109 protein-coding genes and 3 tRNA genes (2 of these 112 cut by a window edge) are annotated in these 112,247 nt (G+C 68.6%); 55 read left to right on the top strand and 57 right to left on the bottom strand.

Annotated features, from left to right (window positions below; translation table 11 throughout):
- The 3 genes from ACGFH6_RS37335 to ACGFH6_RS37325 form a co-directional block, all read right to left on the bottom strand.
- On the bottom strand, positions 1–195 hold the 5' portion of the coding sequence (locus tag ACGFH6_RS37335; RefSeq protein ID WP_393394032.1) for a hypothetical protein. 144 nt of this gene lie to the left of the window's left edge; 195 of the gene's 339 nt are visible here — the first part of the coding sequence; it begins with the start codon at positions 193–195; its stop codon lies beyond the left edge, outside the window.
- A 735-nt stretch (positions 196–930) separates the two neighbouring features.
- Positions 931–1,650 carry a hypothetical protein gene (locus ACGFH6_RS37330; protein WP_393394029.1) on the bottom strand — a complete coding sequence of 240 codons (720 nt, stop codon included), beginning with the start codon at positions 1,648–1,650 and terminating at the stop codon, positions 931–933.
- A gap of 434 nt (positions 1,651–2,084) precedes the next feature.
- The gene (locus ACGFH6_RS37325; RefSeq protein WP_393394026.1) at positions 2,085–2,318 is read right to left on the bottom strand and encodes a flavoprotein; all 234 of its coding nucleotides are present in this window, start codon (positions 2,316–2,318) and stop codon (positions 2,085–2,087) included.
- A gap of 310 nt (positions 2,319–2,628) precedes the next feature.
- On the opposite strand from ACGFH6_RS37325, the gene ACGFH6_RS37320 reads away from it, so the two are divergent.
- Positions 2,629–3,081 (top strand): hypothetical protein, encoded by a 453-nt coding sequence (locus tag ACGFH6_RS37320; protein ID WP_393394023.1) that lies wholly within the window; start codon positions 2,629–2,631, stop codon positions 3,079–3,081.
- A gap of 1,112 nt (positions 3,082–4,193) precedes the next feature.
- Here the strand turns inward: ACGFH6_RS37320 and ACGFH6_RS37315 are convergent.
- The 5 genes from ACGFH6_RS37315 to ACGFH6_RS37295 form a co-directional block, all read right to left on the bottom strand.
- Positions 4,194–5,219 carry an FUSC family protein gene (locus tag ACGFH6_RS37315; RefSeq protein WP_393394020.1) on the bottom strand — a complete coding sequence of 342 codons (1,026 nt, stop codon included), beginning with the start codon at positions 5,217–5,219 and terminating at the stop codon, positions 4,194–4,196.
- Positions 5,220–5,492: 273 nt separating this feature from the next.
- Positions 5,493–5,565, bottom strand: a tRNA-Phe gene (locus ACGFH6_RS37310).
- 44 nt (positions 5,566–5,609) lie between these two features.
- Positions 5,610–5,686 (bottom strand) — tRNA-Asp (locus ACGFH6_RS37305).
- Between the two features lie 59 nt (positions 5,687–5,745).
- A tRNA-Glu gene (locus tag ACGFH6_RS37300) sits at positions 5,746–5,818 on the bottom strand.
- Between the two features lie 169 nt (positions 5,819–5,987).
- Positions 5,988–7,169: a hypothetical protein gene (locus ACGFH6_RS37295; protein WP_393394017.1), complete on the bottom strand. Its 1,182-nt coding sequence runs from the start codon at positions 7,167–7,169 to the stop codon at positions 5,988–5,990.
- Positions 7,170–7,294: 125 nt separating this feature from the next.
- Here ACGFH6_RS37295 and ACGFH6_RS37290 point away from each other — a divergent pair, with 125 nt between their 5' ends.
- Both ACGFH6_RS37290 and ACGFH6_RS37285 read left to right on the top strand, forming a co-directional pair.
- Positions 7,295–8,227 carry a hypothetical protein gene (locus tag ACGFH6_RS37290; RefSeq protein WP_393394014.1) on the top strand — a complete coding sequence of 311 codons (933 nt, stop codon included), beginning with the start codon at positions 7,295–7,297 and terminating at the stop codon, positions 8,225–8,227.
- A 40-nt stretch (positions 8,228–8,267) separates the two neighbouring features.
- Entirely contained in the window at positions 8,268–8,618 is a 351-nt protein-coding gene (locus ACGFH6_RS37285; RefSeq protein ID WP_393394011.1) for a metallopeptidase family protein, read from the top strand.
- Positions 8,619–8,634: 16 nt separating this feature from the next.
- Here ACGFH6_RS37285 and ACGFH6_RS37280 read toward each other — a convergent pair whose 3' ends face one another.
- Both ACGFH6_RS37280 and ACGFH6_RS37275 read right to left on the bottom strand, forming a co-directional pair.
- The gene (locus ACGFH6_RS37280) at positions 8,635–9,366 is read right to left on the bottom strand and encodes a polyprenol monophosphomannose synthase (protein ID WP_393394008.1); all 732 of its coding nucleotides are present in this window, start codon (positions 9,364–9,366) and stop codon (positions 8,635–8,637) included.
- A gap of 109 nt (positions 9,367–9,475) precedes the next feature.
- Positions 9,476–9,826 carry an STAS domain-containing protein gene (locus ACGFH6_RS37275; RefSeq protein ID WP_393394005.1) on the bottom strand — a complete coding sequence of 117 codons (351 nt, stop codon included), beginning with the start codon at positions 9,824–9,826 and terminating at the stop codon, positions 9,476–9,478.
- Positions 9,827–10,136: 310 nt separating this feature from the next.
- Here ACGFH6_RS37275 and ACGFH6_RS37270 point away from each other — a divergent pair, with 310 nt between their 5' ends.
- From ACGFH6_RS37270 to ACGFH6_RS37260, 3 genes are all read left to right on the top strand, one after another.
- Positions 10,137–10,880: an SDR family oxidoreductase gene (locus ACGFH6_RS37270; RefSeq protein WP_393394002.1), complete on the top strand. Its 744-nt coding sequence runs from the start codon at positions 10,137–10,139 to the stop codon at positions 10,878–10,880.
- Positions 10,877–11,605 carry a DNA alkylation repair protein gene (locus ACGFH6_RS37265; RefSeq protein WP_393393999.1) on the top strand — a complete coding sequence of 243 codons (729 nt, stop codon included), beginning with the start codon at positions 10,877–10,879 and terminating at the stop codon, positions 11,603–11,605. Before ACGFH6_RS37270 ends, ACGFH6_RS37265 begins: the two co-directional genes overlap by 4 nt.
- A gap of 84 nt (positions 11,606–11,689) precedes the next feature.
- Positions 11,690–12,496 carry a M23 family metallopeptidase gene (locus ACGFH6_RS37260; protein ID WP_393393996.1) on the top strand — a complete coding sequence of 269 codons (807 nt, stop codon included), beginning with the start codon at positions 11,690–11,692 and terminating at the stop codon, positions 12,494–12,496.
- A 101-nt stretch (positions 12,497–12,597) separates the two neighbouring features.
- Here ACGFH6_RS37260 and ACGFH6_RS37255 read toward each other — a convergent pair whose 3' ends face one another.
- Both ACGFH6_RS37255 and ACGFH6_RS37250 read right to left on the bottom strand, forming a co-directional pair.
- Positions 12,598–14,067: an MFS transporter gene (locus ACGFH6_RS37255; RefSeq protein ID WP_393393993.1), complete on the bottom strand. Its 1,470-nt coding sequence runs from the start codon at positions 14,065–14,067 to the stop codon at positions 12,598–12,600.
- A gap of 31 nt (positions 14,068–14,098) precedes the next feature.
- A complete protein-coding gene (locus ACGFH6_RS37250; protein WP_393393990.1) occupies positions 14,099–14,818 on the bottom strand; it encodes a hypothetical protein in 720 nt (239 codons plus the stop codon).
- Positions 14,819–15,109: 291 nt separating this feature from the next.
- Between ACGFH6_RS37250 and ACGFH6_RS37245 the strand changes: the two genes are divergently transcribed.
- Both ACGFH6_RS37245 and ACGFH6_RS37240 read left to right on the top strand, forming a co-directional pair.
- Positions 15,110–15,928: a DUF4397 domain-containing protein gene (locus ACGFH6_RS37245; RefSeq protein WP_393393987.1), complete on the top strand. Its 819-nt coding sequence runs from the start codon at positions 15,110–15,112 to the stop codon at positions 15,926–15,928.
- A gap of 149 nt (positions 15,929–16,077) precedes the next feature.
- Entirely contained in the window at positions 16,078–16,626 is a 549-nt protein-coding gene (locus ACGFH6_RS37240; RefSeq protein ID WP_393393984.1) for a class F sortase, read from the top strand.
- On the opposite strand, the gene ACGFH6_RS37235 is transcribed toward ACGFH6_RS37240, so the two are convergent.
- The 7 genes from ACGFH6_RS37235 to ACGFH6_RS37205 are packed head-to-tail and all read right to left on the bottom strand — an operon-like array spanning position 16,627 to position 23,148.
- Complete coding sequence (locus ACGFH6_RS37235) at positions 16,627–17,454, bottom strand: phosphoenolpyruvate hydrolase family protein (RefSeq protein ID WP_393393982.1); 828 nt, start codon at positions 17,452–17,454, stop codon at positions 16,627–16,629.
- A gap of 2 nt (positions 17,455–17,456) precedes the next feature.
- Entirely contained in the window at positions 17,457–18,674 is a 1,218-nt protein-coding gene (locus ACGFH6_RS37230; protein ID WP_393393980.1) for a Tm-1-like ATP-binding domain-containing protein, read from the bottom strand.
- A 1-nt stretch (position 18,675) separates the two neighbouring features.
- Positions 18,676–19,029, bottom strand: coding sequence for a cupin domain-containing protein (locus tag ACGFH6_RS37225; protein WP_393393977.1), 354 nt, complete (start codon positions 19,027–19,029; stop codon positions 18,676–18,678).
- A 3-nt stretch (positions 19,030–19,032) separates the two neighbouring features.
- Entirely contained in the window at positions 19,033–20,118 is a 1,086-nt protein-coding gene (locus ACGFH6_RS37220; protein ID WP_393393974.1) for a Gfo/Idh/MocA family protein, read from the bottom strand.
- A complete protein-coding gene (locus ACGFH6_RS37215) occupies positions 20,115–20,939 on the bottom strand; it encodes a carbohydrate ABC transporter permease (protein WP_393393971.1) in 825 nt (274 codons plus the stop codon). The genes ACGFH6_RS37220 and ACGFH6_RS37215 overlap by 4 nt, the downstream gene beginning before the upstream one ends.
- A 5-nt stretch (positions 20,940–20,944) precedes the next feature.
- On the bottom strand, positions 20,945–21,862 hold the full coding sequence (locus ACGFH6_RS37210; RefSeq protein ID WP_393393969.1) for a carbohydrate ABC transporter permease: 918 nt from the start codon (positions 21,860–21,862) through the stop codon (positions 20,945–20,947).
- Entirely contained in the window at positions 21,859–23,148 is a 1,290-nt protein-coding gene (locus ACGFH6_RS37205; RefSeq protein ID WP_393393966.1) for an ABC transporter substrate-binding protein, read from the bottom strand. The genes ACGFH6_RS37210 and ACGFH6_RS37205 overlap by 4 nt, the downstream gene beginning before the upstream one ends.
- A gap of 110 nt (positions 23,149–23,258) precedes the next feature.
- Here ACGFH6_RS37205 and ACGFH6_RS37200 point away from each other — a divergent pair, with 110 nt between their 5' ends.
- Positions 23,259–24,764 carry a PLP-dependent aminotransferase family protein gene (locus ACGFH6_RS37200; protein WP_393393963.1) on the top strand — a complete coding sequence of 502 codons (1,506 nt, stop codon included), beginning with the start codon at positions 23,259–23,261 and terminating at the stop codon, positions 24,762–24,764.
- On the opposite strand, the gene ACGFH6_RS37195 is transcribed toward ACGFH6_RS37200, so the two are convergent.
- Genes ACGFH6_RS37195 through ACGFH6_RS37165 form a run of 7 tightly spaced genes read right to left on the bottom strand, consistent with a single transcriptional unit; the run spans position 24,734 to position 31,341 of the window.
- Positions 24,734–25,561, bottom strand: coding sequence for a phosphoenolpyruvate hydrolase family protein (locus ACGFH6_RS37195; RefSeq protein ID WP_393393960.1), 828 nt, complete (start codon positions 25,559–25,561; stop codon positions 24,734–24,736). The genes ACGFH6_RS37200 and ACGFH6_RS37195 overlap by 31 nt on opposite strands.
- Positions 25,558–26,769 (bottom strand): Tm-1-like ATP-binding domain-containing protein, encoded by a 1,212-nt coding sequence (locus tag ACGFH6_RS37190; RefSeq protein WP_393393958.1) that lies wholly within the window; start codon positions 26,767–26,769, stop codon positions 25,558–25,560. The genes ACGFH6_RS37195 and ACGFH6_RS37190 overlap by 4 nt, the downstream gene beginning before the upstream one ends.
- Positions 26,769–27,857 carry a Gfo/Idh/MocA family protein gene (locus tag ACGFH6_RS37185; RefSeq protein WP_393393956.1) on the bottom strand — a complete coding sequence of 363 codons (1,089 nt, stop codon included), beginning with the start codon at positions 27,855–27,857 and terminating at the stop codon, positions 26,769–26,771. Before ACGFH6_RS37185 ends, ACGFH6_RS37190 begins: the two co-directional genes overlap by 1 nt.
- Positions 27,854–28,162, bottom strand: coding sequence for an EthD family reductase (locus tag ACGFH6_RS37180; RefSeq protein ID WP_393393953.1), 309 nt, complete (start codon positions 28,160–28,162; stop codon positions 27,854–27,856). Before ACGFH6_RS37180 ends, ACGFH6_RS37185 begins: the two co-directional genes overlap by 4 nt.
- 10 nt (positions 28,163–28,172) lie before the next feature.
- The gene (locus ACGFH6_RS37175; protein WP_393393951.1) at positions 28,173–29,066 is read right to left on the bottom strand and encodes a carbohydrate ABC transporter permease; all 894 of its coding nucleotides are present in this window, start codon (positions 29,064–29,066) and stop codon (positions 28,173–28,175) included.
- The gene (locus tag ACGFH6_RS37170) at positions 29,063–29,959 is read right to left on the bottom strand and encodes a carbohydrate ABC transporter permease (protein ID WP_393393948.1); all 897 of its coding nucleotides are present in this window, start codon (positions 29,957–29,959) and stop codon (positions 29,063–29,065) included. Before ACGFH6_RS37170 ends, ACGFH6_RS37175 begins: the two co-directional genes overlap by 4 nt.
- Positions 29,959–31,341, bottom strand: coding sequence for an ABC transporter substrate-binding protein (locus ACGFH6_RS37165; RefSeq protein WP_393393945.1), 1,383 nt, complete (start codon positions 31,339–31,341; stop codon positions 29,959–29,961). Before ACGFH6_RS37165 ends, ACGFH6_RS37170 begins: the two co-directional genes overlap by 1 nt.
- 130 nt (positions 31,342–31,471) lie before the next feature.
- On the opposite strand from ACGFH6_RS37165, the gene ACGFH6_RS37160 reads away from it, so the two are divergent.
- Both ACGFH6_RS37160 and ACGFH6_RS37155 read left to right on the top strand, forming a co-directional pair.
- Positions 31,472–32,671, top strand: coding sequence for an ROK family protein (locus ACGFH6_RS37160; protein WP_393393942.1), 1,200 nt, complete (start codon positions 31,472–31,474; stop codon positions 32,669–32,671).
- A gap of 11 nt (positions 32,672–32,682) precedes the next feature.
- Entirely contained in the window at positions 32,683–33,300 is a 618-nt protein-coding gene (locus ACGFH6_RS37155; protein WP_131511086.1) for an L-threonylcarbamoyladenylate synthase, read from the top strand.
- 3 nt (positions 33,301–33,303) lie between these two features.
- Here the strand turns inward: ACGFH6_RS37155 and ACGFH6_RS37150 are convergent, their stop codons facing one another.
- Positions 33,304–33,981 (bottom strand): nitroreductase family protein, encoded by a 678-nt coding sequence (locus ACGFH6_RS37150; RefSeq protein ID WP_393393938.1) that lies wholly within the window; start codon positions 33,979–33,981, stop codon positions 33,304–33,306.
- 114 nt (positions 33,982–34,095) lie between these two features.
- Between ACGFH6_RS37150 and ACGFH6_RS37145 the strand changes: the two genes are divergently transcribed.
- On the top strand, positions 34,096–35,058 hold the full coding sequence (locus tag ACGFH6_RS37145; RefSeq protein ID WP_393393935.1) for a penicillin-insensitive murein endopeptidase: 963 nt from the start codon (positions 34,096–34,098) through the stop codon (positions 35,056–35,058).
- 128 nt (positions 35,059–35,186) lie between these two features.
- On the top strand, positions 35,187–35,834 hold the full coding sequence (locus ACGFH6_RS37140) for a nitroreductase family protein (protein ID WP_393393933.1): 648 nt from the start codon (positions 35,187–35,189) through the stop codon (positions 35,832–35,834).
- A gap of 20 nt (positions 35,835–35,854) precedes the next feature.
- Here the strand turns inward: ACGFH6_RS37140 and ACGFH6_RS37135 are convergent, their stop codons facing one another.
- Positions 35,855–36,349, bottom strand: a complete 495-nt coding sequence (locus ACGFH6_RS37135; RefSeq protein WP_393393930.1) for a DNA polymerase ligase N-terminal domain-containing protein — start codon at positions 36,347–36,349, stop codon at positions 35,855–35,857.
- A complete protein-coding gene (locus tag ACGFH6_RS37130) occupies positions 36,346–37,164 on the bottom strand; it encodes a SigB/SigF/SigG family RNA polymerase sigma factor (RefSeq protein WP_393393928.1) in 819 nt (272 codons plus the stop codon). Before ACGFH6_RS37130 ends, ACGFH6_RS37135 begins: the two co-directional genes overlap by 4 nt.
- Before the next feature lie 128 nt (positions 37,165–37,292).
- Here ACGFH6_RS37130 and ACGFH6_RS37125 point away from each other — a divergent pair, with 128 nt between their 5' ends.
- Both ACGFH6_RS37125 and ACGFH6_RS37120 read left to right on the top strand, forming a co-directional pair.
- A complete protein-coding gene (locus ACGFH6_RS37125) occupies positions 37,293–37,667 on the top strand; it encodes a glyoxalase superfamily protein (protein WP_131511081.1) in 375 nt (124 codons plus the stop codon).
- Between the two features lie 246 nt (positions 37,668–37,913).
- Complete coding sequence (locus ACGFH6_RS37120) at positions 37,914–38,090, top strand: hypothetical protein (protein WP_360455520.1); 177 nt, start codon at positions 37,914–37,916, stop codon at positions 38,088–38,090.
- A gap of 22 nt (positions 38,091–38,112) precedes the next feature.
- On the opposite strand, the gene ACGFH6_RS37115 is transcribed toward ACGFH6_RS37120, so the two are convergent.
- Positions 38,113–39,216, bottom strand: a complete 1,104-nt coding sequence (locus tag ACGFH6_RS37115; RefSeq protein ID WP_393393923.1) for a serine hydrolase domain-containing protein — start codon at positions 39,214–39,216, stop codon at positions 38,113–38,115.
- Between the two features lie 80 nt (positions 39,217–39,296).
- Between ACGFH6_RS37115 and ACGFH6_RS37110 the strand changes: the two genes are divergently transcribed.
- The 4 genes from ACGFH6_RS37110 (at position 39,297) to ACGFH6_RS37095 (ending at position 42,909) form a co-directional block, all read left to right on the top strand.
- Positions 39,297–40,223 carry a LysR family transcriptional regulator gene (locus tag ACGFH6_RS37110; RefSeq protein WP_393393921.1) on the top strand — a complete coding sequence of 309 codons (927 nt, stop codon included), beginning with the start codon at positions 39,297–39,299 and terminating at the stop codon, positions 40,221–40,223.
- 101 nt (positions 40,224–40,324) lie between these two features.
- On the top strand, positions 40,325–41,071 hold the full coding sequence (locus ACGFH6_RS37105) for an SDR family oxidoreductase (protein WP_393393919.1): 747 nt from the start codon (positions 40,325–40,327) through the stop codon (positions 41,069–41,071).
- Between the two features lie 27 nt (positions 41,072–41,098).
- Positions 41,099–41,989 carry an SDR family oxidoreductase gene (locus tag ACGFH6_RS37100; RefSeq protein WP_393393916.1) on the top strand — a complete coding sequence of 297 codons (891 nt, stop codon included), beginning with the start codon at positions 41,099–41,101 and terminating at the stop codon, positions 41,987–41,989.
- A complete protein-coding gene (locus tag ACGFH6_RS37095) occupies positions 41,986–42,909 on the top strand; it encodes an amidohydrolase family protein (RefSeq protein ID WP_393393914.1) in 924 nt (307 codons plus the stop codon). The genes ACGFH6_RS37100 and ACGFH6_RS37095 overlap by 4 nt, the downstream gene beginning before the upstream one ends.
- Here the strand turns inward: ACGFH6_RS37095 and ACGFH6_RS37090 are convergent.
- Positions 42,872–43,783: a TIGR03564 family F420-dependent LLM class oxidoreductase gene (locus ACGFH6_RS37090; protein ID WP_393393911.1), complete on the bottom strand. Its 912-nt coding sequence runs from the start codon at positions 43,781–43,783 to the stop codon at positions 42,872–42,874. The two genes, ACGFH6_RS37095 and ACGFH6_RS37090, sit on opposite strands and share 38 nt — an antisense overlap.
- An 88-nt stretch (positions 43,784–43,871) precedes the next feature.
- Here ACGFH6_RS37090 and ACGFH6_RS37085 point away from each other — a divergent pair, with 88 nt between their 5' ends.
- The 9 genes from ACGFH6_RS37085 (at position 43,872) to ACGFH6_RS37045 (ending at position 55,329) form a co-directional block, all read left to right on the top strand.
- Positions 43,872–44,723 (top strand): LysR family transcriptional regulator, encoded by an 852-nt coding sequence (locus ACGFH6_RS37085; protein ID WP_393393908.1) that lies wholly within the window; start codon positions 43,872–43,874, stop codon positions 44,721–44,723.
- A gap of 311 nt (positions 44,724–45,034) precedes the next feature.
- A complete protein-coding gene (locus ACGFH6_RS37080; RefSeq protein WP_393393905.1) occupies positions 45,035–47,275 on the top strand; it encodes an MFS transporter in 2,241 nt (746 codons plus the stop codon).
- 166 nt (positions 47,276–47,441) lie between these two features.
- A complete protein-coding gene (locus tag ACGFH6_RS37075; protein WP_393393901.1) occupies positions 47,442–48,740 on the top strand; it encodes an SWIM zinc finger family protein in 1,299 nt (432 codons plus the stop codon).
- Positions 48,737–50,140, top strand: coding sequence for a DUF5691 domain-containing protein (locus ACGFH6_RS37070; protein WP_393393898.1), 1,404 nt, complete (start codon positions 48,737–48,739; stop codon positions 50,138–50,140). The genes ACGFH6_RS37075 and ACGFH6_RS37070 overlap by 4 nt, the downstream gene beginning before the upstream one ends.
- A complete protein-coding gene (locus ACGFH6_RS37065) occupies positions 50,137–51,219 on the top strand; it encodes an AAA family ATPase (RefSeq protein ID WP_393393896.1) in 1,083 nt (360 codons plus the stop codon). The genes ACGFH6_RS37070 and ACGFH6_RS37065 overlap by 4 nt, the downstream gene beginning before the upstream one ends.
- Positions 51,216–53,396, top strand: a complete 2,181-nt coding sequence (locus tag ACGFH6_RS37060; protein ID WP_393393893.1) for a DUF5682 family protein — start codon at positions 51,216–51,218, stop codon at positions 53,394–53,396. The genes ACGFH6_RS37065 and ACGFH6_RS37060 overlap by 4 nt, the downstream gene beginning before the upstream one ends.
- The gene (locus tag ACGFH6_RS37055; protein WP_393393890.1) at positions 53,393–54,541 is read left to right on the top strand and encodes a VWA domain-containing protein; all 1,149 of its coding nucleotides are present in this window, start codon (positions 53,393–53,395) and stop codon (positions 54,539–54,541) included. Before ACGFH6_RS37060 ends, ACGFH6_RS37055 begins: the two co-directional genes overlap by 4 nt.
- Positions 54,542–54,553: 12 nt before the next feature.
- Positions 54,554–54,850 carry an antibiotic biosynthesis monooxygenase gene (locus tag ACGFH6_RS37050; protein WP_393393887.1) on the top strand — a complete coding sequence of 99 codons (297 nt, stop codon included), beginning with the start codon at positions 54,554–54,556 and terminating at the stop codon, positions 54,848–54,850.
- A 41-nt stretch (positions 54,851–54,891) separates the two neighbouring features.
- Complete coding sequence (locus ACGFH6_RS37045; RefSeq protein WP_393393884.1) at positions 54,892–55,329, top strand: GNAT family N-acetyltransferase; 438 nt, start codon at positions 54,892–54,894, stop codon at positions 55,327–55,329.
- On the opposite strand, the gene ACGFH6_RS37040 is transcribed toward ACGFH6_RS37045, so the two are convergent.
- Together ACGFH6_RS37040 and ACGFH6_RS37035 are read right to left on the bottom strand one after the other, a co-directional pair.
- Positions 55,318–55,662, bottom strand: a complete 345-nt coding sequence (locus ACGFH6_RS37040; RefSeq protein WP_131361628.1) for a YciI family protein — start codon at positions 55,660–55,662, stop codon at positions 55,318–55,320. The genes ACGFH6_RS37045 and ACGFH6_RS37040 overlap by 12 nt on opposite strands.
- Positions 55,659–56,612, bottom strand: coding sequence for an aldo/keto reductase (locus ACGFH6_RS37035; protein ID WP_393393881.1), 954 nt, complete (start codon positions 56,610–56,612; stop codon positions 55,659–55,661). The genes ACGFH6_RS37040 and ACGFH6_RS37035 overlap by 4 nt, the downstream gene beginning before the upstream one ends.
- Positions 56,613–56,687: 75 nt before the next feature.
- On the opposite strand from ACGFH6_RS37035, the gene ACGFH6_RS37030 reads away from it, so the two are divergent.
- On the top strand, positions 56,688–57,257 hold the full coding sequence (locus tag ACGFH6_RS37030) for a TIGR03086 family metal-binding protein (protein ID WP_393393879.1): 570 nt from the start codon (positions 56,688–56,690) through the stop codon (positions 57,255–57,257).
- Here the strand turns inward: ACGFH6_RS37030 and ACGFH6_RS37025 are convergent.
- Positions 57,228–58,394: a hypothetical protein gene (locus ACGFH6_RS37025; protein WP_393395086.1), complete on the bottom strand. Its 1,167-nt coding sequence runs from the start codon at positions 58,392–58,394 to the stop codon at positions 57,228–57,230. The two genes, ACGFH6_RS37030 and ACGFH6_RS37025, sit on opposite strands and share 30 nt — an antisense overlap.
- On the bottom strand, positions 58,378–59,439 hold the full coding sequence (locus ACGFH6_RS37020; protein WP_393393877.1) for a glycosyltransferase: 1,062 nt from the start codon (positions 59,437–59,439) through the stop codon (positions 58,378–58,380). The genes ACGFH6_RS37025 and ACGFH6_RS37020 overlap by 17 nt, the downstream gene beginning before the upstream one ends.
- Before the next feature lie 126 nt (positions 59,440–59,565).
- On the opposite strand from ACGFH6_RS37020, the gene ACGFH6_RS37015 reads away from it, so the two are divergent.
- A complete protein-coding gene (locus ACGFH6_RS37015) occupies positions 59,566–60,129 on the top strand; it encodes a TetR/AcrR family transcriptional regulator (protein WP_393393876.1) in 564 nt (187 codons plus the stop codon).
- On the top strand, positions 60,126–60,983 hold the full coding sequence (locus ACGFH6_RS37010; protein WP_393393873.1) for an LLM class F420-dependent oxidoreductase: 858 nt from the start codon (positions 60,126–60,128) through the stop codon (positions 60,981–60,983). The genes ACGFH6_RS37015 and ACGFH6_RS37010 overlap by 4 nt, the downstream gene beginning before the upstream one ends.
- On the opposite strand, the gene ACGFH6_RS37005 is transcribed toward ACGFH6_RS37010, so the two are convergent.
- Positions 60,976–61,989 (bottom strand): LacI family DNA-binding transcriptional regulator, encoded by a 1,014-nt coding sequence (locus tag ACGFH6_RS37005; protein WP_393393870.1) that lies wholly within the window; start codon positions 61,987–61,989, stop codon positions 60,976–60,978. The two genes, ACGFH6_RS37010 and ACGFH6_RS37005, sit on opposite strands and share 8 nt — an antisense overlap.
- 136 nt (positions 61,990–62,125) lie before the next feature.
- Between ACGFH6_RS37005 and ACGFH6_RS37000 the strand changes: the two genes are divergently transcribed.
- The 6 genes from ACGFH6_RS37000 to aceB are packed head-to-tail and all read left to right on the top strand — an operon-like array spanning position 62,126 to position 70,276.
- Positions 62,126–63,430 (top strand): ABC transporter substrate-binding protein, encoded by a 1,305-nt coding sequence (locus tag ACGFH6_RS37000; protein ID WP_393393867.1) that lies wholly within the window; start codon positions 62,126–62,128, stop codon positions 63,428–63,430.
- A 35-nt stretch (positions 63,431–63,465) separates the two neighbouring features.
- The gene (locus ACGFH6_RS36995) at positions 63,466–64,383 is read left to right on the top strand and encodes a carbohydrate ABC transporter permease (protein WP_393393864.1); all 918 of its coding nucleotides are present in this window, start codon (positions 63,466–63,468) and stop codon (positions 64,381–64,383) included.
- Positions 64,380–65,195 carry a carbohydrate ABC transporter permease gene (locus ACGFH6_RS36990; protein WP_393393861.1) on the top strand — a complete coding sequence of 272 codons (816 nt, stop codon included), beginning with the start codon at positions 64,380–64,382 and terminating at the stop codon, positions 65,193–65,195. Before ACGFH6_RS36995 ends, ACGFH6_RS36990 begins: the two co-directional genes overlap by 4 nt.
- Positions 65,192–66,655: a hypothetical protein gene (locus tag ACGFH6_RS36985; RefSeq protein WP_360455595.1), complete on the top strand. Its 1,464-nt coding sequence runs from the start codon at positions 65,192–65,194 to the stop codon at positions 66,653–66,655. Before ACGFH6_RS36990 ends, ACGFH6_RS36985 begins: the two co-directional genes overlap by 4 nt.
- Positions 66,652–68,706, top strand: a complete 2,055-nt coding sequence (locus tag ACGFH6_RS36980) for an alpha-amylase family protein (RefSeq protein ID WP_393393858.1) — start codon at positions 66,652–66,654, stop codon at positions 68,704–68,706. Before ACGFH6_RS36985 ends, ACGFH6_RS36980 begins: the two co-directional genes overlap by 4 nt.
- Positions 68,707–68,710: 4 nt before the next feature.
- Positions 68,711–70,276 carry a malate synthase A gene (gene aceB, locus ACGFH6_RS36975; RefSeq protein ID WP_393393856.1) on the top strand — a complete coding sequence of 522 codons (1,566 nt, stop codon included), beginning with the start codon at positions 68,711–68,713 and terminating at the stop codon, positions 70,274–70,276.
- A gap of 328 nt (positions 70,277–70,604) precedes the next feature.
- Here the strand turns inward: aceB and ACGFH6_RS36970 are convergent, their stop codons facing one another.
- Positions 70,605–70,982 carry a cupin domain-containing protein gene (locus ACGFH6_RS36970; RefSeq protein ID WP_393393853.1) on the bottom strand — a complete coding sequence of 126 codons (378 nt, stop codon included), beginning with the start codon at positions 70,980–70,982 and terminating at the stop codon, positions 70,605–70,607.
- A 105-nt stretch (positions 70,983–71,087) separates the two neighbouring features.
- Between ACGFH6_RS36970 and ACGFH6_RS36965 the strand changes: the two genes are divergently transcribed.
- The gene (locus tag ACGFH6_RS36965; protein WP_393393850.1) at positions 71,088–71,312 is read left to right on the top strand and encodes a hypothetical protein; all 225 of its coding nucleotides are present in this window, start codon (positions 71,088–71,090) and stop codon (positions 71,310–71,312) included.
- Positions 71,313–71,360: 48 nt separating this feature from the next.
- Here ACGFH6_RS36965 and ACGFH6_RS36960 read toward each other — a convergent pair whose 3' ends face one another.
- The 6 genes from ACGFH6_RS36960 to ACGFH6_RS36935 all read right to left on the bottom strand — a co-directional run bounded on the left by ACGFH6_RS36960 (position 71,361) and on the right by ACGFH6_RS36935 (position 78,154).
- Positions 71,361–72,017: a Rid family hydrolase gene (locus ACGFH6_RS36960; protein ID WP_393393848.1), complete on the bottom strand. Its 657-nt coding sequence runs from the start codon at positions 72,015–72,017 to the stop codon at positions 71,361–71,363.
- Complete coding sequence (locus ACGFH6_RS36955) at positions 72,014–73,597, bottom strand: flavin monoamine oxidase family protein (protein ID WP_393393846.1); 1,584 nt, start codon at positions 73,595–73,597, stop codon at positions 72,014–72,016. Before ACGFH6_RS36955 ends, ACGFH6_RS36960 begins: the two co-directional genes overlap by 4 nt.
- A 114-nt stretch (positions 73,598–73,711) precedes the next feature.
- Positions 73,712–74,572 carry a S1 family peptidase gene (locus ACGFH6_RS36950; protein ID WP_393393843.1) on the bottom strand — a complete coding sequence of 287 codons (861 nt, stop codon included), beginning with the start codon at positions 74,570–74,572 and terminating at the stop codon, positions 73,712–73,714.
- A 10-nt stretch (positions 74,573–74,582) separates the two neighbouring features.
- Entirely contained in the window at positions 74,583–75,527 is a 945-nt protein-coding gene (locus tag ACGFH6_RS36945) for a M43 family zinc metalloprotease (protein WP_393393840.1), read from the bottom strand.
- 105 nt (positions 75,528–75,632) lie between these two features.
- Entirely contained in the window at positions 75,633–77,765 is a 2,133-nt protein-coding gene (locus ACGFH6_RS36940) for a bifunctional polysaccharide deacetylase/glycosyltransferase family 2 protein (RefSeq protein ID WP_393393838.1), read from the bottom strand.
- Positions 77,762–78,154, bottom strand: a complete 393-nt coding sequence (locus ACGFH6_RS36935) for a hypothetical protein (protein WP_393393835.1) — start codon at positions 78,152–78,154, stop codon at positions 77,762–77,764. Before ACGFH6_RS36935 ends, ACGFH6_RS36940 begins: the two co-directional genes overlap by 4 nt.
- 178 nt (positions 78,155–78,332) lie before the next feature.
- Here ACGFH6_RS36935 and glgX point away from each other — a divergent pair, with 178 nt between their 5' ends.
- From glgX to ACGFH6_RS36910, 5 genes are all read left to right on the top strand, one after another.
- Positions 78,333–80,450, top strand: a complete 2,118-nt coding sequence (gene glgX / locus ACGFH6_RS36930; RefSeq protein ID WP_393393832.1) for a glycogen debranching protein GlgX — start codon at positions 78,333–78,335, stop codon at positions 80,448–80,450.
- Positions 80,447–82,843, top strand: a complete 2,397-nt coding sequence (gene treY / locus ACGFH6_RS36925) for a malto-oligosyltrehalose synthase (protein ID WP_393393829.1) — start codon at positions 80,447–80,449, stop codon at positions 82,841–82,843. Before glgX ends, treY begins: the two co-directional genes overlap by 4 nt.
- Positions 82,844–84,571, top strand: a complete 1,728-nt coding sequence (gene treZ / locus ACGFH6_RS36920) for a malto-oligosyltrehalose trehalohydrolase (RefSeq protein WP_393393826.1) — start codon at positions 82,844–82,846, stop codon at positions 84,569–84,571.
- Between the two features lie 157 nt (positions 84,572–84,728).
- On the top strand, positions 84,729–84,926 hold the full coding sequence (locus ACGFH6_RS36915) for a hypothetical protein (protein ID WP_393393824.1): 198 nt from the start codon (positions 84,729–84,731) through the stop codon (positions 84,924–84,926).
- 162 nt (positions 84,927–85,088) lie between these two features.
- Positions 85,089–86,384 (top strand): SAM-dependent methyltransferase, encoded by a 1,296-nt coding sequence (locus ACGFH6_RS36910; RefSeq protein WP_393393821.1) that lies wholly within the window; start codon positions 85,089–85,091, stop codon positions 86,382–86,384.
- A gap of 237 nt (positions 86,385–86,621) precedes the next feature.
- Here the strand turns inward: ACGFH6_RS36910 and ACGFH6_RS36905 are convergent, their stop codons facing one another.
- Positions 86,622–89,216, bottom strand: a complete 2,595-nt coding sequence (locus tag ACGFH6_RS36905) for a GNAT family N-acetyltransferase (protein WP_393393818.1) — start codon at positions 89,214–89,216, stop codon at positions 86,622–86,624.
- A gap of 89 nt (positions 89,217–89,305) precedes the next feature.
- Here ACGFH6_RS36905 and ACGFH6_RS36900 point away from each other — a divergent pair, with 89 nt between their 5' ends.
- Together ACGFH6_RS36900 and ACGFH6_RS36895 are read left to right on the top strand one after the other, a co-directional pair.
- Entirely contained in the window at positions 89,306–90,019 is a 714-nt protein-coding gene (locus tag ACGFH6_RS36900) for a siderophore-interacting protein (protein WP_393393815.1), read from the top strand.
- Positions 90,020–90,029: 10 nt separating this feature from the next.
- Positions 90,030–90,476, top strand: coding sequence for a GNAT family N-acetyltransferase (locus tag ACGFH6_RS36895; protein WP_393393812.1), 447 nt, complete (start codon positions 90,030–90,032; stop codon positions 90,474–90,476).
- Here ACGFH6_RS36895 and ACGFH6_RS36890 read toward each other — a convergent pair.
- Together ACGFH6_RS36890 and ACGFH6_RS36885 are read right to left on the bottom strand one after the other, a co-directional pair.
- The gene (locus ACGFH6_RS36890; RefSeq protein WP_393393808.1) at positions 90,461–91,264 is read right to left on the bottom strand and encodes a serine/threonine-protein kinase; all 804 of its coding nucleotides are present in this window, start codon (positions 91,262–91,264) and stop codon (positions 90,461–90,463) included. The two genes, ACGFH6_RS36895 and ACGFH6_RS36890, sit on opposite strands and share 16 nt — an antisense overlap.
- A gap of 176 nt (positions 91,265–91,440) precedes the next feature.
- Positions 91,441–93,147, bottom strand: coding sequence for an ABC transporter ATP-binding protein (locus tag ACGFH6_RS36885; RefSeq protein ID WP_393393805.1), 1,707 nt, complete (start codon positions 93,145–93,147; stop codon positions 91,441–91,443).
- Between the two features lie 104 nt (positions 93,148–93,251).
- On the opposite strand from ACGFH6_RS36885, the gene ACGFH6_RS36880 reads away from it, so the two are divergent.
- Genes ACGFH6_RS36880 through ACGFH6_RS36870 form a run of 3 tightly spaced genes read left to right on the top strand, consistent with a single transcriptional unit; the run spans position 93,252 to position 95,738 of the window.
- Positions 93,252–94,574, top strand: a complete 1,323-nt coding sequence (locus ACGFH6_RS36880; protein WP_393393802.1) for a sensor histidine kinase — start codon at positions 93,252–93,254, stop codon at positions 94,572–94,574.
- Positions 94,574–95,212 (top strand): response regulator, encoded by a 639-nt coding sequence (locus ACGFH6_RS36875; RefSeq protein WP_393393799.1) that lies wholly within the window; start codon positions 94,574–94,576, stop codon positions 95,210–95,212. The genes ACGFH6_RS36880 and ACGFH6_RS36875 overlap by 1 nt, the downstream gene beginning before the upstream one ends.
- Positions 95,213–95,261: 49 nt before the next feature.
- Positions 95,262–95,738: a hypothetical protein gene (locus ACGFH6_RS36870; RefSeq protein ID WP_393393796.1), complete on the top strand. Its 477-nt coding sequence runs from the start codon at positions 95,262–95,264 to the stop codon at positions 95,736–95,738.
- On the opposite strand, the gene ACGFH6_RS36865 is transcribed toward ACGFH6_RS36870, so the two are convergent.
- From ACGFH6_RS36865 to ACGFH6_RS36825, 9 genes are all read right to left on the bottom strand, one after another.
- Positions 95,724–96,353 carry a TMEM175 family protein gene (locus ACGFH6_RS36865; RefSeq protein ID WP_393393794.1) on the bottom strand — a complete coding sequence of 210 codons (630 nt, stop codon included), beginning with the start codon at positions 96,351–96,353 and terminating at the stop codon, positions 95,724–95,726. The genes ACGFH6_RS36870 and ACGFH6_RS36865 overlap by 15 nt on opposite strands.
- Before the next feature lie 25 nt (positions 96,354–96,378).
- Positions 96,379–97,878 carry an alpha-N-arabinofuranosidase gene (locus ACGFH6_RS36860; protein WP_393393791.1) on the bottom strand — a complete coding sequence of 500 codons (1,500 nt, stop codon included), beginning with the start codon at positions 97,876–97,878 and terminating at the stop codon, positions 96,379–96,381.
- A gap of 28 nt (positions 97,879–97,906) precedes the next feature.
- A complete protein-coding gene (locus ACGFH6_RS36855) occupies positions 97,907–98,734 on the bottom strand; it encodes a carbohydrate ABC transporter permease (protein ID WP_131511034.1) in 828 nt (275 codons plus the stop codon).
- Entirely contained in the window at positions 98,731–99,675 is a 945-nt protein-coding gene (locus tag ACGFH6_RS36850) for a carbohydrate ABC transporter permease (protein ID WP_393393787.1), read from the bottom strand. Before ACGFH6_RS36850 ends, ACGFH6_RS36855 begins: the two co-directional genes overlap by 4 nt.
- A 15-nt stretch (positions 99,676–99,690) precedes the next feature.
- Positions 99,691–100,977: an extracellular solute-binding protein gene (locus ACGFH6_RS36845; RefSeq protein ID WP_131511032.1), complete on the bottom strand. Its 1,287-nt coding sequence runs from the start codon at positions 100,975–100,977 to the stop codon at positions 99,691–99,693.
- Positions 100,978–101,050: 73 nt separating this feature from the next.
- Entirely contained in the window at positions 101,051–102,061 is a 1,011-nt protein-coding gene (locus ACGFH6_RS36840) for a LacI family DNA-binding transcriptional regulator (RefSeq protein WP_393393784.1), read from the bottom strand.
- 62 nt (positions 102,062–102,123) lie between these two features.
- Positions 102,124–102,324, bottom strand: coding sequence for a hypothetical protein (locus ACGFH6_RS36835; protein WP_393393782.1), 201 nt, complete (start codon positions 102,322–102,324; stop codon positions 102,124–102,126).
- Between the two features lie 56 nt (positions 102,325–102,380).
- Entirely contained in the window at positions 102,381–102,587 is a 207-nt protein-coding gene (locus tag ACGFH6_RS36830) for a hypothetical protein (protein ID WP_393393780.1), read from the bottom strand.
- Positions 102,588–102,651: 64 nt separating this feature from the next.
- Positions 102,652–103,056: a VOC family protein gene (locus ACGFH6_RS36825; RefSeq protein WP_393393777.1), complete on the bottom strand. Its 405-nt coding sequence runs from the start codon at positions 103,054–103,056 to the stop codon at positions 102,652–102,654.
- Between the two features lie 61 nt (positions 103,057–103,117).
- Here ACGFH6_RS36825 and ACGFH6_RS36820 point away from each other — a divergent pair, with 61 nt between their 5' ends.
- Entirely contained in the window at positions 103,118–103,549 is a 432-nt protein-coding gene (locus ACGFH6_RS36820; RefSeq protein WP_393393774.1) for a MarR family winged helix-turn-helix transcriptional regulator, read from the top strand.
- A 94-nt stretch (positions 103,550–103,643) separates the two neighbouring features.
- Here ACGFH6_RS36820 and ACGFH6_RS36815 read toward each other — a convergent pair whose 3' ends face one another.
- The gene (locus ACGFH6_RS36815; protein WP_393393772.1) at positions 103,644–104,687 is read right to left on the bottom strand and encodes an aldo/keto reductase; all 1,044 of its coding nucleotides are present in this window, start codon (positions 104,685–104,687) and stop codon (positions 103,644–103,646) included.
- A 110-nt stretch (positions 104,688–104,797) separates the two neighbouring features.
- Here ACGFH6_RS36815 and ACGFH6_RS36810 point away from each other — a divergent pair, with 110 nt between their 5' ends.
- From ACGFH6_RS36810 to ACGFH6_RS36800, 3 genes are all read left to right on the top strand, one after another.
- A complete protein-coding gene (locus ACGFH6_RS36810) occupies positions 104,798–105,850 on the top strand; it encodes an aminotransferase class V-fold PLP-dependent enzyme (protein WP_393393769.1) in 1,053 nt (350 codons plus the stop codon).
- 34 nt (positions 105,851–105,884) lie between these two features.
- On the top strand, positions 105,885–106,307 hold the full coding sequence (locus ACGFH6_RS36805) for a MerR family transcriptional regulator (RefSeq protein WP_393393766.1): 423 nt from the start codon (positions 105,885–105,887) through the stop codon (positions 106,305–106,307).
- 213 nt (positions 106,308–106,520) lie between these two features.
- Complete coding sequence (locus ACGFH6_RS36800; RefSeq protein WP_393393764.1) at positions 106,521–107,603, top strand: TRAP transporter substrate-binding protein; 1,083 nt, start codon at positions 106,521–106,523, stop codon at positions 107,601–107,603.
- A gap of 6 nt (positions 107,604–107,609) precedes the next feature.
- On the opposite strand, the gene ACGFH6_RS36795 is transcribed toward ACGFH6_RS36800, so the two are convergent.
- Entirely contained in the window at positions 107,610–108,110 is a 501-nt protein-coding gene (locus tag ACGFH6_RS36795; protein WP_393393761.1) for an SRPBCC family protein, read from the bottom strand.
- 125 nt (positions 108,111–108,235) lie between these two features.
- Between ACGFH6_RS36795 and ACGFH6_RS36790 the strand changes: the two genes are divergently transcribed.
- The 3 genes from ACGFH6_RS36790 to fdhF form a co-directional block, all read left to right on the top strand.
- Positions 108,236–108,730 carry an NAD(P)H-dependent oxidoreductase subunit E gene (locus ACGFH6_RS36790; RefSeq protein WP_393393758.1) on the top strand — a complete coding sequence of 165 codons (495 nt, stop codon included), beginning with the start codon at positions 108,236–108,238 and terminating at the stop codon, positions 108,728–108,730.
- A complete protein-coding gene (locus ACGFH6_RS36785) occupies positions 108,727–110,265 on the top strand; it encodes a formate dehydrogenase beta subunit (RefSeq protein WP_393393756.1) in 1,539 nt (512 codons plus the stop codon). Before ACGFH6_RS36790 ends, ACGFH6_RS36785 begins: the two co-directional genes overlap by 4 nt.
- 76 nt (positions 110,266–110,341) lie before the next feature.
- A protein-coding gene (gene fdhF, locus ACGFH6_RS36780) for a formate dehydrogenase subunit alpha (protein ID WP_393393753.1) crosses the window boundary here: on the top strand, positions 110,342–112,247 show its 5' portion. The gene runs 917 nt beyond the window's last position; only the first 1,906 of its 2,823 coding nucleotides appear in the window; the start codon lies at positions 110,342–110,344; its stop codon lies off the right edge, out of view.

Below are 112,247 nucleotides of genomic sequence, written 5' to 3'. Positions count from 1 at the left end.
GACAGTCACCGAGTAGCTCGCCGCGTCGCCCGAAATCGTGCCGCTGATCGTCACAGTCCCCTGCGATCCGATCGTGTTCACCTGGCAGTCGACGTTGGTCTTGTAGCTCTTCGGAGTACTGCGCCCCGGCACACCGATCAAATAAAGCACGGTGACGACGACCATCAACGCCACCAGTACGAACGCGAAGATCATCCGAGTCCTCCGCCGAGGCCCCCGAGGCGAGCCATAGGCATCGTTGGCCATGGTCCACTCGCTAGTCGGCATCCCCAGTCCCCCCGCACCCCTGATCAATCCTCGCGCAACAAGACCCGCCATCATACAACTCGGCATCTGCCCCACCTCATGCGCCCAAACCCACCACCCGCAACCGTCCCGCGGCACGTGCGGAAGCCGGGTTGTGGACGGGGTGTGCCCGGGCAGCAACGACCACGGAGCGCCGGCCGGGCTGTGTACGACGTCGGTGGTGGCGTCAGCCGTCGGTGCCTCGCGCAACCGTTCCGCGGCGCGTGCAGGTGCCCGGTCGTGGACGACCGCCGCGGCATGTACGCCGGTCGGCTGGAGCGTCAGCCGCTGGTGCCTCGCGCAACCGTTCCGCGGCGCGTGCAGGTGCCGGGTTGTGCCGGTCGAGCTGTGTGCGCCGGTCGGCTGGGGTGTCAGCCGCCGGTGTCGCGGCGCAACCGTTCCGCGGCGCGTCAGATGCCACGTCGTGGACGCCGGCCACGGCGTGTGCGTACGACGGCCTGGAGCCGAGCGAGCTCGCCCGTCGGCTCGGGCGCCAGTCACTGGCGCCGCGCGCATCCGATCGCACCCGGGCGGTTCAACACCCTTCTGCGTTCCGCGGCGCGTGTGGATTCCAGGTCGTGGACGCCGGCGCGGCGTGTACGTACGACGGCCTGAGCCGAGTGAGCTCGCCCGTCGGCTCAGGTGTCAGTCGCTGGTGGGGTTCGGCGGCGTCTGGGTCGCCTCCGGAGCCGGTGCGCCCTGCGCTGGGGCGATCGGCGCCGGCGGTGTCCGCCGCGCGGCGCGCAGCACGCCGATGACGGCCCCGATGAGCCACAGCGCGAAGGCCACGGACGCAATGCCTCCGCTCCAGAAGCCGGACAGGCACAGTACGGCGACCGCGTAGGAAGCCCAGAGTGCCCACGTCGGCAGGGCACCCGCCTGCTGGGCGATCCGCGTCGTGACGGCGACCAGCACACCACACCCGATCAGTCCGGTCAGCGCGAGGACCTGCCCCGCCATCCCGAGCGCGCGGACGGTGTTCGGATCAGCGGTGAACTCGTCCGACCAAGCCGCGAACGCGCTCCCCACATCGAGAGAGACACCGGTGATCATCAGCCCGCTGAACAGCGCCGCGGCCGGCACGATCGCGTGCGCGAGCGGATCGCCGCCGGACAGTCGGTCCAGCACCCGCCGCAGACCGGTGGCGAACCACAGCAGCAGCGCGACCCCCGCAGCAAGCACGGGCATCCCGACCCCGGCGGCGGCCTGCCGCCCGTCGTCGTTGAGCCTCTCGAGTATGGCGGCGTCCGACATACCTGGGTCGTCAACACCGACCAGATACCCCAGCGCAACCCCAACGCCGAGCAGCACAACCGAAGCAGCACCCGCCCACCCCGCACGCCGAAGTGCCCGAGACTCGTCCATACATCCTCCCCACGGTGGCACCCACGCGCGGGTAGGAGGTCATGCAAGCACCAGGACCCGCCCGCGGCGCGAAGTACCGCCAATCCGAGTGTGCAGCCGCCCCGATCCACCAGCAAGCCACCGCAACAGACAGCCGGTCGCCGTAGCAGTCCAGGAGCTCCCCAAGCCGGGCAGCCGTCGCGAGTCGCTCCGCAGAACCAGCACGGCCAGTCCGTCGAGCGCTGATGACCAACGCGACCAGCCAGATGGCGATTTAGAGGCTGAGCCGGCCCTCGAGTTGGCTCAGGACGCATGACCATCGAAAGCCTCGTGCGACCTGATCTCCGGTCCCGGACTCGAGTGGCTTGAGCGACGTGGTCGAGCCGTTGTGCGGGTCGGAGATGCCTACGCCTGCGTACCGAAGTACTGCGAGCCAAGCAGGATGGCCGGCCAGGTCAGAGTTGGCGAACGGGGACTGCGACAGCTGGTGTGCGCGATCCTAGGGCAGCGCAGAGGGTTGACAGCGGGTACGTGTTGGCGTTGCCGTTGGCCCATGCGTTGAGGGTGTTGAACGTCGCCGGCACGACGGCTACGGCGTCGGCTTTCGGCGTGCGTTTCGGTTCGCCTGGTTTGCGATTGCCGGTCAGAACGGGCGCATCCGCCAGGTCTTGGCCGTCCAGCCACGGCAAGGCGCGTCCCTACGGGATCGGCAAGCCGACTCTTGACACGCGCCGCGCCGGCCTGGGTTTGGCAGCTATCGGGGGGACGGGGCAGGTGTGGGCGCAGAGCCGCTACACGAACCCCCGCAGCGTGTGATCATGTGCCGGTGTTCCCACGTCAATTCTTCGATCGCCGAAACTGGACCGATCCGCTGTTCTGGTTCGGCTGATGGAGGGCAATCATCGACGCCTTGAGCTCCTCAGCCGGGCGGCGTCGCCGGCTCGTCCGGAGAACAGGTGGGACACCAAAATCTACATCCGGGACTGGAAAGGGTGACGAGTGATCGTGCTGTCCTTGGTGCGACGTGCACGGCGAGCGATCCGGTCGGTGCTCAGCTCCAGGGATCGGCGCGACGACACGCTGCTCGCCGAACTGAAGGTAATTCCGGTCGCTCGGCTGGATGAACTCATGGCGAAGAACACCGCCGCCGGTCGGGGTGCGAACGGCAGGCCGGCTTGGCTGGCGGCGAACCATGCGACGGTGGAGCGCGTCATCCTCGTGCCGCACAATTACGCCTCGCCTGGGGTTCTCCGGTGCAACGCAGCGGTTCTCGGCACAGGGGAGAACGATTGGCTGTTCTCGGTTGACGTCAGCCTTGCCGATTACGACACGCTGCCTGGGCTTGCGAGGAGAAGCGGTCAGGAGTTGCTGGCCGATCTGCTGATGCGTCTCCCGGTCCTGCCGCTCGACGATGATCAGGAGCGAAGTTGGGAACTCCCCGACGATCACTGACGGTGCACGGCTCTGGGCGGGGGACAGGCGACGCGAATGGCTCGTTGCTTCGGGCGGTTGCGCCCTGGGCGGCGACTTTCGGGCTGATTGTTCGTATGTCCTTCGAGGAATTGTCGTCGGCCTGTCCGTCAGTATCGGCATTGGCCTGATCCTTTCGACAATCCGGCACCAGCTCCGACGCCGCCGGGCCATGAAGCAGCACAGTGCTGAGGTCGCGTCTGATTGAGTGCGTGGACCGGGATTGCTAACGGACTTGCGAACAGGACCAGTGGATGGCCGCAGACACTTAGCGCCGATCCAGGCTGCGCGTACGCTCGGCCCTGACATGGCAGCCAGCTCGGTAGACCATGGTCGACGGTCGATCAGCAAGTTTGAATCTCGCGGAGTCGGATCCCGAGGTTGCTCCTGGCCGAGCCGTCGCGCTCACCAGTCTGACCAGATGCCGTGGTAGGTGACGCCGTGACGATGGCAGGCATCGGCTAGTGCGCTGTCGGCTGCTTCGAGGTCGGCTCGATGGATCACCATGATCTCGGCGAATTGGCGGAAGCCAGCGGGCGGGCCACCAGCCCCACCGGAGCACGCCAAACAGCACACAGCCAACGCCGGCTAGCACCACCAAGAGACTCGGTCAAGCTTCCAGCCGCGATGAACACGAGACCTGCGGTGGAGGGGAGGACAGCGCCTCGCCATGCACCCCTTACAGATGCAGTGACCAGGGCCACGCTGGATTCGCCTCGCCTACGTCGATCCTCCACGAGTGTGACTATGCCGACGCGAAGCGCGCCGCTCAGAAGCTCCGACCCGCATAGTCCTTCCCGTGCAACATCCGTGCAGCAGCGGATGGTCGCTGACGGGGATTCACGGGGACTGGCGGGTGGGCCGGATTGGCCCGATTCACGCTCAAGAAAGGGTGGTCAGGGGCCGGTCTCGAACCGCCGACTTTCCGCTTTTCAGTTCGACAGCGGTGCCCGGGGTGCATGGCTGCATCGTTGTCGGTAGGCCTCGCCGAGCGGCCTTGTCGGTGTCTGGCGCTGGCCGTTGCGGTCATGGTTGCGGTCGGACGGGTATCAGCTTGGAAGCGGGGCGTGTCTGCAGGCGTGGCGCCGTTCTGCTCAGCCGGGTTGGCTGGCGCTGGCGAGTTCGGGTTGTGGGTAGCGCCTTGCCACGCGGTCGCCGATGGCATGGAGGATGGCTAGTCCGATGATCAGGATGCCTATGCCTGCGAGGATTTGGACCCCGCGTTCCTCTGCTTCGAATGCGACGTCGTCCGGGGCGGCGAAGTAGAGCACGAGGGAGAACGTGTAGAGGCCGTACATCCGCCAGTAGGTCGCCCGTTGGGTGACGGCGAGCAGGAACGCGACGATGGCCAGCGCGGTCAGGACCCAGGCGGGCGGAGCGATGATCGCAACCAACACCGCAGCTGCTGCACCGAGGGCGGTGCCGAATGCCTTCTCGCGGATGCGTTCCCTTCGGCCCATCAGCAGGTACATGACCAGGATCAGGATCGGCTCCGGGACCCAGTACGGTTCGGTCCACGACAGAGCGACCCCGAGTGCGGCTGCGGCGCCCAGCACGGCGCCGAACGCGAGCGCGATGAGGACGGTGACCGGCAGCGAGTAGCGGTCACCCTCGACCACCGGCGGTGCACCGAAGCGGCGAGCGATGACGATGCCGTATCCAGTCCCGATCGCGACGATGACGCCGAACGTGACTGCGGCGGATCCGGTGGAGACCGGCGTCACGAACGTGGCGGCGTACGGTGCCATCAGCAACGCTCCGAACCAACCGAACCGGAACCCGACCCCGGAGACGAGACCCGCGATGGCCAGGAGCGCTACCCACGACCAGTCGTAGGCGGTGTACGCCCCCAGCCCAGCGACCAGCCCGATCCCGGGCGTCAGATAGACCAGACGGCGGGTCCCGCCGAGCTTGGCCCCCAACGCGCCCCACAGCACGCCGGTGAACAGAGCTGAGACTCCCAGTTGGCCCACCAGCGCGCCGACTACCACCGCCGGCAGCACAGCCCCGACCAGCACCGCACCGATGACATGCATCAGCCGGCTAGCACCAGACGGCTTCACGGCAGGTGTGCCAGGGGCGTGGGGTTTCACCGGGTCGACGTTCTCGCCCTCGCTCACTGCGCACCACCCCCCCAGTGCGAGCGTGGCGCACCGGTCTGCCGATCGTACTCCGGCACCGAGACGTCCGGACTTACCGCAAGTCCACGGTGACCGTGTACATGGAACCCCGGACGAAGGGCGTTGACCGCCGAACATGGAAGCCACACGACACGTGGACGCCAAGTGGGGCGGCCAGCGTGTGCAACATCCGTGCAAATACAGATGGTCGCTGAGGGGATTCACGGGGACTGGCGGTTGGGCCGGAGTGGCCCGATTCACGCTCAAGAAGGGTGGTCAGGGGCGGTCTCGAACCGCCGACCTTCCGCTTTTCAGGCGGACGCTCTACCAGCTGAGCTACCTGACCGGGGAGAAAGTAAGCGGCGGTGTGTGAACACCGCCGCCTTCTCCTGGCGACCCAGACGGGACTCGAACCCGCGACCTCCGCCGTGACAGGGCGGCACGCTAACCAACTGCGCCACTGGGCCAGATGACTCGATGATCCTACAGCATCTCCGAGGTGGTTCTGACACCGGCCTTTCGGCCGTATCCCCAACGGGATTCGAACCCGCGTTACCGCCTTGAAAGGGCAGCGTCCTAGGCCACTAGACGATGGGGACTCGGACCCGCGGGAGCCGAAGCTCCAGGGACAGCCGTAAGCATAGAGGGTTTGTCCCCGCGCTCCAAAACGAGTTCCTGAGTGGGGGCGCCGTACGCCGGGAGGGGGTCGGCGTACGGCGCCCTGGCCGGGGGAGAGCCGGCCTACCCAGCTGATCGCGCGGCCCGGGGTCAGGGGGTCGCGTCAGGGGCGATCAGCGTCGGGTACTGCGCTGCGAACAGGTCGTAGAAGCTGCGGGACGGCAGGATGTGACCCTGTGGACGGGCCGAGTCGGCGACGCCGTTCGCCCAGAGGGCCGAGCGCATCCGCTGGTTCGGTGTGCCGTGGTGGCCGGCGGCGGTGAACCCGCAGTCGCCCAGCTGGTAGAACATCTGGCCGAACGACTGGACCCGCTTCCAGTTCATCGAGGCACCCCGAGCATGGGTGAGGAAGTACGCACTGAACGCGTCCGCCATCAGCTCGGCCCAGCGTGACGCCTCGGGCGCCGGCAGGTCGTCCCGCATCAGGCCGTCGGCGTACTGGACGTGGTGACCGAACTCATGCGCCAGGATCGCCTGCGGTGCCACATCGCCGAGTCCGACCCGGGCGAAGCCCTCCATCACGCCGTCGCCGAACGCGATCCGCTTCGGAGCGGTGCCGTACCCGGGGATGTTCTCACCACCGGAAGCCGCGTACGCGTTGAACGTGAAGATCGGCAGATCGCCGTACCCCAGGGTCGCGCTGTTGAGCTCATGGGCGACCAGGTCGGCCGACACCCGGGACTGCTCGGCGTTGAAGCCGTAGACGGCGGTGAAGACCCGGTAGTTCACCTCTGGGTCGAGCATGGAGCGGCCGTGGGCAGGCACGAGCTCGATGTCGCTGGACGGGATGTCCCAGAAGCGGCCCAGGTCCTTGATCGTGCGGTTGACCTGGTTGGTGAACTCACCATGGGCGCCGTAGGTGAACGGACCGGTCTGCGGCAGGTACGCCGCGTCGATCAGCGACATCTGGAACAGCAGGACGTGGAGTACGGCGAGGATCTGCTCGAACGTCCAGGTCGACGTGTCGGGCATGACCGCGCTCACCACGGCCGGGGTTTCGGTGGAGCACTCGTACTGGGTCGGGTCGATGGCCGCGATCAGCGCGTCCCGGACCGGGTCGTCCGGCAGCCCGAGCTGTGCGCGTACGGCGTCCGCCCGCGCCCGCATCGCCGGCAGATTGTCGACGATCTGCTGGATCTCGGGGGACAGGTGCTGCGGTACGGCGCTCTGGACCGCGACGCCGGCCGGTGCCGCCGAGGCGGCGGGGGTGGCCGCCAGCCCGAGCGAGAGGCCGACAGCTGCGACTGCCGACCAGACCATGCTCTTTCTCATCAGGGATCTCCTAGGGGACGGGGACGAGCGGCATCAGTATTGGCAGCGTGTAGCGGCCACTACGAGACCTCGTGCTGTCAGAAACCGGCATGGCGAGAACCTGTCGCCTGCTGGTACACAGAGACATGGAGCCGCTCCAGGCATTGGGTCTCTCGGCCGCGGCCGAGGTGCTGCTGCTCGACCTGCTGCTGAACCCGGAGGCGATCCAGCAGGCGCACCCGGACGAGTGCCTGGACGAGCTGATCGGGCTGGGCCTGGTCGAACGGACAGACGACGGGCTGGTGGTCCGCCCGCCGCGGCTGGCCATGGACGCGCTCGCGGAACGGCACACCAAGCAGGCCGCCCTGGCCCACGAGAGCGCCGATTTCCTCACCGAGCTGTGGAAGTCGGCTGCCGGCCGCCAGGACTACTTGGAGATCCTGCCGACGTACGCCGCCGCTCAGGCCGTACTGAACTCGGTCCAGTCGGACGCGCACAGTCAGGTCCGGGCCATGACCATGGGCAACCTGGCGGCCCGCGAGATCCGGATCGTCGAGGGCATGTTCGACGCGCTCGAGCGAGGCGTCAGGTACGAGGTCATCTACGGAGCCCACGTCCTCCAGGACGCCAACGCCTTGCACATGGTGCGGTCGTGCATCGAGGCCGGGGAGCACGCTCGGGTGTTCCCCCGCGTTCCGCTCAACATCACCATCGTCGACGACCGGTGGGCGCTGGTCGGTGCCCGGTCGGAGGTCGAGCGTGGGCCGGAGTTCGTCGCGATGGTGGTCCACGACTCCCCGTTGCTCGCCGGGCTCGCGCGGGTCTTCGATGCGCTGTGGCGGATCTCCGTACCGATCACCAGCGCGACCGACCTGAACGACGTGACGGCCGGACCGGACCTGGAGTCGAAGCGACTGCTGACCTATCTCAGCGCAGGCCTGACGGACGAGTCGATCGCTCGGGAGTTCGGCGTCAGTGAGCGGACCGTCGCGCGCCGGATCGGCCGGCTGCAGGAAGCGCTCGGCGCCCAGACCAGGTTCCAGCTCGGCGTCCAGGCCAGCCGTCAGGGCTGGCTCTAGCTACCCGTCACGGGTTGGCTCGGGAACTACGCTGAACGTCGTGATCGAGATGAGCCGGGCGGACTTCGAGGTGCTGGTGTCCGAGGCGCTGGACGAGGTGCCGCCGGAGCTGGCGGCATTGATCGACAACGTCGCGATCTTCGTCGAGGACGAGCCGCCGGCCGAAGACCCGGCGCTGCTCGGGATCTACGAGGGCATCCCGCTGACCGAGCGCGGGCACTACTACGGCGGCGTACTGCCGGACCGGATCACGATCTACCGCAACCCGACGCTGGCGATCTGCGACAGCGTGGACGACGTCGTCGACGAGGTGAACATCACCGTGGTGCACGAGATCGCGCACCACTTCGGCATCGACGACGCCCGCCTGCACGAGCTCGGCTACGGATGAGCCCCAGCCGAAATCGTCAGGAAGACCGCTTGAACAGCAGCTTCCAAGGCATCAGCGCGGACTCCAGTTGCACCTTGAGGCTCATCTTCGAAGCACCCGCGGTCCGCTCCTCGAACCGGATCGGCACCTCGGCGATGTGCAGCCCGCGACGGACCGTGCGGTAGTTCATCTCGACCTGGAACGAGTACCCGTTGCTCTGGATGGTGGTGACGTCGATCCAGCGGAGCGTGTCCGCCTTCCAGGCCTTGAAGCCGGCGGTCGCGTCCTTCACCCCGAGCCGCAGGATCGCGTTCACGTAGAAGTTCGCCCAGGCCGACAGCGCCCGGCGGTGCCAACCCCACTCCGCGGCGGCCGAACCACCCTCGACGTACCGCGACCCGATCACCACGCCGGCGTCCGTCGTCCGCAGCGTCTCGACCATGATCGGGATGACCGAGGCCGGGTGGGACAGGTCGGCGTCCATCTGGATGACGATGTCGGCGCCGTCGTCCAGGGCGCGGCTGATGCCGGCGATGTAGGCGCGGCCGAGCCCGTTCTTCTCGGTCCGGTGCAGCACCGAGACCTGCTCCGGCGACGCCTTCGCCAGTTCGTCGGCGACGTCGCCGGTACCGTCCGGGGAGTTGTCGTCGACGACCAGCATCTGCAGGCCGGACAGGTTCAGGTCGGACAGCAGCCCGGCCAGCACGGGCAGGTTCTCCCGCTCGTTGTAGGTCGGCACCACGACCACGATCTTCGCTAGCTCACCCATGACATTCCTTCTTCGGAGACACCGGACGCTACCGTATCGGGCGGTCGAGCCCGTGACACGTCACCTGCCGAAGAACGAGTGTCGGCCAGGCCTCCGCGACCGTGGCGGATCAGAGCTCCGCCAGGGCCTCCTCGACCGTGGAGTAGATGCGGAACTGACCGCCGAGGCCGGTGACTGCGAGCGGGCGGTCGACCGGACGGCCGACGCCGACGAGGGCCAGCGTGATGTTGTGCTGGCCGGCCAGGTTGCGGGCCTCGACCAGGTTGCCGAGGCCGGCGGAGCTGCAGAACGTGACGGCGGACACGTCGATCAGAACCAGCCGAGCCGGCGGTGCGACCGCGGCCCGGATCGACTCGGAGGCGAAGTCGGTGGTCGCGATGTCGATCTCACCCGACATCCGGACCAGCAGTACGCCGGCTTCCAGCTCCTCGGTCACAGCGTCGAAAGTCGTTCTGATCATCTCGCCGTCCCGCGGCTCTGGGTGGCTTGTCACGCCGGTCTCTCCCCCGGGTAGCGCCACGAACGCCGGTCGGTCCTGGCGGGATGGAACTGCCCTGCTCTCACCGTATGCCCCAACGGCTTAACGTCACAACGGGTCTGACCCGGATGACCCCGGAGCGTGACCTTGACCCGATGTAAGCGCTGCCAGTACTTAGGTGTGCCTGTCCGAACCGTCAAGCCGTGCGGCGATGCGAGCAGTCCGCGCGACGAAGCCGACAGCCCCCGGGCCGGTGGTAGACAGGAAGAAACACACGGCTGAAGGAGCGGACATGGGCGTACTCGACGGCAAGGCGGCTCTGGTCACCGGCGGCTCGCGCGGGATCGGAGCGGCGATCGTCCGGCGGCTGGCCGCCGACGGTGCCGTGGTGACGTTCACCTACACAAGCAGCGAGGCCGCGGCCGCGGACGTGGTCGCGGAGGTGAAGGCGGCCGGCGGTGAGGCGATTGCGGTCCAGGCCGATCAGGCCGACCTGGGTGCCGTCGACGAGCTGTTCGAGCGGGCGGCCGAGCCGACCGGCACCCTCGACATCTTCGTCTGCAACGCCGCGCAGGCGAAGGTGCAACGGATCGCGGATGTGACCGAGGCCGACTACGACAAGACTTTCGCGACCAATCTCAAGGGCCCGTTCTTCGCCATCCAGCGGGCCGGCCAGGTTCTCCCCGACGGCGGCCGGATCATCGCCCTGTCCACGCTGAACACCGCGGTCCCCGGACCGGGCATCTCGTTGTACGCCGCCAGCAAGGCGGCGCTGGAGCTGTTCGTCAGGGTCGCCGCTCGCGAGTACGGCGCCCGCCGGATCACCGTCAACGCGGTGTCGCCGGGTGCGACCGACACCGAGATGTTCCACCGGGAGAACCCGCCGGAGGCCAAGGACGCTCTGGTCGGGATCACCGCGCTGGGCCGGATCGGCGAGCCGGCCGAGGTCGCCGACGTGGTCGCCTTCCTGGCCGGCCCCGACAGCCGCTGGATGACCGGCCAGAACCTCCGTGCCACCGGCGGCCTCCTCATTTGAGGACCAAGGACCTACTCGCCGACATCGACGCCGCGGCGGACCCCGCGGTGGCGGAGGTGCTGTCGCGGTACTTCCAGTTGCAGCCCGGTGGGTACGGCCACGGCGACCAGATGATCGGGGTGAAGCTGTCCACGATCCGCGGACTGCTCAAGCCCTACCTCCGCGCCGGCCTCCCGCTGCCCGAGCTCGAGCAGGCGCTGACCAGCCCGGTCCACGAGCACCGGCTGGCAATCCTTTGCCTGCTGGCCGATCGGGCCGTCCGTGCTCTCAAGCCGCGTACGGCGGACTCCGCGGAAGTCACCGCGATCCACGACCTGTACCTGCGCAGTACGGCGTACATCAACAACTGGGATCTGGTCGACTGCAGTGCGGCGGACATCGTCGGCGGGTACCTGTCCGACAAGCCGCGGGACGAGTTGCACACCCTGGTCCGATCGACCTCGTTGTGGGAGCGACGGATCGCGCTGGTCGCGACCCAATGGTTCATCAGGCGCGGGGACAGTGCGGACATCTACGCGCTGGCGCCGCAGGTGCTCGACGATCCGCAGGACCTGATCCACAAGGCCTCCGGCTGGATGCTGCGCGAAGCCGGCAAACTGGTCTCGGAGGACGAGTTGCTCGCGTTCCTGGACGAGCATGCGGCGGCGATGCCGCGGACCATGCTCAGCTACGCGACCGAGCACTTCGCCCCCGACGTGCGCCGGCACTACCGAGCCTTGCGCTGACGTTTCAGTGCAGGTCGAAAGGCCTGCCGGAGGTGGCGGCGTGGTCTTACCCTGAGCCCAACCGCTCGCGAAGGGGCCGCCCCGATGAACCTCAAGCGCATCCTCAGGTCGTTGGTCCTGACAACACTCGTCGCGGCCGGGCTGATCGCCGTACCGACGGCCGCGATGGCGGCGCCCGGCTTCCAGATGCCGATCCCGTGCGGACTGCGGTGGACCACCGCGAGCCACAGCGGTCACGCCAGCCAGTGGATGATCGACATGGTCGACCCGGGCGGCCACACTCGCGGTACGCCGGTGCTCGCGTCGGCCGGCGGCACGGTCAGCGCGTCACTGCTGTCGTCCACCGGCGGGAACATGGTCGTCGTCGACCACGGCGGTGGCTGGCAGACCCGCTACCTGCACATGGATCGGCGTGATGTTGCCGTCGGCAACACGGTGGGCCAGGGCACGCAGCTCGGCATCGTCGGCAGCACCGGCGACAGCACTGGACCACACCTGCACTTCGAGCAGAAGCTGAACGGTGTCGTGCAGCAGGCGTGGTTCAACGGTCATGCCGTGCCGCTCACCTGGTCGTACAACCAGCACTACGAGACCAGCGCCAACTGCGGCGCGGGCGACGGCAAGTTCTGGGTGGACACGTTTGCGAACGCCCCCGGCTACAGCACCCCTGGTGGCACGCAGACCGGCACCCTGAACAAGGGCACCAACTATGTGTTCTGCCGGGTCTGGGGCCCGGAGGTCCGCGTGGGTACGGCGTTCAACCACTGGTGGCTGAAGACGGACCTGGATGTCGGCCCGGCGAACCAGTGGGTGTCGGCGTACTACCTGTCCCGCTGGGGCAACGACGAGGCCAAGGACAACTCCGGCCGCGACATCCCCGCCTGCGCCTGACAACTGCTTGCCGCCAGCAACAGACGGACCGGCGACGGGCAGGCCGGCGACAGACAGGCCGGCGACAGACAGGCCGGCGGCAGACAGGCCGGCGGCAGTTGTCAGCCCTCGCGGGTCTGGGCGTACGGCGGGGCTTCGATCGCGCAGTGCCGGTGGTGGTGCAGGTGGATCCGCTGCGCGGTCCGGTCGCCGATCGTGAACCAGGCCACCACGCTGCCGGAGGCGGTCAGTAGCGCCGAGATCCACACCGCCCGGTCGAACCCCTCCTGGAAGGCGGCCGGGTCGCGGTAGGAGTCGCCCGTGATCCCGGCCGCCATCGGGATCGCGGCGACCGCCATCAGTTGTGCCGACCGGGCGACCGCGTTGTTCACGCCGGACGCGATCCCGGCGTGGTGGTCCTCGACCGACGACAGGACGGTCGAGGTCAGCGGCGCGACCGTCGCGACCAGGCCGAGCCCGAGGACGACGACGGCCGGCAGGACCGCTTCGACGTACGACGAACCCGGCTCGATCCGCAGCATCAGCAGTAGGCCTATCGCCATCAGCGCCGGTCCGATCGTCATCGGGAGCCGGGCGCCGATCCGCTCCGAGAGCGCCCCGGAGTACCCGGACAGTGCCAGCATCAGGATGGTCATCGGCAACAGTGCGGCGCCGGCCCAGATGGCGTCGTAACCGAGCGCGGTCTGGAGATACACGACGAGCAGGAACGTCACCGTGCCGAACCCGCCGTACACCACCACCGTGACCAGGTTGGCGCCGGTGAACTGTCTGTTCTTGAAGATGCCGGGCGGCAGCATCGGGTGCGAACTGCGGCGTTCGACCTCGACGAACGCGACGAAGGCGAGCACTCCGATCGCCAGCGTGGTCAGGACGATCGGGCTGCCGAAGCCGTCCTCGCCGGCCCGGATCAGGCCGAAGGTGAGGCCGGCCAGGCCGATCGTCACCACCGCCGCACCGGCTAGGTCGAGCTTGCCGGCGGCGGTCTCGTCGCGCGTCTCGGGGACGTGCCGCAGCGTGACCAGGACGGTGACGAGTGCGATCGGCACGTTGATCACGAAGATCAGCCGCCAGGAGCCGCTGTCGACCAGGCCGCCGCCGACGAAGGGGCCGACCGCCGCGGCCACCGAGGTCAGGCCGGACCAGGCGCCGACGGCCCTGGCGCGGTCGGAGTGCTGGAACGTGGTCTGCAGGATCGCCAGGCTGCCCGGGGTGAGCAGCGCGCCGCCGATGCCCTGCAGGACGCGGCCGGCGATCAACACCTCGAGGTTCGGCGCGACCGCACAGATCACCGAGGCGAGCGCGAACCAGATCACCCCGGTGACGAACATCCGTCGCCGGCCGAGCCGGTCGCCGAGCGAACCGCTGAGCAGGATCAGCGACGCGAGCAGCAGCATGTAGCCGTTGACGATCCACTGCAGCCCGCCCATGTCGGCGTTCAGGTCCTCGCCCATCGCCGGTAGTGCGACGTTCACCACCGTTCCGTCGAGGAACGCCATCCCGGATCCGAGGGCCGTCGCCGCGAGCACCCACCGAGCCCGAGCGGTGCCGAACGCGATCCGCTCATCCGTCATGGGCTCAGCGTAGGCCAGGGGTGGTCCGCGCTCAGTTGGGCAGATCCAGTTGCAGTACGACGAGCGCCTTGTTGGCCGGGATGTCGGGCAGGATGCCGAGTTCGGGCGGATCGCCGACGGCACAGAGGGTCTCGGTCAGCAGCGGGCAGACGGCGTTCAGCAGTCCCTGGGTGACGGTGAGATTGGTCGGCAGGGTGCCGTCGGCGCCCGCGGTGAGCGGCCGGATCGCCGCGCCGGCCCGGCGGGACACCGACGGTGTGCGCTGCACGGACGAGCCGGACAGCCGGTAGGTCAGCTGGAGCTTGGTCGCGGCAACGGTCAGCGGAAGGTCCATGGGTGCGGCGAGACTGGTCTGCTCGATCGGCACCTGCTCGCCGTCGGCGACGACCTGCAGGTTCGTCGCCCGCGGTTCCGTCTTGGTCATCATCCCGGGCAGGTGCTCACCGGAGTCCGGCAGTTGGAGCTGGACGATGTCTGTGGCCTCAGGCAACATCACGTCCTCGGTGATGTCGAACGACCCGTCACTGCGCGGTACGGCGGTCAGCCGGATCCCTGGCTTGGTCACTCCAGGACCGGGGCTCACCGGCACGCCTTCGGCCGGGCTGACGCTGACGGAGCCGGTCAGCCCGGGACTGGGGGCGACCGGAGTGCCACTGCTGCCCGAACATGCGACGGTCGCGCCGAGCCCGAGCGTCAGCGCGACCGCGACCAGCCCCCGCATTCCTGGGTGCCGCCGACGGAGGTCCTCCACCCCCGATGCCCCGCTCGGGAGGAACTCCTGGCCCACCGCCGGTGCTCTGTTCGGAGAACTCCGTCCTGACATCAGTCATCGCCCCCCAGATCGGATCCCGGGACGCTTCCTCTGGCGTCGGATCGGACTTGCGCCTACGATACGCCGAAATTAGTGGGGTGCGGCAATTACCGCCGTATTTTCAGGCGCACTTCGAGGGGGTTCGGAATGCAGGAACAGAGCGTGTCCGGAAAATTCCGGGCAGTATCCCAAGGGGCATTTTCGAGAATTCGAGGTCCGGTAATTCGAAGGGTGATTCCGCTGCTGCTGGCGGTGACGGTCGCGGCCGCGCCGGCAGTACTGACGGCACCCGCCGACGCCGCCGCGGGGGGCAACCTGTACGTCGTCCAGGGGCTGCCGGGGAAGTCGCTGGACATCAGCATCGACGGGAAGCCGGTCGCCGGCGGGGTGGCGACCGCGAAGCTGGTGGGACCGTTCGGTGTTGCCGCGGGCAAGCGGATGGTCACCGCCAAGCAAGGCGGAAAGCTGGTCATCCAGCGTGAGGTGACGGTCGGCTCGGGTGCCAGCATCGACGTCGTCATCCACCAGCCGGTGTCGCCGACGGGTGCGCCGCTGATCACGACGTACGCGAACAAGCTGGACGCGGTGCCGGCGGACAAGGGTGGGCTGCGGGTCGCGCACGATGCGGCCGTCGGCCCGGCCGACATCCGGGTGAACGGCAAGGTGGCGTTCGCCAACGTCGCCAACGGTGAATCGCTCGAAGCGGTGGTTCCGGCGGCGACGTACAAGGTCGACATCGTGCCGGCCGGCGCGACTTCACCTGTTGTTCTCGGTCCGTTGGATCTGCCGATCAAGGCCGGATATCTGACCCGTGTATTCGCGGTCGGTGCGCCGACGCAGAACACGATGACAGTGGCAGCCGGGACGATCAAGCTCCCGAGCACGGGATCCGGCAAGCCGGGTCTGGTGAACACCGGGACCGGCGGACAGGCAGCAGGGCTTGACCAGGCGCAAAGCTCTGCCGCTGACGAGTCCGGTCTCTGGGTCGTGGCACTGCTGGTCGGTCTGCTCGCCGCTGTGGTGACGGTGCGGAAGGTGGTCCGCCGCTGAAGAGGCTCCTGCCCGGACTGCTGCTGTTGATGTTCTGCGTGGGCCTGGAGGGGTGCTCCGCGCAGGCCGACGGTGCATCGCCGGGCCCCGGGTCGGGCGGCGGCGGGTCAACGCCGTCGTCCCTCCCAGCCGTTCCCGGGTTCTCGACGGTGATCACGCCGACGATCCCGACTCCTTCCGGTCCGGACGGCGCGGCCTCCGCGCCGCCGGCCCGGATCGGCACGCCCGCACCGAGTCAACGGATCCGGTTCGTCCCGACCCAGGTCGTGCTGCCGGGTGGTGCGCAGGCTCCGGTGCTGCCCGCCAGCACGGTTTCCGGGCAGTTGATGGTGCCCGAAGGGGCACGAAACGTCGGCTGGTGGGACGGCGGTGCCGAGGCCGGAGACCCGTTCGGCTCGGTGGTCGTGGCCGGCCACGTCGACACCAAGACCGAGGGCCTCGGCTTCTTCTCCCGGCTGCGGCACATCCAGCCGGGTGAGACCGTCGTACTCCACGGTGCCGGCCACACGGCGTCGTACCGGGTCAGCTCGATCGTGTCGGTGCCGAAGAACGCGCTCGCGACCAAGAGCGGCGCGTTCGACCAGAAGGTCGACCACCGTTTGGTCCTGATCACCTGCACCGGTCCGTACAACGCCGCTCGCGGTGGGTATGCGGACAACCTCGTCGTCACAGCCACCGCGATCGGCCTGGCCAAGTAGCTACGACTTGCGCCGAAGGTTCACGAACGTGTTCGTGGTAGCCGTGATCGCCTGCTCGGTCGGCAGCCGCTCCATCGACGAAGCGCCGTAGAAGCCGTCGATCGTCGGACACAACTCGAGGATCCGCTGTACGTCGGCGGGCTCGGCGATCGGGCCACCATGGCACAGCACGAACACGTCCGGCCGGACCGCTCGCGCCGCGGCCGTCCACTCGTTGATGAGAACGCCACAGTCCTCCAACGAGCGTGCGGTCCCGGCCCCGATCGAGCCGCCGGTCGTCAGTCCGAGGTGGCAGACGATGATGTCGGCGCCGACCTCGGTCATCGCCACAGCGTCGTCGGCGGAGAACACGTACGGCGTGGTGAGCAGTCCGAGTTCGTGCGCGGTGGCGATCATCGCGACCTCCTCGGCGTACCCCATCCCGGTCTCCTCCAGGTTCGCCCGGAAGGTGCCGTCGATCAGGCCGACGGTGGGGAAGTTCTGCACTCCGGAGAAGCCGAGGCCGATCAGCCGGCGCAGGTACTCGGTCGGCTGGTAGAACGGGTCGGTGCCGTTCACCCCGGCGAGCACCGGAGTGTGCGTGACGACCGGGAGCACCTCGCGGCCCATGTCCAGCACGATGTCGTTGGCGTTGCCGTAGGCAAGTAACCCGGCGAGCGAGCCACGCCCGGCCATCCGGTAGCGGCCGGAGTTGTAGATGACGATCAGGTCGATGCCGCCGGCCTCCTCGCACTTGGCGGACAGCCCGGTGCCCGCCCCGCCGCCGACGATCAGCTCACCGGTTGCACGCTTGGCCCGCAGCCGGTCCAGGATCGTGTCGCGCTCCATCCTCAACTTTCCTTCCGTAGAAAGGCGTTCAGTGCATCCGCCGCCGCGTGCGCGAATCTCTCGTCGTTGATGGCCGCGTCGAGTTCCACCACCTCGACGACCGAGTGGTCCACAGTGTCACGGATCGCGTCGAACAGGGCGGCGTCGGCCGCAGGGTCGTGGAACACTCCGCCCTCGACCGCGATCGCCGAGATCCCGCGCAACGGCAGGAGCAGCGTCACCGGGCCGGTCGATCCGTTCAGCCGGGTCGCGAGCCGGCGGCCGAGCTCCGCGCACTCGGCGGGCGTCGTCCGCATGAGCGTGACGCTCGGGTTGTGCACGAAGAGATTCCGGTCGGCGAACTGCGGTGGCACGGTGTCGAGCGGGCCGAAGTTGACCATGTCCAGCGCACCGACCGACACCACCTGCGGAATCCCGGCACAACCTGCTGCCGTGAGCCGATCCGGTCCGGCCGAGAAGACCCCGCCGACCAGCTCGTCGGCCAGTTCGGTAGTCGTGAGATCGAGAACCCCTGCCAGCTGTCCCGAGCTCGCCAGCGACTCCAGCGTCCGCCCACCGGTCCCAGTCATGTGGAACACCAGGACCTCGTAGCCCAGGTCTGTCAGCCGAGCTCGCGCCATGTCCACGGCCGGCGTCGTCACCCCGAACATACTTGCCGCCAGCAACGGGAGGTCGGCGGCATCATCCACGGGTTCGGCGGTCACCATGCCCGCGACAGCGGCGGCCGCGTTGGCGAGGATCCGCGCGGACAAGCGGTTCACCCCGGCCACGTCGACGACGCTCGGCATCAGCACCAGATCGGTCTCTCGCAGGTACGCCGACGTGTCGCCGGCAGCCGCGGTCGACACGATCACCTTCGGCACTCCCAGCGGAAGCTCCCGGAACGCGGCCGCCGCGATCGACGTACCGCCTGTCCCACCGAGCGCCAGCGCACCATCACACCGGCCCTCGTCGTACAGCCGCCGTACGACGGACGCCGCGCCGGCCGCCATCGCGGTCACGGCGGCACCACGATCGCCCGCGTCACGCAACGCCGTCAGATCGACGTCGGCCGCAGCGGCCACCTCGTCCCGGGTGACGTCGGCGGTCAGTCCCGGCGTACCCAGGACGCCGGCGTCGACCACAACGACCGTCAGGCCGGCGGCGATCAGGCGGTCGCGGACGAACGCGTACTCGTCACCCTTGGTGTCCAGCGTGCCGAGCAGCACCACGGACGGCATCTCACTCACCCACCGTCTGCCGGTCGGGCGCCGAGAACGAGATGACGAAGATCGCCTCGTCGGTGCCGATGTTGCGCGCGTTGTGCAGCGCCCCCGACGGGATGCTGATCGTGTCGCCCACACCCATCGTGACCCGCTCGTCGTCGACAGTGTGCTCGATGGTGCCCTGCAGGATGTGCAGCACCTCGTCGCAGTTCGGGTGGTAGTGCCGTGGGTTCTGCTCGCCGGGCCGGATGTAGCACCGGCCGACCGTCATCGTGCCGGAGTTGCCCAGGGCGCCGGAAACCATCCACTCCAGTCGCCCCCACGGCTGGTCCTCGACCAGCACCTCGTCGGCCGGGGTCATCTGTCCCATCCGTCAGCTCCTTGGTTCGATCGTGGCCGGCTCCCCGGCCGGCAGTCGGCGGTACAGCTCGTACAGCTTGAGGATCTCCCGGACGTCGGCGAGTGTGCCTTTCTCCGGTGGCTTCCCGGCCAGCACGCTCTCGCAGAAGTGCACCACCTCGGGCACGTAGCCGAGGTAGAACAGGTTCTTGTTGTAGAGCTGGCCGAGGGAGAACTCGGGCTCCCAGTGCAGCGGCGCCACGTCGTCCCCGGTGATGAACGAAGCCGATCGCCCGTACGGCAACTCGGCCCCGGCCCGGTAGTACGTCATCCGTACGCCGTTGTCGACGACCACATTGGCCCCGGTGCCGATCACTTCGACGCGTTCGAGTGGTGCGCCGTTCGCGGAGCCGGCCGCGAGGTGCAGCGTCCCGACGGCTCCCGACTCGAACAGCAGACTCGACACGCTTGACCCGGTCCGCGGCTCCCATTCGTAGCTGAGGCGACGTACCGGTCCCATCAGATAGGTGAGGATCGCACCCGGATGGAAGATGTGGTCCAGGAACCCGATCATCGCGACGTCGTCGGACCGGGCGTCCGGTGCGGGCAGCGACTGCGGGTACCGCACCGAGATCGAGCTCGCCGTCCCGAACTCCGGCGTACTCAGGATCGCCTTCACCTTCTCCATCGCCGGCGTGAAGATCTTCTTCAGCCCGGTCATCACCGTCAGCCCGGTCTCGTCGGCCACCGCCTGCAGGCGATCCAGCTGCGCGATCCCGGCGGCCGTCGGCTTCTCCATCCAGACATGAGCCCCGGCGCGCAGGCAGTCCTCCGCGAGAGCAGTCGCCTGCACGTCGCCCTCTGCGGTGTAGGAGGTGACGATGAACACGGCGTCCGGCCGCTCACGAGCGAGCATCTCCCGGTGATCGTCGTACGCCGCCGGTGCGCCGAAGCCCCGGGCGTAGGTCTGGGCGCGCTCGAGCTGGACGTCGCAGACGGCGACCAGCTCGACCGGCGCGTACTGGAAGGTGGGATAGACGTTGCGGTACGAGTGCCCGCCCGCGCCGATGAAGGCGCAGCGCAGCCGCTCGGGGTACTCGAACTGATAGGTCACGGTCATCGCAAGGCTCCTGCCACGAGGCCACGGGTGAAGGATCGCTGCAACACGACATACACCAGGATGGATGGGATCATCGCCAGCACGATGCCGGCGAACAACGCGCCCGAGTCGGCGCTGTACTGCCCCTGGAACTGCACCAGCCCGAGCGGGATCGTCCGCTTCTCCTGGCTGAACAGCAGCAACAGAGCCAGCTGGTACTCGTTCCAGGCGCCGAGGAAGCTGAACACGCCGACCGCGAGCACGGCCGGTTTGGCCAGCGGCAGCATCACGCTGCGGAAGATCCGCCAGTCCCCGGCGCCGTCGACCCGGGCGGACTCGATCAGCTCGTTCGGCAGGTCCCGGAAGAAGTTCCGGGCGATGAAGACGCCGAGCGGTACGCCGCCGGCGACCAGGATCAGTCCGAGGCCGACCCGGCTGTCGACCAGCGACATCTCCCGCAGTTGGTAGAACGTCGGCACCATGATCGCCTCGCCGGGCAGTGTCATGACGAGGAGGTAGGCGTAGAAGATGCCGTTGCTCCGGCCCGTCGCCAGCTTGCCGAAGACGTAGCCGGCCGGGCAGGTGACGGCGACGGTGAGTGCGGTCACCGCGATCGCGATCACCGCGCTGTTGACGAAGTACGTGCTGAAGTCGCCGCTGGTCCAGACGGTGCGGAAGTTCTCCCACCGCCATTGACCCGGCAGGCCGAGCGGTTCGCCGAAGATCTCGGTGTCGTTCTTGAACGCGCTGAACACGGCCCACACGACCGGGACCATGGTGGCTCCTGCGATGACCGCGACCAGTACGACGAGAGCGTGGTGCCAGCGAGAGACGGTACGCATCGTGCTCACCTTCCCACTGCGGCGCGGTCGCGCCAGCGGTTGAAGCCGACGGTGATGACGACGGCGATCACTGCGATGCTCAGGCCCGCGGCGCTCGCCGCACCGATGTCGCCGAGGCTGAACGCCTGCCGGTACGCGTAGACCGCGACAAGCTCGGTCGACCGGTCCGGTCCGCCCTCGGTCATCGACCAGACCGTGCCGAATCCCTTGAGAGCGTTGATGAATGCGAGGACGACGACCAGGCTGATGGCGTTGTGCAGCGACGGCACGGTGATGTTGCGGAACCGCTGCCACGGCCCGGCACCGTCGATCGCGGCGGCCTCGTGGAGAGCGGGATCAACCGCCTGGATCGCGGCCAGGAAGATCACCAGGTAGAAACCGTACGCCTGCCACGCACTCGCGACCCCGACCGCCGGCAGGGCGAACGCCGTACTGCCCAGCCAGGGTTCGGCGAGGTCGTCCAGGCCGATGGCGCCGAGGAAACCGTTCAGCAGCCCGATGGTCGGGTGGTAGAGCTGGCTCCAGATCACGCCGACAACGGCCAGCGACATGATGTGCGGCACGAACACCAGACTGCGGAACAGGGTCTGTGCACGGCGCCAGCGGATCTCGCCGATCAGTGCGGCCAGCACCAGACCGCCGCCCACGGCGAGACCGAGGTGCATGGCCCACCAGATCACCGTCCGGCTCAACGCCTTCAGGAACGCGGGATCCGACCAGACGCGGGCGTAGTTGTCCAGCCAGGCACGATGCATGACCGGCGCGACGCCGTCCCAGGTGTAGAAGCTGAGCTCGATCCCGCGCAGCAGCGGCAGGAACAGGAACACCGCGAGCAGCAGCAGCGACGGCAGCAGCATGACGGTGATCAACGCCGTACGACTCAAACCCGTCCGCCCAGCGGAGCGGGGCGCGTGTCTGCTCATCGGCCCGCCGCCAGCTTCTCCTGCACGCCCTGCATCGCGTGCTCCGGTGACAGGCGCCTGGTCAGGATCCCTTGCACGGCTTGGTACCACGCTTCCTTGGCGGCATCGGGCAGGTACACGCTCGGGTTGAATCCGGTGCCCTTGGCAACCTTCTCCAAACCGTCCTGGACTGCTGGGTCGAGCCTGGTTCCGGCCGGCACGACCTGGGCCGGCACAAGTGTGCGACCCTTCGCCGCAGTCAGCGCCAGGTACTCCGGACTCGCCAGCCAGCGCAGCCACTCGATCACCGCGGAGCGGGACTTGGTGCTGTTGTTCACCACCCAGCTGAGCGCCAGCCCGGAGGTCGGCAGCGCTTCGACGCCCGGTTCCCGCGGCGGCATCGGGAACGAGCCGAACCCGGACACGTCCACACCGTCCTGCCGCGCGTTCGCCATCGATCCCTGCGGTACGACGATCATGCCGCCGCCACCGCGCCAGAACGCGGACTCGGCCTGGCCACCGTCCAGCGCCGCCGCCTGGCCGCCGTCGAGGCAGCCGCGCTGGATCAGGTCGGCGAGCATCTGACCGCCCTGGACGACCGCGGGATCGTCGAACGAGCCGGAGCCGTTGATGATGTCGCTCATCTTGTCCCGGCCCGCCGACGCCTGCACCAGCGCGCCGAGCAGCCAGCCGCCGGCGAAGTTGTCCCGCGCGCCGGCCAGCATCGGCTTGACCCCGGCGTCCTGCAACTTCTGGCAGGTGTCCAGGAACCCCTGCCAGTCGGTCGGGACCTGCAGACCGTGGGCGGCGAAGAGTTTCTTGTTGTAGTAGACCTGGAACACGTCCAGGCCCTCGACGATCTCGTAGACCTTGCCGTCGGTGCCGGCCTTCGTCTGCCGGACCACCTCAGGGGCGAACCGCCCGGCCAGGCCATTGGTCGCGAACACCTCGTCCAGCGGCCAGATCAGCCCGGCGTCGGCGAGCAGGCCGACCCGGCCCGGACCTGAGTTCACCAGCAACAGGTCCGGTCCGCTGCCGGATCGCAGCAGCGTCTGCACACTGCCCGCCTCGAACGAGATCGCTCCTTTCACGTACTCGACGCTGATGTCGGGATGCTGCTGCTCGAACGCCGCGACGGTGGCATCGGTGTAGGGGAAGTCGGCTCCCATGATGCGCAGCGACCGGGACGTGTCCTGCGGGCCGCCGGCGTTCAGCGATCCGGTGCCCGGTGCGGCGACCGTGGCACATCCCGGCAGCGCGACCGCTGTCGTGGCGGCGAGCAGCAGGGCACCTAGCTTCCACTTCATTGCACCCCACCTCACAGACCAATTCGTTCCCAAGAAGCTCAATGGGCGTTAGATTGGCCTTCCTAGCGTGGTGTTCTCTAGAGCCACATCGACGAAATTGGACTCTGTTTGTGATTCAGGACGCCAATGGCCTCAGGTTCTCGGCTGACGAGCTCGCGCGGATGCTGGTCGGCGCGGGTGCGCGGTCCGGCCCGCTCTACCGCCAGTTGAGCGACAGCCTGGCCGAGTTGATCGACCGCGGTGAGCTCCCGCCGGCCGCGGTCCTGCCACCCGAGCGTGCCCTCGCCACGGCCCTGACGGTCAGCCGTACGACGGTCGTCGCGGCGTACCAGGCATTGCGCGAGAGCGGACGGCTGGAGCGGCGGCAGGGGAGCGGGACCACGGTCAGCGCCGGCCGCGCCCGCGAGACGGTGTCGGGCGGAGTGCTCGCCGGCGACCACGCGGCGAGCCAGTTCCTGAACGGGCCGTTGGCAACGATCGACTTCGCGACCGCGGCACTGCCCAGTCTTGACCTGGTCGCCGACGTCGCGGCGGGTCTGACGCGGGACGACTACCTCCGCCTGACCGGCACGCATCATGGCTACCACTTGCGGGGTCTGCCGGCGCTGCGTGAGCGGATCGCCCGCTGGTACAGCGATGCGGGGATGCCGACCGCACCCGAGGACATCCTGATCACCTCCGGCGCCCAGCAGGCCTTGGAGTTGGTCGCCCGTGGTTGCCTGCAGCCAGGTGACGGTGTGGTCGTCGAGCAACCGACGTACCGCGGTGCGTTGGAGGCCTTCGGGCGGACCGGCAGCCGGATGCGGACTGTACGGATCGACGACGAAGGGCTCGACGTCATCGCGTTGGAGAAGCTGCTCGCCACCGAGTCGCCGCGGCTGGTCTATGTCCAGACGGCCGCGCACAACCCGACCGGCGTCGTACTGTCCGACGATCGCAGGCAGCGGCTCGCGCGGCTGCTCGACCAGCACGAGGTCGTCCTCGTCGACGACACATCGCTGTCCGGTACGTCGTTCGACGGGCGACCGTACGCCCCGGCGCTGGCCACCCACGAGCGGCTCGTCACGATCGGCTCGATGAGCAAGCTGTTCTGGGGTGGCCTGCGGCTCGGCTGGATCCGGGCTGTCCCGCAGGCGGTTTCGCGGTTCGCCCAGGTCCGTGGCATCACCGACCTGGGCAGCTCGCTGGTCGCCCAGGAGGTCGCACTGCGGTTGATGGACCACCGACCACCGCGATGCCGCCGAGGCCGAGCGACGTACCGCGCTGCCGGCCGGGCTGCGGACGTTGACCGAACTGCTCGGCCGGCACCTGCCGGACTGGACCTGGCGCGAACCGCAGGCCGGTGCGTCGCTGTGGGTCCGGCTACCGCAGGGCGACGCGACCCACTTCGCCCAGATCGCCTTGCGGTACGGCGTCGCGCTGCTGCCGGGCGCGGTCTTCTCGGCCGACGGCAGCACCGACGACCACACCCGGCTGCCGTATTCGTTGCCCACAGCCATGATGAGCCAGGGCGTCACCCGGCTGTCCCAGGCCTGGACCGACTACCTGAACCGCGCAACCGTAGACGTCACCCTCACCTCCGCGGTCACCTGATCGCGTGGAAGCTCCGCATGTGATCGACCATGGCGACTTCGGTCGGCAGGCGTTCCATGCTGGAGGCACCGAGGAAGCCGACCACGCCGTCGACCTTCGACAGGATGTGCTTGGCGTCCTCGGGGGTCGCGATCGGTCCGCCGTGGCAGATCACCAGCGCATCCGGGTTGACGGCGAAGATCGCGTCCCGTAGCCGGGAGACCAGGTCGACCGAGTCGTCCAGGCTCAGGCTGGTCTGCGCGCCGATCATGCCGGACGTGGTCAGCCCCATGTGCGGGACCAGCACGTCGGCGCCGGCCTCGGTCATCGCGGCCGCCTCGTCCTCGCTGTGCACGTAGGCCAGCGTCACCAGGTCGCGCTCCCGGGCGGCCCGGACCAGGTCGACCTCGCGGTAGAAGCCCAGGCCGGTCTCCTCCAGGTTGGCCCGGATGATCCCGTCGAACAGGCACACGGTCGGGTAGTTCTGGATCCCCGCGAATCCGGCCGCCTTCACCTGATCGAGGAACCGCGGGATGTCGCGGAACGGGTCGGTCCCGCACACGCCGGCCATCACCGGCAGCTTGTCGGTCACCGGCAGCACCTCGGTGCCCATCTCCATCACGATCGCGTTCGCGTCGCCGTACGGCATCAGGCCGGCCATCGAGGAACGCCCGGCCATCCGGTACCGCCCGGAGTTGTAGATCACCACGAAGTCGAGGCCGGCGGCCTCGGCGCACTTGGCGGACAGCCCGGTGCCGGCGCCACCGCCGATGATCGGGCGGCCCTCGGCGACCTTGCGGCGGAAGCCGGCCAGCAGCTCGGCGCGGGTCAAAGTGTTCACGGTGTCTCCTTCTCCAGCCAGGTGGCCAGCAGATCCACGGCGGTGGCAGGCACCGCCGGGTCGTTGATGTCGGTGTCGAAGTCGTGCAGGTCGATGCCGGGCCGCAGCCCGTCCCGCAAGGCCTGGTACAGCGCGTCGTCCGCGGCGGGGTCGTAGAAGACCCCGCCGGGTGTGGACAGCTGGGACAACCCACGGCGCGGGAACAGGACGGCCACGGGTGCGATGGAGGGATTGAGCCGGGCCGCGATCCGGCGACCCAGTTCGGCACACTCGGCGGCTGTGGTCCGCATCAGCGTCACAGCCGGGTTGTGCGGGTGGAGCAGCCGTCCGGAGAACTCCGGCGGCACGGTGTCGTAGAAGTTGACCATGTCGAGCGCGCCGACACTGACAACCTGAGGTACGCCGGCCTCCGCCGCGGCGGTGAGGCGGTCGGGACCGGCCGAGCAGACCCCGCCGACCAGGTCGTCGGCGAGCTCGGTGGTGGTCAGGTCGGCGACACCTTGGATCGTGCCGCCGCGGATGAGCGCCTCCAAGGTGCGGCCGCCGACACCAGTGCAGTGGAACGTCAACGCCTCGAAACCGCGGTCCTCCATGCCACGGACAACGGACGACCCGCAGGCCGTCGTCACTCCGAACATGCTCACCCCGACCAGCGGTGGGCCGCCGGCGGGTTCGGCGTACCGGCTCGTTGCCATCCCGACGCACGCCTGCGCGGCGTTCGCGAGGACGGGCCGGCTGAGCCGGTTCAGGCCGTTGATGTCGACAACTGGGTACATCAGCGTCAGGTCGGTCTCGCGGACGTACGACCGGGTGTCGCCGGCCGCGATGGTCGAGACCAGCACCTTCGGGAAGCCGAACGGCAGCCGCGCGCAGATCTCCGCCATCACGTACGCCGCGTTGGACCCGCCGACCGCCAGTACGCCGTCAACATCGCCGGACGCCACGAGATCCGCCAAGGATGACGCGGCACCACGCGCCATCACCGTCATCGCCGCGTTCCGGTCGCCCCGATCGCGTAGCTCGGTGAGCGAACCACCGCCGAGCTCGGCGATCAGGTCACGACCGATCCCCGGCGTCAGCGCCGGTACGCCGAGCACCCCGACGTCGATCAGGAGCGGAGTGGCCCCGAGTGCTGCGACCCGGTCGGCCAGGAAGGCGTACTCCGCTCCCTTCGTGTCGAGGGCGCCGACAAGCGCGATGACGGCCATCAGCGAGCTCCGTAGTCCGGCACCTGGATCTCGGCGCCGCCCTGGAGGGCCGACTGGTGGGCGCAGATCCCGGGTGCGGTCCAGGTCGCCGCGGTCCGGGCGTCGACCCTGGGCTCGCGGTTCTCGACCATGCTGGACACGAACTCGTGGACGAGATGCGGATGCGAGCCGCCATGTCCACCGTCAGCGAACCGCTTCAGTGCCTCGGGCAACAGTTCGGGTGCGCCGGGCGGCCGGACGTCGGCCTCGGTCACCGGCCGGCCCCGGCGCCCGTCGGGGAGCTGCTCGAGCTTGAACTCCTTCATCGGACCGCCTTCGAGCTGCGGCCACTCGAGCGCGCCCTCGTCGCCGTACACCGAGAAGCCTTCGAGGTAGCTGCGGCCCAGCTGGAAGAACGACATCGTCACGTTCGCGACCAGATCATCGTCGCCGCTCAGTTTGAACAGTGCGGCCTCGGTGCCGAACCCCTCGCCCGCGACGCCGATGTGGTCCGGCGTCAGCTTGCTGGAGCCGAGGCAGCGGACGGACTCGACGCGGGAGTTCGCCAGCGCCAGGGCGGGTGAGAGGGCGTGCGTGACGTAGTGCATCGGCGGGTAGCCGCGCCAGTAGTCCGGATACCCGTCGAGGTTCTGCAGGTGGTCGCCCTTGAAGTAGGCGAGGCGCCCGAGCTTGCCAGTGTCCAGCAGGGTTCGCGCGTGGAAGAACTCGCGGGAGTACACCGCGGTCTCCATCATCATGTAGTTGCGCTGAGCATCGTCCTGTGCCGCGATCAGTGCGTCCAGATCCTCGAGGGTCGTTGCCATCGGCACCGCCGAGGCGCAGTGCCGGCCGGACCTCAGCACCTGCTGGACCTGTTCCGCATGGAAGCGCACAGGAGTGAGCAGGTGGACCGCGTCCCAGCCGGGTGCGGCCAGCGCCTCGTCTAGGCTCGGAAACCGGTCGGTGATCCCGAGCCGGTCGGCGACGGCTGTCGTACGGGCGGGATCCGCGTCGACGACCGCGACGCGGCCGACGTCGGGATGGGCCTGGTAGATCGGGGCGAAGTCGGCGCCGAAGCCGAGGCCGACCACGATCACATCGATGCTCATCGGACCGGCACCTCCCGCTCCTCACCGAACAGGAACACCGCGCCGCCGCTGGCGAAGTTCGCCACGTCCTCGTTGGCCGCCTTACCTGCCTGGGACTCCAGTACGAGCTCGAGGTCCGCGCGGCTGTCGGTGTAGAGCTCGGCCTGGTAGTGGTACTGCGGTGGTGTCCCGTCCGGCGCGGATTCGAAGCGGCACACGGTCCACCGCTTGAGTCCGGTCATCTGCTGGGCGATCGGGATGTGTGTCTCGTCGTAGTACCGGTCGAACTCCTCGGTCGAGTCCGGCGGCCCGTAGAGCACGGTCACCTTGTACATATCAGCCTTTCAGTCCGGTCAGCGCGATGCCCTCGACGAAGTACTTCTGTGCGAAGGCGAACAACAGCACGATCGGCAGCAGCACCACGGCGGCCGCGGCCATCAGGTACCCCCACTGTGCGGTGTAGGTGCCCTGGAACGACGCCAGCCCCATTGCCAGCGTGTATTTGTCCGAGTCGTTCAAGTAGATCAGGGGGCCGAGGTAGTCGTTCCAGACCCCGAGGAACGTGAACACACTCACCACGGCCAGGGCCGGCTTCGACAGCGGCAGGATGATCCGCCAGTACACCTGCAGCGGCGTCGCCCCGTCGATGTACGCCGACTCGTCCAGCTCGTACGGGATGGACAGGAAGAACTGGCGGAGCAGGAAGATGTTGAACACCCCGGTGCCGAACCAGTGCGGCAGGATCAGCGGCACGTAGGTGTTCACCAGTCCGAGCTTCTGCCAGAAGAGGAACGTCGGGATCAGCGTCACGGCGTACGGCAGCATCACCCCGGACATCAGGATGCCGAAGACCAGGTTCTTGTGCTTCCAACGCAGCCGGGCGAACGAGAACGCCGCCAGCGAGCAGGACAGCACCGTCCCGATCAGTACGCCGGCCTCGATGATCAGCGTGTTCAGGAAGTACCGCGCGAACGGCACCTGTGTGAGCGCGCCGGAGAAGTTGTCCCAGGCAAAGGGTTTCGGGATCCACTGCGGTGGCGAGACGAAGATCTGGCCCGAGTCCATCAACGCACTGCGAACCAGCCAGATCAACGGCAGCAGCGTCGGCACCGCACCGGCGATGAGCAGCAGGTAGACGAGGAGCCTCTTCCCCACACCCCGCGGCGCCAGCGGCCGCGATGCCGGTGGCGCGGCCGCCACCACCTCGGGTTTCTCCAGTACGGCGGTCATCGGGTGCTCCCGGCCTCGTAGTAGACCCAGCGGCTGGAGTTGCGGAACAGCACCACGGTGACCGCCATGATCACCAGGAACAGCACCCAGGCCAGCGCGCTGGCGTATCCCATCTCGTTGTTCGTGAACGCGGTCCGGTACAGGTAGTAGATGTAGAACAGCGTCGAGTCGTTCGGCCCGCCCTCGGTCATCACGGCGGCCTGCACGAACACCTGCAGCGCCCCGATCACACTCGTCACCAGGCTGTAGAAGATCGTCGGCGTCATCATCGGCAACGTGATGTGCCGGAACTTCCGCCACGCCCCGCCGCCGTCCACCGCGATCGCCTCGTAGAGTTGCCGCGGCACGCCCTGCAATCCCGCCAGGAAGATCACAGCGACGTTGCCGAAGCCCCACACCGACATCAGGATCAGCGACGGGATCGCCGTACTCTCGTCGAAGATCCACTGCGACCGGGGCAGCCCGGCCTTCTCCGTCAGCGTGTTCAGCAGCCCGAAGTCCGGGTTGAACAGCCAGATCCACAGCATCGAGTTCGCCACGATCGGCACGATCGCGGGCAGGTAGTAGATCACCCGGAAGACGGCCTGCCCGCGGACCGGCTGGTTGAGCAGGAGCGCGACCGCGAACGCGACGATCAGCAGCAGCGGTACGGCGCCCAGCGTGTAGTACAGCGTGGCCCACAGCGACTTGAAGAAGCTGTCGTCGGCCGTGAACATCCTGGTGTAGTTGGCGAAGCCGACGAACTTCGGTGCCGCACCGATGGTCCAGTCGGTCAGGCTGATCACCGCCGAGGCGATCATCGGCAGGAAGGTGAACGCGACGAAGCCGATGATCGCGGGCAGGGCCAGCAGCACGCCCCAGCGTGCCTCCTGCTTCATCGGAGAAGAAGCCATCACAGCTCCTGGAGGGGCCACTTGCCCTGCAGCAGCGCCTGCATCTTCGGCTTCAGCGCCTTGACGATGTCGACCGGCGCGCCCTTGTTCAGGCTGATCTGCTCGATCGCCGGGTCGAGCACCTGGTGGATCCGGTCCGCGTTCTTGATCTGCTGGCCCCAGTCGGTGACGCCGTTCTTCAGCGTCGTGTCGACCACCGCGGTCTTGAAGTTGGCCGGGTACTTGTCCTTCAGCACCCACTTGTCGATCTCGGCCTGGTCCGTGTAGTACTTCTTCTGCAGTGGCGCCCAGAGCCCGTCCTTGAACAGATCAACGTGTTCGGGGTCGTTGTAGTACAGGTAGAGTTCGATCGCCTCCTCCGGGTGCTTGGTCTTGGCGAAGATCGCGCCGGCCGCACCGCCGGTCATCGTCAACGGCTCCTTGAACTTCGGCAGTACGGCGACGCCGAACGGCACCTTGCTCTCCATCAGGTCGAGCAGCGTCCAGTTGCCGTCGATGATCATCCCGACCCGCTTGGTCTGCAGCTGCACCGACGTGGTCGGCGCGTTCTTGCCCAGCTGGGCCGGACTCGGCGCCACCCGATGCACGTAGATCAGGTCCTGGATCTTCTTCAGGACGTCGATCGCCGCGGCCGAGTCGAGCGTGAACTTCGTACCGTCCTCGTTCACCATGTCGCCGCCGTTGGAGCGCAGCAGGCTGTAGAGCGGGGCACCGCCGATCGGCGCGATGGTGCCGAACTGCTTCACCTTGCCGGAGTCGAAACCGTCCTCGGACGGGTGCTTGCCGTTCTGGTCGACGGTCAGTTTGTCGGCCGCCTGGACGAAGTCGTCCCAGCTCCAGGCAGTGTCCGCGGTGAACGGCGCCGGGTCGAGACCGGCCGCCTCGAAGGCGTCGGTGTTGTAGTAGAGGATCTGCACGCCCATCGCCAACTGGTTCGCGGCGAGCTTGTCCTTGCCGTACCAGAAGTAGCTGCTCGGCAGCCGGTCCTTCAGCTCGGGGTACTTGTCCAGATACGGGAACAGGTTGAGGATCAGGTCCTTCTGCGCCAGGTCGTACATCTGCCCGGTGCCCAGGTAGGCCAGGTCGGGTGGGGTGTTCGCGGCGACCAGGCTGGACACCTTGGTCGGGTAGTTCGACACCGGCACGTACATCGGGTCGACCTTCGCGCCGTCGTGCTCCTTGCCGTACTTCTTCAGCATCTCGTCGATCGCCTTCTTCTCGAAGGCCGATCCCCAGTACATGAAGCTGAGCGGGCCGCCGGTCCCGCCGGCATCGTCCGAGCCGCCGCACCCGGCCAGCGCGGCCGGCGCCAGTCCGGCGGCGGCGACGGCCACCCCGCCGGTCCGGAGCAACTGTCTCCGGGTCAGTCCTGAACTGGTCATGCGAACTCCTTGGTCCCGGGAGGCTTTTCGGCGAGCGTATGGTCTTTAATGTCGACCGTCAACAGAAAGATGTCGACCGGAGTTCTAATTGATACTGTGTGAGCAGCGTCGGACCACGAGGGGGACCAGGATGACCACCGCGCCACTACGCTCCCGCCGCCGTCCGGCGTCGCAGTCCCGGATCGCCCGGTCCGGCGAGATCCTCGAACTGGTCCGGCACGGCCGGGCGAACACGACCGGTCAACTGGCCGACGAGCTCGGGATCGCCCGATCCACGGTGAACGATCGGGTCGACGTACTGCTGGCTGCTGGGCTGCTGTCCCTGGACGGACCGTCCGCGGACGGATCCCGCGGACGACCGGCCGCGACGCTCAGCTTCAGTCCGCGGGCCGGACTCACGCTGGCGGCACAGCTGGGCATCTCGGGCATCCGGCTGGCCGCGACGGACTTGGCCGGCGAGATCCTCACCAGCACGATGATCGACATCGACCTGGCCGACGGGCCGGAGGCGGTGCTGTCCGAGGTCACCCGGACGTACGACGGCATGCTCGAGCAACTGGACGCGGACCCGGCCCGTGTGCACGGCATCGGCTTCGGGATGCCGGCCCGGGTGGAGCTGGCGTCGCAGGGTGGCGGCGCGGACTGGACGGCCGAGTCGGTGTGCGAGGTGCTGAACCGCTGGACGGACGTGCCGATCTTCGTCGACCATGACGTCAACCTGCTCGCGTTCGGCGAGCACTGCGCGCGTACCGACGAGCCCGAGGTGCTGGTCTGCGTGAAGGTCGGCACGGTCATCGGGTGCGGGGTCGTTGTCAACGGCAAGGTAATCCAAGGCGTCTCGGGCTTGGCCGGGGAGATCGGTCATACTCGGGTCGGTGCGTCCGAAGTGCCCTGCAGCTGCGGCAACCTCGGCTGCCTCAACGCCGTCGCAAGTGGTGCCGCCCTCGCTCGTCGGCTCCGGGCCGAGGGTGTGGATGCGCCGAACGCTCGCGCCGTCGCAACCCTGGCCCGGTCCGCGCATGTCGAGGCGGGGCACGCGGTGCGAATCGCCGGTCGCGACATCGGCGAAGTCCTGGCCGGTGTGGTGAATCTGCTCAACCCCGGCGTCATCAGTTTGTGGGGTTACCTCGCCGAGGCCGAGGAGCAGCTGATCGCCGGCATCCGCGAGAGCATCGCCAAGTCGGCACAGTCCGGCCCGGCCGGCGACGTACGGATCGAGCCCGCAACCATGGGACCGGACGCCGGTCTGTACGGCGCGGCCATGATGGTCGTCGAGCATGCTCTTCAGCCGGCTGCGGTCGACGGTTACCTGGTTGGGCTGCAGCGCTAGGCTCGGCGGTCATGGCCAGGTATTTCGACGTGCATCCGGAGAATCCTCAGCGGCGGGCGGTCGGGCAGGTGGTGGACCTCGTCCGTGAGGGCGGGTTGATCGCGTACCCGACGGACTCCTGCTTCGCGCTCGGGTGCCAGCTGGGGAACCGGGACGGGATCGACCGGATCCGGGCCATCAGGCACCTCGACGACAAACACCACTTCACCCTGGTCTGCCAGGACTTCGCCCAGCTCGGGCAGTTCGTGCACATCAGCAACGCGGTCTTCCGGTCGATCAAGGCGGCGACCCCGGGCAGCTACACGTTCATCCTGCCGGCCACCAAGGAGGTGCCGCGCCGGCTGCTGCACCCGAAGAAGAAGACGGTCGGCGTACGCATCCCCGACCACGTCGTGGCGCAGGCCCTGGTCACCGAGCTCGGTGAGCCACTGGTCTCCAGCACCCTGCTTCTCCCCGACCACGAGGAGCCGATGACGCAGGGCTGGGAGATCAAGGAAGAGCTGGATCACCAGGTGGACGCCGTCGTCGACGGCGAAGCCGGCACCGAACCCACCACGGTCATCGACTTCTCCGAAGACTTCCCCGAAATCGTCCGCGTCGGCGCCGGAGACCCCAAGCTCTTCGAGTAGGAGCTACCACTGGTTCCAGTGCAGGACCTGGTCGCGGGGGACGCGCTTGGCCGGCCGGAAGTCGGTGCCGAGCGTGAACGCAAGCGGGATGAACGCCGCCAGCATGACCTCGTCGTACGGGACGCCGAGGATCTCGGCGAGTTCATGTTCGAGCGGTGCCTGCGCGGTTGTCCAGACCGTCCCGAGACCGCGCTCGCGGGCGGCGAGCATGAAGCTCCACACGGCGGGCAGGATCGATCCCCAGACCCCGGACTGCACGTCGACCGACGCTCGATCGGTGCGTCCCTCGACGGCCGGGATGACGAAGGCCGGCACCCGACGGATGTTGTCCACCAGGTAGCGCAGGCTGTCGAAGACCCGCTCGGTCGAGGCTGCGTGGTAGTTCATCCGCGACACGTCGCGGTCGGTCAGCGGGTGGCCGGTCGCCAGTGGCAGTGCACGCCGGAACACGTCGGCCACGGCCTGCCGCTGGGCCTCCTCGGTGACGACCAGGAAGTGCCAGCGCTGTCGGTTGCGGCCGGTCGGGGCCTGGGTGGCGAGATCGACGCACTCCTCGATCAGCTCGCGCGGCACCGGGCGGGTGAGATCGAGGCGTCTGCGCACCGCGCGCGTCGTGGACAGCACCTCGTCGGCCGACAGGTTCAGTGACATCAGGGCGTTACCCTTCCAGTAGAAGATCATCTGGTTCAGGATTATCTGCAAGCATCGTACTGCCAGGGTCTTGCGGGTGGGAAATGGATGCCGGATGGTGGCGGGGAAGTGTTGGTCAGTTACCTCTTCCGCCCCGGAGGGACCATGAAGCGTGTTGTTCTGTGTGCCTTGACCGTGCTGCTGGTCGCCGGCTTGCTGCCTGGGTCGGCTCAGGCCTATGCGAATGCGTTCTTCCCGACGCAGAGCAGTGGGAATCGGGGGGCCGACGTACTGGCGATCCAGTATTTGCTGCAGCACAACGGGCAGTCCGTCGCTGCTGATGGAGTGTTCGGTACGACGACCGTCGCGGCTGCCAAGGCGTTCCAGACGGCCAAGGGTCTCGGCGTGGATGGGATCGTCGGACCGCAGACGTGGGCCGCGCTGGCACCGACGATCCGGTCCGGTGACAACAACGCCGCGGTGAAGGCGTTGCAGGTCGAACTGAACGCCAAGCGGCGGTTGAGTCTCCCGGTCGACGGAGTGTTCAGTACGGCGGTCCGCGACGCGGTGGTCGCGTTCCAGTCGCACGCCGGGATCGGCGCGGACGGCATCGTCGGTCCGGTCACCTGGCGCAACCTCGCCTGGCACTACGACTACCCGGACTTCGCCGCCAACCTCTGCGACCAGGACCCCGACGGCAACGGTACGGCGGCCAACTGGGCGACGTCCGCGGCTGTCGCACAACTCGAGCAGGCGGCCCGGTCGTTCGCGAGCACGAACCAGGGCCGGCTCCCGTACGGCGACGCCGGCTTCGAGCACGGTGGTGACATCCCCGGCCACGGCAGTCACGACGTCGGGCTGGACATCGACATCTGGCCGATCCGGACCGACAGCGCGCAGTGCACCGCGGGCCGCATCACCTGGCAGTCGGCGACGTACGACCGGGCCGCGACCCGTCAACTCATCCAGGCGCTCCACGCCGCCGCTCCAGGGCACGTCCGGATCATCTTCTTCAACGACCCGACCCTGATCAGCGAGGGCCTCACCACCGAGTGGCCGGCCCACGACAACCACCTCCACGTCCGCTTCTGCGAGAAGGTCCACCCCAACTCCCTCTACACCTGCTGACCCTCGGCGTACCGAAGGACTGGTAGTAGTCCTCTGAAGGCCGGTCCGCCGCCGCTGCCCAGGCGGCGGATCGGAGCTATGCATACCTCTACGTCCCGTTCTTCGGTACGGCATGCAGACTGTGGGGCATGACGCAGACACTGGACCTCTCGCCCGACGAACTGCTCACGACCACCCGGACGGTGCGCAAGCGGCTGGATCTGGAGAAGCCGGTTCCGGCCGAGTTGATCCGGGAGTGCATCGAGGTTGCGTTGCAGGCGCCGTCGGGGAGTAATCGGCAGACCTGGCACTGGCTGGTGATCACGGACGCCGAGAAGCGGGCGGTGATCGGGGAGTACTACCGGCTCGCGGTCGAGAAGTACCTGGCCGGCTCCGGGGCCGCCGGGAAGCTGTACGCCGACGACCCGGTCCGCGGGCCGATCCAGCGCAGGATCGGGGATGGCGTGGCCTATCTGGGTGAGCGGATGGGGCAGGTTCCCGTCCTCGTCATCCCGTGTCTGCAGGCGAAGAACCTGCCTGCGGGCAACCAGGCCGGGTTGTGGGGCTCGATCCTTCCCTCTGCGTGGAGTTACTGCCTGGCCGCACGCGCCCGCGGACTCGGTACGGCGTGGACGACCCTGCATCTGAACTACGAGCAGGAGGTCGGCGAACTACTCGGTCTGCCGGAGGACATCCGCCAGACCGCACTGATCCCGACCGCGTACACGATCGGCACCGACTTCAAGCCCGCGGCTCGGCAGCCGCTCGACGACATCCTGCACGTCGATACCTGGTAGCACGTTGCTAAGGGCAACGGTCAGGACGCGGCCATCTCCTCGATGGTCAGACCACTGAGAACCGACCGTGGCTCGGTGACCGTCAGATCGAGCGCGGGATCGGCCGCGGCGTCGCGGACCTTCACCAGCAACCAGTCCGCACCGGTGCGGGTGAAGGCCCAAGCGCCGTTGAGTTTCACGCCGTGCAGCTGAACCTTGAAATGACCGCGTTCGATCGCCTGGGCCGGGTCCACCACCTGGTGCCGGTCGTCGTGGGTCAGGTTGGTGTAGATCCCGGCGTCCCAGACGATCACGGCGCCACTGCCGTACTGCGCGTCGGCGTGCACGCCTTCGTACGAGGCGTACTCGAGGTCGTGGTCGGTGGTGAAGACGGCGAGCCGCTTCACCACCGGATCCAGTGACGGCCCCCGCGGGACCGCCCATGACTTGAGTACGCCGTCCACCTCGAGCCGGACGTCGTAGTGCAGCCGCCGGGCGTCGTGCAGCTGCACCACGAAGATCGGCTTGTTGGTCAAGCGGCGGCTGCCGCAGGCGGCTCGATCCGGTCGCGCAGCCGGTCGAGGATGCCGCGGAGCAACCGGGACACCTGCATCTGGCTCACTCCGATCTCGGCACCGATGTCCGCCTGGGTGTGACCCTCGACGAACCGTAGTTCCAGAATCTTACGCTCGCGCGGCGCGAGCGCGCTCAGCACCGGCTCGAGGACGGCGACCGCCTCGGTCCGCTCGAACGCGGTGTCGTCGGAGTCGGCGATCGTGTCGGCCAGGTTCGCGGCCGAGTCGTCGTCGACCGGGCGGTCCAGGGACAGCACCGAGAAGCAGCCGTCAGCGGCGATGGCATCCTCGATTTCGTTGACCTGGGCCCCTATTTCGTCGGCCAGCTCCTGCTGGGTCGGCTCGCGGTGCAGCTCCTGCACCAGCCGCGGCCGGACCGAGGCGATGGATCCTTGCAGTTCCTGCAGGCGGCGCGGGATCCGGACCGTCCAGGAGCAGTCCCGGAAGTACCGTTTCACCTCGCCCCGGATGGTCGGTACGGCGTACGCCAGAAACGGCGTGTCCGCATCCGGGTCGTAGCTGCGGGCGGCCTTGACCAGGCCCAGGTACGCGACCTGGTCGAGATCGTCGGCCTCCACGCCGCGGCCGCGGAACCGCGAGGCGATGCTGTGCGCGATACCGAGGTGGAGTTCGATCGCTTGATCGAGAAGGGCCTGCCGGAGATTCTCGTCCGTGCTGGCGGCTCGCCGGCTCAGCAGGGACCTGGTTTCGCTGTCTCGGCGCTGCTTCCGATCGGTGCGGCGCGGCTCGGCGGTGGTGCTGGCAACGGTGTTCATGATGTGTCTGACCTCGCGACTCTGAGTCACGGCGCGGCACATGTCTGGACCGCGGTCAGGATGTTCTGACCACAGTTCTACCCCACCGACCCTGGGTTATGCATCCGGGCAGGCAGTAGGTTGCCGCCATGGACTGGAAGCTCGAGCTGGTGTCGGTCCCGGTGTCGGACGTTGACCGGGCCAAGGCGTTCTACACGGACAAGGTCGGCTTCGTCGCCGATCACGACCATCAGGTCAGCGAAGAACTGAGGTTCGTTCAGCTCACGCCGCCCGGATCGGCCTGCTCGATCGCGATCGGCAGCGGCATGGGCCAGGCCGAGCCCGGCTCGGTCCGCGGGCTGCAGATCGTGGTGTCCGATGCCGACGCGGCTCGCGCCGAGCTGGCGGGTCGCGGGGTGGACGTGTCGGACGTCCAGGAGATGCCGTGGGGCCGGTTCGTCTTCTTCAGCGACCCGGACGGGAACACTTGGGCGCTGCAGCAGATCGTCGGTCGCGCCGACTAGTTCCGCCCGGTTTCCGCCTGGTTCCACGGGCTCGCGCCGACTGGTGGTTCGGGGTTCCGGATCAATCCGAGTTACCGCTAACGGTGGGTCATCTCTCGGTTGTAGGGTGGCCTTTGGCTGAGCAACCAGCCCCCCAGATGATGGTTGTGTGTCCTTGCGAGGGCGACGATGACCGGACTTCAGCATCACCCCACAGCAGTACGACGCCACCCCACCGCTTCCGCCCCTGTCCAGAAGTCAGGTGCCATGCCAGTAGCCACTTCCCCGGCCCGGCCCGTGGCTGTCCAGGTCCGCATCGGCGGTCGCTGGATCGCCGGCCAGGAGCTGGGCCGCCGGACCGGAGCGGCCGGGGCCGACGAGGTTCTCGTCAGCCACCACGGCCACTTGGTCTGGGTCGACCAGCAGTCGGTCCGCGGGTCCTGAAAGCCCTTACCCAGCAGGGATTTCAGGAGAGAGATTTCGCAACCAGGTTGCCGATCTCGATCGCCGACGCCGACTGCGCCGGGTCGAACAGGGACCTGGTCAACGCGAACGCCACGCCTGAGCGCGTATCGGCCCAGGCGACGCTGCCACCCATGCCCGGCATCCCGAACGACGTCGGGCTCTCCTCCGCTGTTGAACCGAGCCGGCCGATCGGGTAGCCCAGCGCCCATGTCGCCGGATTCCCGAGCAGTTCGTCCTTCGCGACCAGGGCCCGACCGGTGATCTCCGCGACCGACTCCGGCCGGACCAACCGGACACCGTCGACCTCACCGATCAGAGCGGCGTACAGCTTGGCGATGCCGCGGGCGGTCAGGATGCCGCTGGACGGGGTCTCGGCGGCGAGATGCTCAGGCGTGTTGAGGTATGCGGCGCGGGGCATGGCGGCGGGCGGGGTGACCTCGGCGAACATTCCGGCCAGCATGGCGAAGGTCTCCTCGGCGCCGTTCGGCTCGACGAGCGTGGCGACGCGGTGCTGCTGGTCGAGGGGTACGCCGAAGTACACCTCGTCCGCGATCCCGAGCGGCTCGGCGATCTCCCGCTGTACGTCGGAAATCGTGCGGCCCGTTGCGCGACGGACGATCTCGCCGACGAGATAGCCGAAGGTCTCGGCGTGGTACGTCGTCCTGGTGCCCGGCTCCCACCACGGCTCGGCCGCGGCGAGGTACGACGTCAGCTTCGTCCAGTCGGCCAGGTCGGCGAGGGTGGTGTCCGGCGGCAGCGCGGGCAGGCCGACCGAGTGGGTCAGCACGTGCCGCAACGTCGCCTTCTCCTTGCCGTGCGCTGCGAACTCGGGCCAGATGTCCGCGATCGGAGAGTCGTACGCGAGGACGCCGCGATCGACCAGCACGTTGGCGACGGTTGCGGCCGCGGCCTTGCCGGTCGAGGCGCTGTAGAACAGGGTGCTCGCGGTGACGGGGCGGCCGGTCGCGGGGTCGGAGGCACCCGCGACGGCATCGACGACCAGTTCACCGTTCTGGTACGCCGCCACCTGCAGGCCGATCTCGGTCCTGGCCAGTTCGTCGACCCGCTGCTGCACCTGCTCCTGAAGATTCGTCACGTTGCCCATCCTGTCTCCTTCGGTGTTCCGTCACTGCCAGGTCGGAGCGGGCCCGGCGTTCTTGACGTGCGGTGCGGCAGACTTCGGCTGTGGAGTTGCGGCAGCTGGAGTACTTCGTGGCGGTGGCGCACGAGCGCAGTTTCACGCTGGCCGCTCGGCGGTTGCATGTGGTGCAGAGTGCGGTGAGTGCCGCGATCGCCGCGCTGGAACGTGATCTCAGGGTCACGCTGTTCGAGCGGAGCGCCCAGCGGGTCGTCCTGACGGAGGCGGGTACGGCGTTCCTGCCGGAAGCGCTGGCGGTGATGGACGCGGTCCAGGGCGCGCGTGACGTGGTCGACGAACTCGGTGCGGGCATGCGCGGGTCCGTTCGGGTCGGTTTGCTGCCGGGTCTCGGGCTGATCGACCTGCCCGCCGCGGCCGGTGAGTTCCGCCGGCGGTACCCGAACGTCGAGCTCCAGTTGCGGGTCGACGCCGAAGGATCGGCCGGCGTGGTCGTCGCGCTGCGGAACGGCGACATCGACGTGGGGTTCCTCGGGATCGCGGCCGGCAGCGTGCCGCGCGAGCTGACCGCCTGGGAGTTGCTCCGGGTCCCGCAGGTGCTCGCGGTCCCGGTCGGGCACCGGCTCGCGCGCCGGCGGTCGGTGACACTGGCCGACCTTGCCGACGAGGCGTTCGTCGACTTCCCGCCCGGGTTCGGGACCCGGACGATGATCGACCAGACCTTCGAGGCGGCCGGGATCGGACGGCATGTTGTGGTCGAGGCACTCGGCATCGAGAACGGTGTCGAGTTCGTCCGGCACGGCGTCGGCCTCGGCATCCTGCCCGGGTACGCCGTGGCGGATCAGAAGGCGATCCGGGTCGTGGCGATCACCGGCGAATCGTTCCAGTGGTCGCTGTACATGGCCACGCTGAAGAAGCGCAAACCGACCGCCGCGCTGCGGGCCCTCCTCGGTCTGGTCAGCACCCATCTCCGGCATCCGTCCGGCACCGAACCGGGTGCCGACGTACATCAATAGAATTGATTCACCCATCGACTTGAGTCGTTGGACTTGATCCATCCTGCGGAGCACGATCTAGGTGTCAGCAAGACCAGGCACCGAGATCGAGGAGCAGGACGATGACCGAGAACACCACCACCGAGCGGGTCGCCATCGTGACCGGCGGATCCAGTGGCATCGGCCGCGAGGCGGCGGCCCGGCTGGGCCGCGACGGCTACGCGGTGGTGATCGTGTACGGCGGCAACCAGGCGGCGGGCGAAGAGGCCGTCAAGGAGGTCGAGCAGGCCGGCGGCCGGGGGATCGCGGTCCAGGCCGACGTCGCCGACGAGACCGCGGTGGCCGCGCTGTTCGACCGGACCGAGCAGGAGTTCGGCGGGGTCGACGTGGTCGTGCACGCGGCCGGGATCATGCCGCTGTCGCCGCTGGCCGACCTCGACCTGGACGTGTTCGACCGGGTCGTGCGGACCAACCTTCGCGGCACCATCGTGGTCGACCAGCAGGCCGTACGGCGGGTCCGCAACGGCGGCGCGATCGTGAACATCTCCAGCTCGCTGACCAAGCTGGCCCGGCCCGGCTACTCGGCCTACTCCGCCACCAAGGGCGGCGTCGAGGCCATCACCCTGATCCTGGCCCGCGAACTGCGCGGCCGTGACATCACCGTCAACACCGTCGCCCCCGGTCCGACCGCGACCCCGCTGTTCTTCGAGGGCAAGCCGCAGGAACTGATCGACCGGATCGCCGCCGAGCCGCCGCTGGAGCGCCTGGGTGCGCCGTCCGACATCGCCGAGATCATCGCCTTCCTGGCCGGTCCGGCCCGCTGGATCAACGGCCAGGTCATCTACGCCAACGGCGGCTCGGCCGCGTAATCCCCCTGATTTCGAAGGAAAACCGTCATGAGCAAGACAGTCCTGATCAGTGGCGCGTCGAGCGGCTTCGGTGCACTCACCGCCCGTGCCCTCGCCGACGCCGGCCACATCGTGTACGCCGGAATGCGCGACCTCAACGGCCGGAACGCGGCGGCCGCCTCTGACGCCAAGCAGTACGCGACCGAGCAGAACGTCGACCTCCGGGCCGTCGAGCTGGACATCAGCTCGGACGAGTCGAGCCGCCAGGCCGTGAACACCGTGGTGAGCGAGACCGGTCGACTCGACGTACTCGTGCACAACGCTGGCCACATGGTCACCGGCCCGGCCGAAGCGTTCACGCCGGAGCAGCTGGCCGACCTGTACGACACCAACGTGGTCGGCACACAGCGACTCAACCGCGCCGCACTCCCGCAGATGCGCGGGCAGCAGGACGGGCTGATGGTGTGGGTCGGTAGTTCGAGCACGCGTGGCGGGACCCCGCCGTACTTGGCTCCGTACTTCGCGGCGAAGGCGGCGATGGACGCGCTGGCGCAGAGCTACGCGCTGGAGGTCGCGCGCTTCGGGATCGAGACCACGATCGTCGTACCCGGCGCCTTCACTCACGGCACCAACCACTTCGCCCACAGCGGCAAGCCGGCCGACACGGACATCGTGTCCGCGTACGAGACGAAGTACGCCGGTCTGATGGAGCAGGTCAGCCAGAAGCTCGCCGAGCTCGAGCCGTCCTGGGCCGATGTCGCCGAGGTGGCCAAGGAGATCGTCACCGTGGTGGGCACCGAGAAGGGCCGGCGGCCGTTCCGGGTCCACATCGACCCGTCCGACGACGGTGCCGCGGTGGTGAACGGGGTGGCCGACCGGGTCCGCGCCGAACTCCTCCGGCGGATCGGCCTGGACGACCTCCTCCACCCGGTGGCATGAGGGGCCTGATCGACGTCCACTCGCACTTCCTGCTGCCGGAGTACGTCGCAGCAGCGGAACGCGCCGGGCATCTCCGTCCAGACGGGATGCCCGGCTGGCCGGAGTGGAGCGTCCGCAAGCAGCTCGACCTGATGGACCGCAACGAGATCGCGACCGCTCTGCTGTCCGTGTCGTCGCCGGGGGTGCACTTCGGTGACGACTTCCGGGCGCAGGTGCTGGCCCGGCGGATGAACGAGGCCGCGGCCGAGCTGGGCCGGGACCACCCGGGACGGTTCGGCTCCTTCGCCAGCCTGCCGCTTCCGGATGTCGAGGGTGCCCTGGTCGAACTGGATTACGCGTACGACGTCTTGCACGCGGACGGCGTCGTACTGATGAGCAACGCGGGCGGTCAGTATCCGGGTGAGCCCTCGTGGGAGCCGTTGTGGCAAGCGTTGAACGACAGGTCCGCGCTGGTGTTGCTGCACCCGACATCCCCGCCGCAGTGGCGACAGGTCGCCCTGGACCGCCCGCGGCCGATGATCGAGTTCGTCTTCGACAGCGCCCGGGCGGTCACCGACCTCGCGCTCACCGGGGTGTTCGCCCGCTACCCCGACATCCGCTTCATCGTCTCGCCCGCTGGTGCTCTCCCGATGATCGCCGAGCGCCTCGATCTCTTCCAGTCAACGTTCACACCGCCGTCCGACGGTCTGCCCAGCGTTGCCTCCCAGCTGCAAACCCTCTGGTACGACTCGACCGGCGCGTCCGCACCCGGCAGCTCTGACCGTCTCCTCTTCGGTAGTGGCTACTGCTTCACTCCGACGGACGCGGTCTCACGCCATCTCGCCGGCCTCGATGTCGCCGTACCCGGCTGGCGGGAGCACGCGAAGACCAACGCGTCCGAACTCATTTCAATCCGCGCGCATAGTCGTGTGCGAACCTGATCGTCCGTTTCCGCTCCTCATCGGTGCCGACCGGGCACAGCAGGAACTCCGTCGCTCCGGCCTCCGCGAACCGGTCGATCTCCTTCGCGACGGCCGACTCGTCGCCCAGTACGGCGGTGTCCTCCGGCCCCGCCTTGCCGCCGCGGTCCAGCACCGCTCTGTAGGAGGGCATGTCGCCTGCCGGGCCGTAACGGGCCCGGATCCATTCCCGGGTCGCGTCCGGATCGTCGGTGAGCGCGACGCACGCGCCGGCGATGACCTGCGGCCGCGGGCGACCCGCAGCCCTCGCAGCCTGGTCGATCGTCGGCCGGATGAAGCTCTCGATCACCTCCGGTCCGACCCAGCTGGTCGTCGTACCGGCGGTCAGCTCACCCGCGATCTTGAGCATCCGCGGGCCCAGCGCGGCCAGGATCAGCTCCGGTGCCTCAGTCCCGAGGATCTCGATGTGCCCGCGGGCGGTGAGCTTCTCGCCCTCGTACGCGACCGGCTCGCCGGACAGCAGTGGCCCGAGGGCTTCGACGTACTCGCGCATGTAGCGGGCCGGCTGCTCCATCGACAACCCGAACATGCCCTCGATGATCTGCGGATGACTCGACCCGATCCCGAGCGTCAGCCGGTTGCCGATCACCGCCTGCACGCTGAGCGCCTGTGCTGCCAGCGCGAGCGGGTGCCGCGGATAGACCGGCACGATGCCGACCGCGAACTCGATGGTCGAGGTGAACGGCGCCGCCCCGGCGATCAGCGTGAGTGCGTCCCACCCGAGCCGCTGGCTGAACCAGATCCGGTCGATGCCGTGCTCCTCAGCGGCCTTCGCGGCCGCGCCCACCTCGTCGATGCGCAGGTTCTCTTCGTCGATCCACAGTCCGAGTCTCATGTCCATCAGTCAACGAGCCCGGGGAGCGGTGACCAAGCCCCGATTACGCTGGGCAGCGATAACGACTCGTGATCGCTGGAGGTCCCCGATGGAGCTACGGCAGCTGCGGTACTTCGTCACCGTCGCCGAGGAACTCCACTTCGGCAAGGCCGCCGAGCGGCTCAACATCGTCCAGCCCGCGGTCAGCCAGCAGGTCGCCAGGCTGGAACGCGAACTCGGACTGAAGCTGCTCGACCGGTCCTCCCGCCACGTCCGGCTGACCGGTGACGGCGAGCGGATGCTGCGTGAGGCACGGACGATCCTGGCTGCCGCGGACCGCGCCACCGAGGTCGCGGCGGAGCTGGTTTCCGGACAGAGCGGCGTATTGCGGATCGGGACCGCGCAGGGACTGCGAGATCGGCTCGAGCGTGGGTTGGCCGTGCTGCGGTCGGACACTCCGGGAATCGAGATCAAGCTCAGCTCGGGCTCGGCCGCGGATCACCTCGAGGCGCTGCGCGCGGGCGAGCTCGACGTCGCGTTCGTCCGGGGTGACGTGGCTGCTGCCGATCTCCAGGTGGTCGAGCTCTGGCGGGATCCGCTGTCCGTCCTGGTGCCATCGGCGTACCGGGCTGATGACGGCGTGAAGCTCGTCGACCTGGCGGGTCTGCCCTTGCGGTTGCCGGCCGATCCTTGGCTGCTCGAGTACATGGTCGGCGCCTGCCGGGAGGCCGGGTTCGAGCCGCTGGTGGGGCGTCCGGTGGACAACCTGGAGGACGCCGTCGTCGAGATGTCGACCGGTGCGCCGGCCTGGACCGTGGTCTACGGCACGTCATGTGAACCGGCCGAGGGCGCGTTGTGGATGGGGCCGTTCGCGCCGGCGCTGTCCGCTCCGGGCAACCTCGTGATCGCGAAGGGCGATGCGCCGGTCTGCCTGGACGTGCTGGTGAGGGCCTTCGGTTGAGACCCCCGGCGGGCCCTGACAGCACCGCCGGGGTGGCTGTTGATCTCTCAACAGCCCGGATCGTATGCGGAAAACCCTCTCCCGAGGAGGGGTTGTCTCAGGAAAAGACGCGGGCGGATGGTGGCGCCCGGTGAGCGGTCGCTGACGGAGCGGGCTTATCGTTGGTTCTTGCAACCATAACCAGGCCTGGGTGAGGACCCGGTGTCCCGACGTGCGCAGTACGCCGGGGCACGTGCCGGCCGTTTCCGCCCCGGAGCAGCGCTGACCCGCTGCCCCGGCCCCGAAGCGACCCCGCGTACGAACGGAACCCGATGTCTGCCACCCGGACCGAGGCCATCGACTCGGCGACGGCCCATCCCGCCGCCCCCGAGCAACCCCCAGCCCGCTACCGCTCGATGTACGCCGAGGACCGCCCGGCGCCGCCCGGCCCACCACCGGCCGCCGCCACCATGGATCCGGGGCTGACGCACCGCGAGATCCTCGAGATCCTGGCCGGCCTGCTCGCGGCGCTGTTCACCGCGGTGCTCAGCTCGACCATCGTCAGCAACGCGCTGCCGACGATCATCGCGGACCTGCACGGCACGCAGACGCAGTACACATGGGTCGTCACCGCCAGCCTGCTCGCGATGACCGTGTCGACGCCGGTCTGGGGCAAGCTGTCCGACCTGATGAGCAAGAAGCTGCTCGTCCAGCTCGCGATCATCATGTTCGTGGCCGGATCCGCGCTGGCCGGCGCCGCGCACAACGTCCCGTTCCTGATCGGTGCACGGGTCCTGCAGGGACTGGCGATGGGCGGCTTGATGGCGCTCGCGCAGGCGATCGTCGGTGCCGCGATCCCGCCGCGCAGCCGCGGCCGGTACTCCGGCTACATGGGTGCCGTGATGGCCGTCGCCACCGTGTCCGGGCCACTGGTCGGTGGCGTCATCGTCGACACCTCGTGGCTCGGCTGGCGCTGGTGCTTCTACGTCTGTGTGCCGCTCGCCGTGGTTTCGTTGCTCGTGCTGCAGCGGTACCTGCACCTGCCACTGGTCAAACGCAAGGTGAAGCTCGACTACTTCGGCGCGATCCTGATCGCGGGCGCGGCCAGCCTGCCGCTGATCTGGGTGTCGTTCGCGGGCGAGCACTTCCCGTGGTGGTCCTGGCAGACCGGCGCCTACCTGGGCGGTACGGCGCTGCTCGCCATCCTGGCCGTGATCGTCGAGACCCACGCGCGCGAGCCGCTCGTCCCGGTGCAGGTGGTCCGCGAACGCACCACCGCGCTGGCGATCCTGGCCAGCCTCGCGGTCGGCATCGCGATGTTCGGCAGCGCCGTCTTCCTCGGGCAGTACTTCCAGGTCGCCCGCGGCTACAGCCCGACCGAGGCCGGGTTGCTGACGATCCCGATGATGTTCGGCTCGTTCCTCGGATCGGTCGGGTCGGGGCAGATGATCACCCGGTTCGGCAAGTGGAAGCGGTACCTCGTGATCGGTGGGTTGTTCCTCACCGCGGGGCTCGCGGTGCTGGGGACGATCGACCACACGTCGCCGTACTGGTACGTCGGCAGCGGCATGCTGTCGATGGGCATCGGCATGGGCATGATGATGCAGAACCTGGTGCTCGCCGTACAGAACACGGTCGACGTCAGCCAGGTCGGTGCGTCGAGTGCCACGGTGACGTTCTTCCGCAGCCTCGGTGGTGCTGTCGGTGTCTCGGTGCTCGGGGCGGTCCTGGCGAGCCGGGTCACCGATCTGATCGCCGAGAACCTGCGCGCCCTCGGGCCTGAGGCCGCCGCGGCAGCGCAGAGCGGGGGCGGTGGGAGCGTCCTCGACGTGAACTCGCTGCCGGCACCGGTCGCCGAGATCGTGCGGCACGCGTACGGCGACGCGACCGGGAAGATCTTCGTGATCGCGGCATGCTCGGCGGTGGTCAGCCTGCTCGCCGTGCTGTTCATCCGCGAGGTGCCGCTGCGGCGGACGGTGGGGATGACCTCGGAGGAGGACGGCCCGACTGCGGACGGTGTGGCGCCGGATGATCCGGCGGAGCGGGCGGCTGTGGTGGCGCTCGACGTGATCACCTCGGCCGAGCGGACCGCCCGCGAGCGGGAGCGCGAGGCCAACGAACGCGTCCAGGCCGCTTCCACGGTGATCCGTCAGATGCGGACCGACGTCGCCGACCTCTTCACCCGGGTCGACCAGCAGATCGCTGCCCTGGAGGACGCCCTCCCCGACGCGGTTCCCCAACCGGCTGCCGCCATCCTCGACTCCCAGCGACCGGCGGGAGAGTTGGTCGACGAACTGCGGCGCTACGAACTCAGCGTCCTCAGTGCGAGCCAGCGTACTGCCGATCACCTCCGCGAAACCGCCAAGACCGAGGCCGACCAACTCCTGGCCGAGGCCCGAGCTGAGGAGCAGGAGGTCCGGGCCCGGATCGCCGAACTGGAGGCCGTCGAGCAACGCCTCCTCGGCACCATCCGTGACGGCCTCTCCAACACCCCACCACCCCCGCCAACCCCTGGGCCGACCGGCAACGGCTACCCCAGCGAGGACATCCAGGAACGCCAGGCGTTCGGGTGAACATGTGGACAGGAGGTAGTGGCCTCCAGCCGGCGATGTGGGTGCGACTCAGGCGGCGCCGCCGGTCGCCGGGCCGGCTACCTCCTGTCCTGAGGGCACACCACCCCCGGTCGATGTCGGATGCGGATGGCATGCTTCCGGGAGAAGCCTGGGAGCGAGGAGTGCCGTGGGGCCGTGGGACGTGGAGCAGGTGCTGGGACTGGCGCCTGATTCTGCGTCCGCGAAGGCTGGGCAGTCGCAGGCTCGGCCGGAGAAGTGGTCCGGGACCGGGTCGTCCGACCGGGCTGTCTGGGGACTGTGCCAGGGGAGCGGCAAGACGCCGTACCAGATCACGGTTGATCCGAGTGGGCCGGCGTACAAGTGCTCGTGTCCTAGCCGGAAGTTTCCGTGCAAGCATGCGCTCGGGTTGCTGTTGCTGTGGGCGACCGGGGAGGCCCAGGGCGGTGACGAGCCGGAGTGGGTGAGCTCGTGGGTGGATCAGCGAGCGGCCAGGGCCGAGCGGCCGGAGCGTAAGCCGGGTGAGGTCGCCGACCCTCTGGCCGCGCAACAGCGTGCGTCGAGACGGGCTGACCGGGTGTCGGCCGGCATGGCCGAACTGTCGAGTTGGCTGGATGACCAGGTCCGGCAGGGGCTCGGCGGATTCGACCAGCGTGCGTACACCGAGCTGAGCAGACTCGCCGCGCGCATGGTCGACGCGCAGGCGCCAGGAGTCGCAGGAGCGGTACGGCGAGCCGCCGGAGTCGTCGGCCGTGGTCACGGCTGGCCGGGTGAACTGCTCGAGGAGCTGTCCCTCATCCACCTGATCGTCTCGGCCCACGCCCGCCTCGCCGACCTCCCGCCGTCGCTGGCCGACACCGTGCAGTCGCGGATCGGCTGGACGGTCGAGACCGCCCGCGTGCTGGTCGAAGGAGAGAAGGTCGAGGACGACTGGCTGGTGCTCGGCCGCGTGATCGAGCCCGACGACCGCCTCACGGTCCGCCGCGTCTGGTTGCGTGGGGCAACGACTGGCCGACTCGGCCTGATCCTCACCTTCGCAGCCGCCGGACGTCCACTCGACCCGTTGCCGGCGCGACCTGGTGAGTATGTCCCCGGAGCTCTGTCCTTCTATCCCGGCGCCCTCCCGATGCGCGCCCTCCTCACCCAGACCGCGCCGCGCCTGCCCGCACCGAAGCCGGCCGGATTCACCGCACGTCAGGCCTTGGCGTCGTACGTCGAATCCGTCGCCGCCGACCCGTGGAACGAGCGCTGGCCACTGGTCCTGCAGGACGTGCGTCCGGCCCAGTACGGCGAGGGATGGGCGCTGGTGGACGACGCGGGTGATGGACTGGAGATCTTGCCCGGGGTGGATCCGTGGAAGCTGCTGGCGGTGTCGGCCGGCGATCCTGTCACCGTCGCCGGCGAGTGGAACCGCGCGGGCTTCCGGCCGATGACCTGCTGGCACGGCGATCGGCCGGTGATCCTGTGAAGGGCTGGGACGGGCTGGTCAGCTCGGCGTTGCTCGGTACGGACCGGCGGCCGGTGCACTTCGAGGAGTTGCCGGAGCACATCCAGGAACGGCTGGGTGACGGTGGACTGCTCGACGCGGCCGCGCTCGCGACCGTCTACAAGCGGGCCGGTCGCAAACCTCTGCAGGAGCTCGAACCGTTGCCTGTGGCATCCGGTGAGGATCGGCCGTTGCCCCGGCCGGTCGCGATCCGGCGGCTGGCCGCGATGCTTGGTGGATTCCAGACGACCGCGCTCGGCGAATGGCTGCGGGCCGCCGACGCTCGTGGTTGGGGCGTGCCGCCGGAGCACCTTCCGGCGTTGGCCGACTATGCCCGCAACAGAGCGGAGTACCGGCCGCTCGTGATCGAGGCTGCAGGTCGGCGGGCCGCATGGTTGGCGGATCTGAATCCGGAGTGGCGCTTCCTGCACGCAGCGGTTGTCGAGAGCAACGATCCGGAGTTGTGGACGCATGGCAACGCGATTCAGCGACGCAGCTGGTTGCGTGGCCTGCGGCAGCATGACCCGCACGCGGCACGGGAGGCGCTGAGCGAGGTCTGGCCGACCGAGTCCGCCGCGACTCGCGCTGACTTCCTCGGTCTGCTCGCGGACGGATTGTCCACGCAGGACGAGGACTTCCTCGAGGCGGCCCTCGACGACCGGTCCAGGGAGGTACGCCGGGTTGCGGCCCGCCTCCTCGCGCGAGTTCCGGGTTCGAAGTACGGCGAACGCATGGCCGAGCGGATGTGGTCGCACCTGACCGTCAGTCAGGGGGTGATCGCGGTCGACCTGCCGCGCCGGCTGAGCGCCTCGATGGAGCGCGACGGGATCACCTCGGAGAACCCCGAGGGAGTCGGCAAGCGCGCGTGGTGGTTCCTGCAGATCGTTGCCAACACCCCCTTGTCCGTCATGGATCTCAGCTGGTTGCAGACACCGGTGGAGGGCTGTTCGCCTGAGGTGCTGCAGGCTGCCTGGACGGAAGCCGCGATCCGGGAGGGTTCGGCCGAATGGGCCCGGAGTTTGTTGCGGTCCGAGGCATCGACCGGCAGCCGGAGTCCGGCGGAGCTGCTGCGGTTGCTGCCGCCGGACGAGTGGGCGCGGGCCGTGGAGGCGCTCCGCACCACCGTGGATGTCGCCGAACTGGTGGGTGGGCTGCCGGTGCCGTGGCCGTCGTCGCTCGCGACCATGATCCTGGACCAACTGGCCAAGGTGGGCACCGCGCGCGCGTGGGCCCGGTTGGCGAGCATCACGGCCCGCGCCGCGCCGGCCGACGTACTGAATCATCCGATCACCCGGGAGCCGACCGGCGAGGAAGACACCTGGCGCCGACGGCTGGTCGAGACCCTGATCTTCCGACGTGAGATGTATGAGGAGCTGTCATGACCACTGAAGTACTGCGGCCGCACGCGGAAGAAGAGTATGCCGACGAGCTGGTCGCGCTGGCGGCCGCGGACGATCGGGCCCGGCCGCCGGCCTGGCGGCTGTCGCCGTCGGCGGTGGTCACCTACCTGCTCGGCGGACGGGCCGGCGACACGGAGATCTCACCGAAGTACGTCGGTCCGCGCCGGCTGATCGAGGTCGCGGTGGCCACGCTCGCCACGGACCGTGCGCTGCTGCTGCTCGGCGTACCGGGGACGGCGAAGACGTGGGTCAGCGAGCACCTCGCCGCGGCCATCAGCGGAGACTCGACCCTGCTCGTGCAGGGGACGGCGGGTACGGCGGAGGAGTCGATCCGCTACGGCTGGAACTACGCGCAGTTGATTGCCCAGGGCCCCAGTGAGGCGGCGCTGGTGCCGAGCCCGGTGCAGCGGGCGATGACCGAGGCGAAGATCGCCCGGATCGAGGAGCTGACCCGGATGCCGTCCGACGTCCAGGACGCGCTGATCACGATCCTGTCCGAGAAGACGCTGCCGGTGTCCGAGCTGGGCACGGAGGTCCAGGCCCGCAAGGGTTTCAACGTGATCGCCACCGCCAACGATCGGGACAAGGGCGTCAACGAACTGTCCAGCGCGTTGCGGCGCCGCTTCAACACCGTCGTACTCCCGCTGCCGGACTCCGCCGAGGACGAGGTGGAGATCGTCTCCCGCCGGGTCGCGCAACTCGGTTCGGCGCTGGAGTTGCCGCAGCCGGACGACGCGCTGGACGAGATCCGCCGGGTGGTGACGATCTTCCGCGAGCTGCGGTCGGGCCGGACCGAGGACGGCCGGACCGCGGTCAAGTCCCCGTCGGCCACGCTGTCCACCGCGGAGGCGATCAGCGTCGTCACCGGCGGTCTCGCGCTGGCCGCGCACTTCGGGGACGGCGTACTGCGTCCGACCGACGTGGCCGGCGGCATCCTCGGAGCCGTCATCAAGGACCCGTCGGCCGACCGCGTCGTCTGGTCGGAGTACCTCGAGACCGTCGTGCGAGAGCGGGACGACTGGGCCCCGTTCTACCGAGCCTGCCGAGAGATCAACGGATGACCGTTCATCTGCTCGGGATTCGGCATCACGGGCCGGGGTCGGCGCGGGCGGTGGCCACCGCTCTCGGCGAGATCCAGCCCGATGTGGTGCTGATCGAGGGACCGCCGGAGGCCGACAAGGTGGTCGAGCTGGCCGCATCGGCGGAGATGGAGCCGCCGGTCGCGCTGCTTGCGTATGCGGTCGACGACTCGACCAGGGCGGCTTTCTGGCCGTTCGCGGTGTTCAGTCCCGAGTGGCAGGCGATCAAGTACGCGCTGGCTGCGGGTGTGCCGGTGCGGTTCTGCGACCTGCCCGCCGCGCAGCAGTTCGCGTCGTCCGGTGGTGACGGGCGGCGGGCGATGTCGATCGATCCGCTGGCCACGTTGGCGAACGCGGGTGGGTACGACGATCCCGAGCGCTGGTGGGACGACGTGATCGAGTCCCGGCGCGAGGGGGCCGAGCCGTTCACGGTGATCGCGGACGCGATGCGCGAGTTGCGGCACGGCGAGGAGGCGACCGGCCGGGAGGCACAGCGCGAGGCGTACATGCGGACCGTGCTGCGCAAGGCCCTGCGCGAGGGGCATGAACGGATCGCCGTCGTCTGCGGCGCCTGGCACGTGCCCGCGCTCGAGATTCCGTTGCCTCCGGCAACGCACGATCAGCGCATCCTGAAGGGTCTGCCGAAGCGGAAGGTCGCGTGCACCTGGGTGCCGTGGACGCATGGCCGGCTGGCGGCGGCGAGCGGATACGGCGCCGGCATCACCTCACCCGGTTGGTACCACCACCTGTTCACCGCGCCTGACCAGATCACCACCCGCTGGCTGTCGAAGGTCGCTCGCGTACTGCGGGACGAGGACCTCCCTGTCTCCAGCGCCCATGTGATCGAGGCTGTCCGGCTCGCTGACACCTTGGCGGCCTTGCGCGGACGTCCGCTGGCCGGGTTGAGCGAGGTCACCGAGGCGACGCGGGCCGTGCTGTGCGGTGGGAACGACGTACTGCTCGATCTGGTCACCCGGGAGGCGGTGGTCGGGGAGCTGCTCGGGTCGGTGCCGGGGGAGACGCCGCAGGCGCCGGTGGCGGCGGACCTTGCGGCTCAGGCACGGCGGTTGCGGATGAAGCGGGACGCGACCGAACGGGTGATCGAGCTCGACCTGCGGAAGCCGAACGATCTGGACAAGTCGCGATTGCTGCACCGCTTGCGGATTCTCGGCGTGCACTGGGGTGTTCCGGCGACCGATGAGCGGCGCGCGCAGGGCACGTTCCGCGAGATGTGGCGGCTGACCTGGGATCCCGGGCTCGAGGTCGAGCTGGTCGCAGCGGGTGCGCACGGTACGACGGTGATCGGTGCCGCGACCACCGTGATGCTGCGCGCGGCCGGCGATGCGTCGACGCTGGCGGATGTCACCGCGGCCTTGGAGAAGTCCCTGCTGGCCGACCTCGAGGACGCGCTTCCCGAGTTGCTGCGCGGCGTCGACACTCGCGCGGCGGCCGACGCCGATGTCGGACACCTCATGGCCGCGCTGCCCGCGCTGGCACGTTCTTCGCGGTACGGCGACGTACGCGGGACCGACACGGCGGGTTTGGGTGCTGTTGCGGGGCGGATGGTGTCGCGGATCTGCGCCGGGCTCGGGCGGACCGTTCATGGTCTTGATCCCGATGCGGCCGCTGCCGTGCAGGAGTTGATCGACGGTGTGCAGGACGCGACCGCCTTGCTGGCCGAGGATGTGCGCTCGGAGTGGCTGAACACCTTGGAGGGGTTGAGCGACCGGACCTCGGTGCCGTCACTGATCCGTGGGCGGCTGACTCGGTTGATGCTGGACACGTCGCGGCTGCCGGATCAAGAGGTCGCCTTGCGGCTGGGGCGGGCGCTGTCCCCGGGGACGCCGACCGCGGGTGCGGCCGGGTATGTCGAGGGATTCCTCGCGGGCGGCGGTCTGCTGCTGGTGCACGACGAACGGTTGCTGGCGCTGGTGGATGCGTGGCTGGGTGCGATCCCGGACGATGCGTTCGTCGAGGTGCTGCCACTGCTTCGCCGTACCTTCGGGACTTTCGCGTCGCCGGAGCGGCGGTCGATCGGGACGCGGGCGCGTGCCCTGGCCGACCCGGCCGCACTGGTTGTTGCTGATGACAACGACCTGGACACCGAGCTGGCCGCGTCCGTGCTGCCCGTCGTCGCGCAGCTGCTGGGGGTCTCATGAGCGACGAGAGGATGCGTCGCTGGCGCCTCGTGCTGGGCAGTGACGCCGAGCCGGAGACGGGTACGACGCTGTCCACGCAGGACCGGTCCGTCGATGCGGCGCTCGCCGCGCTGTACGACGCGGAGCCCGGAGAGCAGGGGCCCGGGCGGTCGGCCGGGCTCGGCTCGTCGGCGCCGCGGGTCGCGCGCTGGCTGGGGGACATCCGGCAGTACTTCCCGAGCACCGTCGTACAAGTCATGCAGCGGGACGCGGTCGAGCGGCTCGGCATCACCCGGATGTTGATGGAGCCCGAACTGCTCGGCGCGGTCGAGCCGGACGTGCACCTGGTCAGCACGTTGCTGGCGCTCAACGAGGTGATGCCGGAGGAGACCAAGCAGACCGCGCGCGAGGTCGTCGGCCGGGTGGTCGCCGAGTTGGAGGCGCGCTTGGCCGAGCGCACCCGGGCCGCGGTCACCGGCGCACTGGACCGGGCCGGGCGGACCGGCCGGCCGCGGCATTCGGACATCGACTGGGACCGGACCATCCGCGCGAACCTCAAGCACTTCTCGCCGGCGCTCGGCACGATCGTGCCGGACCGGCTGGTCGGGTACGCGCGACGCAACCACAGCGTCCAGCGCGACATCGTGCTTGCGATCGACCAGTCGGGCTCGATGGCGGAGTCGGTGGTGTACGCGTCGCTGTTCGGCGCGGTGCTCGGGTCGATCCGCACGCTGCGGACCAGCCTCGTCGTCTTCGACACCGCCGTGGTCGACCTGACCGATCAGCTCGAGGATCCGGTCGACGTACTGTTCGGGACCCAGCTCGGCGGCGGGACGGACATCAACCGCGCGCTCGCCTACTGCGAGGAGCTGGTCACCAAGCCCGCCGAGACCGTGCTGGTGCTGATCTCGGACCTGTACGAGGGTGGCGTCCGCGAGGAGATGCTCCGTCGCGCCCGCTCCTTGACCGAGTCCGGCGTCCAGGTGATCGCCCTGCTGGCGTTGGCCGACTCGGGTACGCCGTCGTACGACCCGGAGAACGCGGCCGCGCTGACCGCCCTCGGCATCCCGACCTTTGCCTGCACCCCGGACCGCTTCCCCGACCTGATGGCCGCAGCGATCCGCCACGAAGACATCACCACGTGGGCCGCCACCAACCTGTCCTGAAAGGAACGCCCTATGACGACTGTCGAGCTGACCCGCTTCCGGGTGCTGCCCGAGAAGACCGCGGAGCTGCTCGCGGCCCGCGCCGACATGCTGACGGACTTCACGTCCGATCGCGCCGGGTTCCTCGGCGCCCGCCTCGTGCAACTCCCGGACAACGAATGGCTCGACATCGTCGAGTGGGCGAGCCCGGAGGACTTCGCCGCGTCGCGGGACAAGGGCGGGAACCTTCCCGGCATCGCCCGGTTCTTCGCCGCGATCGACTCGCTGGTCACCGCCGAGGAGGGCACGCTCGCCGTCGGCGAGCCGTAATCCGCCTGACAGTGGGCGGAGCGGGTGCGACCGTGGGCGGCATGGAGATCACGGAGATCCCGCCTCACGAGTACGCACGGGCGGCGGAGTTGTGGGAGGCGTCGGTGCGGGCGACGCATGACTTCGTCACCGAGGCGGATCTGGACGTGTTCCGGCCGTTGGTGCGGGCGTCCTTCGGGGAGATCCCCCAGCTGGCCGGTCTCCGCGCCGACGACGGGTTGCTGATCGGCTTCATCGGCGTCGCCGACGGGAACGTCGAGATGCTGTTCCTCGATCCGGCGTACCGCGGGCAGGGCGGCGGGAGTCTGCTGCTCGCGCATGCCTTCCGCGAGTTCGCCGCTACCGCGGTCGACGTGAACGAGCAGAACCCGCAGGCCGTCGGGTTCTACGAGCATCACGGGTTCCGAACGGTGTCTCGGAGCGAGCACGACACGACGAACAAGCCGTACCCGATCCTGCACATGAAGCTAGCCGGCTAGTTCGAGGATGTCGATCGGGGTGTTCGGGTCGGCCTCGGCGAAGCGGAGGGCCCACTGGACCGCCTCCTGCTTGGAGTCGACGCGGATGATCGAAACCCCGGCGACGAGCTCCTTGGTCTCGGTGAACGGTCCGTCCATGACGCGCGGCTCGCCGGGGCGAGGAAACGTCACCCGGGCGCCGCGGGCGCTCGGCATCAGCCCCTCGGCGACGAGCAGCACGCCGGCCTGGCGCATCTCCTCCAGAACCGCGTCCGCCCGGGCCAGCATCTCCGGGTCCGGCGGGTTCCCTGCCTCGAGGTTGTCGTTGGTCTTGTGAAGCAGCATGTACCTCATACGGCAGACCTTAGTGCCGTCCAGAACCCCGGCGGGATCTTGTGGTCCATCCACCCGGCGACCTCGGTGATCTCGCGCGGGCTCCGCGCCCCGACCACGACTGCCGCCACGGCCGGATGCGTGAGTGGGAACTGGACGGCAGCGGCCAGCAGCGGTACGTCGTACTCACGGCACAGCTCCCGGAGTCGGGCGATCCGCTCCAGCAACGCAGGCGGCACCCGGGCGTACCCGTGGGGTGCGCCGTCCGCGGTGTCAGCCAGTACGCCGCCCTGGAAGACGCCTGCCGCGAGCACGCTGACGCCGTACTTCTCGCACAGCGGCAACAGCTCGTCGGCGCCGGACTGGTCGAGCAACGTGTACCGGCCCGCGAGCAGGATGCAGTCGGGACCGTCCGCGCCCGTCTCGCGGAGGAACCGGGCCGCGACGTCCGCGTGGTTCACGCCGAGCGAGATCGCGCGGATCGTGCCGCGCCCGCGCAGCTCGGCCAGCGCCCGCAGCGCCTCGGTCGACGCGGTCAGGTAGTCGAGGTCGGGATCGTGGATGTGCAGGACGTCGATCCGGTCGATGCCCATCCGCTCCAGACTCGCCTCGAACGACCGCATCACCGCGCCGTACGAATAGTCCAGCCGTGGACCGAGGCCCGGCGGCGGGTCCGCCCAGATCGGCTGGATGTCCGGCCCGCCGGGCTCGATCAGCCGGCCCACCTTGCTGCAGAGCACGAACTCGTCCCGCGGCCGTCCGCGCAGCGCGAGCCCGGCCCGTTGCTCCGAGAGGCCGTACCCGTACACGGGTGCGGTGTCGAAGAGACGGACGCCGAGCTTCCAGGCGCAGTCGATGGTCGCGATCGCCTGCGACTCCGGAACCGCGGCGAACATCCCGCCGATGGAGGCGAGCCCCAGCCCCAGCCTGCTCACCGTCAGTCCGGTCCGCCCCAGCTCCACACTCCGCATGCCGAAGACCCTAGGAGTTGCCGCCGACAGAAACCGGGTCTTCCGTACGGCCGGTCCGCACGGCACCATGCGGAGATGGGTGAGATCGCGGAGCGGTACCGGCGGCGCGCCGAGGCGTTCGAGCGGAAGGTCGCGGCGGTACGGCCGGAACAGTGGGACAACCCGTCGCCGTGCGAGCTGTGGACGGCCAAGGACGTGGTCGACCACATCGTCACGATGCACGGGGTGATGCTGATACCGGTCGCCCGCAAGCTCGAGCGGTCCGACGACCCGTTGACGGCGTTCCAGGAGGCGCGGGCGGCGGTCGAGGACGTCCTGGACGACCCGGTGCTCGCGCTGACCGAGACCGACACCCCGAGCGGACGGATGACCGCGGAGCGGCACGTGGACGAGGTGGTCTCCGACGACCTGGTCCTGCACGGCTGGGACCTGGCCCGGGCCACCGGTCAGGACGAGACGATGGATCCCGTCGATGTGGAGCTGATCTGGGCCAGTACGGCGGCCATCCCGGCCGAGGTGATGGAGCAGTTCCGTACGCCCGGCGCGTTCGGGGAGGGGATCGAGGTGTTCGGTCCGGAGGTCCAGGTCTCTGTGGACGCGCCGCTGCAGGACCGCCTACTGGGTCTGATCGGCCGTCAGCCGTAGCAGGTCGCTCGGGGCGTAGTAGACCTCTGGCGTGGCGCACAGCGGCGCGCTGAGGAGCTGTCTGGGGTGCGACATGAGCAGTGCGTGTCCTTGCGCGACAGCCGGCTCGAGATACTCGTGCCCCGGCAGGTCGGCCACGGCAGTCCGGCAGCCGAGCGCCATACCCTCGAACAGCGCCGTCGTCGACACGCCGACCTGATACGTCGCGGAGGCCAGCAGGTCCAGCGTGCTCCCGCCGGTCGACAACTGCACGCCGGCCGGGACGGTGTAGTCCGACGCGTGCTCACTGGGGTGCGGCCGGAACAGCACCTCCAACTCCGGATGCTCCTTCACGACCGACTCGGCCACATGCAGCAGCTCGGCACCGACCGTGCCCTGCGACAGGAACACGACCCGGTGCGGATTCTTCTCCGTCGTACGCGGCAGGTACGACGTTCCGACGACCTCCGTCTTCATGCCGGCCGGGAGGTCGGCGACGGTGGTCCAGTACGACCCGAAGCACCAGAGCTCGTCCGGTTGATCGGCGACCACCGGCCGGCCGGGGTAGCTGTAGCCGAGGTGGAACGGGCTGATCGCGCCGTGCTGCAACTCGACCACCCGGATCCCGAGATCGCGCGCGGCGCCGACGATGTGCTGGTGGAAGTAGGCGACGACGACGTACACGGTCTTGATCCCGTGCCGCCGCAGCAGGGCGCGGTAGAGGGCCCGCAGTCGCAGATGTTTGGGCACCTCGCGGGCGACGAGAGCGCCGATCGGAACTGAGATGCCTGTCAGGTCGCGGAGCGCTTCGCTGATTCCGCGGTCGTCGGCGGATCGCCCGTGCAGCGCCCCCGCCGCGGAGGTGAAGAAGTCGAGGTTCCGGCTGTCGGGCAGCGGTGTTCCGTTGATGCCGGAGTCCAGGATCAGCGCCGACGGGCCGAGCGCTGCTCGCAGTTCGTCGGTGTAGATCTCGACACCGTTCGGTTTCCGCGGGTGCGGTACGACGAGCGAGTCGTAGTGCCCGACGAACGGGCTGCGCGTGACCAGTCCGGTGACATGCCTGCCGACGAGGCTTGCCTTGTCGTACGACGAGCGTCGTACCGGATGCGGTGCTCCGTGAATGCCGCTGCGGCGGGTCAGCTCATGGAAGACACGCATCCGGATGATCGGCCACGGGTGCGCGCTCTTGATCCGCCACTCGAGCAGACTCAGCTCCCGCTCCACCTGCCAGATCGCCCGGCACAGGCCCGCCACCGTCGGGCCCACGCCCGGCGCCGTGCCGTTCCCGGTACTCGTCATGGTTGATCCCCACTATGCCCGCGAGACTGCCGACCCCTGAGAAGAACCGGCGGACCGCCTTCAGCAGGTGCGCCTTCCGACCGAGCAGCAGCCCGGCGAGGGCGAACCCGATCGCCGAGACCACCCGGGCCGAAGCATAGGCCAGCACCAGCACGTAGCTGATCGCACCCCGGCGGATCAGCAGCCGGCTGATCGTGTCGCCGCTGCCGGACCGGAACGCACGGCGTACCAGCCAGCTCAGAGTGGTCCGGCCGACGGGCACCTCCTCGGAGATCACCGCCTCCTCGCACCAGACGATGCGGAACCCGGCCCGGTGTACCCGGAGGAAGAAGTGCAGGTCGCTCGAGCCGGTATAGCGGAACGCCGGATGGAAGCCGGGGGTCACCGTGTGGTAGACCCGCCGGCTGACCAGCGTGTTGTTCGTGTACGCCTTGCGCAGTTCCTCGCCGGTCGCGTGCCGGCCCGTCGAGTCGTGTACGTCGCTGTACTTGTTCCACGGTGGTGCGCCCTCCGGGAGGTTGCCCTTCACCGGACCGGTGACGACATCGGCGCCAGTGGCCTCCCAGGCGCGCAGGAGCGACGCCAGCCACCCGGGCGGCGCGACCTCGTCGTCGTCCACGAAGATCAGCGCGGCGTCGTTCCAGCACAACTCCACCGACCGCTCGCGCGCGAACGGGATCCCCGGCTCCGGCTCCACCACCGCCTCGATCGGGTACGGCGTCCCCTCGCCGAACTCCTCGAGCACCCGGGCCGCCGACCCGTCGGCGTCGTTGTCGACCACCACGATCCGGATCCTGTAGTCGGATTCCTCCGGAAGTTCCTGGGCCTGCAGGCTGGTCAGCAGCGCATGCAACAGAGCGGGTCGCCTGAAGGTGATAACCGCAATGGCGACGCTGGTGCTCATGGCGCCCGAGACTATCGGTCCGGACCAACCCACCACCATCCAATCAGCGTGTGAAGTAGCACAGACCACTCAAACGCATGCTCGTGTGATCACCCATCCTGCTGTACCTGGAGGTACAGTCCTGGGGTGGAGACGGTGGAGCGGTTGATTCGCAGTACCCAGGAACTGTTGTGGGAGCGGGGGTATGTGGGGACCAGTCCCAAGGCGATTCAGCGGGCTGCTGATGCGGGGCAGGGGAGCATGTATCACCACTTCACCGGGAAGGCTCAGCTGGCGCGCGCGGCGATCGAGCGGTCGGGGGCCGAGCTGCGGGAGGCCGCCGAGGACCAGTTCAGTGGCGGCGGTACGGCGACCGAGCGGATCAGTGGGTACCTGGAGCGGGACCGGGAGGTACTGCGGGGGTGCCGGATCGGGCGGTTGACCTCGGACCCGGACGTGATGGCCGACCCTGAGCTGCGCGCGCCGATCGACGAGACGTTCACCTGGCTGCGGGCCCGGCTCGCCGAGATTGTCGCTGAGGGCAAGCGCACCGGCGAGTACCCTGACTCACTGGACCCCGAACAGACGGCCGCCACCATCGCCGCCGTACTGCAGGGTGGTTATGTGCTGGCCCGGGCGGCGGGTTCCGTGGAGCCGTTCGAGCTGGCGGTGAAGGGTTTGATCAACCTGTTGCCGGAGGCTGCGAAGTGAAGATCGGTGCGGTGTTTCCTCAGCTCGAGATCGGTGCGGACCCGACGGTGGTGCGAGACTGGGCGACGACGGTGGAGCGGGCCGGGTACAGCCACGTGCTCGCCTACGACCACGTGCTCGGCGCGGATCCGGCGAACAGGCCGGGCTGGACCGGCTACACCGACAAGTCCTTGTTCCATGAGGTTTTCGTGCTGTTCGGGTACCTCGCGGCGATCACCACCGAGCTGGAGCTTGTCGTCGGCGTGCTGGTGCTCCCGCAGCGGCAGACCGCGCTGGCCGCGAAGCAGGCGGCCGAGGTGGACGTGCTGAGCGGCGGCCGGTTGCGGCTCGGCGTCGGCATCGGCTGGAACCAGGTCGAGTACCAAGCCCTCGGTGTGCCGTTCAGGCAGCGCGGCGCTCTGCTCGAGGAGCAGGTCGACGTACTGCGCAAGCTGTGGTCCGAGCCGGTCATCTCGTACGACGGGAAGTTCCACCAGATCGTGGAAGCGGGGCTCAACCCGCTGCCGGGCCGGCAGATCCCGATCTGGTTCGGCGGCGGTGCGGACGCCGTACTGCGTCGTACCGGGCGGATCGGTGACGGGTGGATGCCGCAGGGCCCACCTGACGACAAGGTGCGGGCGCAGTTGGAGACGATCCGGGCAGCGGCTGTGGAGGCAGGTCGCGATCCCGCGCAGATCGGCTTCGAGGCGAGGCTCACGCTCGGCAACGTGCCCGAGCAGGACTGGCGGACGTACGTCGACAGTTGGCGTGAGCTCGGTGCGACCCACCTGACCGTCAACACGATGAACATGGGCCTGTCGAAGCCCGAGGATCACGCCGAGGTCCTGCGCGACGTCCTGCCGGGACTCAGCTAGCCCAGGGAGTGTTCGCGGTCGAGCCGCGGATCACCAGCGGGCACGGCAGGCTGATGATCTCGGTCGGCCGGTCCGGGTCGGCGATCCGGCTGCGGAGCAGGTCGATCCCGGTCTGCACGATCGCGTGCACCGGCTGCTCGACCGAGGTCAGGTCGAACGACTCCCAGGCGGCGAGTTCGGTGTTGTCGAAGCCGATCAGCCAGACGTCGTCGGGCACCTTGGCGCCGATCGCTCGCGCGCCGTCCAGGATGCCGAAGGCGAGCAGGTCGGTGACGGTGTAGATCGCGGTCGGCGGCTTCCGCTTCGACAGCAGTTTGCGCGCGGCCGCGTGACCGTCGGCATGCGGAACCCCGACCGAGACGACGTTGCTGGGCTTGATCCTGAGTCCCGCGTCGGTGAGCGCGGCGCGGAAGCCGAGGTCGCGATCCCGCGAGGTGTTCCCGGTGTGGGTCAGGGTGACCAGACCGATCTCGGTGTGGCCGGCCTCGACCAGGTACCGGCCGGCGTCGTACGCGCCCTGCCAGTTGTCGCCGACCACTTGATCGCAGTCGAGGCCGTCGATGCCGCGATGCAGCAGCACGGTCGGTGTCCCCGAGGCGAGTGCCATCGTGTGCATCTTCGAGTCGTACGTCGCCGACGTGAGCAGGAAGCCGTCGACCAGGCGCTGGTGCAGGACGTCGGCGATCGTCTCCTCGGGGTCGTGCTCGATGTTCCACAAGATCATGTGCAGCCCGACCGAGCTGAGCACCCGGCCGATCTCGTCCAGCAGTTCGGCGTGGAACGGGCTGGTCACCCGGGTCATGAAGACGCCGATCGTGTCGGTCCGCCCGGTCTTCATCGCGCGGGCCAGCGCGTTCGGCGTGTAGTTGGCGTCCTTCAGCACCTGCAGCACCCGGGCCCTGGTTTCCGGGTTGACCTTCGGATTGTTGGTCAGCACCCGTGAAACCGTCGCCTGGGACACCCCCGCCAGCCGGGCCAGATCCCTGCTCGTCGGTGGTCGCGCCATGAACCCCGCCTCCCCTCGTAGTCCAAATGGTGAACCCTACTCAAGAGTGTGGCCACTCGCCGTTGACCTCTGGTTCCGCACTGTGTATACGTATTCAATTGTATACGTATTCATCCCTCGTGGATGGGAGATTCCGGTGCAGACACAACTCTCCAACCTGAGCCGCCGCAGGTTTCTCGCCGGACTGACGGGACTCGCTGCCGGTGGGGTACTCGCCGGCTGTGGTGGCAACGGCAACGCAGGTGGTGGTGGAGGCAAGAACGGCCTGACCTTCCTGAACTGGGAGCAGGTCAAGGGCAATCCGCTCGAGCAGGCCATCCAGGCCTTCGAGAAGGAGTCGGGGACGAAGGTCACCATCCAGCCCGCGGTGACCCAGGAGTACGACACCAAGATGCGCACGCTGATCGCGGGTGGCAGCCCGCCGGACGTGATGCGGATCAACGACGACTTCGTCCGCGGCTTCTCCACCCAGGGGGCGCTGCTGGACCTCAACCCGTACATCGAGAAGGACAAACTCGACACGTCGGCGTTCGCCAAGGAGACGTACGAGTTCCCGAAGCAGCCGGACGGTTCGCACACCGCCTGGGTGCTCGGCTACGAACCCCGGCTGATCTTCTACAACGCCGATCTCTTCAAGCAGGCCGGCGTACCGCTGCCGCCGACGACCTGGTCGCCGGACGGCTGGACCTGGGCCGACTTCGCCGACCGGGCGAAGAAACTCACCGACCCGGCCAAGAAGCAGTACGGCGCTCTGGTCTATCTGGACACCGGCTACGAGCAGACCTTCACGGTCAACCACGGCAGCCAGACCGGCATCTTCTCCACCGACGGGACGAAGTTCACCCTGCCGGACGCCAAGGAGGTCGAAGCGTTGCAGTGGGCAACGGATCTGACCTGCAAGGACAAGGTGCAGCCGCCGTGGTCGGCCTTGCAGCAGGACAACGCGGAGACGCAGATGTTCGCGCAGGGCAAGCTCGCGATGATGTTCGCGACCTTCGGCACCGTGCCGTACCTGCGGACCACGGTCAAGGACTTCACCTGGGATGTCGCGGCACCGCCGGCCGACGTCGAGCAGAAGACCGAGTCCAGCGTGATCGTGTTCTGCATTCCGAAGAAGGCGAAGAACCCGGACCAGGCGTGGGAGCTGCTCAAGTACCTGGCCAGTGAGGAAGGCGGCAAGACCCTGCTGCAGGGCGGTGCCTTCACGCCGATCAACAACAAGGCCGCGGCCCTACTGGCGCCGAACGGGAAGATGCCCGAGCACATCGGGCTGTTCGCCGAGGCGGCCAAGCACCTGACCGCGACCAACCAGACCAAGAACACGCTCGGCGCCCGCGAACTGTACCGGCCCGCGCTGGACCAGGCCTACAACTGTGAGAAGCCTGTCGGCGACGTGCTGAGTCAGATCAAACCACAGGTGGAGAACGCCTTGAAGGGTTGATGTCGATGGCAACGACAACACCAACAAGGACCCCGGTGGCCGAGGCCCCGGTACCGAACCACCAGCCCGAGATCCGCCGGGCCCGCCGGAAGGCGAACCTGGTCGGGTGGTTGTTCATCAGTCCGATCGTGGTCGGAGTGGTGGCCTTCCAGTTCTTCCCGATCCTGGTCTCGATCGGGGCCTCGCTGACCGACTGGAACGGCATCTCGGCGCCGAAGTTCGTCGGGCTCCGCAACTTCACCGAGCTGTTCGGCAACGACCCGCTGTTCATCCAGACGTTCAAGAACACGATCTACTTCACGCTGGCGAGCATTCCGCTCACGATCGGGATCGGCCTGGTGCTGGCACTGCTGTGTGCCCGGCCGATCCGCGGCGTCGCGTTCTTCCGGACGGCGTACTTCGCGCCGTACGTGACGAACGTGGTCGCGATCGGGTTCGTCTGGTTCTGGTTCTTCCAGCCGGACAACGGCGTGGTGAACGGGCTGCTCGACCAGATCGGCATCCCCGGGCCGCAGTGGCTGTCGAGCTCCACCTGGGCGATGCCGGCGGTGATCATGGTCAGCGTCTGGCAAGGCATCGGGTACCCGATGATCATCCTGCTGGCGGGTCTGCAGGGCCTGCCGGCGGAGTACTTCGAATCCGCGAAGATCGACGGCGCCGGAGCGTTCCAGCGGTTGCGGTTCATCACGCTGCCGCTGCTGACGCCGCACTTCCTGTTCCTGCTGATCACGCAGTTCATCACGTCGTTCCAGGTGTTCGGCCTGATCTACGTGATGACCAAGGGCGGGCCTGGCCACGCCACCAGCGTCTACATCTTCAACATCTACCAGAACGCGTTCGGCTTCGGGAAGGTCGGCTACGCCTCGGCGATGGCGTGGATCCTCTTCGCGGTGATCGCGGCCGTCACGTTCCTGCAGTGGAAGTTCCAGAAGAGGTGGGTGTTCTACTCATGAGACTGGTGAGCAAGACCTCGCAGTACGTCGTGATGTCGCTGTTCGCGGTGACCTTCCTGGCGCCGTTGGTCTGGATGGTCAGCGCGTCCCTGCGGCCGGAGGCGAAGGTGCTGTCGGTGCCGCCGCAGTTCCTGCCCACCGACGCGCAGTGGGACAACTACCGGCAGGTCTTCGAGCTGATCCCGGTGTTCCTGTGGAACAGCGTGAAACTGGCCGGGCTGAACGTGGTCGGCATCCTGATCGTCGCGTCGATGGCGGGCTACGCGTTCGCGCGGTTGCGGTTCGCCGGCCGGGACGCGGCGTTCATGGTGCTGCTGGCCACCTCGATCATCCCGGGCATCGCGTACCTGATCCCGCAGTACATCGTGTTCCGCCAGATCGGCTGGGTGGACACGCAGTACCCGCTGTGGGTGCCGAAGGTGCTCACACCGGTCTTCGCGACGTTCCTGATGCGGCAGTCCTTCCTGACCATCCCGCAGGAACTCGAGGACGCGGGCAAGATCGACGGGGCGTCCACGTTCGGCATCTACTGGCGGATCATGCTGCCGCAGACCAAGCCGGCGCTGGCCGCGATCGGGGTGTTCACCTTCCTCGAGTCGTGGAACGACCTGTTCGGTCCGCTGATCTACATCAATTCCGAGAACCTGCAGACGCTGCCGGTGGCGCTGGCCCAGTTCCAGGGCGAGTACTTCACCCAGATCAGTCTGCTGATGTGCGGGGCGACCGTCTCGGTGGTCCCCGTCATCGTCGTCTTCCTCTTTGCGCAGCGCTATTTCATCCAAGGCATCACGATGACAGGAATGAAGGGGTGAGCACCGTGCCGGAGCGGCTCGTTGCCATGCAGATCGGAGCGGTTTCGTTCGTCGACGAAGGCGTCGACCAGACACTCGACATCCTGGCCGACCGGGGCGCGGTCAACGCGCTGTTCCTGGCCACACCGACCTGGACCCGGGGCACCGGCGGGCGCCAGATCCCCGGGCACCCGATTCCCGACCACGGCGTCTCCGAGTACGACCTCGGCTGGGTCGGCGGCAACTACGCGACGCCGCATCCGCAGTACTACGCCAACACCGCGCTCGGCTCGGTCGGCCGGGCGCCCGAGCACCCCGAGCTCGACCTGCTCGGCGAGGTCATCCCGAAGGCCCGTGAGCGCGGGATCAAGTCGTTCGCCTGGATGGAGGAGAGCGGTGGCGCCCGCGAACTGCGGACCTACCCGAACTTCGCCAAGGTGCTCGAGGTGGACGCGTGGGGCCGTCCGGGTCGCCGGCCGTGCTTCAACAACCCGGACTACCGCAACTGGCACCTCGGGTTCGTCGAGGACTACGTGCAGAGCTACGAGCTCGACGGTCTGGCCTGGTGCTCGGAGCGGCCCGGCCCGCTGAACATGCTGATGCAGGGGACCGTCGAGGTGGCCGAGATCGGCTGCTTCTGCCGGCATTGCCAGCAGATCGCCCGCGACCGCGGGATCGACGTCGACCGCGCGATGCGCGGCTACCGCGAGCTGGTCGAGTGGAACCAGCGCGTCGGTGCCGGTGAGCGTCCGGTCGACGGCGCGTTCGTCACGTTCTGGCGGATCCTGCTGAACTTCCCCGAGGTGCTGTCCTGGCAGAACCTGTGGACCGAGAGCCAGCGGCAGCTGTACCGCGACATCTACGGTGTCGCCAAGGCGATCTCGCCCGAGGTACAGGTCGGCTGGCACGTCTACCACAACATCTCGTTCAGCCCGTTCTACCGGGCCGACCAGGACTACACCGAGATGGCGAAGTTCTCCGACTTCATCAAGGTCGTCATCTACAACAACTGTGCGGGCCCGCGGTTCTTCACCTGGGTGAAGAGCATCTGCGGCTCGCTGTTCGCCGACGCCGAGCCCGAGGACGTCTACCCGTTGATGATGAAGCTGCTGCAGCTCGACGAGGGTGCGTACGAGAAGCTGCCGCAGACGGGCTTCACCGCGGACTACGTACGGCGCGAGACCGAGCGGGCCGTCGCCGGAGTCGGTGGCCAGAGCAAGATCTACCCGGGCATCGACATCGACATCCCGGTCGGCGTCGCCAAGCAGCGCGGGCTGGAGAAGCCGCGTGACGTCGGCACCAAGATCAACTGGGACGACAACGAGGGTGAGCTGACCGCGTGCACCCGCGAGTCCGTGCGGGATGCGACCCTGGCCGCGTTCGAGGGAGGCGCGGAGGGCGTCGTACTGAGTCGCAAGTACTCCGAGATGCTGCTGGAGAACGTGTCCGGCGCCGGCGATGCGATCCGGAGTCTCAAGTGACGGTTCCCTGGTACAAGCGCACACTTCGGTGGGCGCAGACCAACCTGACCGAGAAGGACCCGGCCCGGTACGACGCCGACTGGTGGCGCGAGCACTGGCGTCGTACCCGGGTGCAGGGTGTGATCGTCAACGCGGGCGGGATCGTCGCGTACTACCCGAGCAAGTTCGAGCTGCAGCACCGGGCCGAGTTCCTCGGCGATCGCGACCTGTACGGCGAGATCGTCGAGCTGGCCAAGGAGGACGGGCTGACCGTGCTGGCCCGGATGGACTCCAACCGGGCCCACCAGCCCTTGTACGACGCGCATCCGGACTGGTTCGCGGTCGATGCCGACGGCAACCCCCACCGGGCCGGGAAGCTGTACGTCGCCTGCGTCACCGGCCCGTACTACCGGGAGTTCCTCACCGGGATCCTCGAGGAGATCATCGAACGGACCGCGCCCGACGGGATCACCGACAACAGCTGGAGCGGTCTCGGCCGGGACACGATCTGCTACTGCCAGAACTGCCGGGACAGCTTCGGCCAGGACCTCCCCACCGGCGTGGACTGGGCCGACCCGGTCTATCGGCAGTGGATCCGGTGGAGTTACGACCGGCGGCTGGCGGTGTGGGACCTGAACAACGAGGTGACCCGCCGCGCCGGCGGTCCGGACTGTCTGTGGATCGGCATGAACGGCGGCGAGGTGGTTGCCCAGAGCAAGCGGCTGCGGGACGACGTGGAGATCTGCAAGCGCGCCTCGATCTTCATGCTCGACTCGCAATGGCGGCACGACGAGTCCGGCTTCCAGGCCAACTCCGACAGCGGCAAGCGGCTGCACGGCCTGCTCGGCTGGAACACGCTGATCCCGGAGAGCACCGCCATGTACGACGCGGGCACGCCGACGTTCCGGCTCGGGAGCAAGCCCGCGCCGGAGGCGCGGATGTGGGCGGTCGAGGGATTCGCCGGCGGGATCCAGCCGTGGTGGCACCACATCGGTTCGGTGCACGAGGACCGACGGCAGTACGCGACCGCCGAGCCGCTGTTCCGCTGGCACGAGGAGAACGATCGGTACCTGGTGAACCGCGAACCGGTTGCCACGGTCGGGCTGCTGTGGAGTCAGCGGAGCGTGGACTTCCACGGCAAGGCCGATCCGGAGACGACCAGCTGGTTGCCGTACCGCGGCTGGGTCGACGCACTGGTCCGGGCGCGGATCCCGTACCTGCCGGTGCACGAGGTCGACCAGCGGTTCGCGGTGATCGTCGTACCGAATGTCGGGGTGCTGACCGACGAGCAGTGCGTGGCGCTGCGCGAGTACGTCGATGGTGGCGGGCGGCTCGTGGTCACCGGTGAGTCGAGCCTGTACGACGAGTGGGGCGATCGGCGCGACGACTTCGCGCTGGCCGACGTGCTCGGCGTGCATCATCAGGGCAAGACGCTCGAGGCCGGCAAGGTCGACTGGGAGACGTACGCCGCGCACACGTACCTGCGGATCGAGGACCGGGTGATCGCGGACGGCTTCGACGACACCGACGTGCTGCCGTTCGGCGGGCAGTTGGAGGTGGTCGCCGCGTCTGGAGCAGCGGTGACGTACGTGCCGCCGTTCCCGATCTATCCGCCGGAGAAGTCGTGGATGTCGGAGCCGCGGACCGACGGACCGGTGGTGGTGCTCGGCGAGCAGACGGCGTACCTGGCGGCTGATCTGGACCGGATGTACGCGCAGTACCACCACCCGGATCACGGTCGGTTGCTGGCGAACCTGGTCCGGTGGGCCGCCCGGGACGACATCCCGTTGCAGGTGGAGGGAGCCGGCGTACTCGACTGCCAGGTCTACCGGCAGGACGATGCGCTCGTGCTGCACCTGGTCAATCTCGATCAGGGCGGCGCGTGGCGCGGCCGGCTGGAGGAGCTCACGCCGGCCGGGCCGTTCACCGTCCGGATCCGGGGGACCGGTGACCGGGCCCGCTTCCTGGTCGCGGGTGGGGAGGCGGAGGTGAAGAGCGAGGACGGCTGGATTACGGTCGAGGTGGCGAGGATCGCCGATCACGAGGTCGTGGTTGTGACTGAGAGGGAGTGAGTTCGTGGCAGTCGAGGTCATCGGTGCACGGCGCGCGCGGTACGACGAGATCCTGACCGAGCGGGCGCTCGGCCTGATCGAGCGGTTGCACCGCGAGTACGACGGGCGGCGGCGCGAGCTGCTCGACCGTCGCCGGGAGCGGGTCGCCGAGATCGCCGCCGGCGGATCGCTGGGATTCCTGGCGGAGACCAAGGACGTCCGGGACGACCCGGACTGGCGGGTCGCCGCGGCCGCGCCGGGGCTGGTCGACCGGCGGGTGGAGATCACCGGCCCGACCGACCGGAAGATGACGATCAACGCCCTGAACTCGGGCGCCAAGGTCTGGCTGGCCGACCAGGAGGACGCGAACACGCCGACCTGGGACAACGTGGTCGGCGGCCAGCTGAACCTGCTCGACGCGATCACCCGCACGATCGACTTCAGCACCGATGCCAAGAGCTACGCCCTGAAGCCGGACGACGAACTGGCCACCATCGTCGTCCGGCCGCGGGGCTGGCACCTGCCGGAGAAGCACCTCCTGGTCGACGGCGAGCGGACGTCGGGGGCGCTGGTGGACTTCGCGCTCTACCTCGCCGCCTCCGGGCAGCTGCAGATCGATCGCGGGCAGGGACCGTACTTCTACCTGCCGAAGATGGAGTCGCACCTGGAGGCGCGGCTCTGGAACGACGTGTTCGTGACCGCGCAGGAGGAGCTCGGCATCCCGCGCGGGACGATCCGGGCGACCGTGCTGATCGAGACGTACCCGGCCGCGTTCGAGATGGAGGAGATCCTCTACGAGCTGCGCGAGCACTCGGCCGGCCTGAACGCGGGGCGCTGGGACTACATGTTCAGCGTGATCAAGACGCACCGGACCCGGGGCGCCGACTTCCAGTTGCCGGACCGCAACAGCGTCACGATGACGGTCCCGTTCATGCGGGCCTACACCGAACTGCTGGTGCGGACGTGTCACAAGCGCGGCGCGCACGCGATCGGCGGGATGGCGGCGTTCATCCCGAGCAAGGACCCGGCGGTCAACGAGCAGGCGTTCGCGAAGGTCGAGGCGGACAAGACGCGCGAGGCCGGCGACGGGTTCGACGGCTCGTGGGTCGCGCACCCCGGGATGGTCGAGACCTGCCGGACCGTCTTCGACTCGGTGCTCGGCTCGTCGCCGAACCAGCTGGGCAAGCTCCGCGAGGACGTCCAGGTGACGGCCGAGCAGTTGCTCGACGTCGCGTCGACGCCCGGTGAGGTGACCGAGGCCGGGCTGCGGAACAACATCAGCGTCGCGATCCAGTACCTGGCCGCGTGGCTCGAAGGGACCGGCGCGGTCGGGATCTTCAACCTGATGGAGGACGCGGCGACGGCCGAGATCTCCCGGTCCCAGATCTGGCAGTGGCGCCTCAACGGCGTCGTACTGGACACCGGGGAGACCGTCACGACCGAGTTGGTCGAGCGGATCGCCGACGAGGAGATCCTCAAACTCGACCAGTACCTGCGCTACCAGTCCGCGCGAGCGTTGTTCCTGGAGGTCGCGAACTCCGAGGAGTACGTCGACTTCCTGACGCTGCCGGCGTACGAGCGGTTCGACTGAGCCGCCGAGATGGGTTGACCTATGAGGGCGTGGGTTGGCCATCGGCAGGCGATGGGCTAACCCATCGTCTCGTGGGTCAACCCAGCAGACGGGTGGGTGCTGGCGGTGGGAGTGCGTCGACTGGGCCTGCTGGGGTGGGTTGACCTATGAGGGCGTGGGTTGGCCATCGGCGGGCGATGGGTTAAGCCACCGTCTCGTGGGTCAACCCAGCAGACGGTGGGCTTCAGGACGGCGGGCGTGATGGGTTTGGGGAGTGCAGCTCATCGGATCCAGCGGGCTGCACTCCCCAACGCACACATGCAGCGCACGATCGCCGCCCTCTCCCGCGCTAGCGGGATCGCTCGGGCGGGTCGACATTCACGGTGGGGATGCCGCCACCCGCCCGGGCGATGATCGCGAGGGACGGCTCGCTGCTCGGGTTGCTCTCGCGGTGGACGGTGAAGGCCGGGACGTGGACGAAGTCGCCGGCGACCGCGTCGAGGTACTCGTCGGTGCCCTCGAACTCCAGGCGCAGTACGCCGGAGACGATGTAGAGGCTGCTCTCGTTCTTGTCGTGGTGATGCCAGCCGGAGATCGCTCCGGGGTCGGTGATCACCTTCCCGGCCCAGAGGATCGGCAGCTCGAAAGCCCGCATCCGCAGCATGCCGGAGGTCGGGTCGGCGGCGACAAGGTCGCCGGCCTTGATGACGCGAACGGGTTCGCTCATACCAGCAGTCTGACGTCCCCCGGGCGCTCTCGCCACCGGGGGCCGGGAAGATGCAACCCGCCGGGCATGCGGTCAACCGCGCGTGATGCGCCTAGGCTGCGAAGCATGGCAAGCATTGTGTTACGGGTCCGGCTGACCAGCGGTGATCAGCTGGATGTCACGTACGAGAAGGCTGCCGCGGCCGATGACGACGAGGTCGTCGAACACGCCATCGCCGAACTCGCGGGTGAACCCGGCGTCCTGCGCTGCCGGCATGGCGACCGGGACCTCGTGCTGTACGCGCGGGGAGTCGCCGCGATCGAGGTCGCGCCGCGGGGTGCGGTCCTGTAACCGCGGAGTGATGCCCTGGCGCCGGGTCGCCAGGGCATCCGGGTCCGTTCAGCGCTTGGCGGGATAGGCGGCGTCGACTTCGACCTCGACGAGCCAGCCGGTCACCGGGAGGTTCTCGATCTCCAGGGCGAAGCGGGAGGGGCGGGACTTGTTGACCACGAACGGCTTGGCGGGTGGCGCCGTACCGAGTGGGACCGGGACGTACTGACCTGTGGTGAGGTCGGTGTTGGCGAAGTACTGGCGGTAGGCGCGGTTCCAGCCGGCGAAGTCGGCGGTGGTGGCGCCGGCGGGGTTCTGGAGGAAGACGCGCATCGTGTAGACGTCCGCGTACGACAGACCCGCGGCCTGGAGGTTCTCGCCGATGCGGCGGAGCACGTTGATGCCTTGGGCCTCGGTGATGGTGACCCCGGCGGGCAGGGCGCCGCCGGGGAAGACGGTGGTGTCGACGTACGACGCTTCCGATCCGGCGGGAGCGTCCGTGTTCAGGGCGGTCGGACCGATGCCGCTGGTCTTGTAGACGGGAGTGTTGGCCCCGATGCCGACACCGGTGGCGATCATCGGGTTGGCCTGGCCGGCCGGGAGGGCGGGAACGACGGTGCCCGGCTTCGGCGGCTTCGGTCTGTCCCACCAGCCGGCGGCGGTGGACGCTCCGGCGGTGAAGGATACGACGAGGGCGACCAGGCCGGCGATCACGCGGGTCTTCATCGGCCCGCCACGACGCGGTCGTGCAGGGCGGTCACGGTCGCGCGGGCGGAGACGATCGCACCGTGCTGCCAGGCGATGGTGTGCGACAGGTGGTCGCCGGCGAAGTAGATGTTGCCGGTGGCATCGAGGAGCCGGGCGTAGATCCCGTCGGTCTGAGACGGCCAGCTGACCCAGGACGCCTCGGAGTACTTCGTGCCCAGCCAGTTCACCGAGAACGCCGCCTTGACGTCCTTGGTGTACACGTCTCCGTGGATCTTGGCGCCCTGCATCAGGGCGCGTTCCAGCCGGGCGGCCGGCGTCAGAGCGCCGTACGCGGTGGCGTTGGCGCCGGTGTTGTAGTAGCCGATGACCGTGCCGCGCTCGCCGTGGAAGCCCGTCGACGGGTACCAGGTGTTGACCGTGTCGAGGCTGCTGTTGGTGATGCCGCCGTAGATCCGGTGGTCCTCCTCCCACCAGCGGCGGCCGTACTCGATGCCGATCTTGCCCGCGTTCGTGGGCCGGGCGTACTTCAGGGCCTCGAGGATCGGGGCCGGCAGGTTGGACGGGACCTTCGCGGCCAGGTGCGGCGGCAGCGTGCAGATCGCGTAGTCCGCGGTGAGCACCCGGCTCCGCGTTCCGGTCGTGTAGGTGACCTCGACGCCGGCGCCGGTGTTGCGCAGTCCGGTCACCTCGGCGCCGTACCGGATCTTGTCCTTGCCGATCGCCTTCTCGAACGCGTACGGGATCCGGTCCATCCCGCCGACCGGCTGGAACATCATCATCGCCTGGTCCCAGCCGAACTCGAACGAGAAGTAGTTGCCGACGCCACTGGCGAAGACATCGCTCAACGGGTACGGCGCGGCCGTCGTACCGCCTTCCATCCCGGCGCCCGGTTCGACCTCGTAGCCGCGGCGGCCGTCGGTGCCGGTGTAGGCGAAGCCGGCCGCCTTGTTCCCGATCGCACCGAAGCTGCTGAGGAATCCGATCAGCGCCTGCTTGTCGGTCGCCGTCAGCAGGCTGTCGAGGGCGCCCTGGTCGGTTGCCGTGGCGAGCAGTTCGGAGACGTAGCCGTACACGTCGGCCTTGGCGGTGCGGTGCCGGATCGCCTTGCCGGAAAGGGCTGTTGAGCCTTCGCGGTACAAGTACGCGTCGGCGTTCTGGTTGACGAACGGCTCGATCGCGACGCCGAGTTCACGGCAGTACTCGAGCGTCACGTGGTGCTGCGGGAGACGGCCCGGCCCGGCGTTCATGTACTGGCCGGGCGAGAACGCCGCCCGCTGGGTGTTGCCGGCCAGATCGGTCTCCGTGGTGCCGCCGCGGACCGTCCAGTTGCGGCCGCCCGGCCGGTTGCGGGCTTCCAGCAGCGTGACCTTGTAGCCGGCCTTGAGCAGTTCGTACGCCGAGGTCAGGCCGGCGATCCCGGCACCGAGGACGACGATGTGCTTGGTGCCGCGGCCGTTCAGCTCGACGCGCGACGGAGCGGCGTACGCGGGGGCCTCGGCGACGCTCGTGAGGCCGAGCGCCGACATCGTGGAGTACAGGACACCGGCCCCACCGGTGATACCGACCTGCTGCAGGAACTGACGTCTGGTCTGCGCCATGCCTTCTCCTCACTGGGCAACGGGGTAGCTGACCAGAAAGGTAAGGACTTGATGTTTTCGCTCTGTGTCCGGGCGGTGACGACCTGAGACCGATACCGACAGGTATGTTTCGGCTTAACGAACCTGTTGGAGCTGGGGCCGTAAAGCCTTCACGACCGGCGCGATCTCGGCGTACACCCCTGGGTAGTCGGGTTCGGCGCAGCCGCTGCCCCAGGAGACGAGAGCGAGCAGGCGGCCGTTGAGGACCAACGGGCCGCCGGAGTCGCCCTGGCAGGCGTCGCCGGTGCCGTCGAGGTAGCCGGCGCAGACGTTCGACGCGGCCGCGTAGCCGCCGGCGACGTACTCCTTGTTCGCCAGGCAGGCGTCGTCACCCAGGTCGGGCACGGCCAGTTTCTGCAGCGTGTCTTCAGGTCCGGTCCCCGCGGTGTCGCCCCAGCCGTAGACGGTCGGTACCACGCCGCGCCGATCGGCCTTCGGGTTCGTCTCGAGTCGCATGGCCGGAACGCCGGTGAACGGTGTGGCCAGGGTCAGGACGGCGAAGTCGTTGCGGTTGGTCTTCGCGCTGTACTCCGGATGGATCCAGACCTTGCTGATCCCGGAAACCCTGCCGACCGTGTCGTCCCGCAGGTCGGCCCGACCCTGGATCGCCGTGTACGTCGTCACCGCCCGGCCCATGCAATGTGCGGCGGTGAGCACCTTGTCCGGCCGCACCAGCACCCCACTGCAGTACCGCCCGGTCGGCCGCACGGACGCGGTGTTCGTCAGCGCCACCGCCCACGGCGCCTCACTGACACTCGCCAGCGTGCCGCCGACGATCAGCTTCTTCCCCGTGGACGCCGACACCGCTCCCGCGGACATCACCACGAGAATCACCGCCAGCACAGCAGCCCGTCGCACCATGCCGACGAACTTACTCCAGGTGAGCAGATGACCGCGGAAGGTGGCCACCCCGGCCACGCATGCCGGGGTGGCCACGTCGGTGAGTTCAGGCTCGGTAGGCGGTCCACATGTTGCTCATGCGGGTGCTCTGGTTCGGCGTGAACTGGTTGTAGCAGGAGTCGTACGAGTAATCCATGTAGTTGTGGATCGGGTCCAGACCGGGCAGCGAGCAGGAGTCCCGGCCGGTCGGGCAGCCGCTGCTCGGGCTGCTCTGCGCCGGGGTGTCCGCGACCTCGTCGTTCGTCGCCGTACAGCCGCCCTGGAACGTGTGGTACAGCCCGAACCAGTGGCCGGCCTCGTGCGTCGCCGTCTCGCCCAGGTTGAAGTTCGTCTCCGAGCCGCCGGGCAGCGAGGTGTACTGCACCCGGATGCCGTCGATCCCGGGCTGGCGTGCGTAGTCCCACGGGAAGGTCGCGATGCCGAGGTAGGCGAAGTCGACCAGCCAGATGTTCAGGGCGTTCGCGCCGCCCTTGCGGGTCTGCTTGCGGTAACTGCTGCTCTGCTTGTCCTGGTGCCACTGGTTGTTGTTGTAGCGGAACGTCCCGGCCAGCGTGAAGGTGAAGCCGGTGTTGGCCGCCTGCGACGACTCCTGACCGCCGAACGTCTTGTTCAGGACGGCGATCTGCTGCGCGATCTGGGTGTCGGTCACGTCACCGTTGCCGGCCGCGTCACGCATCACGTTCACATAGACCGGGACAGTCGCCGCCGCCAGGGCGCCCTTCGGTACGGCGGTGCCACGGGCGGCCTTGGCCTTCAGGATCTGCGCCGTCCTGGCCTCGATCGCCTTCTGTTCGGCGGCGGAGATGTCCCGGGTGTCCGGGCCGTGGCCGCCCTTGGCCGAGGCATTCCCGGGCGGCACGAAACAGTCGGATGCCGGTGCCTTGTCCACCGGAGGCCTGGCCGACGCCTGGCCGCTGAGCGGGCTGAGCAGGAGCGCCGAGCCGGCCAGCAGGACGGCGGCGGCGCGGGGACTGGGGATGAAAGATCGCATGGCGCGTTCCTCCGGGTCGGGCCACTGGGCGGGCGGCCGGTTGCTCGGCATCCTCCGCAACAAAGTCCCTGCTCCGGAAGCGATCGCCGTCGATTCTCCCGCGGTCTAGGGAAAACCTTCGGTGCTCGCGGGGGCGCGCAGACTTCCGTAGCGTTCCATCCTTTGCCAGCGCAGCCGTGAGCCGGCCAGTGCGGTGAACACGGACTGGATGACCACGAGGTACATCAGCTGGCGATACACGAACTGCTGCAGCGGAAGCGTCCACAGCGGTCCGGCGCGCTCACCGTCCAGGTGGAACGCATAGCGGCCCATCGCGAACTGCAGCGCGAGGAACCCCAGCCAGACGAGCCCGACGCGGAGCGGGTCGAGGAACACCAGGCCGTAGATCGCGAAGACGTCGACCACCGGCGCGAGCAGCGGCAGCAGAACCTGGAAGAGCAGCAGGTAGGTCAGACCGCGGCGGCCGAACTTCCCGGACTGACCGCGCTGGACCCACGCGCCCCGGTGCTTCCACATCGCCTGCAGCGTGCCGTAGCACCAGCGGTACCGCTGCCGCCACAGCGCACCCAGCGACGCCGGAGCCTCGGTCCACGCGACCGCACGCTCCTCGTACACCACTCGCCAGCCGTCGCGGCACAACGCCATCGTGAGGTCGGTGTCTTCGGCCAGCGTCACGTCGCTCAGCCCGCCGATGCGTTCCAGCGCCGTACGGCGGAATCCGCCGACCGCACCCGGGACGGTCGGCATGCACTCGGCCAGATCGAACAACCGCCGGTCCAGATTGAACCCCACCACGTACTCGATGTGCTGCCAGCGACCGAGCAGGCCGCGCCGGTTGCCGACCTTCGCGTTGCCCGACACAGCACCGACCGAAGGATCGGCGAACGGCTGCACCAGCATCCGTACGGCGTCCGGTTCGAACACCGTGTCGCCGTCGACCATCACGATCAGATCGAAGTGCGCGGCCTGCAGGCCGGTATTGAGGGCCACCGGCTTGCCCGCGTTCCGTTGCCGGATCACCCGCACCCCGCGGATGCCCATCGCCTCGACGATGTCCGCCGTGCCGTCGGTCGAGCCGTCGTCCACGACGATCACCTCGATCGGGTGGTCCGAGGCGACCAGTGACCGGATCGCGGCCTCGATGCCCGCGCTCTCGTTGTACGCCGGGACGATCACGCTGACCGGCTCGGTGACGGGCTCACCCCACGACCAGTCCCGCATCCGGGCATGCCGCCGGGCCGCCCAGACGGTGGTGATCGCCCGGAGCACGCTCAGCGCGCCCGCGGCGTACAGGAACCAGGTGAGCAGGGACAGCACACCGTCGCTCACCCGCATCGCCCAGATCGCGGCGAGCCCGCGGCCGCGCTCCAGCAGGCCCGCGTCGTGCGCCGGCTGCGGGAGGCCGACCGCATCACTCACAGTGGCGAAGGTGTATCCGCGCGCTTTCAGCGCCGGGATCAGCTTGGTCAACGCGGCGACGGTCTCACTGCGATCACCACCGGCGTCGTGCATCAGCAGCACCTGGCCCGCGGTGCCACGCGGCGTCGAGTTCGCGATCACCTTGGCGGTTCCGGGCCGCCGCCAGTCCTCACTGTCCTGGGTCGTCAGGACGGTCAGGTAGCCGGCCTGCCGGGTCTTCTGGATCGCGGTCCAGTCCGCATCGGTCAGCGCGTCCGGCTCGGACGAGTACGGCGGACGCAGCAGCGGTGTACTGAGGCCGGTGGCGCCGGCCAGGACCAGCTGGCTCTGCCGCAGTTCGAGTGACCGGCGCCAGCCGGGCGCCGTGCTCAGGTTCGCGTGGGTGAACGTGTGCATCCCGATCTGGTGGCCCTCGGCAACTATCCGGCGGGCCAGTGCCGGGTGGGCCGCGACCTCGGTGCCGACGACGAAGAAGGTCGCCTTCACGTGCTGCGCCTTCAGCACGTCGAGGATCTTGGGGGTCCAGACCGGATCCGGCCCGTCGTCGAAGGTCAGTGCGATGGTCCGGTTGGCCGGCCGGACCGAGCGCACTTCTCCTGGCTGGGCGTCGATCACCGGACCCCCGCCGGCGATCGCCCGAGGTACGGCGCCGGCCGGGCCGCCGGAGGTCACTGCGCCGTCAGGTTCTGTCCCGAACAGATGGTGGGTGTATCCGTTCAGGAGCAGCATGCTGGACAGGCAGACGAGCAGCATGGTCAGCACGATCCAGTGGGTCCGGAGCGGGACCTGCTTGGCGCGCCGCGCGACCGGGCGGCTCACGGCTTGGCGGGTGACTTCGTACGACCGGGTGGCGCGGTCGGCTTGCTGTGGGTGGTCGTCGGCTTACCGGGTGGCGTGGTGGGGGAGCCGGTGGTGCGACTCGTCAGTGCGACCGTCGGCGTGGTGGTCGGGACGACAGTCGGCGTCGCCGCGGAGCTCGTAGTGGATGACGGCGTACCGCTCGATCGCACCGGCGTGCCGGTCGGTTCGGTCGGGTTGCCTGGCGTCGGCTTCGCTGACGGATCGATCGTTCGAACGGCTTCTGGGCCCGGGGTCAGGTGCGGCTTGGGTCGTGTGACGGCCTCTGGCAGCGGGATCAGTGGGGTGTCCGGACGTGGCCCGCCGAACAGGCTGCTGGCGGTCAGGGCGAGGTAGACAGCCGCGGGCACGGCAAGAACCACCCCGGCACGACGCAGGGTTCGGCGACGGCGCCCGGTCGAGTCCAGAAAGACGGGGCCCCGGGCGGAGGGCGACTTCACAAGGCGGGGAGCTTACTAGCTACCCATCGGTCAGGCGAGATCCGCAGGGCAATGTGCCGCCGGCGCCCGAGGTGGCTACTGTCGTCAGGTGCAGAAATGGCCTGGTCGTCCTTACCCTCTCGGCGCCACGTACGACGGCGCCGGGACCAACTTCGCGGTGTTCTCGGAGGTAGCGGAACGAGTAGACCTGGCCCTGGTCGCTGACGACGGGACCGAGCAACTGGTACAGCTGACCGAGGTGGACGGGTTCGTCTGGCACGCGTTCCTGCCGGCGGTCCAGCCGGGTCAGCGGTACGGGTTCCGGGTGCACGGCCCGTACAACCCGGCCGACGGGGACCGGTGCAACCCGTCCAAGCTGCTGCTGGATCCGTATGCGAAGGCCATCGACGGGCAGATCGACGGTGACGAGTCGCTGTTCAGCTACCGGTTCGGCAACCCGGACGAACTGAACACGATGGACAACCGCGAGCACACGATGCTGTCGGTGGTGACGAACCCGTTCTTCGACTGGGGCAACGACCGGCCGCCCGGGCACGCCTACCACCAGACGGTCATCTACGAGGCGCACGTGAAGGGTCTGACCAAGACCCACCCGGCGCTGCCGGAGGACATCCGCGGCACGTACGCCGGGATCGGGCACCCGGCGATCGTCGAGCACCTCAAGGAGCTCGGGGTGTCGGCGATCGAGCTGATGCCGATCCACCAGTTCGCCCAGGACGGCCACCTGCAGGAGCTCGGCCTGTCGAACTACTGGGGCTACAACACCATCGGCTTCTTCGCGCCGCACAACGACTACGCGGCCGGCGGTACCCGCGGTCAGCAGGTGACCGAGTTCAAGACGATGGTGAAGGCCCTGCACGAGGCGGACATCGAGGTCATCCTCGACGTGGTCTACAACCACACCGCGGAGGGCAACGAGTTCGGTCCCACGCTGTCGTTCAAGGGCATCGACAACGCGGCGTACTACCGGTTGGTGGACGCCGACAAGCGGCACTACTACGACACCACCGGCACCGGGAACAGCCTGCTGATGCGGCACCCGCACGTGCTGCAGCTGATCATGGACTCGCTGCGCTACTGGGTCACCGAGATGCACGTCGACGGCTTCCGCTTCGACCTGGCCGCGACGCTGGCCCGCCAGTTCCATGAGGTCGACCGGCTGTCCGCGTTCTTCGACCTGGTCCAGCAGGACCCGGTGGTGAGCCAGGTGAAGCTGATCGCCGAGCCGTGGGACGTCGGCGACGGCGGCTACCAGGTGGGCAACTTCCCGCCGCTGTGGACGGAGTGGAACGGGAAGTTCCGCGACACCGTGCGGGACTTCTGGCGCGGCGAGAAGTACACGCTGGCCGAGTTCGCCTCCCGGCTGACCGGCTCGTCGGATCTGTACCAGGACGACAGCCGCCGGCCGCTGGCGAGCATCAACTTCATCACCGCGCACGACGGCTTCACGCTGCGCGACCTGGTCTCCTACAACGACAAGCACAACGAGGCGAACGGCGAGGGCGGCAAGGACGGCGAGAGCCACAACCGCTCGTGGAACTGCGGCGTCGAGGGCGAGACCGAGGATCCCGACGTACTCGAGCTGCGGGGCAGGCAGCAGCGCAACTTCCTCACCACGCTGCTGATCTCGCAGGGCGTGCCGATGATCGCCCATGGCGACGAGCTGGGCCGGACCCAGGGCGGCAACAACAACGTCTACTGCCAGGACAACGAGATCGCCTGGGTCGACTGGGAGCTCGCCGATCCGCAGAAGGATCTGCTGGAGTTCACCAGCCTGCTGGTCAAGCTGCGCAACAACCATCCGGTCCTGCGCCGCCGCCGCTTCTTCCACGGCGACACCGGTGTCGACGGACTCGGCGACCTGGTCTGGTTCACCCCGATGGGCACCGAGATGCAGAACGGCGACTGGCAGCGCGACGACGCCCGCGCGATCGCGGTGTTCCTCAACGGTGACGCGATCTCCGAGCCGGACCAGCGCGGTGAGCCGGTGGTCGACGACTCGTTCCTGGTCCTGCTGAACAGCGACTACGAACCGCAGGACTTCCTGCTCCCACCCAAGGAGTACGGCGAGAACTGGACGGTGGTCGTGGACACGACGACCGCGCAGGGCGGGGCGAGCGACGAGCCGCATGCCGCCGGCAGCACAGTGCGACTGGAGGCACGCAGCACGCTCGTCCTGACCCGCCCGAGGCAGGCCGCCGGATGACAGGGGTCCCGCAGGCCACCTACCGCTTGCAGTTGCACGCCGGTTTCGGGTTCGACGACGCCGCCACGGTGGTCCCGTACCTGCACAGCGTCGGGATCTCCCATGCGTACCTGTCCCCGATCCTCCAGGCCGCGCCCGGCTCCACCCACGGGTACGACGTCGTGGACCACAGCCGGCTGTCCGACGCGGCGGGTGGTCGTCCCGCGTTCGACCGGCTGGCCGCACGGCTGCGCGACCATCGGATGGGCGCGGTGGCGGACGTCGTACCGAATCATGTGGCGGTGCCGACGCCTGCGCGGCTCAACAAGGCGTTGTGGTCGGTGCTGCGGGACGGACCGGGGTCGCCGTACGCCGAGTGGTTCGACGTCGACTGGGGTTCGGGGAACCAGCCGCTGCTGATGGCTGTGCTGGGTCAGCGGATCGGCAGGGTACTCGCGGACGGCGAGTTGTCGATCGACGGTGACGTACTGCGGTACTACGAGCATGAGTACCCGCTCCGCCCGGGCACCGAGGATCTGCCGATCGCGGAGCTGGTGACGGAGCAGTGGTACCGCCTGGCGCACTGGCGGGTGGCGGACGAGGAGCTGAACTACCGGCGGTTCTTCGACGTGGACACGCTGGCCGCCGTACGCGTGGAGACGCAGGAAGTCTTCGAAGCCACGCACGAGCTGCTGCTGGACCTGCTGCGCGAGGGCGAGCTCAACGGCTTCCGCATCGACCATCCGGACGGTCTGGCCGACCCGCGCGGCTACCTGCGCCGGCTGGCCGAGCGGACCGGTGGTGCGTGGGTCGTGGTGGAGAAGATCCTCGAAGGCGATGAGGAGCTGCCGCGCGACTGGCCCTGCGCGGGCACCACCGGGTACGACGCTCTGCTCCGCGTCGGCGGCCTCTTCATCGACCCTGCGGGTGCAGCGCCGCTGTCTGCCCTCCACTCCGAGCTGACCGGTGAGCCTGCAGACTTCGCACCCGTTGTGGAGCAGGCGAAGCGCGAGATCGTCCAGCACGGGCAGTACGCCGAAGTGCACCGCCTGGTCGAGTTGCTGGCCCGCATCTGCCAGGACGACGTCCGGCTGCGTGACCACACCCGCCGCGCGTTCCATGAAGTGGTCGTCGAACTGCTGGTCCACTTCGACATCTACCGGGCGTACGTCATTCCGGGCGAGCCACCGTCACCGACGGCGGTGCAGGCCTTGGAGCGGGCGGCCGAGAAGGCGCGGGAGAATCTCGACGACGACCGGCGGGAGACGCTGGATGTCGTCCTGCATCTGCTGCTGGGTCGAGAGACGAGCCGGATCGACGAGCATGCGCGGCATGAGTTGATCGTCCGGTTCCAGCAGACCTGCGGCCCGGTGATGGCGAAGGGCGTCGAGGACACCGCGTTCTACCGGTGGTTCCGGCTGACCTCGCTGAACGAGGTCGGTGGGGATCCGGAGCACTTCGGCGTGACGCCGGAGGAGTTCCACGCGTTCGCGGCCCGGCTGAACCAGCACTGGCCCAAGACCATGACCACGCTGTCCACCCACGACACCAAGCGGTCCGAGGACGTGCGTGCGCGGCTCGGTGTGCTGTCCGAACAGCCTGCCGCTTGGTCGGAGGCGGTGCGCGAGTGGCGTCGGCTCTCGGAGGACCATCGGAGCCCGCTGCTCGACGGCAGCACGGAGTACCTGTTCTGGCAGACGCTCTTCGGCACCTGGGACGACGGACCGTTGCCCGAGGATCGCGTGCAGGCCTATCTGCTCAAGGCGGTCCGCGAAGCGAAGCGCCATACCACCTGGACTTCACCGGACGAGGAGTACGAGCAGGCCGTCGCCGCCTTCGCCACTGCGATCCTGGGCGACTCCGCAGTGCTGGACTCGGTACGACGCTTTGCCGCCAAGCAGTCCGGATTCGTCCGGGCGGCGACACTCGGCCAGAAGCTGGTGCAGTTGACGATGCCCGGCGTACCGGATGTCTACCAAGGCACTGAGGCGGTCGACCTGTCCTTGGTGGATCCGGACAACCGGCGGCCGGTGGACTACGAGGACCGGATCGCCCGGTTGCAGCGGTTGGACGAGGGCTCCAAGCCCGACGACCTGTCCGACGAGAAGCTGCTGGTCACCTCGCGAGCACTCCGCATCCGCCGGCAGTACCCGGAGGCTTTCGCGGGCAGCTACACCCCACTGCCGACGTCCAATGGTCACGCCGTTGCCTTCGCGAGGGGAGATGCGGTGATCACGGTGGCGACCCGGCTGCCGGCCGCCCTGCATCGCGTGGGTGGTTGGGGCGACAGCACAGTGGTGCTGCCGAGCGGCCAATGGAAGAACGTGTTGACCGGCCGCGACGTGGGTAGTGGAGCAGCCCGGATTCACCAGCTGCTGGAGGACCTCCCGGTGGCCCTGCTCGTAAGGAGCTGAATGCACACCTTCCGCGTCTGGGCGCCGAACGCGTCGTCGGTCGACCTGGTGTTGCGCGACGGCGTGCTGCCCCTGCGTTGGGCGGCGGACGGCTGGTGGACGCGGGACGTGGTCGAGGCACGTCACGGCACCGACTATGCGTTCTCCGTCGACGGCAGCGAGCCGCTGGCAGATCCGCGGAGCCCGTGGCAACCGGACGGTGTGCACGGCTTCAGCCGGGTCTTCGACGAGGACCGCTTCCGCTGGACCGACGATGACTGGGCCGGCCGCGACGTACGCGGCTCGGTGTTCTACGAGCTGCACATCGGGACCTTCACCCTGGAAGGCACGCTGGACGCGGCCGCCGACCATCTGGACTACCTGGTGGCGCTAGGCGTCGAGATGGTCTCGCTGATGCCGGTCGCCGCCTTCCCTGGCCGCCACGGCTGGGGGTACGACGGTGTTGACCTGTACGCCGTCCACGAGCCGTACGGCGGTCCGGAGGCGCTGCAGCGGTTCGTCAACCGGTGTCACGAAGTCGGTCTGGCCGTCTGCCTCGACGTCGTCTACAACCACCTCGGTCCGAGCGGGAACCGCCTGGACATGTTCGGCCCGTACTTCACCGATCGGCACGCGACACCGTGGGGTCGGTCGGTCAACCTGGACGACACCGGGAGCACCGAGGTACGGCGGTGGATCTGCGACAACGCACTGCGGTGGTTCCGGTCGTTCCACCTCGACGCTCTGCGGCTGGACGCCGTACACGCGCTGGCTGACGAGAGTCCGACGCACCTGCTGGCGCAGCTGTCGACGGAGACCGCGGAGCTGTCGCAGGAGCTGGGACGGCCGCTCGGTCTGGTCGCGGAGTCGGACCTGAACGACCCGCGGATGGTGGAGCCGGTGGCCGAGGGTGGTCTGGGGATGACCGCACAGTGGAGCGACGACTTTCACCATGCACTGCACACGCTGCTGACCGGCGAACGGGCCGGGTACTACGTCGACTTCGGTGAGCCGGGGGTGTTCGCGAAGACGCTCACCCAGGTGTTCCTGCACGACGGGTCGTACTCGACGTTCCGTGGCAAGGACTGGGGCCGGCCGGTCGACCCGGCCAAGCATCGCGGCAGCGAATTCCTCGCGTACACGTCGAATCACGACCAGGTCGGCAACCGTGCGCTGGGCGACCGGCCGGCGCTGACCCCCGGCCAGCTCGCGATCGGCGCCGCTCTGGTGATCACCTCGCCGTACACGCCGATGCTCTTCATGGGCGAGGAGTGGGGCGCCTCGACGCCGTGGCGCTACTTCACCGACCACGACGAGCCGGAGCTGGCCGAGGCTGTGCGCAGCGGCCGGCGGCGGGAGTTCGCCGCGCACGGGTGGAACGCCGACGAGATCCCGGACCCGCAGGATCCGGCGACGTGGCGTAGTTCGGTCCTCGACTGGACCGAGGTCGACAAGCCGCCGCACCGCGAGTTGCTGGCCTGGTACCGGGACTTGCTGGCCCTTCGCGCCCGAACACCGGAGTTGCGCGACGACCGGCTCGCCTCCGTCGGCATCGAGTCCGGCGCCGACGGGGACTGGATCGTGGTCACCCGGGGCCGGTTGCGTGTCGTGGTGAATCTGGCCGCGACCGAGTCCGTGGTCCCGGTCGACGGCGTTCCGGCGTACCAGCTGATGGCGTTCCTGGCGGCCGAACCGGTCGGCGAGGGTGTCCGGTTGGCGGGTCACGGCGTCGCGATCGTCGCCGTCTGAGACTTTCCAACGCCAAGATTTCCGGCGCAATCCAACACAACCAGGCGTTCGAGCCTGTTCGTCGATGGTGATTTCCTGGATCGCTTGCCTCCGGCGCGCTGGAGGCGGACTGTATAACGGCCAGGGGTGTAGCCGGGGGGTTGACGGGAGGATCTGGATGACAGTCGGAGGCGTCGACACTTACTACGACTACGAAGAGAAGCAGTGGAAGAGCCGGCGGCTGGGAGGCGGACCGATCCGCCGCGGCCCGGTGTGCCCGGCCCCACGAACCGCTGACCATGCGGTGCACGAATCACCCCGCGAGCGGCATCCGGCCGGTCGCGACCACGACAAGACCACGACCGCCCTCGCCTGAGAGACCGCGCTGACGCACCGGTGACAGGGCCCGCCAGATCAGGTCACCGACAGCAGCCAGCAGTCACCACAGCGGCCGTCGTGCCGGAACCCGACGGCCGCTGCGGGCTGTCTCAACCGGGCTTTCTCAAGGTCGGAACAGCGTCCGCAACTCGAGCGATGCGTGGAGCCGATCCGTCCACGGCCGGGACCGCAGAGCCTTGCGGGTGCGCCGGGGACCGGGAAGACCACGGTGGCTCGGCTCTACGGCAAGCTGCTGAAGATGCTCGGCGTACTGCCGAAGGGCGGGTTCACGGAGGTGTCGCGCCGGGACCTGGTCGGGCAGTACATCGGGCACACCGCGGAGATGGACGACTTCCTGGCCGCCAACCCGGGGCTGGCGTCGCGGTTCTCCAAGACGGTCGAGTTCCAGAACTACAGCCCGTCCGAGCTGCTCCAGATCACCGGCCGAATGGTTGCCGGAGGCGACTATCAGCTCGATCCCGCGGCCGGTCCGCCGCCCACGTCCGTACTTCGACCGGATCGCGGCCGGAAGCTGAAACGGTTCGGTAGGACAGGACTGGCCGGGGGCGGGAGCGGGGTGGTTCGGGCGTCGCATAGAGTGACTGGGGTCACCACCGGATCGGAAGGACCCGCCGCGATGGCCGATGCAGACAAGCAGGGGAAGCGCTCGTACGCGGAGTTCGATGTGAGCAAGCCGAGTATCGCGCGCACCTACGACTACCTGCTCGGCGGCAAGGACAACTTCGCCGTCGACCGCGCCTTCGGGGACCGGTTCATCAACGAGTTGCCCGGTTCGGCGGTGATCGCCCACGACAACCGCGGGGCGCTGGTCCGGGCGATCCAGCAGATCATCACCCACACGCAGGTCCGGCAGTTCATCGACCTGGGCAGCGGCCTGCCGACCGCGGACAACGTCCACCAGGTCGCGCAGCGGTACGTGCCCGACGCGAAGATCGTGTACGTCGACAACGACCCGATCGTCCTCGCCCACGGCCGCGCCCTGCTGGCCGAGAACGAGAACACCACCGTCATCCAGGCCGACCTGCGCGAGCCGAAGGCGATCTACGAGCACCCGGACACCAACGCGCTGATCGACTTCGCCAAGCCGGTCGGGATCATCTTCAGCGCCACCCTGCACCATGTGAACGACGACGAGGACCCGGCCGGCCTGGTCCGGTTCTGGTACGACCGGATCGCGCCCGGAAGCCACGTCTTCATCAGCCACTTCCGCAGCGAGAACGACCCGCGCAGCCAGGAGCTGGAACAGGTCCTGCAGGGCTCACTCGGCCGCGGCCGCTGGCGCACCGACGAGCAGATCCTCGCGCTGTACGGCGACGGGTTCACCGTCCTCGAGCCCGGCCTGGTCCCGGCGGTCCGGTGGCGCAACCGCGAGACCGTCGAGGAGCTCACCGACTACCAGCCGCTGATCGCCGCCGTCCTCGCGGTCAAGGACTGAACGGGCAAGGACTCAGCGGGCAAGGACTGATCAGCCCGACTTCCACACGAAGATGTTCGACGTGTAGGTGCCTTCCGGCCCGGTGACGGTCACCCAGACCTTCTGTCCGACAGCGCTGCACGGGAACCGGTCGTCGACCAGCATGTGACCCTCGCTGCTGGTCGTCAGCGTCGCCCCCGGGTTGAAGTTGCTGACCTCCGGACCGAACTGGCTCAGAGGTCGTAGATGCCCTGCCGTTCAGCTCAGGAAGCGTTCCGCTGTGAGGAAGCCGAGTTGCGCGGTCTTCGTGGTGCCGTCCGGCAGCGTGATCTTGACCTCCGGGCCGATGGTGAATCCGGACCGGTACAAGCGGTCGACCGCGCGTTCGTTGCGCGTATCGGGCTCGGCGACGAGCCGCGGATGACCGAGGTGGACGAACACGAACCGGCCGATCGCCCGCAACAGGTTCCCGGTGAAGCCCGGCCGCGGATCACCCGGCGCGACCAGCAGGTGCGCCCCGATGTCCCCGGCCCGGATCTCGTACGCCGCCCCGACCGGATCGGCCTGTGGATCGTACGTGTGCAGCAGCCCGACCGGTACGCCGTCCAAGCGCACGACGTACACGTGATGCGTCGGCACCGAGTCCAGGAACTCGTACGTCGCCGCGATCTCGTCCCGGGACAACTCGCCCATGCCCCAGAAGCTCGCGCGGTCGCCCGTGACCCAGCCGTGGATGAGGTCGAGATCTCGCGACGGATCCGCCTCCACGATTGCGACCGTGCCGAAGCCCTCGATCTCGTGGGTGAAACTCCGGTCCTCCCGCTCGAGCCTGTCCCACTCGGTGACGATCGGCGCGAGCTCACCGCGCAACCACAACGGCAGCTGGTCGTGATGATGCGGGTCGCCGAGTACGCCGGACGCACCCAGCGGCACCACCCATCGGCTGGCCGACCGATCCGCGAGATCCCAGGCATAGCGCGCAGCCGAGCCGCGCACGCACACATCGGTCAGTCCTGGCAGGGACGAGGTCGACATCACGCAGTGATGATCGCCGGACAGCCCGAGGTCGAACGGCTCCTCGCCCGGTGCGAAGACCGGCCCGCGCAACGCGTGCAACGGCGCCAGCTGGTGCGTCTCGCCCCACGGCGGCCGGCGCTTGCGTGCGGCAACTTCTTCCAGCGCCTCGCGCGCCAGCCAGGACACGTTGACGTCCGGGATCAGGTCGGTCGTGAGCAGGTTCTCCACCGCGTACGAGACATGCGTGAGCACGTCCATCCACGGCACGAACACCTCGGGGACCTGCGCGTCCTCGAGTACGCCGAAGTGGTCGGCGAGCCGCGAGACGAGCGCCTTCCGGATCGCGGCGTACGACGATGCGGTGCTGCTGGTCGCGTCCATCCGCCGGTCCCAGCCGAGCAGTTCGGTGCGCAGGGCAACGGCTTCCGGCGACAGCTCCTCGAGGCCGGCCAGCAGGTCCAGGACGGACGCGGCCGACCCGAGGTAGGTGTCCTGGTGGATCGATGGCATCTCCGCCACCGACCAGCTCGACTGTGACGACACCAGTTCACGGATCCGGCGAGACCGATGTGGCGCGGCGAACTCGACGCCGAGTGAGGCCGCGAGCTCCCGCGCGTTCGCCATCACGGCCGGCCCGTCGACGGTTTCCCGCGGCATCGGGTCGTGCCATCCGTCCCACTGGTGATCGGCTTCCCAGGCCGGCACGACGCGCAGCATGTTGTCGCCGTGGCGTCGCGGGACCAGCCCGGCGGTGCGATGGAGCAGCCCACCCGCGGTGTCGGCCGCGAGGATCACGTTGACCGGCTCCACCCAGTCGCCGACGGCCGCGTCGATGTCCGCCACGGTGGTTGCCTGGAGCAACTTCGGGATGACCTCGAAGCCGAGCCGCCCGGTCACGCGCGGCGGGTACCGAATGCTGATCGTCCGGGTCGAGTCGTTGACGATCACCGGGCCACGCTCGGTCTCGATCACCTCGACCTCGATCGGATCCGCGGCGGCCACCTCGACGACCTCGGTGTGGACCCGTGCCGGCTTCCAGCCGTCCGGGCCGAGCGCTTCCAGTCCCGGCCCGGCCGGCCGGAGCTGCTCGGCGTACAGGTCCTGGTAGTCGGCCATCGCGTTGGTGATCGCCCAGGCGACCTCCCCGGTGTGGCCGAAGTGCGCGACGCCGGGGATCCCGGGGACGGCGAGGCCCAGTACGTCGTACTCGGGGCAGGACAACCGGATCTGCTGGTAGACGCCCGGGCTCTCGATGTAGCGGTGCGGGTCGCCGGCGACGATCGCCTGGCCGCTGCTGGACAGCGACCCGGGGATCATCCAGCCGTTGCTGCCCGCCGTGCGCGGTCCCTCCGAGGTGAACAGGTCGATCTTGTCGTCGCCGAGGGTCCGCGCTACGTGGGTGCGCCACAGCTTGCTCGGGAAGCCGGCGAACAGGACGTGCACCGCGAGCCAGATGCCGAGCGGCGCCCACGGCTCCCACTCCTGCAGCGTGAGGCCGGTCTGGGCGAACTCGGGGGCACGCGCGGCTCCACCGGGCAGCGCGAGGTTCACGCCCTCGACGTACGCCGTGATCCAGTCGCGGGTCTGCTCGTCGAGCGCCTCGAAGCAGCGCTGCGCGGTGTCGGCGAGGCGGGCCTGCCTTGCGAACACATCCCAGCCCGCCGCCTCGGCGCCCAGGAAGGCCGCGCTGGTGCCCAGGAACCGGCGGCGCTCGAGCTCGAGCTGCCAGGCCCGGTCGGCCGCGGCGTTGGTGCCTTGCAGATAGACGAGAGCCAGCGGGTCTCCAGCCCGCAGATGCGGTACGCCGTACGCGTCCCGGAACACCCGAGCATTCACTCCTGGCCTCGTTTCAGTTAGGTTAGGCTGCGCTAACTTACAAGTCAGATTCTTCGGCCGCAATGGCATCGACTCTAGGGGAGGTTCTCGTGGGGCACGGCTGGGAAGGTGTGGTGCTCAAGCTGTTCCGCGGGAAGGACTTCGTCTTCACCGTGACGGGTGCCGAACAGGTCACCGAGCGCTACCGCCGGGTGCACTTCACCGACGGCGGGCTGCTCGAAGCCATCGGGGTTCACCCGACGATGTGGGTGCGGCTGTGGTTCGACAATGCGGGCAAGCCGCACCAGCGGGCCTACACGCTGGTCGACCCGGATGCCGGGGCCGGGACGTTCAGCCTGGAGTTCGCGTTGCACGACGGCTGCGCGAGCGACTGGTCCCGCAAGGCCCAGCCCGGCGACACGATCGAGGCGACCGTGCAGGGGACCGGGTTCGAGGTGCCGGACCCGCTGCCCGAGCGGATGCTGGTGATCGGGGACCCGGCGTCCCTGCCGGCCATCAACTCGCTGCTCGCGGTCGCGCCGAAGCTGCCGGCCACGATCTGGTTCGAGACCTCGCACGACGCCGACCACTCGCTCCCGTTCCGGATCGACCCCGAGCGGCACGAGCTCCGTCCGATCCCGCGGCCGGAACTCGTCGCGAGCGTCAAGACGGATCTTCCGAAGCTCCTCGGCGAAGCGTCCGGCGCGTACGTCTGGATCGCCTGCGACACCGCGACCACCCGCGCTCTCACGACGTACGTTCTGAAGGACCTCGCCGTACCGAAGCACCGGGTGAAGGCGTTGGGCTACTGGAAGGCCGCGTAGCCTGACGGGCGTGATCAGCCCTCTCGACCTCAGTGACCGCACGCTTGCCGAACGGTTGCTGGCGATCCAGCACGCCGCGTACGCCATCGAGGCCGAGCTGATCGGGTTCGACGGCATCCCGCCACTGCAGGAGGACCTCGCCGGTCTGATGTCGTCCACCGAACACTGGCTCGGTCGGTACGACGGTGACGTCCTGGTCGGCGCGGTGGCGTACGAGTTCCCGGACGACGACACGGTCGAGATCTCCCGCCTGATCGTCGATCCGGCGTACGCCCGCCGCGGTCACGGGCGCGCGCTGCTCGACCACCTCGACCAGCTGGAGCCACGGCCGTCCAGCCTGGTTTCGACCGGCTCCGCGAACACTCCGGCCGTCAACCTCTACAAGTCCCGCGGCTACCACGAGATCGCCAGGATCGAGGTAGCCCCCGGGGTCGAGGTCACTCAGTTCGAGCGGTAGAAACGGTCGAGCCACTCGGGCCATGGCCGCAGCTCACCGGCGGCAGCGGCGAGATCGAGCAACGCCTCCGCGACGGTGCCCCGTGCGGCTGGGTCTGTCGAGGTCAGGCGATTGACGACCTGCCAGACCTTGCCGGCGCCAGGGTTGAGGCACTCGGCGAGGGTGCATCCCAGGCTGTAGAGATCCATCGCGACGCTGACAGGTGCGCACTCCTCCTGCTCGGGCGAGGCGTACCCCAGTGTGCCGACGGGATGCCCGGCCGGTTGCAGTGAGCCGATCCGGCGGGCGGTGCCGAAGTCGATCAGGATCGGCCGGCCGTCCCGCAGTACGACGTTGTCCGGCTTCAGATCCAGGTGCGCGAGGCCGCGGCGGTGCAGGGTCGCGAGGGCCGGCAGGAGCTGGGCGCCGACCAGTGCGACCTGGTCGTCGGGAAGGGCACCGTTCTCGTCGATCTCGTCCGCCAGCGACGGACCGTCGACGTACTCGATCACGATGTGCGGTACGGCGTCGTCGGTGCCGTCGGCAAGCAACCGGGGGAGGGCCGGATGCTGGTTCCCGCTGAGGGCGGCCGTCTCTCGTCGCAGGGACCGGACGGCGCGCGGATGGCGGATCTGGTGCGGGCGGGCGACCTTCAGCACGGCCGGGGCCCACAGGTCTGGCGACCACACCAGCCAGGTCTCGCAGCGCGTGCCGACGCCGAGCCGCTCGATCGCGAGCATCCCGCCGGGGAGCTCCGAACCTTCGGCCGACTCCCACACCGCCAAGCCGTCCACCGCCAACTCGTCCATCGCTGTCCCCTCCAGAAGGTTGACGGCCCGCCGGACACACCCTGAGCGGTGTCCGGCGGGCCGGGTCCGTCAGTCGCGCGAGCGGCTGCGGGAGCGGCTGCGGCTGCGGGAGCGGCTACGGGACCGTCCGCGACCGTGGCCGTGGTGCATGGTCGGCTTGATCCGGAGCATGGTGTTCACCTCCTTCCGGCGTTCTGCAGGAGCCCCCTGGCCGGCGGCCGGGAGGAAGACAAGGTGACGACCCGATCGGCGATCGACGCCAGCGCGCGGTCGTGGGTGACGAGCAGCACGGTGCGGTTCGTCGTGGTACTGCGGATCGCCTCGATCACCGCCGCCGCGGACTCGGGGTCCAGTGATGCGGTCGGTTCGTCGAGCAGGACCATCGGCGCGGTCGACACGGCGGCCCGGGCGATCGCGACCCGGCGGCGCTGACCACCGGAGAGGCGGACGCCGCCTTCGCCGAGTGGGGTGTCGTAGCCCTGCGGCAGCCGGCCGGCGAACTCGTCCACCAGCGCCGCCCGGCCGGCCGCGACCACACCGGCCCGGGTCGCGTCCTGGTTGCCGAAGGCAATGTTCTCGGCGACCGTCGCGTCCAGCAGCCACGGGTCCTGCGGTACGAACGCGAACCGCTCCCGCAGCGACCGCTGGTCGCAGTCCCGCACATCCACGCCGTCGATCAGGATCCTGCCCGCGTCCACGTCGTACAGGCGGAGCAGCAGGTACAGCGCGGTGCTCTTACCGATGCCGCTCGGGCCGAGCAGGCACACCGTCTCGCCCGCCGCGATCCGCAGGTCGAAGTCCTGCAGCACCGGATGCGCCGCTTCGTAGCTGAACCCGACCTGCTCGAAGTAGACCTCGTGCACCAGCCGGGGCGCCGGTCGTGCATTCGGTCGGTCGACCACAGCCTCGTCGTTGTCCAGTACATCGCGCACCCGGGTCGCACTCGCTCCAGCCTTGGCCAGTACGGCGGACAGTCGCGTCAGACCACGGACGGGCGAGTACAAGTCCCGCAGGTAAGCCAGCACGACCAGCAACTGCCCAGTGGTCAGTGCACCGGTCAGCACGTGCCGTCCGCCGACGATCAGGACCAGCGCCGACCCGACTGCGAGCACAATGTCGGCGACCGGAGTCCAGCGGGCGTCCACGTCGATCGCCCGTAGTTCCACGTCCAGTACGGCGCGGTTGCGCGTGCCGAAGACGGCAGATGCTCGGTCCGTCCGGCCGAAGGCCTGCACCGCTCGCACATTGCGCAGCAGGTCGGTCGTCGTACCTGCGAGCCGTCCGGACTCGGCGCGTGCGTCCTGCTGAGCCGACTTGATCAGCCGCCGCTGCCGTACGGCGAACGCCGCCAGCACCGGTACGACGGCCAGCCCGATCAGCGCGAGTTCGGGGTCGAACGCGAACAGCAGGGCCAGGACACCGAGCAGCATCACGGCATCCGGCAGGAACGAGGTGGCCAGTGCGACGACGCCGTCGAGCACGCGACCGACATCGGTGGTGAGCCGCGAGACCAGCTCGCCGCTGCGCATCCTGTCGTGCCAGCGCAGCGACCTGGTCATGGTCCGCTGGAACATTGTGGCTCGCAGCGCGGCACCGATCCGCTCGGCCGCACCCTCCGCGGCGCGCAGACTGCCCATGTCGAGCAGCCCGATCGCGCCGCTCAGCAGCACGCCGGCCGCTGCCGCGCCGCCGAGTACCAGGAGCGGATCCGGTCCGCCGGCAGAGCGGTCGTCGAGTGCGTGGTCGACGGCCAGAGCCAGCGGCCACGGACGCAGCAGCACCACACCGACCCGCAGCACGACCAGTCCGGCCGCGGCGGCGAGTGCAGGGAACTGCGCTCTGGCCGCGGGGCCTGCGACGGTGAGTGACAGCGGGAGCTTCATGCCAACCACAGTCGTCGGCCCGAGGTCGGCATCGGTAGTGCACCTTGGTACTACGACTCTTGTCGGGCTGCCGTTGCACAGTTCGGTCCCCCTACCATCCGAGCATGGTGAAACTGCGACGTCCGCGGGCGGAGCGTGAGCCGGTCTCGACCGCCGGTCTGTTGGTGCGCTTCACTGCCGCCGGCCTGATCGTGCTGCTGTCGCTGGCCGCGCTGATCGCGTACATCGCTCGTCAGGCCGGCATCGAGCAGGCCTCCGAGTCCGCTCGGCAGGTGACGTACGTGACCGCGCGCGGCGTGGTCGAGCCACGCCTGACCGCGGAGGTCGTCGCGGGTCAGCCTGCCGCCCTGCAGGAGTTCGACACCGCGATGCGCAGGTACGTGCTGCAGGGCTCACTGGTCCGGGTCAAGCTGTGGAACGCGGACGGCACGATCGTCTACTCCGACCAGTCGGAACTGATCGGGCAGACCTTTCCCCTCGGCCCGGAGGAGATCGAGGCACTCCGGGTGCAGGGCAGCGCCTCCGAGGTGAGCGACCTGAGCCGCCCCGAGAACCGCTTCGAGATCCCGTACGAGAAGCTCCTCGAGGTGTACGTCGGCGTCCGGGCGGCCAACGGCGAACCGATGCTGTTCGAGGCGTACTTCCAGTACCAAGCCGTCACCGAGGCCGGACAGGCCGCCTGGCAGCGCTTCGCTCCACCGTCACTCGGGGCACTGCTCCTGCTGGAGCTTGTCCAGATCCCGTTCGCCTGGTCGCTGGCCCGCCGGGTCCAGAAGCAGCAGCGCGATCGGGCGCGGCTCCTGCAGCACGCCGTCGAGGCATCGGACGCCGAACGGCGCCGGATCGCGGGCGAACTGCACGACGGAGTGGTGCAGGAACTCACCGGGCTCAACTACGCGCTCGACGCCATGCGGTTGGGACATCCGACCGAGGGCCAGCGTGCTGAACTGATCGCGGACAGCGCCTCGCGCCTGCGTGGCAGCATCGGCTCGTTGCGGTCGCTGCTGGTCGACATCTACCCACCCAACCTGGCTGAGGAAGGCCTGGCCTCCGCACTGGCCGAGCTGGCTGCCGGTCTCGAGCGCGTGGGGATCGACGTACGGCTGGAGACCGATGGTGCGGAGCAGCTGCCACCCGCGGCCGCCGCGCTGCTGTTCCGGGCCGCGCAGGAGATCATCCGCAACGTGGCCGCACACAGTGGGGCGCGCGAGGTGCTGATCAGTGCGGACCGGAGTGACGGAGTCGCACGACTGGTCGTGGACGACGACGGGCGCGGGTTCGACGAGTCGCGGCTGGACGAGCGCAGCAGCAGCGGACACCTCGGGCTGAGGTCGATCGGCGACCTGCTGGCGGACTCAGGTGGCATGCTGACGGTGCGGGCCGCGCCAGGCCAGGGGACACGAGTGGAAGTCGAGGTGCCGGTCTGATGATCCGGGTCCTGATCGCCGACGATCACGCGATCGTCCGGGCCGGCCTGTCCCAGCTGATCGGTACGGCGGACGACCTCGAGCTGGTCGGCGCCGCGGACGACGGGGACCAGGCGGTCACGATGGCGGCCGAGCTGCGGCCGGACGTCGTACTGATGGATCTGTCGATGCCGGGCACCGACGGGGTCGCGGCGACCGGGCGGATCGTCGCCGCGGACTCGTCCGTGCGGGTGGTGGTGCTGACGTCGTTCAGCGACCAGACGCGGATCCTGGACGCGCTGCAGGCGGGCGCGGAGGGGTATCTGCTCAAGCACAGTGAACCCGAGGTGATCCTGGCCGGCATCCGCGAGGTGATGGCGGGTGGATCGCCGCTCGACCCGAAGGCGGCGCGGGTGCTGCTGACGCACCGGCGCAACCCCGGTCCGGAGGTCAAGCTGACCGGGCGGGAGCAGGAGGTACTGCGGATGGTCGGCGACGGGCTGCCGAACAAGACGATCGCGCGCCGGCTGGGAATCAGCGAGCGCACGGTCAAGGCGCACCTGACCAACGTGTACCAGCGGCTCGGCGTCACCGACCGCACGCAGGCCGCGCTGTGGGCGCAGCGGCACGCCCAGCGGCAGCCGGACCAGGGGTACTAGTACCAAGGTCCGATGGCGGCGGACCGGGTCGACCGGACACCATCGGAGTATGGAGCCAGAAGACCCGAGACGCCGACCGGTCGTCCTGCAGTCGCGATCCGCCGAGCCGGCGTCCACTCGCCGCCCGGCCCGCTACCTGGCCTGGGCCGGCACCGGACTGCTCGGCCTGGCCGCGGCCGCAGGCCTGGTCGCAGGCGGCACCGCTGTCTGGACGGCCTTCGACCCCGGCACTCCCAACGAGTCACCGGCCCAGCTCTGGCTGCCGCCGCCGGTCACCGTGAACCCGCAGAGCGCCACGATCACGCCGACGACACCGAGCCCGGACGACCACGGCGGCGACCGCACCCGTACGCCGTCGGGCACCAGGACGACCGAGCGCGGCGACGACAAGGGCGGCGATCGCAGCCGCGCTCCGTCGACGACCACGAAGGGCTCGAACACCACCGAGCCGGGTGACGACAAGGGTGGCGACTCCGGCAACTCCGGGAAGGGCAAGTCCGGCGACGACGGGTCAGGCCACGGCTGACGACCGGGTCCGCAGTTGCTCGAAGCCGTAGTACAGGGCAAGGACGAACTGGACGAGCAAGGTGAGCGGGGCCGAGATGAACGACAGCCCGATGCAGGCCGCGTAGAACAGCGTGCCGATCGAGTAGCGCAGGACCGACGCGCGCTGCTCGGACGGCGTGAGGTTGTGGTCGACCAGGTGAGACCGCAGCACGTGCCACCAGATCAGGCTGAACGCGATCGCCGCCAGCGTCAGGTTGGTGCTGTAGACCGCAGCCGCGACATGGGCATCGATCGTGTCGTCACGCAGGTACTCGGCGAACATGTTCGTCGGGAACGGCAGCAGCGCGGTCCACAGCAACAGCAGCAGGTTGAGGAACATCAGCCCGCGGTCCGCCCGCCGGATCTGCCGGAACATCGAGTGGTGGTTGACCCACATGATGCCGAGGACCGCGAAGCTGGTCAGGTACGCCGCGAACTGCGGCCACTCCTGCACCAACGCCGGCCAGAGCCGCTCGTCCGGTTCGGGCTCGGGAATGTGCAACTCGAGGACGAGCAGGGTGATCGCGATCGCGAACACGCCGTCGCTGAACGCCTCGATCCGCGAGGTGTCCGCAAGGTCAGACTGGGTGGCCACGGTCACCCAGTCTGACACCGCGAACTCAGTCGGTCGACAGCCTCAGCGCAACCCAGCTGATGGCCGGGAGGGTGACGGTCAGCCGGCCGTCCTGGAGGCGGGAATCGACTGGTTGGGGGGTGACGCGGTCGGGGTTCTCGGCGGAGTTGGTGGCCAGCGCATCGGCGTCGTGCACCATCACGGCCTCCTCGACGGTGGTGACGCCGGAGCGGCTGACGTCGACGGTGACGTCGATCGTGTCCTCGGACGAGCGGTTGACCAGGAAGACCGACAGTTCGCCCTCGGAGTACGTCGCGACCGCGTCGACGGCCGGGACGTCGCCGTACTTGGCGGTGCTGACGGTCGGTGAGTCGGTCTCCAGCCGCAGCACCTGGCCGGCCGCGAGTCGCGAGGTGATCGCGAACGGGTGGAACGTCGGCTGCCGCCAGGCCGGGCCGTTCGGCTCCGTCATGATCGGCGCGATCACGTTCGCCAGCTGCGCCAGGCAGGCGACGGCGACCCGGTCGCTGTGCCGCAGCAGCGAGATCAGGAGGTTGCCGACGACAACGGCGTCGGTGACGTTGTACTCGTCCTCGATCCGGCGTGGGGCGACCTCCCACTGGTCGTGCGGTCCGTCGGTCCGCCGCGAGCGTTCGCCGTACCAGACGTTCCACTCGTCGAAGGAGATGCCGATCTTCTTGCTGCTCTTGAGCTCCGCGCCGACGTGGTCCGCGGTGGCGACGACGGCCTCGATGAAGTGGTCCATGTTCACGGCCGAGGCCAGGAACGACGCGGTGTCGCCGTCGTCGTTGCCGTAGTACGCGTGGCACGAGATGTAGTCGACGAACTGGTACGTCTCCCGCAGCACCTCGCGTTCCCAGGTCCCGAACGTCGGCATCCGCGACGACGACGAACCACAGGCGACCAGCTCCAGATCGGGCTCGATCATCCGCATCGTCCGTGCCGTCTCGGCCGCGAGCCGCCCGTACTCGGCCGGGGTCTTGTGCCCGATCTGCCACGGCCCGTCCAACTCGTTGCCGAGGCACCACAACTTGATCCCGTACGGCGACGCGCCGTGCTGCTCGCGCAGGTCGGACAGCGCCGTACCGCCGCGGTGGTTCGAGTACTCCTGCAGGTCGAGGGCCTCCTGCACACCGCGGGTGCCGAGGTTCAGCGCCATCATCGGCTCCACCCCGGCCTTGGCGCACCAGGTGATGAACTCGTCCAGGCCGAACTCGTTCGTCTCGACGCTGTGCCAGGCCAGGTCGAGCCGCCGCGGCCGGCCCTCGCGCGGGCCGACGCCGTCCTCCCAGCGGTAGCCGGAGACGAAGTTGCCGCCGGGGTAGCGGACCACGGACACCCCGAGCTCCCGGGTGAGCTCGAGGACGTCCTTGCGGAAGCCGTCCTCGTCGGCGGTCGCGTGCCCGGGCTCGTAGATGCCGGTGTAGACACAGCGGCCCATGTGCTCGACGAACGTGCCGAAGGTCCGCCGGTTGACCGGGGCAACCGTGAACGCGGGGTCGATGATGATGCGGGCAGAGGTCACCAGGTGGCTCCTGTCGTGAGAGGTGAGGTCATCCCTTGATGCCGGCGTCGCCCACCCCACGCACCACATGGCGCTGGAAGAGGGCGTAGACGATCAGCAAGGGAAGTCCGCCCAGCACGGCGGACGCCATGATCTGGGCGTAGCGCAGGCCGTAGGAGCCCTGCACGTTGGCGAGTCCGACCGGGATCGTCATCATCGACGGGTCGGTGGTCACGATGAACGGCCAGAGGAAGTTGTTCCAGGCCCCGATGAACGTGAAGATGCCGACGGCAACGAGGATCGGGCGCGACATCGGCACCATCACGCTCCAGACGATCCGCCACCGGGTCGCGCCGTCCACCCGGGCGGCGTCCTCGTAGTCGCGGGAGATGCCGTCGAAGAACTTCTTCAGGACGAACACCATCACCGGCGCGACCACCTGCGGCAGCACGATGCCCCAGTAGGTGTCGACCAGGCCGAGGCCGGTCATCTCCTGGAACAGCGGCACGATCAGCACCTGCGGCGGGACCAGGATGCCGGCGATGATCAGGCCGAACAGCACCCGCCGGCCGGGGAACCTGGTCCGGGAGAAGCCGAACGCCGCCAGCACCGAGACGACCAGGGTCAGCCCGGTCACCAGCACCGACACGACGGTGCTGTTGAAGAACCAGCGGATCAGGTCGCCCTGGTCGAGCACGCTGCTGTACGCCGCCATGGTCGGTGCTGCCGGCAACCACGTGATCGGTGACCGGGTCGTCTCCGGTTCCGGCTTGAGCGAGGTGTCGAGGGCCCAGAGCAACGGAACCAGCCAGAGCACGGCCAGCAGTACCGCGCCGACGATGGTCGCCACCTTCGGGAAGGTCCACGTCGTCCTCATCGGTCGGCCTCCTTCCGGCCGGAGAACAGTCTGAACTGCAGCACCGCGACCACCACGATGACCGCGAAGAACATGTACGAGATCGCCGACGCGTAGCCGATCCGGTAGTTGGTGAAGCCGTTCTGGTAGATGTACTGGATGATCGGCCGGGTCGCGAAGTTCGGTCCGCCGTTGGTCATCAGGTAGATCTGGTCGAAGATCTTCAGCGACGCCACCAGTTGCAGGACGACGATCAGCCCGGTGGTCCGGCTCAGCAGCGGGAGCGTGATCCGGAACAGTTGCTGCCGGCCGTTCGCGCCGTCGATCGCGGCCGCCTCGTACACCTGGGCCGGAATCCCTTGCAGGGCGGCGAGATAGAGCAGGAAGTTGAATCCGACCGTCCACCAGACGGTCGTGATCACCACGGCGAGCATGGCCCGGTTCTCGGTGTTCAGCCAGTCGATCTCGGCGAACCCGCCGGCCGTCAGCAGCCCGTTCACCAGGCCGAACCCGGGCTGGTAGATCCACACCCAGATCAGGGTGACGACGGTCGCGGGCAGGACGAACGGAGCGAAGTACGAGAACCGCAACAGCCAGCCCAGCAGGCCTTTGCGGTTGGCCAGCAGGGCCATCACCAGCGCGATGACGACCAGTGGCGGAGTACTCATCGCGGTGAAGACGAGGGTGTTCTTCAGTGACGACCAGACGGCCGGATCGCCGAACATCTCCCGCCAGTTCTGCAGCCCGAGGAACTCCTGCTTCACTCCGGCGAGACTGGTGTTGAAGAAGCTGTTCCACAGTCCGGAGATGATCGGCCAGATCATGAAGACGGCGAACAGCAGCAGGAACGGCGCGACGAAGAACAGCCCGCCCCAGCGTTCCTTCCAGGGCTGTCCCGCCGCCGGCTTCGCCGCGGTGCGCGGCGTACTCGTGGTGACCTGAGGTTGTGTCTGCACGGCCATGAACGTGACCTCCTGTCAGACCGGGGACGGGGTGTCGAGCAACTTCTGGGTGGCGGCCTTGAACTGCGCGAGCGCCGCCTTGGGTGTCGCCTGGCCGGAGAACACTCCGCTGAACGCGGCTCCGGCCTCGTTCTCCAGCTGGGCTCCCGAACCGCTGAACCAGCCGTCCGGGTCGTAGAGCACGTCCGGCGCGACACTGCGGTACTCCGCCTGTGGCTTGAGGTCCAGGTACTTCTGGCTCTTCGCCACCGGCTGGTACGCCGGGATGTGGCCGCCGGCCGCCCAGTCCGCGCTGTGCTTGAGGATCCAGGCGATGTACTCGATCGTCGCCTTGGTGTCGTCCTTGTTCCGGTTGGCCTGGTGCGGCAGCACGAACGTGTGCGAGTCCCCGGCGAAACTCGGTACGTCGTACACGACCGGGAACGGCGCCATGCTGAACGGCGTCTTCGCGGTCTGGTACGTCGTCACTTCCCACTCACCGTTGAAGCTCAGGCCTGCGTCGCCGTTGGTGAACTGGGCGACCAGGGCGGCGTAGTTCGACGACTTCGGGGTGAGCCCGTCGGTGGCGAGTTTCGCCATCAGTTCAAGGGCTTCCAGCGCCTTGGCGTCGTCCAGGACGAGCCGCGTGCCGTCGTCGCTGAAGAACTTGCCTTCCAGCTGGCCGTAGAGCGTCCACCAGATCCGCCACGGGTTCGTGGTCTCGACCGAGGCGGCGTACTTGCCGGTGGTCTCCTTGACCGCCTTGAGCATGTCGAGGAACTCGGTGACGCCCTTGACCGGCTTGATCTTGCCGTCCGGGCCGAGGAGACCGGCCTTCTTGCAGACGTCGGTGTTGTAGTAGAGGACGAACGGGTGCTGGTCGAGCGGTACGGCGTACAGCTTCCCGTCGACGATGCAGCGGTTCCAGGTCGCCGGCAGGAAGTCGGACTCGCGGACGCCGGCCTCCTCGAGCAGGTCGACCGGGATCGGATCGAGCATCGTGGTCGGACTGAAACCCTTCAGCCGGGACAGATGCAGGGTCGCGACCTCGGGCGCGCGGCCGCCGGCCGCGGACATCGCGAGCTTCGTGTAGAACGGCGGACCCCAGGCGAGTGTGTGCGCCTCGAAGTCGACGTCGGGGTGTTCGGCGACGTACTGCTGATGGATCTGCAGCAGGCGGGCGCCGTCACCGCCGCCGAACAGGTTCCATTCCCGGACCCGTGGCCGGGACCCGAGGCTGCCGCAACCGGTGAGCGCGAGGGCGCCGAGCATGCCACCTAGTACTGCTCTGCGCCGTGGACGAGGAGGGCGGTCGTCAAGCATGCGAGCCTACTTTACATCGGTGTACTACATCGGTGTAGAGATGATGCCCGGGTGCTTTGGGACCGTCAAGGGCTCAGTTGGTGCCGAGGGTCGATTCGCGGGTGTGGAGCTCGTACGGGGCCACGATCTCCTCGTGTTCGGAGTCGTCGCCGGTCATCCGGCGGACGAGGAGGTCGACCGCGGTGCGGGCGATCTGGGCGCGGCCGGGGTCGACGGTGGTCAGGGTCGGCGTGCTGTATCGAGCCTCGTCGATGTTGTCGAAGCCGGCGACGGCGACGTCGTCCGGGATGCGCAGGCCGTGCTTGGTGAGGGTCCGGATCGCACCGAGGGCGAGGGTGTCGTTGAGGGCGAGGACGGCATCGAACTTCCGTCCGGAGGCGAGCAGGGCCTGGGTTGCCTCGGCGCCGGTCGAGCGGTGCCACTTGCCGGCGTGGAAGGCGAGCTCCTCCGGCACCGGTACGCCGTGCTCGGTGAGCGCCTCGGCATACGCGTCGTACCGGATGGCGGCGGTGCCGACCTTCTCGCCGGGGTGGACGCCGAGGACGGCGATCCGGCGGCGGCCGAGTTGGAGCAGGTGTTCGACCGCGGCCTTGGTGCCGGCCACGTTGTCGATCATCACGTGGTCGACCGGGCTGTGGAAGATGCGTTCGCCGAGCAGGACCATCGGTGTGGACGTTCTCAGCTGCCCGATGTCTTCCTGCCCGAGGCCGAGCGGGCTGTACAGCAGACCGTCGACCAAGTGACCGCGCGGCCGGTTGATCACGGTCAGCTCGCGGTCGCGGTCCGCGCCGGTCTGCTCGATCATCACGGTCAGGCCGTGCTTCTCCGCGGCCTCGATCACCGCGTCCGCGAGCTCGCCGAAGTACGGCAGGCTGAGCTCGGGCACGGCCAGGCCGATGATGCCGGTCCGGCCGGACTTGAGGTTCCGGGCCGAGATGTTCATCTGGTAGCCGAGCGCATCGATCGCGGCGAGCACCTTGGTCCGGGTCTCCTCACGGATGTACGGGTACCCGTTCATCACGTTGGAGACGGTCTTCGGTGACACCCCGGCCTGCCGGGCCACGTCACGCATCGTCACCGCCACGGCATCACCCCCAACCACCGGTCATGGGCACACACGGTAATGCACGCGACCGCCCGGACCGCTCAGTCGTCGGTCGACGGCGGCACGTCGTGCGGTGGGCGCCGGGGCGGGTTCGGCTGCGGACCGGCCGACGGACCGCCCGGGTGGTCCGGGATGTCCGGCTCGTGCTCGGTCAGTTCGACACCCTCTTCGACCAGGTCCTGGTCGATGTCCGGGTCCATCTCGTGACCGGGATGCGGCACGCCGGGCCTGTCGAAACTCATGACACCCTCCCTCGGATCGTCCGCGTACCTCCACGGTACGTCGACGGGGCCCCGGGTCAGGTGCCGTACGGCGGGCGGTTCAGCGGGGTGAGGGTGATACCGGTCTGGAGCGCCTTGCTGAGGATCGCTCCTTCCGGCCGGCCGAGCCGGAGACCGATCACCGAGGGTGGCAGGTTCTCTGCGGCGAGTGCTTTGAGCTTGTTGAGTTCTTGTGCTGTCCAGGGTTCCGCGGCGTTGCGGATGGACTGCGGCAGGGGTGCCATCGACCTCACTCTTTCTTCCGATTACCTCACCCCGGTTCCCGATTTCCAACGATCGAAAAGTGCGTCAGTACGACTGGAGTTCGAGCAGGGTGCCGTCGGGGGCGCGGAGGTGGGCGGTCCGGAGGTTCGGACCCCACTGCGGGCGGTCCTGGGGCGAGGTCAGAACCGTGGCGCCGAGCTTCTCCAGAACCGCGGTCGCCGGGTCCACGGCGTCGACCTTCAGCACCAGCATCGACGCGTCCTGGGACTCCACATCAGCCGGGAGCGCGGCGGTGCCGATCGTGCTCGCGATCATCGCGCGGCCGAACAGCACCAGACCGGTTTGACCGTCCAGATCCCAGTTCGCGTACTGCGCCTCCGGGATCACCTTGACCGGCTGAACGCCGTACAGCTCGGCCAGTGCGGGCCGGTAGAAGTCGACGGCGGCCGGAAAGTCGCGGACCAGCAGCCGCGGGTAGAGCGCGTCCATGGGTGAGCATCTCCAATTAGTTGGGAATAACCAACAGTTGGTTCGAGCCTACAATAGCGCGATGGAGACGCTCAGCGGGACGACCACCTTCGTGCTGCACAAGGTGGCGGTGGCCGGCCGGCGAGCGATCGCCGACCGGCTGGCCGAGCGCCCCGGCCTCACGTTGTGGGAGTACGCCGCCCTGGCGGAGCTGGCCGAGCTCGGCCCGTCGGCGCAGAACGCGCTCGCTACCGCACTCGGTATGGACACCGCCGACATGGTCCGCTTGATGGACGCGCTGATCGAGAAGCGGATGGTCCAGCGAGAGCGCGACCCGGCCGACCGCCGCCGCTACCGGATCACCCTCGCCGCCAGAGGCCGGACTGCCCTGAGGACGGCCCAGCAGAGCGTCCGCGACGTCGAGAAGACAACCCTGCAGCCGCTGACCCCGGCCGAGCGCGCAACCCTCCACGCCCTGGTGACGAAGATCCGCGCACACTCAACCCAGGACTGATGAACCGCCAGGCCATCACAACGTGCCCAGCGACACCGAGCTGCGCTGGACGCGCTCCGGAACCGTGGATTGTGATGGCGTGGCGGTCCGCACTTCACCGCTCCGCGGCAGGTCGGCGGCGCTGCGCGACGTCCGTGAGCGACTGGGGTTGCCAGGCGGCGTCGGCTTCGTAGAGGTCGGTGCCGGGTGGAACGATCTCGTCGATCCGGTCGAGGACGGCGTCGTCGAGGACCAGGTCGGCGGCCTTCAGCAGGCCTTCCAGTTGGTCCATCGTGCGCGGGCCGTTGATCACCGAGGTGACCGCCGGGTGCGTGGTGACGAACGACAGCGCCAGCTCCGGGAGCGTGACTCCGATGCCTTCGGCAACTTCCATCAGCCGCTCGACCGCGTCGTACTTCGCGGCGTTGGCAGGCAGAGACGGGTCGAAACGGTGCGGTGCGAGGGCTGCGCGGCCGGTGGTGAGGTCGATCGGCTGGTCCCTGCGGATCTTGCCGGACAGGAAGCCCCACGCCAACGGGCTGTAGGTGAGCACGCCCATCCCCAACCGCCGGCAGGTCGGCAGCACCGAACGCTCGACCCCACGGCTGATCATCGAGTACGGCGGTTGGTCGGTGCGGAAACGCCCGTATCCACGCCGCTCCGACACGTGGTACGCCTCCACCAGCTCCTCGGCCGGGAATGCCGAGCACCCGAACGCGCGGATCTTCCCCTGGGAGACGAGATCGCTCATCACCCACAGTGTTTCCTCGATGTCCGTGGTGTGATCCGGCCGGTGGACCTGGTAGAGATCGATCCAGTCGGTGTCGAGCCGGCGCAGGCTGTCCTCGACCGCCCGCGTGATCCACCGGCGCGAGTTCCCGCTCTGGTTGCGGCTCCCGTCGTGCAGCGGGAAGTGCACCTTGGTCGCCAGGACGACGTCGTCCCGGCGCCCCTTCAGGGCTTTGCCGACGATCTCCTCGGACTCGCCGGTGGAGTACATGTCCGCGGTGTCGACGAAGTTGATGCCCCGGTCGAGTGCGGTATGGATGATCCGGACACTGTCCTCGTGGTCGGGGTTGCCGACGGCACCGAACATCATGGTTCCGAGGCAGTGCGCACTGACCTCGATCCCGGTCCCACCCAACGTGCGGTAACGCATGAACGAACTCCTCCTGTGTCGTGACCCGATGTCCCGGAGGCTAGGAGCTAGACCGCTGTCTAGGTCAAGCCCCGCATAAGGTGGTCGGAGAGCCGATCTGAGGAGTGCACGTGGGCGGTGTCGACGAGTTCGCGGGGTTGTGGGATCCGGAGCCGGGGTGGCTGAACACGGCCTCCTACGGATTGCCGCCGAGGCCGGCCTGGGAGGCGTTGCAGGCAGTGCTGTCCGACTGGCGGGTCGGCGCCACGAGTTGGGAACCCTGGGACGCGTCCACGACCCGTTCGCGGGAGTCGTTCGCGCGCATGGTCGGAGCCGACGTACGGGATGTCTTCGTCGGCAGCACGGTCTCGGCTGCGCTGGTCCCGATCGCGGCCGCCCTTCCGGATGGCGCGAAGGTTCTCACCGACGACGTCGAGTTCACGTCGAACGTCTTCCCGTGGAAGGTGCACGAGGACCGTGGTATCGAGGTCGTCGGCGTACCAGGAGACCAGTTGGTCTCGGCGATCCGGCCAGGTGTCGACCTGGTCGCGGTGAGTGCGGTCCAGTCGTCGACCGGAGTCGTCCTCGACCTGCCCGCGGTGGTTGCCGCGAGCAAAGAGGTCGGTGCGCTCGTGGTGATCGACGCGAGCCAGGCGCTCGGCTGGCTGCCGCTGACCGTGGACGGGATCGACGGACTCGTCGCGCACACCTACAAGTGGTTGATGTCGCCGCGCGGTGCGACGCTTGGCTACCTGTCGCCGCGACTCCAGGAGCGGTGCCGCCCGATGGCCGCCGGGTGGTACGCCGGTCAGGACGTGCGCGGCTCGTACTACGGGACCCGGATGGACCTCGCCGACGGCGCGCGCAGGTTCGACCAGTCGCCGGCCTGGTTCTGCTTCGTCGGTGCCGCACCGGCGCTGGAGTTGGTCGAGGAGATCGGCGTCGAGACGATCAACCACCACAACGTCGGCCTGGCGAACGAGTTCCGCGCCGGCCTCGGTCTGCCGCCGTCGAACAGCGCGATCGTCAGCACCAGCATCCCCGGAGCCGACGACGCCTTCGCGGCCGCGGGTATCCGGGCCGCCGTGCGCGACGGCAAGCTCCGCGCGTCCTTCCACATCTACTCCACGCAAGCCGACGTACATCAGGCCTTGGCAGCCCTGAAGCCCCTGATTAACAGCTAGAGGTGGGTCTAGCTGCCGGGTTAGGGTGCCGCCCATGGGTCTGAGCATCGGGCAGGTGGCGGAGCGGACCGGGCTGAGCGTGCACGCGCTGCGGTTCTACGAGCGGGAGGGGCTGCTCGCGGACCCGGTCCGGCGGGAGTCGAACGGCCGGCGCGTCTACACCGAGGACGACGTCGACTGGCTCGACATGTGCATCAAGTTCCGCTCGTCCGGGATGCCGCTCGACACGATCCGCAAGTACACCGACCTTGTTCGCCAGGGGCCGGGCAACGAGCAGGACCGCCTGGCGTTGCTCCGCAGCCACCAGGACTACGTCAGCGCGCAGATCCAGGAACTCAACGAGTGTTTGAACGTCATCACCCACAAGGTCGACATCTACACCGAGAGTCTCGCCGAGGGCACCGCCGACTGCCTCTGGGTAGCCCCCGGTCCCACCGACGCGTCAGCTGCCTCCTGAGCCGCAGCACAGACGCCCGCGCCACCTCTCCGGCATCGCTGATCGCCGGAGGTGGTGGAGAGATCTGAGTCGTGCCACTGTGAGGTGACGGCCGGCGCAGCTCAGCGCCGCGGCGACCGGCCCGAGGACGGGCCGATGTGACGGTGGGTATCGACAGCGCACCGGAAATGCGCGGCCGAGTGCGGCCAAGCCTCCGTCGGGGGTGGGGGAGTCATGAATCCCAGACGACGCCTGGGGATTTTCACGCTGGTGCTGGCGCTGCTGGGAGCGGCGGTGGCCTGCAGCGACGATGCACCTGAGACCAAGGCCGAGGCCGATGCGAGCCCGGTGACGATCCAGGTCGGGACGGCCGACGACGATCCGGACAGTCCTGGCGGGATCGCGATCATGAAGCTGGTCGAACTGGTCCGAACCAGCTCCGACGGCAACCTGCTCCTCTATCCGGTCTGGCAGGCGTCCGGGGAGGAATCCGTCGAGTGGGACCAGAAGATCGCCCGGATGGTCAAGGAGAAGCAACTCGGGATGGGGATGGTCCCGGCCAGAGCCTGGGACACCGAAGGCGTGAGCACCTTCCGTGCACTCAACGCGCCGTTCCTGGTCACATCGGACGCGCTGGCCGACAAGATCGTCACGAGTTCCGACCTGTCCACCGAGTTGATGTCGGGCCTCGAGAAGGCCGGCGTCATGGGTCTGACGCTGCTGCCGGAGAGTCCGCGGCACGCGTTCGGTTTCCGGCACCCGCTGGTGAGGGTCGAGGACTACAACCTGCAGACCATCCGGACACCCCGGTCCGCACTCAACGAGGCGACCTTCCGGGCGCTCGGCGGGAAGCCGGTCGACATCACCGACAGCAGCTTCGTCCAGGGCGTCGCGGACGGGTCGATGGCCGGCGTCGAGTCGGGATTCCTCCTGGCCCGCGGTCTCCCGGCGCCGTCCACCGCGGCCGGGAACGTCACCTTCAACGAGAAGGTGAACACCCTCGTCATCAACCCCGAGGTGTACGCCGGGCTGTCGGAGGACAACCGGACGGTCCTGCAGACCGCAGTGAAGGACCTGCAGGAATGGGTGCTCACGAACCGGACCACCGAGACCGCCAACGCTGTGGCGTTCTGCAATCTCGGGGGAAAGATCGTCACGGCCGGCGCCGCGGATCTCGCAGCGCTGACCAAGGCCGTGCAGCCCGTGTACGCCGAACTGGCGAAGGATGCGAAGGCCCAGGCGCAGATCGAGCGCATCCGCACCCTGAAGCAGTCCATCCAGATCCCCGCGGAGGACGTGGCAAATCCGTGTCCGTGACGGGGATCAGGCAGGCAGGAGGGCAGCCTCCATCGCGGTGAGGGTTCTGCGCATGTTGCCGGCGAGCTGATCGAGCCGGCCCTGGATGATTCGCGCCGCGTGGGTGGGGTCGTTGCGGACGCCCGCCCGCAGGCCGCTGTCGCCGGGACCGTGCGTGAAAGTCTGGTGCACCAGGGTCTGCGAGCCTTGCGGTCGCAGGTCGTACTCCCAGTGGGCGAACGCCTCGTCCTCGTCGCCGTACACGTCCCAGCCGAACCTGGTCAGCTCGTCGGCAACCGTGACCACGCACGTCACGTACGTCTCGAACCCGTCCGCAAACCTGTTCCGTGCCTCGAACCGCGCCCCGGCGACAAGCCGGTTGTCGTCGAGCCAGGCGCCGTAGTAACACTCCGGACTCCACTCGCCGTACCGATCGACGGCCGTGATTCCCGCCCACACCTGCTCGACGGGAACCCTCAACACCACCTGGACCTCGGTGCTCGCACCGGTCACTCCGTAGTCGTTCATGCCCCGGACGTCGTACTCACCCGAGCGGCCTCGACATTTCGCCGCGGGCCTTGATAGATGCTGCCTATCGACTGATAGGCAGCATTGCTTTGACCCTGCGATGCTGGCGACGGAATGTTGTATACATGACGAGTGAGGTCGTGGCCGCAGCCCCCGTCCCGGTCCCCGGGCGTGCCCAGCGAGTACGCGAGATAGCCACCGAACTGCGAGGGCTCCGGGGTGCGCTGATCCCGATCCTGCACGCCGTCCAGGAGGAGTTGGAGTACGTCGACCAGGTCGACATCCCGGTCATCGCCGACGTCCTCAACATCGCCGTGGCCGAGGTGCACGGCGTGGTCACCTTCTACAAGGACTTCCGCCGGGCACCGGCCGGGAGGACGACGGTCGCGATCTGTCAGGCGGAGGCTTGCCGATCGGTCGGTGCGGCCGAGCTGGCCGAGCACGCCAAGCGCACTATCGGCTGCGGTTTCGGTGAGACGACGTACGACGGCCGGATCACCCTCGACGAGATCTTCTGCTTCGGCAACTGCGCCCTCGGACCCGCGGTCCAGGTCGGCGAGAAGTTGCACGGTCGCGTGACACCGGCACGACTCGACGCCCTTCTCGGGGAGGCCCGATGACCATTCGTGTCTACGTCCCGCGTGACGCGGCCGCACGCTCCGTCGGAGCGGACGAGGTCGCCGAGCGGATCGCCACGGCGGCCGCGGCGCACGGTGAGGACGTGCAGGTCGTGCGCAACGGTTCGCGCGGCATGCTCTGGCTCGAGCCGCTGGTCGAGGTCGAGACCGCCGAAGGCCGGGTCGGCTACGGTCCGGTCGCGCCTGAGGATGTCGATGGCCTGCTCGCGGCCGGGATGCTCAGCGGCGAGGTCCGCGACATCGGCGCTCACCTCGGCGTCGTCGACGAGTTGCCGTGGATGAAGCGGCAGCAACGACTCACCTTTGCCCGGGTCGGGGTGACGGATCCACTCTCCGCCGAGGAGTACACGTCGTACGGCGGGATGCGGGGACTGCGGGCGGCGCTGGCACGGACGCCGGCCGAGGTGGTGGAGACGGTGGTGGACTCCGGGCTGCGCGGACGTGGCGGCGCCGGGTTCCCGACCGGGATCAAGTGGCGGACCGTGCTCGGCGCCGAGTCCGACCTCAAGTTCGTCTGCTGCAACGCCGACGAGGGCGACTCCGGGACGTTCGCGGACCGGATGCTGATCGAGGGCGATCCGTTCACGCTGATCGAGGGGATGACGATCGCGGCGTACGCCGTCGGGGCCTCGGAAGGATACGTGTACCTGCGGTCCGAGTACCCCGACGCGGTGGCGACGCTCAGGGCCGCGATCGAGATCGCCCGGTCGGAGGGCTGGCTCGGGGACGACGTCCTCGGCTCCGGCTTCGCCTTCGAGCTGCACGTCCGTGTCGGCGCGGGCGCGTACATCTGCGGTGAAGAGACCTCGATGCTGGAGAGCCTTGAGGGCAAGCGTGGACAGGTCCGGGCCAAGCCCCCGATCCCTGCCCTGGAAGGGCTTTTCGGCCGTCCGACCGTGGTGAACAACGTGTTGTCGCTGGCAACTGTCCCGGTGATCCTGGCTGAGGGTGCCGAGGCCTACGCGGCGTACGGGACCGGCCGGTCGCTCGGTACGAGCGTGTTCCAGCTCGGTGGGAACGTGGCCCGCGGCGGGATCGTCGAGACCGCGTTCGGCATCACCCTCGGCGAACTGGTCAACGACTTCGGCGGCGGTACGTCGTCGGGCCGCCCGGTGCGGGCCGTCCAGGTGGGCGGCCCGCTCGGCGCGTACCTCCCGGTCGAGCAGTTCGACCTGCCGATGGACTACGAGGCGTTCGCGGCGGCCGGTGCGATGGTCGGGCACGGCGGGATCGTGGTGTTCGACGAGACCGTCGACATGGCCTCGATGGCGCGGTTCGCGTTCGAGTTCTGCGCGGCCGAGTCGTGCGGCAAGTGCACCCCGTGCCGGGTCGGCGCCGTCCGCGGCGTCGAGACGATCGACCGGATCGTGGCCGGTGAGGACCGGCAGAAGAACCTCGTCCTGCTCGACGACCTGTGTGAACTGATGACCGACGGCTCGCTCTGCGCGATGGGCGGGCTGACACCCATGCCGGTACAAAGTGCCGTCCGTCACTTCCGAAAGGACTTCGGCGCATGAACGAGCGAAGCGAGTTCATCATCAAATACAGCGCCCTTTGTGTCTCATCCGCGCCCGGAGCGAAGCGAGGACGCGGATGAGCTTGCTCAAGGAACCCGACTTCGGTACGCCGGCCCGCCCCGGCGAAGCCACCGTCGAACTGACCATCGACGGAATCGCGGTGACCGTCCCACCCGGGACCTCGGTCATGCGCGCGGCCAAGCAGGCCGGGGTCGACGTCCCGAAGCTGTGCGCCACCGACAACCTGGAGGCGTTCGGCTCCTGCCGGCTGTGCGTGGTCGAGATCGACGGAGTCCGCGGTACGCCGGCCTCCTGCACGACACCGGTGGCACCCGGCATGTCCGTGCGGACCCAGAACGAACGGCTCGGCAAACTCCGCCGCGGCGTGATGGAGCTCTACATCTCCGACCACCCCCTGGACTGTCTCACCTGTTCGGCCAACGGCGACTGCGAACTGCAGGACATGGCCGGCGTCACCGGCCTGCGCGAGGTCCGTTACGGCTCCGGCGTCGAGGCCGGAGCGAACCACCTGGACCTGCCGACAGACTCCTCCAACCCGTACTTCGACTTCGAGGCGTCCAAGTGCATCGCGTGTTCGCGCTGCGTCCGCGCCTGTGACGAAGTACAGGGAACTCTCGCGCTGACGATCGAGGGCCGTGGTTTCGACTCGAAGGTCGCGGCCGGGGCGGGCGTCTCGTTCATGGAGTCCGACTGCGTGTCCTGCGGCGCGTGCGTGCAGGCGTGCCCGACGGCGACTCTGCAGGAGAAGTCCGTCGTCGAGCTGGGTATGCCGACGCGGTCCGTCATCACCACCTGCGCGTACTGCGGTGTCGGCTGCTCGTTCAAGGCAGAGATGCGCGGTGACGAGTTGGTGCGGATGGTGCCGTACAAGAACGGCGGCGCGAACGAGGGCCACTCCTGCGTGAAGGGCCGGTTCGCGTTCGGGTACGCCAGCCACCCGGACCGGGTGCTGGAGCCGATGGTGCGCGACACGATCGCGGACGAGTGGCGGAAGGTCTCCTGGGACGAGGCGATCTCGTTCACCGCACGGCGGTTGCGCGAGATCCAGGCGCAGTACGGGCCGGGCGCGATCGGGGCGATCACCTCGTCGCGGACGACCAACGAAGAGGTGTACGCCGTACAGAAGATGGTCCGCGCGGTCTTCGGCAACAACAACGTGGACACCTGCGCGCGGGTCTGCCACTCGCCGACCGGGTACGGCCTGAAGCAGACGTTCGGCGAGTCGGCCGGCACCCAGGACTTCAAGTCGGTCGAGGAGGCCGACGTGATCCTGGTGATCGGCGCCAACCCGACCGACGCCCACCCGGTCTTCGCGTCCCGGATGAAGAAGCGGCTGCGGCAAGGCGCCAAGCTGATCGTGATCGACCCGCGGCGGATCGACCTGGTCCGTTCACCGCACATCGAGGCCGCGCACCACCTGCGGCTCGCGCCCGGCACGAACGTGGCGATCATCAACGCGATCGCGCACGTCGTGGTCACCGAGAACCTGGTCGACCGCGCGTTCGTGGCGGACCGGTGCGAGGACTTCGAGACGTGGGAGTCGTTCATCGCTCGGTCCGAGCACAGCCCCGAGGCGGTGGCCGACATCAGCGGCGTACCGGCCGAGGAGATCCGCGCGGCGGCCCGGTTGTACGCGACCGGCGGCAACGGCGCGATCTACTACGGGCTCGGGGTCACCGAGCACAGCCAGGGCTCGACCATGGTGATGGGGATGGCGAACCTCGCGATGGCGACCGGCAACATCGGCCGCCCCGGCGTCGGGGTGAACCCGTTGCGTGGGCAGAACAACGTGCAGGGTTCGTGCGACATGGGTTCGTTCCCGCACGAGTTGCCGGGCTACCGGCACGTGTCCGACGACGGCGTCCGCGAGGTCTACGAGAAGCTCTGGGGTACGCCGCTGCTGAACGAGCCGGGCCTGCGGATCCCGAACATGTTCGACGCCTCGATCGAGGGATCGTTCC

Origin of the sequence: Kribbella sp. NPDC049227 (assembly GCF_043197265.1) — a bacterium.
Classification (GTDB): domain Bacteria; phylum Actinomycetota; class Actinomycetes; order Propionibacteriales; family Kribbellaceae; genus Kribbella.
Note: the sequence above shows the minus strand (reverse complement) of the source record. Positions and strands in the feature narration are given on the sequence as shown.

Excerpts from the sequence above, each read along its gene's own strand:
- ACGFH6_RS37330 (WP_393394029.1), bottom strand. The coding sequence starts at position 1,650 with ATGGACGAGTCTCGGGCACTTCGGCGTGCGGGGTGGGCGGGTGCTGCT.
- ACGFH6_RS37295 (WP_393394017.1), bottom strand. The coding sequence starts at position 7,169 with ATGAGAAAGAGCATGGTCTGGTCGGCAGTCGCAGCTGTCGGCCTCTCG.
- ACGFH6_RS37290 (WP_393394014.1), top strand. The coding sequence starts at position 7,295 with ATGGAGCCGCTCCAGGCATTGGGTCTCTCGGCCGCGGCCGAGGTGCTG.
- ACGFH6_RS37280 (WP_393394008.1), bottom strand. The coding sequence starts at position 9,366 with ATGGGTGAGCTAGCGAAGATCGTGGTCGTGGTGCCGACCTACAACGAG.
- ACGFH6_RS37275 (WP_393394005.1), bottom strand. The coding sequence starts at position 9,826 with ATGATCAGAACGACTTTCGACGCTGTGACCGAGGAGCTGGAAGCCGGC.
- ACGFH6_RS37270 (WP_393394002.1), top strand. The coding sequence starts at position 10,137 with ATGGGCGTACTCGACGGCAAGGCGGCTCTGGTCACCGGCGGCTCGCGC.
- ACGFH6_RS37260 (WP_393393996.1), top strand. The coding sequence starts at position 11,690 with ATGAACCTCAAGCGCATCCTCAGGTCGTTGGTCCTGACAACACTCGTC.
- ACGFH6_RS37255 (WP_393393993.1), bottom strand. The coding sequence starts at position 14,067 with ATGACGGATGAGCGGATCGCGTTCGGCACCGCTCGGGCTCGGTGGGTG.
- ACGFH6_RS37235 (WP_393393982.1), bottom strand. The coding sequence starts at position 17,454 with ATGGAGCGCGACACGATCCTGGACCGGCTGCGGGCCAAGCGTGCAACC.
- ACGFH6_RS37230 (WP_393393980.1), bottom strand. The coding sequence starts at position 18,674 with ATGCCGTCCGTGGTGCTGCTCGGCACGCTGGACACCAAGGGTGACGAG.
- ACGFH6_RS37225 (WP_393393977.1), bottom strand. The coding sequence starts at position 19,029 with ATGGGACAGATGACCCCGGCCGACGAGGTGCTGGTCGAGGACCAGCCG.
- ACGFH6_RS37220 (WP_393393974.1), bottom strand. The coding sequence starts at position 20,118 with ATGACCGTGACCTATCAGTTCGAGTACCCCGAGCGGCTGCGCTGCGCC.
- ACGFH6_RS37215 (WP_393393971.1), bottom strand. The coding sequence starts at position 20,939 with ATGCGTACCGTCTCTCGCTGGCACCACGCTCTCGTCGTACTGGTCGCG.
- ACGFH6_RS37210 (WP_393393969.1), bottom strand. The coding sequence starts at position 21,862 with ATGAGCAGACACGCGCCCCGCTCCGCTGGGCGGACGGGTTTGAGTCGT.
- ACGFH6_RS37205 (WP_393393966.1), bottom strand. The coding sequence starts at position 23,148 with ATGAAGTGGAAGCTAGGTGCCCTGCTGCTCGCCGCCACGACAGCGGTC.
- ACGFH6_RS37190 (WP_393393958.1), bottom strand. The coding sequence starts at position 26,769 with ATGGCCGTCATCGCGCTTGTCGGCGCCCTCGACACGAAGGGAGCGGAG.
- ACGFH6_RS37185 (WP_393393956.1), bottom strand. The coding sequence starts at position 27,857 with ATGAGCATCGATGTGATCGTGGTCGGCCTCGGCTTCGGCGCCGACTTC.
- ACGFH6_RS37175 (WP_393393951.1), bottom strand. The coding sequence starts at position 29,066 with ATGACCGCCGTACTGGAGAAACCCGAGGTGGTGGCGGCCGCGCCACCG.
- ACGFH6_RS37170 (WP_393393948.1), bottom strand. The coding sequence starts at position 29,959 with ATGGCTTCTTCTCCGATGAAGCAGGAGGCACGCTGGGGCGTGCTGCTG.
- ACGFH6_RS37165 (WP_393393945.1), bottom strand. The coding sequence starts at position 31,341 with ATGACCAGTTCAGGACTGACCCGGAGACAGTTGCTCCGGACCGGCGGG.
- ACGFH6_RS37160 (WP_393393942.1), top strand. The coding sequence starts at position 31,472 with ATGACCACCGCGCCACTACGCTCCCGCCGCCGTCCGGCGTCGCAGTCC.
- ACGFH6_RS37155 (WP_131511086.1), top strand. The coding sequence starts at position 32,683 with ATGGCCAGGTATTTCGACGTGCATCCGGAGAATCCTCAGCGGCGGGCG.
- ACGFH6_RS37150 (WP_393393938.1), bottom strand. The coding sequence starts at position 33,981 with ATGATCTTCTACTGGAAGGGTAACGCCCTGATGTCACTGAACCTGTCG.
- ACGFH6_RS37145 (WP_393393935.1), top strand. The coding sequence starts at position 34,096 with ATGAAGCGTGTTGTTCTGTGTGCCTTGACCGTGCTGCTGGTCGCCGGC.
- ACGFH6_RS37140 (WP_393393933.1), top strand. The coding sequence starts at position 35,187 with ATGACGCAGACACTGGACCTCTCGCCCGACGAACTGCTCACGACCACC.
- ACGFH6_RS37130 (WP_393393928.1), bottom strand. The coding sequence starts at position 37,164 with ATGAACACCGTTGCCAGCACCACCGCCGAGCCGCGCCGCACCGATCGG.
- ACGFH6_RS37125 (WP_131511081.1), top strand. The coding sequence starts at position 37,293 with ATGGACTGGAAGCTCGAGCTGGTGTCGGTCCCGGTGTCGGACGTTGAC.
- ACGFH6_RS37120 (WP_360455520.1), top strand. The coding sequence starts at position 37,914 with ATGCCAGTAGCCACTTCCCCGGCCCGGCCCGTGGCTGTCCAGGTCCGC.
- ACGFH6_RS37115 (WP_393393923.1), bottom strand. The coding sequence starts at position 39,216 with ATGGGCAACGTGACGAATCTTCAGGAGCAGGTGCAGCAGCGGGTCGAC.
- ACGFH6_RS37105 (WP_393393919.1), top strand. The coding sequence starts at position 40,325 with ATGACCGAGAACACCACCACCGAGCGGGTCGCCATCGTGACCGGCGGA.
- ACGFH6_RS37100 (WP_393393916.1), top strand. The coding sequence starts at position 41,099 with ATGAGCAAGACAGTCCTGATCAGTGGCGCGTCGAGCGGCTTCGGTGCA.
- ACGFH6_RS37095 (WP_393393914.1), top strand. The coding sequence starts at position 41,986 with ATGAGGGGCCTGATCGACGTCCACTCGCACTTCCTGCTGCCGGAGTAC.
- ACGFH6_RS37090 (WP_393393911.1), bottom strand. The coding sequence starts at position 43,783 with ATGAGACTCGGACTGTGGATCGACGAAGAGAACCTGCGCATCGACGAG.
- ACGFH6_RS37085 (WP_393393908.1), top strand. The coding sequence starts at position 43,872 with ATGGAGCTACGGCAGCTGCGGTACTTCGTCACCGTCGCCGAGGAACTC.
- ACGFH6_RS37080 (WP_393393905.1), top strand. The coding sequence starts at position 45,035 with ATGTCTGCCACCCGGACCGAGGCCATCGACTCGGCGACGGCCCATCCC.
- ACGFH6_RS37065 (WP_393393896.1), top strand. The coding sequence starts at position 50,137 with ATGACCACTGAAGTACTGCGGCCGCACGCGGAAGAAGAGTATGCCGAC.
- ACGFH6_RS37060 (WP_393393893.1), top strand. The coding sequence starts at position 51,216 with ATGACCGTTCATCTGCTCGGGATTCGGCATCACGGGCCGGGGTCGGCG.
- ACGFH6_RS37055 (WP_393393890.1), top strand. The coding sequence starts at position 53,393 with ATGAGCGACGAGAGGATGCGTCGCTGGCGCCTCGTGCTGGGCAGTGAC.
- ACGFH6_RS37050 (WP_393393887.1), top strand. The coding sequence starts at position 54,554 with ATGACGACTGTCGAGCTGACCCGCTTCCGGGTGCTGCCCGAGAAGACC.
- ACGFH6_RS37045 (WP_393393884.1), top strand. The coding sequence starts at position 54,892 with ATGGAGATCACGGAGATCCCGCCTCACGAGTACGCACGGGCGGCGGAG.
- ACGFH6_RS37040 (WP_131361628.1), bottom strand. The coding sequence starts at position 55,662 with ATGAGGTACATGCTGCTTCACAAGACCAACGACAACCTCGAGGCAGGG.
- ACGFH6_RS37035 (WP_393393881.1), bottom strand. The coding sequence starts at position 56,612 with ATGCGGAGTGTGGAGCTGGGGCGGACCGGACTGACGGTGAGCAGGCTG.
- ACGFH6_RS37030 (WP_393393879.1), top strand. The coding sequence starts at position 56,688 with ATGGGTGAGATCGCGGAGCGGTACCGGCGGCGCGCCGAGGCGTTCGAG.
- ACGFH6_RS37025 (WP_393395086.1), bottom strand. The coding sequence starts at position 58,394 with ATGCGTGTCTTCCATGAGCTGACCCGCCGCAGCGGCATTCACGGAGCA.
- ACGFH6_RS37020 (WP_393393877.1), bottom strand. The coding sequence starts at position 59,439 with ATGAGCACCAGCGTCGCCATTGCGGTTATCACCTTCAGGCGACCCGCT.
- ACGFH6_RS37005 (WP_393393870.1), bottom strand. The coding sequence starts at position 61,989 with ATGGCGCGACCACCGACGAGCAGGGATCTGGCCCGGCTGGCGGGGGTG.
- ACGFH6_RS36990 (WP_393393861.1), top strand. The coding sequence starts at position 64,380 with ATGAGACTGGTGAGCAAGACCTCGCAGTACGTCGTGATGTCGCTGTTC.
- ACGFH6_RS36970 (WP_393393853.1), bottom strand. The coding sequence starts at position 70,982 with ATGAGCGAACCCGTTCGCGTCATCAAGGCCGGCGACCTTGTCGCCGCC.
- ACGFH6_RS36965 (WP_393393850.1), top strand. The coding sequence starts at position 71,088 with ATGGCAAGCATTGTGTTACGGGTCCGGCTGACCAGCGGTGATCAGCTG.
- ACGFH6_RS36960 (WP_393393848.1), bottom strand. The coding sequence starts at position 72,017 with ATGAAGACCCGCGTGATCGCCGGCCTGGTCGCCCTCGTCGTATCCTTC.
- ACGFH6_RS36955 (WP_393393846.1), bottom strand. The coding sequence starts at position 73,597 with ATGGCGCAGACCAGACGTCAGTTCCTGCAGCAGGTCGGTATCACCGGT.
- ACGFH6_RS36945 (WP_393393840.1), bottom strand. The coding sequence starts at position 75,527 with ATGCGATCTTTCATCCCCAGTCCCCGCGCCGCCGCCGTCCTGCTGGCC.
- treY (WP_393393829.1), top strand. The coding sequence starts at position 80,447 with ATGACAGGGGTCCCGCAGGCCACCTACCGCTTGCAGTTGCACGCCGGT.
- treZ (WP_393393826.1), top strand. The coding sequence starts at position 82,844 with ATGCACACCTTCCGCGTCTGGGCGCCGAACGCGTCGTCGGTCGACCTG.
- ACGFH6_RS36915 (WP_393393824.1), top strand. The coding sequence starts at position 84,729 with ATGACAGTCGGAGGCGTCGACACTTACTACGACTACGAAGAGAAGCAG.
- ACGFH6_RS36890 (WP_393393808.1), bottom strand. The coding sequence starts at position 91,264 with ATGGACGAGTTGGCGGTGGACGGCTTGGCGGTGTGGGAGTCGGCCGAA.
- ACGFH6_RS36885 (WP_393393805.1), bottom strand. The coding sequence starts at position 93,147 with ATGAAGCTCCCGCTGTCACTCACCGTCGCAGGCCCCGCGGCCAGAGCG.
- ACGFH6_RS36880 (WP_393393802.1), top strand. The coding sequence starts at position 93,252 with ATGGTGAAACTGCGACGTCCGCGGGCGGAGCGTGAGCCGGTCTCGACC.
- ACGFH6_RS36875 (WP_393393799.1), top strand. The coding sequence starts at position 94,574 with ATGATCCGGGTCCTGATCGCCGACGATCACGCGATCGTCCGGGCCGGC.
- ACGFH6_RS36870 (WP_393393796.1), top strand. The coding sequence starts at position 95,262 with ATGGAGCCAGAAGACCCGAGACGCCGACCGGTCGTCCTGCAGTCGCGA.
- ACGFH6_RS36855 (WP_131511034.1), bottom strand. The coding sequence starts at position 98,734 with ATGAGGACGACGTGGACCTTCCCGAAGGTGGCGACCATCGTCGGCGCG.
- ACGFH6_RS36850 (WP_393393787.1), bottom strand. The coding sequence starts at position 99,675 with ATGGCCGTGCAGACACAACCTCAGGTCACCACGAGTACGCCGCGCACC.
- ACGFH6_RS36845 (WP_131511032.1), bottom strand. The coding sequence starts at position 100,977 with ATGCTTGACGACCGCCCTCCTCGTCCACGGCGCAGAGCAGTACTAGGT.
- ACGFH6_RS36835 (WP_393393782.1), bottom strand. The coding sequence starts at position 102,324 with ATGAGTTTCGACAGGCCCGGCGTGCCGCATCCCGGTCACGAGATGGAC.
- ACGFH6_RS36830 (WP_393393780.1), bottom strand. The coding sequence starts at position 102,587 with ATGGCACCCCTGCCGCAGTCCATCCGCAACGCCGCGGAACCCTGGACA.
- ACGFH6_RS36825 (WP_393393777.1), bottom strand. The coding sequence starts at position 103,056 with ATGGACGCGCTCTACCCGCGGCTGCTGGTCCGCGACTTTCCGGCCGCC.
- ACGFH6_RS36820 (WP_393393774.1), top strand. The coding sequence starts at position 103,118 with ATGGAGACGCTCAGCGGGACGACCACCTTCGTGCTGCACAAGGTGGCG.
- ACGFH6_RS36815 (WP_393393772.1), bottom strand. The coding sequence starts at position 104,687 with ATGCGTTACCGCACGTTGGGTGGGACCGGGATCGAGGTCAGTGCGCAC.
- ACGFH6_RS36805 (WP_393393766.1), top strand. The coding sequence starts at position 105,885 with ATGGGTCTGAGCATCGGGCAGGTGGCGGAGCGGACCGGGCTGAGCGTG.
- ACGFH6_RS36800 (WP_393393764.1), top strand. The coding sequence starts at position 106,521 with ATGAATCCCAGACGACGCCTGGGGATTTTCACGCTGGTGCTGGCGCTG.
- ACGFH6_RS36795 (WP_393393761.1), bottom strand. The coding sequence starts at position 108,110 with ATGAACGACTACGGAGTGACCGGTGCGAGCACCGAGGTCCAGGTGGTG.
- ACGFH6_RS36790 (WP_393393758.1), top strand. The coding sequence starts at position 108,236 with ATGACGAGTGAGGTCGTGGCCGCAGCCCCCGTCCCGGTCCCCGGGCGT.
- ACGFH6_RS36785 (WP_393393756.1), top strand. The coding sequence starts at position 108,727 with ATGACCATTCGTGTCTACGTCCCGCGTGACGCGGCCGCACGCTCCGTC.